Annotated in this window: 107 protein-coding genes (1 of these 107 cut by a window edge); 55 read left to right on the top strand and 52 right to left on the bottom strand. The window is 73.3% G+C overall.

All coding sequences use genetic code 11. From position 1 onward, the window contains the following. On the top strand, window positions 1-545 hold the 3' portion of the coding sequence (locus ACIQVI_RS07165; RefSeq protein WP_403592115.1) for a multicopper oxidase domain-containing protein. 445 nt of this gene lie to the left of the window's left edge; only the last 545 of its 990 coding nucleotides appear in the window; its start codon lies off the left edge, out of view; its stop codon occupies window positions 543-545. Between the two features lie 41 nt (window positions 546-586). On the opposite strand, the gene ACIQVI_RS07160 is transcribed toward ACIQVI_RS07165, so the two are convergent. Both ACIQVI_RS07160 and ACIQVI_RS07155 read right to left on the bottom strand, forming a co-directional pair. Next, window positions 587-1300, bottom strand: a complete 714-nt coding sequence (locus ACIQVI_RS07160) for a type 1 glutamine amidotransferase domain-containing protein (protein ID WP_403592112.1) — start codon at window positions 1298-1300, stop codon at window positions 587-589. Between the two features lie 182 nt (window positions 1301-1482). Beyond that, complete coding sequence (locus tag ACIQVI_RS07155) at window positions 1483-2457, bottom strand: alpha/beta hydrolase (protein WP_403592109.1); 975 nt, start codon at window positions 2455-2457, stop codon at window positions 1483-1485. Between the two features lie 579 nt (window positions 2458-3036). On the opposite strand from ACIQVI_RS07155, the gene ACIQVI_RS07150 reads away from it, so the two are divergent. The 5 genes from ACIQVI_RS07150 to ACIQVI_RS07130 all read left to right on the top strand — a co-directional run bounded on the left by ACIQVI_RS07150 (window position 3037) and on the right by ACIQVI_RS07130 (window position 9480). Beyond that, window positions 3037-3957 (top strand): acetoacetate decarboxylase family protein, encoded by a 921-nt coding sequence (locus ACIQVI_RS07150; RefSeq protein WP_403592106.1) that lies wholly within the window; start codon window positions 3037-3039, stop codon window positions 3955-3957. Between the two features lie 52 nt (window positions 3958-4009). Next, on the top strand, window positions 4010-4459 hold the full coding sequence (locus ACIQVI_RS07145; RefSeq protein ID WP_403592103.1) for an SRPBCC family protein: 450 nt from the start codon (window positions 4010-4012) through the stop codon (window positions 4457-4459). A gap of 27 nt (window positions 4460-4486) precedes the next feature. After that, window positions 4487-6067, top strand: coding sequence for a succinic semialdehyde dehydrogenase (locus ACIQVI_RS07140; protein ID WP_403592099.1), 1581 nt, complete (start codon window positions 4487-4489; stop codon window positions 6065-6067). A gap of 75 nt (window positions 6068-6142) precedes the next feature. Further along, the gene (locus ACIQVI_RS07135) at window positions 6143-7060 is read left to right on the top strand and encodes an NAD-dependent epimerase/dehydratase family protein (protein WP_403592095.1); all 918 of its coding nucleotides are present in this window, start codon (window positions 6143-6145) and stop codon (window positions 7058-7060) included. A 134-nt stretch (window positions 7061-7194) separates the two neighbouring features. After that, a complete protein-coding gene (locus ACIQVI_RS07130) occupies window positions 7195-9480 on the top strand; it encodes an ATP-binding protein (protein ID WP_403592093.1) in 2286 nt (761 codons plus the stop codon). A 13-nt stretch (window positions 9481-9493) separates the two neighbouring features. On the opposite strand, the gene ACIQVI_RS07125 is transcribed toward ACIQVI_RS07130, so the two are convergent. The 7 genes from ACIQVI_RS07125 to ACIQVI_RS07095 all read right to left on the bottom strand — a co-directional run bounded on the left by ACIQVI_RS07125 (window position 9494) and on the right by ACIQVI_RS07095 (window position 16291). Next, window positions 9494-10297, bottom strand: a complete 804-nt coding sequence (locus ACIQVI_RS07125) for a phosphatidate cytidylyltransferase (protein WP_403592090.1) — start codon at window positions 10295-10297, stop codon at window positions 9494-9496. Continuing rightward, entirely contained in the window at window positions 10294-12033 is a 1740-nt protein-coding gene (locus ACIQVI_RS07120) for an aminotransferase class I/II-fold pyridoxal phosphate-dependent enzyme (protein WP_403592087.1), read from the bottom strand. The genes ACIQVI_RS07125 and ACIQVI_RS07120 overlap by 4 nt, the downstream gene beginning before the upstream one ends. 108 nt (window positions 12034-12141) lie before the next feature. Beyond that, complete coding sequence (locus ACIQVI_RS07115; protein ID WP_351971204.1) at window positions 12142-12516, bottom strand: FKBP-type peptidyl-prolyl cis-trans isomerase; 375 nt, start codon at window positions 12514-12516, stop codon at window positions 12142-12144. Window positions 12517-12719: 203 nt separating this feature from the next. Continuing rightward, a complete protein-coding gene (locus ACIQVI_RS07110; RefSeq protein ID WP_351971205.1) occupies window positions 12720-13463 on the bottom strand; it encodes an amino acid ABC transporter ATP-binding protein in 744 nt (247 codons plus the stop codon). Continuing rightward, window positions 13460-14359, bottom strand: coding sequence for an amino acid ABC transporter permease (locus ACIQVI_RS07105; RefSeq protein WP_403592079.1), 900 nt, complete (start codon window positions 14357-14359; stop codon window positions 13460-13462). Before ACIQVI_RS07105 ends, ACIQVI_RS07110 begins: the two co-directional genes overlap by 4 nt. A 10-nt stretch (window positions 14360-14369) precedes the next feature. Continuing rightward, window positions 14370-15239 carry an ABC transporter substrate-binding protein gene (locus tag ACIQVI_RS07100; protein WP_403592076.1) on the bottom strand — a complete coding sequence of 290 codons (870 nt, stop codon included), beginning with the start codon at window positions 15237-15239 and terminating at the stop codon, window positions 14370-14372. Window positions 15240-15454: 215 nt separating this feature from the next. Continuing rightward, window positions 15455-16291, bottom strand: a complete 837-nt coding sequence (locus tag ACIQVI_RS07095) for an SAM hydroxide adenosyltransferase (protein WP_403592073.1) — start codon at window positions 16289-16291, stop codon at window positions 15455-15457. Between the two features lie 801 nt (window positions 16292-17092). Here ACIQVI_RS07095 and ACIQVI_RS07090 point away from each other — a divergent pair. Further along, entirely contained in the window at window positions 17093-17767 is a 675-nt protein-coding gene (locus ACIQVI_RS07090; RefSeq protein ID WP_403592070.1) for a YoaK family protein, read from the top strand. 38 nt (window positions 17768-17805) lie between these two features. On the opposite strand, the gene ACIQVI_RS07085 is transcribed toward ACIQVI_RS07090, so the two are convergent. The 3 genes from ACIQVI_RS07085 to ACIQVI_RS07075 all read right to left on the bottom strand — a co-directional run bounded on the left by ACIQVI_RS07085 (window position 17806) and on the right by ACIQVI_RS07075 (window position 21953). Beyond that, complete coding sequence (locus tag ACIQVI_RS07085; protein WP_403592067.1) at window positions 17806-18366, bottom strand: DUF305 domain-containing protein; 561 nt, start codon at window positions 18364-18366, stop codon at window positions 17806-17808. Further along, window positions 18342-19724 (bottom strand): DUF1996 domain-containing protein, encoded by a 1383-nt coding sequence (locus ACIQVI_RS07080; RefSeq protein ID WP_403592064.1) that lies wholly within the window; start codon window positions 19722-19724, stop codon window positions 18342-18344. The genes ACIQVI_RS07085 and ACIQVI_RS07080 overlap by 25 nt, the downstream gene beginning before the upstream one ends. Window positions 19725-19835: 111 nt before the next feature. Further along, window positions 19836-21953: a discoidin domain-containing protein gene (locus ACIQVI_RS07075; RefSeq protein ID WP_403592061.1), complete on the bottom strand. Its 2118-nt coding sequence runs from the start codon at window positions 21951-21953 to the stop codon at window positions 19836-19838. Window positions 21954-22296: 343 nt separating this feature from the next. On the opposite strand from ACIQVI_RS07075, the gene ACIQVI_RS07070 reads away from it, so the two are divergent. Then, window positions 22297-23289: a LacI family DNA-binding transcriptional regulator gene (locus tag ACIQVI_RS07070; RefSeq protein ID WP_351971212.1), complete on the top strand. Its 993-nt coding sequence runs from the start codon at window positions 22297-22299 to the stop codon at window positions 23287-23289. Between the two features lie 138 nt (window positions 23290-23427). Here ACIQVI_RS07070 and ACIQVI_RS07065 read toward each other — a convergent pair whose 3' ends face one another. From ACIQVI_RS07065 to ACIQVI_RS07050, 4 genes are all read right to left on the bottom strand, one after another. After that, window positions 23428-25218: a bifunctional metallophosphatase/5'-nucleotidase gene (locus tag ACIQVI_RS07065; protein WP_403592058.1), complete on the bottom strand. Its 1791-nt coding sequence runs from the start codon at window positions 25216-25218 to the stop codon at window positions 23428-23430. A gap of 369 nt (window positions 25219-25587) precedes the next feature. Continuing rightward, complete coding sequence (locus ACIQVI_RS07060; RefSeq protein ID WP_403592055.1) at window positions 25588-26592, bottom strand: ABC transporter permease subunit; 1005 nt, start codon at window positions 26590-26592, stop codon at window positions 25588-25590. Next, window positions 26589-27485 carry an ABC transporter ATP-binding protein gene (locus ACIQVI_RS07055; protein ID WP_403592052.1) on the bottom strand — a complete coding sequence of 299 codons (897 nt, stop codon included), beginning with the start codon at window positions 27483-27485 and terminating at the stop codon, window positions 26589-26591. Before ACIQVI_RS07055 ends, ACIQVI_RS07060 begins: the two co-directional genes overlap by 4 nt. Next, on the bottom strand, window positions 27482-27886 hold the full coding sequence (locus ACIQVI_RS07050) for a GntR family transcriptional regulator (RefSeq protein ID WP_351968884.1): 405 nt from the start codon (window positions 27884-27886) through the stop codon (window positions 27482-27484). The genes ACIQVI_RS07055 and ACIQVI_RS07050 overlap by 4 nt, the downstream gene beginning before the upstream one ends. Window positions 27887-28046: 160 nt before the next feature. Here ACIQVI_RS07050 and ACIQVI_RS07045 point away from each other — a divergent pair, with 160 nt between their 5' ends. Next, entirely contained in the window at window positions 28047-28703 is a 657-nt protein-coding gene (locus ACIQVI_RS07045; RefSeq protein WP_403592049.1) for a DUF6518 family protein, read from the top strand. Between the two features lie 130 nt (window positions 28704-28833). Here the strand turns inward: ACIQVI_RS07045 and ACIQVI_RS07040 are convergent, their stop codons facing one another. Further along, complete coding sequence (locus tag ACIQVI_RS07040) at window positions 28834-29199, bottom strand: hypothetical protein (RefSeq protein ID WP_403592046.1); 366 nt, start codon at window positions 29197-29199, stop codon at window positions 28834-28836. A 44-nt stretch (window positions 29200-29243) separates the two neighbouring features. On the opposite strand from ACIQVI_RS07040, the gene ACIQVI_RS07035 reads away from it, so the two are divergent. The 3 genes from ACIQVI_RS07035 to ACIQVI_RS07025 all read left to right on the top strand — a co-directional run bounded on the left by ACIQVI_RS07035 (window position 29244) and on the right by ACIQVI_RS07025 (window position 31912). Further along, window positions 29244-30449 carry a cupin domain-containing protein gene (locus ACIQVI_RS07035; protein WP_403592043.1) on the top strand — a complete coding sequence of 402 codons (1206 nt, stop codon included), beginning with the start codon at window positions 29244-29246 and terminating at the stop codon, window positions 30447-30449. 10 nt (window positions 30450-30459) lie between these two features. Next, window positions 30460-31356 carry a sucrase ferredoxin gene (locus ACIQVI_RS07030; protein WP_403592040.1) on the top strand — a complete coding sequence of 299 codons (897 nt, stop codon included), beginning with the start codon at window positions 30460-30462 and terminating at the stop codon, window positions 31354-31356. A 124-nt stretch (window positions 31357-31480) separates the two neighbouring features. Continuing rightward, on the top strand, window positions 31481-31912 hold the full coding sequence (locus ACIQVI_RS07025; RefSeq protein ID WP_403592037.1) for a DUF6003 family protein: 432 nt from the start codon (window positions 31481-31483) through the stop codon (window positions 31910-31912). Window positions 31913-31939: 27 nt separating this feature from the next. On the opposite strand, the gene xdhC is transcribed toward ACIQVI_RS07025, so the two are convergent. From xdhC to ACIQVI_RS07010, 3 genes are read right to left on the bottom strand one after another with little or no spacing between them, the layout of a single operon-like run. Further along, on the bottom strand, window positions 31940-32749 hold the full coding sequence (gene xdhC, locus ACIQVI_RS07020; RefSeq protein ID WP_351968877.1) for a xanthine dehydrogenase accessory protein XdhC: 810 nt from the start codon (window positions 32747-32749) through the stop codon (window positions 31940-31942). Between the two features lies 1 nt (window position 32750). Further along, window positions 32751-35126, bottom strand: coding sequence for a xanthine dehydrogenase molybdopterin binding subunit (xdhB, locus tag ACIQVI_RS07015; RefSeq protein WP_403592033.1), 2376 nt, complete (start codon window positions 35124-35126; stop codon window positions 32751-32753). Beyond that, entirely contained in the window at window positions 35123-36586 is a 1464-nt protein-coding gene (locus ACIQVI_RS07010) for a xanthine dehydrogenase small subunit (RefSeq protein WP_403592031.1), read from the bottom strand. Before ACIQVI_RS07010 ends, xdhB begins: the two co-directional genes overlap by 4 nt. Window positions 36587-37149: 563 nt before the next feature. Between ACIQVI_RS07010 and ACIQVI_RS07005 the strand changes: the two genes are divergently transcribed. Continuing rightward, complete coding sequence (locus tag ACIQVI_RS07005; RefSeq protein WP_403592028.1) at window positions 37150-37884, top strand: dienelactone hydrolase family protein; 735 nt, start codon at window positions 37150-37152, stop codon at window positions 37882-37884. A 77-nt stretch (window positions 37885-37961) separates the two neighbouring features. On the opposite strand, the gene ACIQVI_RS07000 is transcribed toward ACIQVI_RS07005, so the two are convergent. The 5 genes from ACIQVI_RS07000 to ACIQVI_RS06980 form a co-directional block, all read right to left on the bottom strand. Further along, on the bottom strand, window positions 37962-38324 hold the full coding sequence (locus ACIQVI_RS07000; protein ID WP_403592025.1) for a hypothetical protein: 363 nt from the start codon (window positions 38322-38324) through the stop codon (window positions 37962-37964). After that, a complete protein-coding gene (locus tag ACIQVI_RS06995; protein ID WP_403592022.1) occupies window positions 38321-38914 on the bottom strand; it encodes an RNA polymerase sigma factor in 594 nt (197 codons plus the stop codon). The genes ACIQVI_RS07000 and ACIQVI_RS06995 overlap by 4 nt, the downstream gene beginning before the upstream one ends. Window positions 38915-39128: 214 nt before the next feature. Then, a complete protein-coding gene (locus ACIQVI_RS06990) occupies window positions 39129-39701 on the bottom strand; it encodes an antibiotic biosynthesis monooxygenase (RefSeq protein WP_403592019.1) in 573 nt (190 codons plus the stop codon). A 153-nt stretch (window positions 39702-39854) separates the two neighbouring features. Next, entirely contained in the window at window positions 39855-40757 is a 903-nt protein-coding gene (locus tag ACIQVI_RS06985; protein ID WP_403592016.1) for a serine hydrolase, read from the bottom strand. After that, window positions 40739-41695 (bottom strand): LysR family transcriptional regulator, encoded by a 957-nt coding sequence (locus tag ACIQVI_RS06980; protein WP_403592013.1) that lies wholly within the window; start codon window positions 41693-41695, stop codon window positions 40739-40741. The genes ACIQVI_RS06985 and ACIQVI_RS06980 overlap by 19 nt, the downstream gene beginning before the upstream one ends. Window positions 41696-41877: 182 nt before the next feature. Between ACIQVI_RS06980 and bla the strand changes: the two genes are divergently transcribed. Continuing rightward, the gene (gene bla / locus ACIQVI_RS06975) at window positions 41878-42819 is read left to right on the top strand and encodes a class A beta-lactamase (protein WP_403592010.1); all 942 of its coding nucleotides are present in this window, start codon (window positions 41878-41880) and stop codon (window positions 42817-42819) included. A 76-nt stretch (window positions 42820-42895) separates the two neighbouring features. Here the strand turns inward: bla and ACIQVI_RS06970 are convergent, their stop codons facing one another. Then, window positions 42896-43294 carry a VOC family protein gene (locus ACIQVI_RS06970; RefSeq protein WP_403592007.1) on the bottom strand — a complete coding sequence of 133 codons (399 nt, stop codon included), beginning with the start codon at window positions 43292-43294 and terminating at the stop codon, window positions 42896-42898. A gap of 98 nt (window positions 43295-43392) precedes the next feature. Here ACIQVI_RS06970 and ACIQVI_RS06965 point away from each other — a divergent pair, with 98 nt between their 5' ends. The 3 genes from ACIQVI_RS06965 to ACIQVI_RS06955 are packed head-to-tail and all read left to right on the top strand — an operon-like array spanning window position 43393 to window position 46759. Beyond that, entirely contained in the window at window positions 43393-43788 is a 396-nt protein-coding gene (locus ACIQVI_RS06965) for a winged helix-turn-helix transcriptional regulator (RefSeq protein ID WP_403592004.1), read from the top strand. Window positions 43789-43816: 28 nt separating this feature from the next. Continuing rightward, window positions 43817-44692 (top strand): YihY/virulence factor BrkB family protein, encoded by an 876-nt coding sequence (locus ACIQVI_RS06960; RefSeq protein ID WP_403592001.1) that lies wholly within the window; start codon window positions 43817-43819, stop codon window positions 44690-44692. Between the two features lie 60 nt (window positions 44693-44752). Beyond that, window positions 44753-46759, top strand: a complete 2007-nt coding sequence (locus ACIQVI_RS06955) for an ATP-binding protein (RefSeq protein ID WP_403591998.1) — start codon at window positions 44753-44755, stop codon at window positions 46757-46759. 29 nt (window positions 46760-46788) lie between these two features. Here ACIQVI_RS06955 and ACIQVI_RS06950 read toward each other — a convergent pair whose 3' ends face one another. Together ACIQVI_RS06950 and ACIQVI_RS06945 are read right to left on the bottom strand one after the other, a co-directional pair. Further along, window positions 46789-47706 (bottom strand): NADP-dependent oxidoreductase, encoded by a 918-nt coding sequence (locus ACIQVI_RS06950; RefSeq protein ID WP_403592315.1) that lies wholly within the window; start codon window positions 47704-47706, stop codon window positions 46789-46791. A 152-nt stretch (window positions 47707-47858) separates the two neighbouring features. Beyond that, window positions 47859-48149, bottom strand: a complete 291-nt coding sequence (locus ACIQVI_RS06945) for a hypothetical protein (RefSeq protein ID WP_403591995.1) — start codon at window positions 48147-48149, stop codon at window positions 47859-47861. Window positions 48150-48528: 379 nt separating this feature from the next. Between ACIQVI_RS06945 and ACIQVI_RS06940 the strand changes: the two genes are divergently transcribed. From ACIQVI_RS06940 to ACIQVI_RS06925, 4 genes are all read left to right on the top strand, one after another. Then, window positions 48529-49110, top strand: a complete 582-nt coding sequence (locus ACIQVI_RS06940) for a snapalysin family zinc-dependent metalloprotease (RefSeq protein ID WP_403591992.1) — start codon at window positions 48529-48531, stop codon at window positions 49108-49110. Window positions 49111-49281: 171 nt separating this feature from the next. Further along, window positions 49282-50976, top strand: a complete 1695-nt coding sequence (locus tag ACIQVI_RS06935; protein ID WP_403591989.1) for an alkaline phosphatase D family protein — start codon at window positions 49282-49284, stop codon at window positions 50974-50976. A 265-nt stretch (window positions 50977-51241) separates the two neighbouring features. Then, the gene (locus ACIQVI_RS06930) at window positions 51242-52138 is read left to right on the top strand and encodes a PP2C family protein-serine/threonine phosphatase (protein WP_351972049.1); all 897 of its coding nucleotides are present in this window, start codon (window positions 51242-51244) and stop codon (window positions 52136-52138) included. Window positions 52139-52276: 138 nt separating this feature from the next. Next, window positions 52277-53314: an MASE1 domain-containing protein gene (locus tag ACIQVI_RS06925; RefSeq protein ID WP_403591986.1), complete on the top strand. Its 1038-nt coding sequence runs from the start codon at window positions 52277-52279 to the stop codon at window positions 53312-53314. Here the strand turns inward: ACIQVI_RS06925 and ACIQVI_RS06920 are convergent. Next, window positions 53304-53828 (bottom strand): AAA family ATPase, encoded by a 525-nt coding sequence (locus ACIQVI_RS06920; protein ID WP_403591983.1) that lies wholly within the window; start codon window positions 53826-53828, stop codon window positions 53304-53306. The two genes, ACIQVI_RS06925 and ACIQVI_RS06920, sit on opposite strands and share 11 nt — an antisense overlap. Before the next feature lie 387 nt (window positions 53829-54215). Here ACIQVI_RS06920 and ACIQVI_RS06915 point away from each other — a divergent pair, with 387 nt between their 5' ends. Together ACIQVI_RS06915 and ACIQVI_RS06910 are read left to right on the top strand one after the other, a co-directional pair. Further along, complete coding sequence (locus ACIQVI_RS06915; protein ID WP_351972052.1) at window positions 54216-54821, top strand: hypothetical protein; 606 nt, start codon at window positions 54216-54218, stop codon at window positions 54819-54821. Window positions 54822-55077: 256 nt separating this feature from the next. Next, window positions 55078-55773, top strand: a complete 696-nt coding sequence (locus ACIQVI_RS06910) for a GPP34 family phosphoprotein (RefSeq protein WP_403591980.1) — start codon at window positions 55078-55080, stop codon at window positions 55771-55773. Window positions 55774-55913: 140 nt separating this feature from the next. On the opposite strand, the gene ACIQVI_RS06905 is transcribed toward ACIQVI_RS06910, so the two are convergent. Beyond that, complete coding sequence (locus ACIQVI_RS06905; RefSeq protein WP_403591977.1) at window positions 55914-56285, bottom strand: hypothetical protein; 372 nt, start codon at window positions 56283-56285, stop codon at window positions 55914-55916. A gap of 175 nt (window positions 56286-56460) precedes the next feature. Beyond that, on the bottom strand, window positions 56461-57066 hold the full coding sequence (locus tag ACIQVI_RS06900) for a TetR/AcrR family transcriptional regulator (RefSeq protein ID WP_403591974.1): 606 nt from the start codon (window positions 57064-57066) through the stop codon (window positions 56461-56463). A gap of 94 nt (window positions 57067-57160) precedes the next feature. Here ACIQVI_RS06900 and ACIQVI_RS06895 point away from each other — a divergent pair, with 94 nt between their 5' ends. Then, window positions 57161-57628 carry a VOC family protein gene (locus ACIQVI_RS06895; RefSeq protein ID WP_403591971.1) on the top strand — a complete coding sequence of 156 codons (468 nt, stop codon included), beginning with the start codon at window positions 57161-57163 and terminating at the stop codon, window positions 57626-57628. Window positions 57629-57660: 32 nt separating this feature from the next. On the opposite strand, the gene ACIQVI_RS06890 is transcribed toward ACIQVI_RS06895, so the two are convergent. From ACIQVI_RS06890 to ACIQVI_RS06870, 5 genes are all read right to left on the bottom strand, one after another. Continuing rightward, the gene (locus tag ACIQVI_RS06890; protein WP_403591968.1) at window positions 57661-60162 is read right to left on the bottom strand and encodes a polysaccharide lyase 8 family protein; all 2502 of its coding nucleotides are present in this window, start codon (window positions 60160-60162) and stop codon (window positions 57661-57663) included. A 164-nt stretch (window positions 60163-60326) separates the two neighbouring features. Further along, on the bottom strand, window positions 60327-60719 hold the full coding sequence (locus ACIQVI_RS06885) for a fic family toxin-antitoxin system, toxin component (RefSeq protein ID WP_403592312.1): 393 nt from the start codon (window positions 60717-60719) through the stop codon (window positions 60327-60329). A 2-nt stretch (window positions 60720-60721) separates the two neighbouring features. Next, window positions 60722-61021, bottom strand: coding sequence for a hypothetical protein (locus ACIQVI_RS06880; RefSeq protein ID WP_351972057.1), 300 nt, complete (start codon window positions 61019-61021; stop codon window positions 60722-60724). Between the two features lie 406 nt (window positions 61022-61427). Continuing rightward, window positions 61428-62093 carry a hypothetical protein gene (locus ACIQVI_RS06875; protein WP_403591965.1) on the bottom strand — a complete coding sequence of 222 codons (666 nt, stop codon included), beginning with the start codon at window positions 62091-62093 and terminating at the stop codon, window positions 61428-61430. After that, complete coding sequence (locus ACIQVI_RS06870) at window positions 62090-63097, bottom strand: hypothetical protein (RefSeq protein WP_403591962.1); 1008 nt, start codon at window positions 63095-63097, stop codon at window positions 62090-62092. Before ACIQVI_RS06870 ends, ACIQVI_RS06875 begins: the two co-directional genes overlap by 4 nt. Before the next feature lie 298 nt (window positions 63098-63395). Here ACIQVI_RS06870 and ACIQVI_RS06865 point away from each other — a divergent pair, with 298 nt between their 5' ends. Further along, on the top strand, window positions 63396-63923 hold the full coding sequence (locus tag ACIQVI_RS06865; protein WP_403591959.1) for an NUDIX domain-containing protein: 528 nt from the start codon (window positions 63396-63398) through the stop codon (window positions 63921-63923). Window positions 63924-64006: 83 nt separating this feature from the next. Here ACIQVI_RS06865 and ACIQVI_RS06860 read toward each other — a convergent pair whose 3' ends face one another. After that, window positions 64007-64594, bottom strand: a complete 588-nt coding sequence (locus ACIQVI_RS06860) for a GNAT family N-acetyltransferase (protein WP_403591957.1) — start codon at window positions 64592-64594, stop codon at window positions 64007-64009. Between the two features lie 253 nt (window positions 64595-64847). Between ACIQVI_RS06860 and ACIQVI_RS06855 the strand changes: the two genes are divergently transcribed. The 5 genes from ACIQVI_RS06855 (at window position 64848) to ACIQVI_RS06835 (ending at window position 73508) form a co-directional block, all read left to right on the top strand. Further along, on the top strand, window positions 64848-66281 hold the full coding sequence (locus ACIQVI_RS06855) for a Gfo/Idh/MocA family protein (protein ID WP_403591954.1): 1434 nt from the start codon (window positions 64848-64850) through the stop codon (window positions 66279-66281). Between the two features lie 196 nt (window positions 66282-66477). Beyond that, window positions 66478-67350 (top strand): NEW3 domain-containing protein, encoded by an 873-nt coding sequence (locus tag ACIQVI_RS06850; protein WP_403592309.1) that lies wholly within the window; start codon window positions 66478-66480, stop codon window positions 67348-67350. A 112-nt stretch (window positions 67351-67462) separates the two neighbouring features. Further along, window positions 67463-68575, top strand: a complete 1113-nt coding sequence (locus ACIQVI_RS06845) for an AI-2E family transporter (protein WP_403591951.1) — start codon at window positions 67463-67465, stop codon at window positions 68573-68575. A 138-nt stretch (window positions 68576-68713) separates the two neighbouring features. After that, a complete protein-coding gene (locus ACIQVI_RS06840; RefSeq protein WP_403591948.1) occupies window positions 68714-69742 on the top strand; it encodes a DUF5954 family protein in 1029 nt (342 codons plus the stop codon). Between the two features lie 406 nt (window positions 69743-70148). Further along, window positions 70149-73508, top strand: a complete 3360-nt coding sequence (locus tag ACIQVI_RS06835) for a S8 family peptidase (RefSeq protein ID WP_403591945.1) — start codon at window positions 70149-70151, stop codon at window positions 73506-73508. 43 nt (window positions 73509-73551) lie between these two features. Here the strand turns inward: ACIQVI_RS06835 and ACIQVI_RS06830 are convergent, their stop codons facing one another. Further along, window positions 73552-73935, bottom strand: a complete 384-nt coding sequence (locus ACIQVI_RS06830; RefSeq protein ID WP_403591942.1) for a hypothetical protein — start codon at window positions 73933-73935, stop codon at window positions 73552-73554. A gap of 69 nt (window positions 73936-74004) precedes the next feature. Further along, window positions 74005-74715, bottom strand: a complete 711-nt coding sequence (locus ACIQVI_RS06825) for a hypothetical protein (protein ID WP_403591939.1) — start codon at window positions 74713-74715, stop codon at window positions 74005-74007. Window positions 74716-74868: 153 nt separating this feature from the next. Between ACIQVI_RS06825 and ACIQVI_RS06820 the strand changes: the two genes are divergently transcribed. The 4 genes from ACIQVI_RS06820 (at window position 74869) to ACIQVI_RS06805 (ending at window position 80842) form a co-directional block, all read left to right on the top strand. Continuing rightward, the gene (locus tag ACIQVI_RS06820; RefSeq protein ID WP_403591936.1) at window positions 74869-75522 is read left to right on the top strand and encodes a hypothetical protein; all 654 of its coding nucleotides are present in this window, start codon (window positions 74869-74871) and stop codon (window positions 75520-75522) included. 97 nt (window positions 75523-75619) lie between these two features. Beyond that, on the top strand, window positions 75620-76885 hold the full coding sequence (locus ACIQVI_RS06815; RefSeq protein ID WP_403591933.1) for a DUF6357 family protein: 1266 nt from the start codon (window positions 75620-75622) through the stop codon (window positions 76883-76885). Between the two features lie 459 nt (window positions 76886-77344). Next, window positions 77345-80440, top strand: a complete 3096-nt coding sequence (locus tag ACIQVI_RS06810) for a glycoside hydrolase family 3 protein (RefSeq protein ID WP_403591930.1) — start codon at window positions 77345-77347, stop codon at window positions 80438-80440. A 108-nt stretch (window positions 80441-80548) separates the two neighbouring features. Further along, window positions 80549-80842 carry a YkvA family protein gene (locus ACIQVI_RS06805; RefSeq protein WP_403591927.1) on the top strand — a complete coding sequence of 98 codons (294 nt, stop codon included), beginning with the start codon at window positions 80549-80551 and terminating at the stop codon, window positions 80840-80842. Between the two features lie 69 nt (window positions 80843-80911). Here ACIQVI_RS06805 and ACIQVI_RS06800 read toward each other — a convergent pair whose 3' ends face one another. The 10 genes from ACIQVI_RS06800 to ACIQVI_RS06755 all read right to left on the bottom strand — a co-directional run bounded on the left by ACIQVI_RS06800 (window position 80912) and on the right by ACIQVI_RS06755 (window position 90281). After that, window positions 80912-81301 carry a PRC-barrel domain-containing protein gene (locus ACIQVI_RS06800; RefSeq protein ID WP_351970355.1) on the bottom strand — a complete coding sequence of 130 codons (390 nt, stop codon included), beginning with the start codon at window positions 81299-81301 and terminating at the stop codon, window positions 80912-80914. A gap of 122 nt (window positions 81302-81423) precedes the next feature. Further along, window positions 81424-81981, bottom strand: a complete 558-nt coding sequence (gene tpg / locus ACIQVI_RS06795; protein ID WP_403591923.1) for a telomere-protecting terminal protein Tpg — start codon at window positions 81979-81981, stop codon at window positions 81424-81426. 6 nt (window positions 81982-81987) lie between these two features. Continuing rightward, window positions 81988-84189, bottom strand: a complete 2202-nt coding sequence (tap, locus tag ACIQVI_RS06790) for a telomere-associated protein Tap (RefSeq protein WP_403591920.1) — start codon at window positions 84187-84189, stop codon at window positions 81988-81990. A 94-nt stretch (window positions 84190-84283) separates the two neighbouring features. Beyond that, complete coding sequence (locus ACIQVI_RS06785; protein ID WP_403591917.1) at window positions 84284-84712, bottom strand: glutaredoxin domain-containing protein; 429 nt, start codon at window positions 84710-84712, stop codon at window positions 84284-84286. Between the two features lie 11 nt (window positions 84713-84723). Further along, complete coding sequence (locus ACIQVI_RS06780; RefSeq protein WP_403591914.1) at window positions 84724-85251, bottom strand: DUF3291 domain-containing protein; 528 nt, start codon at window positions 85249-85251, stop codon at window positions 84724-84726. Window positions 85252-85283: 32 nt separating this feature from the next. Then, on the bottom strand, window positions 85284-85988 hold the full coding sequence (locus ACIQVI_RS06775) for a helix-turn-helix transcriptional regulator (protein WP_403591911.1): 705 nt from the start codon (window positions 85986-85988) through the stop codon (window positions 85284-85286). A gap of 70 nt (window positions 85989-86058) precedes the next feature. Beyond that, a complete protein-coding gene (locus tag ACIQVI_RS06770) occupies window positions 86059-86742 on the bottom strand; it encodes a response regulator (protein ID WP_403591908.1) in 684 nt (227 codons plus the stop codon). Window positions 86743-86776: 34 nt separating this feature from the next. Continuing rightward, window positions 86777-88006 (bottom strand): sensor histidine kinase, encoded by a 1230-nt coding sequence (locus ACIQVI_RS06765; RefSeq protein ID WP_403591905.1) that lies wholly within the window; start codon window positions 88004-88006, stop codon window positions 86777-86779. Between the two features lie 180 nt (window positions 88007-88186). After that, window positions 88187-88804: a TOPRIM nucleotidyl transferase/hydrolase domain-containing protein gene (locus ACIQVI_RS06760; protein WP_403591903.1), complete on the bottom strand. Its 618-nt coding sequence runs from the start codon at window positions 88802-88804 to the stop codon at window positions 88187-88189. Window positions 88805-88907: 103 nt separating this feature from the next. Then, the gene (locus ACIQVI_RS06755; protein WP_403591900.1) at window positions 88908-90281 is read right to left on the bottom strand and encodes a cytochrome P450; all 1374 of its coding nucleotides are present in this window, start codon (window positions 90279-90281) and stop codon (window positions 88908-88910) included. A 141-nt stretch (window positions 90282-90422) separates the two neighbouring features. Here ACIQVI_RS06755 and ACIQVI_RS06750 point away from each other — a divergent pair, with 141 nt between their 5' ends. The 4 genes from ACIQVI_RS06750 to ACIQVI_RS06735 all read left to right on the top strand — a co-directional run bounded on the left by ACIQVI_RS06750 (window position 90423) and on the right by ACIQVI_RS06735 (window position 93108). Then, complete coding sequence (locus ACIQVI_RS06750; protein WP_351970347.1) at window positions 90423-90926, top strand: VOC family protein; 504 nt, start codon at window positions 90423-90425, stop codon at window positions 90924-90926. A 169-nt stretch (window positions 90927-91095) separates the two neighbouring features. Then, window positions 91096-91989: an NAD-dependent protein deacetylase gene (locus ACIQVI_RS06745; protein WP_403591897.1), complete on the top strand. Its 894-nt coding sequence runs from the start codon at window positions 91096-91098 to the stop codon at window positions 91987-91989. Window positions 91990-92020: 31 nt separating this feature from the next. After that, on the top strand, window positions 92021-92440 hold the full coding sequence (locus tag ACIQVI_RS06740; RefSeq protein ID WP_403591894.1) for a hypothetical protein: 420 nt from the start codon (window positions 92021-92023) through the stop codon (window positions 92438-92440). 125 nt (window positions 92441-92565) lie between these two features. Then, complete coding sequence (locus tag ACIQVI_RS06735; RefSeq protein WP_403591892.1) at window positions 92566-93108, top strand: hypothetical protein; 543 nt, start codon at window positions 92566-92568, stop codon at window positions 93106-93108. Between the two features lie 28 nt (window positions 93109-93136). Here ACIQVI_RS06735 and ACIQVI_RS06730 read toward each other — a convergent pair whose 3' ends face one another. From ACIQVI_RS06730 to ACIQVI_RS06720, 3 genes are all read right to left on the bottom strand, one after another. Beyond that, a complete protein-coding gene (locus tag ACIQVI_RS06730) occupies window positions 93137-94060 on the bottom strand; it encodes a class I SAM-dependent methyltransferase (protein ID WP_403591889.1) in 924 nt (307 codons plus the stop codon). Between the two features lie 109 nt (window positions 94061-94169). Beyond that, window positions 94170-94766, bottom strand: coding sequence for an XRE family transcriptional regulator (locus ACIQVI_RS06725; protein WP_351970342.1), 597 nt, complete (start codon window positions 94764-94766; stop codon window positions 94170-94172). A gap of 68 nt (window positions 94767-94834) precedes the next feature. Further along, window positions 94835-95488, bottom strand: a complete 654-nt coding sequence (locus tag ACIQVI_RS06720; RefSeq protein WP_403591886.1) for a type III effector protein — start codon at window positions 95486-95488, stop codon at window positions 94835-94837. 133 nt (window positions 95489-95621) lie between these two features. On the opposite strand from ACIQVI_RS06720, the gene ACIQVI_RS06715 reads away from it, so the two are divergent. The 17 genes from ACIQVI_RS06715 to ACIQVI_RS06635 all read left to right on the top strand — a co-directional run bounded on the left by ACIQVI_RS06715 (window position 95622) and on the right by ACIQVI_RS06635 (window position 110494). Next, a complete protein-coding gene (locus ACIQVI_RS06715) occupies window positions 95622-96056 on the top strand; it encodes an Hsp20/alpha crystallin family protein (RefSeq protein ID WP_351970340.1) in 435 nt (144 codons plus the stop codon). A gap of 94 nt (window positions 96057-96150) precedes the next feature. Next, complete coding sequence (locus ACIQVI_RS06710) at window positions 96151-96549, top strand: DUF2267 domain-containing protein (protein WP_351970366.1); 399 nt, start codon at window positions 96151-96153, stop codon at window positions 96547-96549. Between the two features lie 180 nt (window positions 96550-96729). Beyond that, the gene (locus ACIQVI_RS06705; RefSeq protein ID WP_403592306.1) at window positions 96730-97215 is read left to right on the top strand and encodes a DUF2267 domain-containing protein; all 486 of its coding nucleotides are present in this window, start codon (window positions 96730-96732) and stop codon (window positions 97213-97215) included. A 95-nt stretch (window positions 97216-97310) separates the two neighbouring features. Beyond that, on the top strand, window positions 97311-97838 hold the full coding sequence (locus tag ACIQVI_RS06700; protein ID WP_403592303.1) for an NUDIX hydrolase family protein: 528 nt from the start codon (window positions 97311-97313) through the stop codon (window positions 97836-97838). A 114-nt stretch (window positions 97839-97952) separates the two neighbouring features. Next, the gene (locus ACIQVI_RS06695) at window positions 97953-98366 is read left to right on the top strand and encodes a hypothetical protein (protein WP_403591883.1); all 414 of its coding nucleotides are present in this window, start codon (window positions 97953-97955) and stop codon (window positions 98364-98366) included. A gap of 76 nt (window positions 98367-98442) precedes the next feature. Further along, window positions 98443-99069, top strand: coding sequence for a maleylpyruvate isomerase family mycothiol-dependent enzyme (locus ACIQVI_RS06690; RefSeq protein WP_403591880.1), 627 nt, complete (start codon window positions 98443-98445; stop codon window positions 99067-99069). A gap of 169 nt (window positions 99070-99238) precedes the next feature. Beyond that, window positions 99239-99487: a hypothetical protein gene (locus ACIQVI_RS06685; protein ID WP_403591877.1), complete on the top strand. Its 249-nt coding sequence runs from the start codon at window positions 99239-99241 to the stop codon at window positions 99485-99487. 56 nt (window positions 99488-99543) lie between these two features. Further along, window positions 99544-100668 carry a YihY/virulence factor BrkB family protein gene (locus ACIQVI_RS06680; protein ID WP_403591874.1) on the top strand — a complete coding sequence of 375 codons (1125 nt, stop codon included), beginning with the start codon at window positions 99544-99546 and terminating at the stop codon, window positions 100666-100668. A 71-nt stretch (window positions 100669-100739) separates the two neighbouring features. After that, window positions 100740-101747 carry an SDR family NAD(P)-dependent oxidoreductase gene (locus ACIQVI_RS06675; protein WP_403591871.1) on the top strand — a complete coding sequence of 336 codons (1008 nt, stop codon included), beginning with the start codon at window positions 100740-100742 and terminating at the stop codon, window positions 101745-101747. A 13-nt stretch (window positions 101748-101760) separates the two neighbouring features. Next, the gene (locus ACIQVI_RS06670; RefSeq protein ID WP_403591868.1) at window positions 101761-102261 is read left to right on the top strand and encodes an SRPBCC family protein; all 501 of its coding nucleotides are present in this window, start codon (window positions 101761-101763) and stop codon (window positions 102259-102261) included. Beyond that, window positions 102258-103838, top strand: a complete 1581-nt coding sequence (locus ACIQVI_RS06665; RefSeq protein WP_403591865.1) for a phytoene desaturase family protein — start codon at window positions 102258-102260, stop codon at window positions 103836-103838. Before ACIQVI_RS06670 ends, ACIQVI_RS06665 begins: the two co-directional genes overlap by 4 nt. Before the next feature lie 141 nt (window positions 103839-103979). Next, the gene (locus ACIQVI_RS06660; RefSeq protein ID WP_403591862.1) at window positions 103980-104396 is read left to right on the top strand and encodes a YciI family protein; all 417 of its coding nucleotides are present in this window, start codon (window positions 103980-103982) and stop codon (window positions 104394-104396) included. Further along, entirely contained in the window at window positions 104396-105541 is a 1146-nt protein-coding gene (locus ACIQVI_RS06655; protein ID WP_403592300.1) for an RNA polymerase sigma factor, read from the top strand. Before ACIQVI_RS06660 ends, ACIQVI_RS06655 begins: the two co-directional genes overlap by 1 nt. A 338-nt stretch (window positions 105542-105879) precedes the next feature. Next, on the top strand, window positions 105880-107598 hold the full coding sequence (locus ACIQVI_RS06650) for a PP2C family protein-serine/threonine phosphatase (RefSeq protein ID WP_403591859.1): 1719 nt from the start codon (window positions 105880-105882) through the stop codon (window positions 107596-107598). A 280-nt stretch (window positions 107599-107878) separates the two neighbouring features. Further along, window positions 107879-108940, top strand: coding sequence for an NUDIX domain-containing protein (locus ACIQVI_RS06645; RefSeq protein ID WP_403591856.1), 1062 nt, complete (start codon window positions 107879-107881; stop codon window positions 108938-108940). A 109-nt stretch (window positions 108941-109049) separates the two neighbouring features. Then, window positions 109050-110081: a saccharopine dehydrogenase NADP-binding domain-containing protein gene (locus tag ACIQVI_RS06640; RefSeq protein WP_403591853.1), complete on the top strand. Its 1032-nt coding sequence runs from the start codon at window positions 109050-109052 to the stop codon at window positions 110079-110081. 125 nt (window positions 110082-110206) lie between these two features. Then, complete coding sequence (locus ACIQVI_RS06635) at window positions 110207-110494, top strand: WhiB family transcriptional regulator (protein ID WP_351973401.1); 288 nt, start codon at window positions 110207-110209, stop codon at window positions 110492-110494. The last annotated feature ends 130 nt before the right edge of the window (window positions 110495-110624 follow it).

The raw sequence follows: 110624 nt of genomic DNA, 5'->3' as shown, positions 1-110624 counted from the left end.
GCGCGGGCTACTGGCACTACCACGACCACGTCGTCGGTACGGACCACGGCACCGGAGGCATCCGCAAGGGCCTCTACGGGCCGGTCGTCGTCCGCCGCGAGGGGGACGTGCTGCCGGACAGGACGTTCACGATCGTCTTCAACGACATGACGATCAACAACCTGCCCGCCGGACCCGACTTCAGGGCGACGCTCGGCGAGCGCGTCGAGTTCGTCTCGATCACGCACGGCGAGTACTACCACACCTTCCACATCCACGGTCACCGCTGGGCCGACAACCGCACCGGCCTCCTGACCGGCCCCGACGATCCCAGCCGCGTCGTCGACAACCTCATCGTCGGCCCCGCCGACTCCTTCGGCTTCCAGGTCGTCGCGGGTGAGGGGGTGGGCCCCGGCGCGTGGATGTACCACTGCCACGTCCAGAGCCACTCCGACATGGGCATGGCCGGCCTGTTCCTCGTCGCCAAGGCGGACGGCACCGTCCCGGGCTACGAGCCGCACCATCCGGGAGGGGGTGAGGGCGAGAGCGGGGGCCACGAGCACTGACCTGCCTCGCGCCGGAGGTGCTCTCGCGGGGGCTGGGGCGGTTAGTGTCCCGTCGTCGCGGTGACGTCGGCGACGAGGCGTTCGGCGAGGGATTGAGAGGACGGCGGGTTCTGCCCGGTGTAGAGGTTGCGGTCGACGACCACGTACGGCCGCAGGGGCAGGCGGGCCTTGGAGTACTCCGCGCCGCTCTCCCGCAACCGGTCCTCCAACAGCCACATGGCCTTGCGGCCGAAGCTGTTGAACTTCTCCTCCAGATTCGAAAGACCCGTCATCCGGTAACCGGTGAACGGCCAGGACCCGTCCCCGTTCCTCGCCGCGAACGCCGCCGCCGGCGCGTGACACAACAGCGCCAGCGGCCTGCCCGACGCCAGGAACCGGGTCAACAGCGCACCGGAGACCGGATCCACCGCCAGATCCTCCATCGGACCGTGCCCACCCGGATAGAACACCACGTCGAAATCGTCCGGATCCATCTCCGCCAGCACCCCGGGACTGTCCAGCCGGTCCCGGATCGACTCCAGATACACGGCCACCTCACGCAGCCTCCACGGCCACCCGGCCGTCCTCGACATGCTCAACCGGTCCAGCGTCGGAACCTTCCCACCCGGCGTCGCCAGAGTGATCTCCCACCCCGCCGCCGAGAAAATCTTGTGGGGCACCGCCAGCTCCTCACCCCAGAAACCCGACGGATGCACCTCCCCGTCCCGCAACGTCCACCGGTCAGCCGCCGATACGACGAACAACACCCTGGTCATGACGACTTCTCCTCTGGTCGAAACGGTCCACCGGCGAAGTGGTAGTCACCTCTGCCGCCCGGTGCGCGCCTCCGCCCGCAGTCGGGCGGCGGGGTGGCAGGCGCGGTCCGGGCCCGCCCGGGCCGTGATGGCTCCGGCGGGCCCGGTTTCACGCGCCCACGCGTACAGGAGTCTGCGTGGGGTCAGTCGTTGTGGAGTGCGGTGGTGAGGAAGTCGATGGCGAGTTTGCGGGCGATGTTGGCGGCGCGGGTGTCGCGGAGGCTGTCGAGGAGGAGGAAGTCGTGGACCATGCCGGCGACGCGGACGGAGGTGACGTCGACGCCGGCTTCGCGGAGTTTGTTGGCGTACTTCTCGCCCTCGTCGCGCAGGACGTCGGCCTCGTCGGTGATGACCAGGGTGGTGGGCAGGCCCCTGAGCTGGTCCAAGGTGGCCCGGAGGGGGGAGGCGTGGTGTTCGGTGCGCTGGACGGGGTCGGTGGTGTAGGCGTCCCAGAACCATTTCATGCCGTCGCGGGTGAGGTAGTAGCCCTCGGCGAACTGGTGGTAGGAGGGGGTGTCGAAGTCGGCGTCGGTGACCGGGTAGAGCAGGCACTGGGCCTTGAGGTCGATGCCGCCGCGTTCCTTGTTCATCAGCGCGAAGACCGCCGACATGCAGCCGCCGACGGATTCGCCGGTGACCGCGATGCGGGTGGTGTCCAGGCCGTGTTCGGCGCCGTGTTCCAGGACCCACCGGCCCACCGCGTAGTTCTGTTCGACCTGGGTGGGGTAGGTGGCCTCCGGTGCCCGGTCGTAGACCGGGAAGACCCCCGCCGCACCCGCACCGACCGCCAGTTCACGAAAGAGCCGGTCATGGGTCTTGTCGTCGCCGAAGACCCAGCCGGCGCCGTGGATGTAGAAGACCACCGGCAGCGCTCCGCCCACCCCCTTGGGACGGATGACGCGGGTGCGGACCGTGCCCCACTCCCCCGCGTCCACCTCCACCCACTCCTCGTCGACCTCCGGACGCGGCACACTCGCATCGCTCTGCAGGCCCAGCAGGATGTCACGGCCCTTCTCCGGAGGGACCTCGTAGATCCGCGGATGCGGATCCGTCGCCTCGCACAACTCCTTCGCGGCCGGTTCGAGATAAGGGGTGATCGGAGGAGGAAGGTCGGTCATGATCGACTCCGTAGTCACGAGTGGTATGTGCGCGTAGTACGTGCGCGTTCTGGTTTCTTCGGTCGAAATCCGAATGCCGTCCTGGTTCTCCCGGGCGAGAGATCCCTTATTCCTCATCTTTCCGCGCGCCAACGGTTATGCGCAACTTGACACGTCGAGTTGCACCGAAGGGCAATTTCCTTGCCGCTGAAGCGTTCCCGATCAATGCGTGTACGTATGCTCCCGGCGACGCGTCTCGGCGTGGCGATTACGTATACGTAGATGGACCGAGAAACGGAAGTTGGCAGGTAGAGAGGCGTTCGTCAACGGCTGTGGATCCGGCTTCGGAGGCCGTCGAAATGCGCGAAAATTAACCGCAGGGGGCCATTCGATCGGCACCCCGAATTTAGGTATACGTATTTCCTCGACATGGATTCGATGACGCCCCGGGATGCCGACGGTGGAAAATCGTTCCGGTCCGGTCCAATGGGCCCGAATCCGGCGTGCTCGTGGTGCAGGCACCGACCACTGCGGCAATGATGGGTCTACGGCGGAATGGAAAAGGCCCGATCCGGGCGGCAAAGGATGGGAGCGGCAGTCATGGACGACACGCAGTCCGCAAAGCCCCAGGACACGGTCGAGGTCACCCTCGGCGAACGCACGGTGCACGTCCCGGCGGGTGGTCTGTTCGACCGCTACCGGATGCGGACCGACCTGGACGAGGTGGCGAAGGACCCTCGTGTGGCCGGGGTGGAGTTCTTCAGGAGCCAGCCGAAGGTGGAGGTGCAGTCGAGGATCGGGCCGACTTTCACGCCGAACTTCTACTACGCGATGTCGAACGCCCGGCTGACGATGGTCGCCCCCGTGCGGGCCGTCCGGCGGCGGCTCCCGCGCGAGCTCGAACCGCTGCAGATCGCCCCCGGGTACGGTCTGGTGTCGGTCATGCTCTTCCGTTACGACGTGGCCGACATCGACTTCTACACCGAGGCCGCCGTCGGCGTCGCCGTCAAGCCCGCCCGGCACGGCCCGCTCGGCGCCGTCGACCTCCTGGCGTCGCTGAAGAACGACCACCTCGACTCGTACGTCCTCTCGCTGCCGGTGAACACCGACATCGCCCAGGTGCGCGGCCACGACGGGTACGGCTTCCCGAAGTGGGTGACCGAGATCGACGTGGCGATCGACGACCGCACGACCTTCGGCCGGATCGCCAACGACGCCGGCGGAACCGACCTCGAACTGAGGACGCCGACGCCCCCGCAGACGAAGCGCCACACCGGGACCGCCGTGTCGTCCCTGAACTCCTACACCCACTTCGGCGGCGGCTGGCACACGACGTTCAGCCAGACGAACGCCCTGTCGTCCGGTACGCGGATGTTCCCCCGCGACATCGAGCTCACGCTCGGCGAGGGGCGTCTGTCGGACGACGTCCGCTCCCTGAGCCCGGTGCGCAACCTGCGCCTGGACGTCATGGTCCACGGGCAGCTCGCCCTGCACATGCCCACGGTCATCTCGATCGGCTGACCGCCCGCGCCGTCGCCCGGCGCACCGCCCCACCGGCGGGCGAGGGGAGCACATGACACGCCAGAGCACGATCACCATCGCCACCACGGCGTCGCCGGAGCAGGTCTACGCCTGCCTGCGCGACCCGCGGAGGTACGGCGACTGGCTGCCCCGGTCCGTGAGCTACCGGGGGACGACGCCGGGGCGGACGTCCTCGGCGGCGATCGGCGACACGTACGTCGACCACACCCCGTTGGGGAAGGTCCGCGGGGTCGTCACCGACGCGTCCCCGAACCGTCTCGTCGCCTTCCGCCAGGCGACCGACGACGACGCGCTGACCATCGACATCGTCTACCGCCTCGAACCGACGGCCGGAGGCTGCGCGGTCACCCGCACGGGCCGCATCGCCGTCGCCGGACGGCTGCGCCCGGTCGGGCCGCTCGTGACGGCGCTGGTCCGGCGGGAGAACCGGCGCACGATGGCGCGACTGAAGGAGCACCTCGACGGGCCGGCCCCCCGGTGACTCCTCGACCCGCGAAAGGACACTCACATGCCTACGACGCCCACCACCGACCGCATCACGCCGCGCATCGACTCCAGCCGTCTGGAGGCCCTGGCCCGCCGCGTACGGGTCGCGGATCCCTCGTCCACCCAGGACGTCACCAACGCCATGACCGGGGAGGTGCTCGGGACCGTCCCCCACGGCACCGCCGAGGACGTCGCGGCGGCGGCCGTGCGCGCCCGCGCCGTGCAGAAGGCGTGGGCGGCCCGCCCGGTGCGGGAACGCGCCGCCGTGCTGCGCCGCTTCCACGACCTCGTCCTCGCCCGCCAGGACGAGGTCCTGGACCTGATCCAGCTGGAGAACGGGAAGGCGCGCCGGCACGCGTTCGAGGAGATCATGGACGTCACCCTCAACGCGCGGTACTACGCGAACACCGCGCACGAGTACCTGCGCCCGAAGAAGCGGCAGGGTGTCCAGCCGGGGCTGACCAGGGCCTGGGAGCTGCACCACCCCAAGGGTGTCGTCGGGGTCGTCTCGCCGTGGAACTACCCCCTGACCCTGGGCATCAGCGACGCGCTGCCGGCGATCGTCGCGGGCAACGCGGTCCTGGCCAAGCCCGACGCGCAGACCCCGTTCTCCGCGCTGTGGGCCGTCGAGCTGCTGGAGGAGGCCGGGATGCAACCCGGGCTGGTCCAGGTCGTCACGGGGTCCGGCGCCGAGCTCGGCCTGCCCATCATCGAGAACTCCGACTTCCTCATGTTCACCGGGTCCACCGCGGTCGGGCGCAAGGTGGCCTCGCAGGCCGGGGAGAACCTGATCGACTGCTCGATGGAGCTCGGCGGCAAGAACGCCCTGATCGTCCTCGACGACGCGGACGTCGACCGGGCGGTCTCCGGGACGGTGCGCGCCTGCTTCTCCAACACCGGGCAGCTGTGCATCTCCATGGAGCGCGTCTACGTCCCGGACACGCTCTGGGACGAGTTCGTCCGCAAGTTCGTCGCGGCGACCGGGGCGATGAAGCTGTCGGCGGCCATCGACTACTCGGGCGACATGGGGTCGCTGGTCTCCCAGAAGCAGCTGGACACCGTGGTCCGTCACGTCGAGGACGCGAAGGCCAAGGGCGCCACGGTCCTGGCCGGGGGCAGGCGGCGGCCGGAGCTCGGCCCCTTCTTCTTCGAGCCGACGATCCTCACCGGCGTCGACGACACGATGGAGGTGTACGCGCACGAGACCTTCGGCCCCCTCGTCTCCGTATACCGAGTGGCGGACGAGGAGGAGGCCGTCGCCAGGGCCAACGACAGCGAGTACGGCCTGAACTTCAGCGTGTGGACCGGCGACGAGCGCCGCGGGCGACGGGTCGCGGCGCGCCTTCAGGCCGGAACCGTCAACGTCAACGACGCCTACGCCGCCGCGTGGGGCTCGGTCGACGCCCCCATGGGCGGCATGAAGGCCTCCGGCCTGGGCCGCCGCCACGGCGAGCACGGGATCCTGAAGTACACCGAGTCCCAGACCGTCGCCGTCGAGCGCGTGCTCCCGGTCGGAGCGCCCGACGGGATCGACCCCGCCCGCTACGCCCGGCTCGTCTCCACGGGCCTGAAGCTCCTCAAGCGCCTTCCGGGCGTCAAGTAGGGGCGAGGCCTTCCGGGCGACAAGCAGACGCGACAGACACGGCAGACACGGCAGACACGAAGGAGTGACGCATCCATGCACACGGTTCTGGGCGCCAACGGGCCGATCGGCGAAGAACTCACCCGGGAGCTGTACCGCGGCTTCACCCGCGACATCCGGCTGGTCAGCCGCCATCCCGAGAAGGTCCACGACACCGATCAGCTGGTCGAGGCCGACCTGACGGACCCCGAGGCGACGGACCGGGCCGTCGCGGGCAGCGAGGTCGCCTACCTCACCGTGGGCCTGCCCATGGACTCGGAGCTGTGGGAACGGCAGTTCCCCGTCATGATGCGCAACGTCATCGACGCCTGCGCGAAGCACGGCACCAAGCTCGTCTTCTTCGACAACACCTACATGTACCCGGGCACGACCGCTCCGCAGACCGAGTCGACCCGCTTCGAGCCGAACGGCCGCAAGGGCCGGGTGCGCGCGCGGATCGCGACGACCCTGCTGGACGCGATGAGGGCGGGGACGGTCGACGCCGTCATCTGCCGGGCACCGGAGTTCTACGGCCCGGGAAAGACCAAGAGCCTGACCAACTCGCTCGTCTTCGACCGGATCGAGGCCGGCAAGCGGCCGTTCGTGCCCGTCAGCGCGAAGACCGTCCGGTCCCTCATCTGGACGCCCGACGCCAGCCGCGCCATGGCCCTGATCGGCAACACGCCCGACGCCTACGGCCAGACCTGGCACCTGCCCGTCGACCCGCACCGCCTCACCTACGCCCAGCTGGTCCAGGTGGCCGAAGAGGTGACCGGCCGCCGGATCCGCTACACCGTCCTCCCCCTGGCCGTCTTCACCGTCGGCGGCCGCTTCGTCGGACCGCTCGGGGAGGTTCGGGAGCTCCTGCCGCGCTACCGCGGCGACAACGTCTTCGACGCCTCGAAATTCACCAGGCGCTTCCCCGACTTCGCCGTCACCTCCTACCGGAAGGGCATCACCGAACTCCTCGGCTGAGTCCTCCGCCGCGTCCCGTCGGCACGGGCGCCGCCACGGGGTACGGCGGTGGTGTCCGGGCGGCGCCTCGCCCCTTCGTGTCCTACGGTGAGTCGTCAGGGCACGCGACGAGCCGCACGACGGGGTAGCTGGGCATGGGTTTCGCATTCGGTCAGCAGCGTGGCGGGAGGCTGCCCGCGGAGCGGACCGGTTTCGTCGGCAGGGCGGAAGAGGTCGCCGCCGTGTCCGACGCGTTCGACCGGGCGCCCCTGGTGACGCTGGTGGGGCCGGGCGGCGTGGGCAAGAGCCGTGTCGCCCTGCGCGCGGCGGACTCGCTCAGGCCACGGTTCCCCGACGGGGTCTGGCTCGCGGAACTGTCGGCGCTGCGTGACGCGGAGCTCCTTCCCGCCACGCTCGTCGCCGTCCTCGGCCTGCCCGAGCAGCCCGGTTCGACGCCGCTGGACGCTCTCGTGGGGCATCTGCGGGACCGCGAACTGCTGGTCGTGCTGGACACCTGCGAGCATCTGATCGAGGCCTGCGCCACGCTCTGCGACGTGCTGCTGCGGGAGGCGGCGGGCGTGTGCGTACTGGCCACCAGCCGCCGGCCCCTCCACGCCCCCGGAGAGCGCTGCGTCACGGTCGGCCCGCTTCCCCCCGCCGACGCCATGGCGCTCTTCGAGCAGCGGGCCCTCACCTCCGCGCCGGACTTCGCGGTGACCGACGACAACCGGGAGCGGGTCTCGGCCCTGGTCAAGACCCTGGAGGGGCTCCCGCTGGCCCTGGAACTGGCCGCGGTGAGGCTCAGGGCCGTACCCCTGGAGTACCTCACGGCCCGCCTCGAGGAGCGGTTCGGCGTCCTGACGGGCGAGCGGCACGCCGAACCCGAACGGCACCACACCCTGCGCGGGGCGATCGACTGGTCGTACGAGCTGTGCACCGACGAGGAGCGGCTGCTGTGGGCGAGGCTTTCGGTCTTCACCGGATCCTTCGAACTGGCTTCCGTCGAGCGCGCGTGCGCGGATTCCGCCCTGCCCGCCGAGGACGTGCTCGGCGTTCTGAGCGGCCTCGTCGACAAGTCGGTCGTCCACCGGGAGGGCATGGACACCGCCCGGTACCGCATGTTGGACACCCTGCGCGCCTACGGAGCCGAACGGCTGGCCGAGGACGGGGGCGGCGGAGAGTCCCACGAGCGCCACTTCCTCCTCTACCGGCAGCTGGGAGAGCGCTTGTGGGACCGGCTGCTCACCGATGAGCAGGTCGAGCTGCACCGGTCGTTCCGCAGGGAGATCGCCGACATCCGCACCGCCCTGCGGTACGCCGTCGACACCCCCGGGCGGGCCCCGCAGGGACTGTGGCTCGCGGCACAGCTCGCCCCCTACTGGCGGGCGACCGGAGCGCAGTCCGAAGGGCGCTACTGGATCGAGCAGGGCCTGAAGGCCACCCCGGAGGACTGCGGGCCGCGTGCCTGGGGGCTGCTCATGGCCGGAGTGCTCGACGTGTGGAGCGGCGACCTGACCCGTGCGCCCCGGTACTTCGCCCAGGCGTGGGAAGTCGCCGTGCGCTGCGGTGAGCAGCGGGTCCAGCGGCTCGTCGCACCGAACCTGGGAGCCATGCGGGTCCTGCGCGGCGAGGTCGAGGAAGGCCTCGCGGAATGGGAGCGGGGGTACCGGCGTCTCGTCGAGGCCGACGACCTCCTGGGCCTGTCCGTGACCCGGTCCGAAGGCGCGCTCCTGAAAGCCGCCCTCGGTGACTCCGCCGGAGCCCTGGAGTGGTGCCAGGACAACCTCGACCGCCTCGCGGGCACCGGCGAACGCCAGCTCTACGCGAGCACGCTGGCCGTCCAGGGCATCATCCTGTGGCTCGAAGGGCGCACCGACGAGAGCGCCCCCGTCCTCCGTGAGGCCCTGGAGGCGATCAGCGACATCGGCGACGTGCTCGTCGCCGCCCTGTGTTGTCTCGGCCTGGCCTGGCACGCCGGCGCGCGGAAGCGCTACCTCCAGGCGGCGTGGCTGCTCGGCTACGCCCAGAGCGCGCGCAGGCTGGGCAGCGACCCCATCGGGACGCTGCCCTCGCTGCTGGACCACCAGGACGCGGTGGCCGCGACCGTCCGCGCCGAACTCGGCGCCGCGGCCTACGAGCGCTGGTATCGCCACGGCGCGCGCATGTCGGGCGACGAGGTCCTCCGGGCCGTTCGCGCCGACGCCGACGAGCCGCCCCGGTCGCCTGCCGCGCACGGCGCTCGAGGAGACGACGCGGGAAGGACCCGTCTCACGCCTCGTGAACGCGAGGTGGCCTCCCTGGTCTCGCAGGGCCTCTCCAACCGTGAGATCGCCGGTCGGCTGGTCATCTCGAAGCGGACCGTCGACACCCATGTCGAGCACATCCTCGCCAAACTGCGGGTCGCCGCGAGGACCGGCATCGCCCAGGCCCTGGAGGACTGAAGCGGTCCGCCCCTCACGGCAGCACCAGCAGCACCGCCAGGGCGACGAGGAGGGAGTCGATGCGGTCGAGGAGGCCGCCGGAGCCGGGCAGCCACCGGCCGGCGTCCTTGGCACGGGCGCCCCGCTTGACCATCGACTCCAGCAGGTCCCCCAGCGGGCCGCCGACCGCCACGGCCACCGCCGTCTGCCACGTCAGACAGGACAGTACGGCCAGCGTGAGAACACCGGCCGCGGCCCCGGCCAGCGTGCCGCTCCACCGTTTGGCGGGCGACAGCGGGGAGAGCCGCGGGCCGCCGAGACGGCGGCCCGCCGCGTACGCGGTGATGTCGGCGACCGACACGGCCACGAACAGCACCAGGCCGAGGGCGCCGGACGGGACGAGACCGGCCAGGACGCCCAGCCACACGAGTCCCAGCAGGCCCGCTCCCAGGCGGCGCAGTCCGTGCTCCGCGTCGCCGGAGAGCAGCGGCACCCCGGCGATCGCGAGCGCTCCGGCCGCCGCTACCCGCGGCACCTCGCCCGGGGCCAGCCAGGCGGTCAGTACGAGGGCGACGACCGCCGCGCCCAGGACCAGCCGGTCCGCCGGGCCCAGCCGGAGCAGCCCGCCGAACTCCGCCACCGCGACCGCGCCGACCACGGCCGCGAGCACCGCGATCCCCGCCGGACCGAGCCAGAAGGCGGCGGTCACCAGGGGCACGCCGAGCGCCCACGCGCACCAGCGGACCATCAGCTCACGGCGCCGGGTCGCCGCCACCGCGACGCCCCCGGCCGCCAGTGCCCCGCCGAGATACGGCACGAGGGCGGCGACCGTCGTCACCGGAGGGCCCGCCCCGGGGCGCCCAGCGCGTCCAGGGCCTTTCCGCACGCCGCCACGATCCGCGCGTTCTCCGCCGTGTCGCGGACCGCGATCCGTACGGTCCGTCCCTCGTACGCCGGGGACAACGGCGACAGGTCGCGCAGGAAGACGTCGTGCCGCCGGCACTCCCCCACCAGCCGCGCCGCGCTCGGCCCGTCCGGCGGCAGCGTCACCGTGAGGAAGTTCGCCACCCCTTCGTCGACCGAGGAGAACCGGCCCAGCTCCTCCAGGTCGTGGGCCAGTTCCTTGCGCAGGACGTGGGTGCGGGCCCAGCGCTCCGCGTAGTACGCGGGGTCGCGCAGCGCGGTCACGGCGGCCAGCTGGGCCGGCAGGCTCACGGGCCACGGCGGCGTCCAGCGGCGCAGCTCCCCGGCCGTCTCCGGGCAGGCCACCAGATACGCGGCCCGCATCCCCGACAGCGCGTACATCTTCGACAGCGAGGCGCAGACCACGACCCGGGCGTCGGCCGAGGCGAGCCCGGCGAGCGAGTCCGCCGGATCGACGTAGCCCAGGTACGCCTCGTCGATCCACCACCGGGTCCGCGCGGGCGAGGCCTCGATCACCGCGCGCAGGGCGTCCGCCGGGGCGTGGCGGCCGGTCGGGTTGTTCGGGTTGACCACCACCACGAGGTCGTACCGTCCGTCGCCGGTCGCCTCGGCGAGCCGGGCCGGGTCGAGCAGCCAGCCGTCCTCCCGGCGCAGCCGGAGCCGGTCGACCCGGCAGCCGATCACCCGCTCGGTGACATGGGCGTACTCCCCGTAGCCCGGATCGAGCAGGAGCACCCGGCTCTCCGGCGTCAGCCACCGGCCGAACGCCCGGAAGATCAGATCGGACGAGCCCGCCCCGACGGCCAGCGACTCCACCGGCAGCCCGCGCGCCCCGGCGATCTCCGCGAGCAGTCCCTCCGCTCCCGTCGGCGGCGAGGTCCGGGCGGCCCATCCCGGATCCTCCGAAAGGACCGCGCGGACCTCGGGCGACGGCGGGAACCAGGCGTCCAGCACGTCCGCCGCGACCACCTCGTGCCGGCGGGACAGCGTCCGGAAGCCGGTGCCGATCGCCGAGAAGAACGCCCCGCCGTGCTCGCAGCCGTCCGCCCCCGGCGCGAAGGGCACGTCGAGCCGCCAGTCCAGGCCCGCCCGCAGCCGCTCCAGGGTCCGGCCGTGGCGCTCCGCGACCGTCCTCGTCAGCTCGGCCACGGTGCCGCCGAGGACCTCGAACGAGACCGCGCCCGAGCGGATCGTGCGGCCCAGCGGCCGCAGCCCGGCGGCGAGGTACATGTCGAGGAGTTCCGTGCGTCCCATCGCCACCACCCGGCGGCCGCCCCGCGACGCTACCCAGCGGAGCGCCGCGTACATGAGGAGCGGCGCCGCCGCGGTGGACCGCCAGCGTTCCTCGACGGTCAGGACGCGGATCTCGAACGGCGCCTCCTCGGTCAGGACCGGCAGTTCCTCGCGCGTCAGGTACTTGTCGAGGGAGTAGCGGCCGACCCACGGCGGGGTGAGGCTGACGAAACCGATCCGGGTCCCCCCGCGCGCGGCCACGAGGTAGACGTTGTCGCCGTCGAGTCCGTCGCTCAGCCTTCCCGAGGGGTCCACCGGGTGCTGGCCGAGCTCCTCCGCGTACACGCGGTGGCGCAGTTCGTGGATCCAGTCGCGGTCCTGGGGAGTGGCGGTGCGCAGGTGCAGGGCATGGTCCATACGTGTGTCCCCTCGAGGCGGTCAGGCGTTCGCGCCCCAGCATGGAGGAGCCCGGCGGACGGCACCTGAGTACGCGTACTCAGCCCGTGGAACGGCTCCCGGTCCGTCTCAGGCCGAGAGCAGGTCCACCACGAAGACGAGGGTCGAGCCCGCCGGGATCAGCGGCGAGGGGGACTGCTTGCCGTAGCCGAGGCGCGGGGGGACGACGATCTCGCGCCGGCCGCCGGCCTTCATCCCCCTGATCCCCCGGTCCAGGCCCTTGATGGCCCTGCCGCCGCCCACGGCGAACTTGAACGGGCGGCCGTGGTCCCAGGAGGAGTCGAATTCCCTGCCCGTCTCGAAGGTGACCCCGACGTAGTGGATCTGGACGACCCTGCCGGGCTTCGCCTCGGCCCCGTCCCCGACGACGAGGTCCCGGGTCGTCAGCTCGGTGGGGGCGTCGCCTTCCGGGAGGTCGATCCCGGGCTTCGTCGGTTCGCTCATCGCGGCCTCTCCGCTCTCTGCCGGGAGCCCCCGTCCGGAGCAGCCGGGCGCACGGTCGTTCGTGCGCGACGGGTTCACCCTATGCGCCGGTTCCGGGGCCGGCCGGGCGAGGCCGGCCCCGGAGGTGGTCCGACGGGGTTCGGGAGCGGGTTTCAGGAGCGGTTTTCAGAGGCGGGTTCATAGGCGGTTTTCAGGAGCGGGTTTCAGGAGCGGTCGAGGGCTCGGGCGAGGAAGCGGCGGGTGGACTGTTCCCTCGGGGCGGTCAGTACTTGTTCCGCGGTGCCCTGCTCCACGATGACGCCGTCCTCCAGGAAGCAGACCCGGTCCGCGACGCGTCGGGCGAAGTCCATTTCGTGCGTGGCCATCAGGATAGTCAGGCCGCGTCGCTTGAGGTCCGCGACGACGTCCAGGACCTCGCCCACGAGTTCGGGATCGAGGGCCGAGGTGATCTCGTCGAAGAGGAGCAGTTCCGGCTCGGTGGCCAGCGCGCGGGCGATCGCGGCGCGTTGCTGCTGGCCGCCGGACAGCCGGTCGGGGTGTTCGCGGGCCTTGTCCTCCAGTCCGAGCCGGGCCAGCAGTTCGAGGGCCGACGCCTCGGCCCGTTTGCGGGGGACGCCGTGGACGCGGCGTGGTGCGAGGGTGATGTTGTCCAGCACGCTCAGGTGCGGGAAGAGGTTGTAGGCCTGGAAGACGATGCCGATGCGTCTGCGGGCGACGTCGGGGTCCAGGCGGGGGTCGGTCAGTTCGGTGTCGCCCAGGTGGACGGTGCCGTCGTCGACGACCTCCAGGAGGTCCACGCACCGGAGCAGGGTCGACTTGCCCGAGCCCGAGCCGCCGATGAGGCAGACGACCTGGTGCTCGGCGACGTCCAGGTCGATCGAGCGCAGGACCGGCCGTGCTCCGTACCGCTTGCGGACGCCCCGGATGCGCAGCAGGGGCCGGCTCATCGGTCCGCCCCCGCCCAGGTGCGCCGTGCCGCTCGCCGCTGGAGCCGGTCGGCGAAGCGGGTCAGCGGGATGGTCACCGCGAGGAACAAGAGGGCCGCTCCCAGGTAGGGGGTGTAGTTGAAGTCGTAGTCCGCCTTGATCTGCGCCGCCCGCAGCACCTCCAGCGGGCCGAGTACGGCGACCAGGGCGGTGTCCTTCTGCAGGGCGATGAAGTCGTTGAGCAGGGGCGGGAGGACGTTGCGCACGGCTTGGGGCAGCACCACGTGCCGCAGGGTCTGCCGTTCGTTGAGTCCCAGTGCCCGCGCGGCGTTGCGCTGTGCGGGGTGCACCGAGTTCAGCCCCGCCCGGAGGACCTCTCCCACGTAGGCGGCGTAGGAGAGGACCAGGGCGATGACCCCGAGGACCCAGGGCTCGGACGGCGTGCCCTGCAGTTGCAGGGCCGGGAGGCCGAAGCCGATGAGGAAGACCAGGAGCAGGGTCGGTACGCCGCGGAAGACGTCGACGTAGACGGCCGCGGCGAGCCTCAGCGGTTGCAGGCCCGGGGCGCGGGACACGCGGACCAGGGCGATCAGCAGCCCCAGGACGAGGATCAGCACCTCGGCGATGAGGAACATCTGGATGTTGAGCCAGAAGCCCCGCAGGAGTTCGGGGAAGGCGGCGCGGAGTTCGGCGCCGTCGAGGAACAGGCTGTCGACGCGTTCCCAGCCGGGCGAGGCGACCGCCGCCGTGGCCAGGGCCACCAGGCCGAGGACGGTGCACAGGGAGGAGATCCAGGCGTGGCGGCGTTTGCGGGAGCGGCGGAAGCGTTGCCGTTCGAGTTCGTGGTCGCTGGGTTGGTGGGCGTCGTCCGGTGCTGCGGCCGGTGGACGGGGCGCGGCCGTTTTCTCCAGGTTCACGGTCGGTCCGTCACCGCTTCAGCTCGGGGACGTTCGCGGAGGCGGACAGCCACTGCGAGGTGAGTTCGGCGAGCGTTCCGTCGGCCTTGAGGGCGTTCAGGGCCTGGTTGACGCAGGAGGTGTAGCCGCTGTTCTTCGGCAGGAGCAGGCCGAACTCCTCGGGGGTGCCGCCCGCGTAGCCGAACTGGCCGATGATCTTCGCGTTGTCGACCTCCGCTCCGGTGAGGTAGAAGACGGTGGGCAGGTCGGTGACGATCGCGTCGATCTGGCCGTTCTTCAGCGCGTTGACCTCGTCCTTGGTCGTGTTGAAGACGCTGGGCCGGCGCGTGGGCCGGAGCTGGTCGAGCACGGCCTGGTAGCTGGTCGTGGCCACCTGTACGCCGATCTTGGCGTTCTTGAGCGCGCTCAGGGACGTGGCGTTCGCGAATTTCGAGTCTTTGACGGTCAGGACGGCCTGGTTGGCCGTGTAGTAACTGGTGGAGAAGTCGACGGCTTTCGCGCGCTGCGGAGTGATGGAGATCTGGTTGATGTCGAAGTCGAAGGCCTTCGGACCGGGGGCGTAGGAATGGGCGAAGGGTTCGACGACCCATTTCACCTGTTCCCGGGCGAAGCCCAGCTTTCCGGCCACCGCATAGGCCACGGCGCTTTCGAATCCCTTTCCGTTGGAGGGGGTGTTGCTGTCGAACCAGGGCTCGTAGGCGGGGGAATCGGTGGCGACGGTCAGTTGGCCGCTCCGGTGGAGGCTGGGGCTGTTCACCGTGCAGTCGGGGGCCTTGGATCCGGAGGCTCCCGGGGTGCTCTGCGGCTGGGGCGCGCAGGCGGTCGCCACCAGCGCGGTGACGGCGGCGGAAGCGGCGAGGGTGGTGCGGATACGGGGCATCAGGGGTCCTTGGAAAGGAAGTCCGGGAAAAGGGGTACGGAAAAGAAGGGCCGGTGCGGTGCGTTCAGCGACACAGATCGGCGGCGCAGCGCACGTTGTCGACGTGGCGGCGGCGTACCAGCGGAAGAGTTCCGGACATGCGTTTCAGCATTCCGGCTCGCGGAGACCGGCGTCAATCTCGCCCGTGGGCAACGGGGTAACGCGTTGATAACATGTCAGCTGGTGAGACGGAACACCTGGTCGCCTTGGCGCAGGCCGAATGCCTCGGCCGCGGAGCCGCCGCGGACGACCAGTTCGGCGAAGCCGATCCCGGAACTTCCGACGGTGATTCCGGGTTCGCCGAGCGGGACGTCGGGGAGCCGGTCGTAACAGCGGACCCGGACGTCGCGGCCTTCGTGCCGGTTGTGCACGAGCAGGTCCTTCCCGGTGGCGTGGCCGGGGAGTTCGGCGGCCGGACGGTCCAGTTTGCAGTTGCCGAAGTTGTCCACGACGGCGATCCGCACCTCGGGTGCGGCGGACCGGCCCACGTCCGTGGGCTTTCCGGGGACCGGGTGGCCGTCGGCCAGCCAGCGGGCCAGCAGGGGTGCGTACCAGAGGCTCCGGAACTGGGTGCGGGCCATTTCCTCGATCTCGTCGGGCGTCAGCCGGGCCCATTCGGCGGCGGCGGTCTCCAGGACCTCGCGGACGTCGGTGACCTGAACCTCCGTCAGCCCCAGGTAGGTCGCCAGCGGGGCGAGGACCCGGGGGTTCGCCGTGGTGACGACGAGGTGGTCTCCGTGGCGGAAGTGGCAGAACGGGACGCCGTTGGGCCAGTGGCCGTCCCTGGGGGCGATGTTGACCAGGACCACCACCGGCTGCGTCGGCCCGCCGATCAGGTCCGTGGAGCGGAGCAGGTCGAGCAGCGTGAGGGCGGCGGCGCCCTCCGGGTCCGGTCCTTCCAGCGGCAGGACGGTCGGCGTGGCGCCGAAGAGGGCGGCGATCCGGGTGGACTGCCGGGCCAGGGCGTTGGGGTCGGCGCAGTCGGTGAGGGAGACGACCGGGGGGAGGGTCATGGCGGGGGCTTCGCCTTCTGTGAGTGGGGAGGGGGGTCCGTCGGCGTCCGGGACCGTCGGCGATCGGGTGGGGACGACAAAAAACGGACCCTCCGTATTCGGAGGGTCCGTCGCGTCCTGCGCGCACACGGCTTCGCTAGCGAAGCGCCTCCGGGGGCGGGGGCATCATTCGCATCATGGCGAGGGCGGCGGTGTGCTGCATGGGCGGGAGGGTAGCACCGGGGAGGAGCGCCGGGAGCCTCTGTCCACGGAGTGGAACATCCGGACCGTGATCGCCCCGAGCACGAGGGCGGAGGCGACGGCGGTCGGGCACCTCCCCGGTCGGTGTCCGGCGGCCGTCCCGCGCGTACGCCCCCGGAGGCGATCGTTCGGCCGGGCCCTCGTCCGCCGTGACGCGTCGCGTACGGCCTCCGGACGGCGGACACCCGGGTGGAGGCCCTGCCGTCGGGCTTCTCCTCGCGCGGGTCGCACACCGGAGCCGGTGGGAGGGGGTCGGCTCGGCGCTGCCCGGTCCTCTCGCTCCCCTCCCCCGGGCCGAACGGGGCGGGATCATCGGCACCGGGGCCGTCCGCCGTCCGGGCCGGGCACGGTGCCGGGCCGGAGCTCGATGAGGTCGTCTGTGTGTCCTCGGTGGCCGCGGCCGGGCGTCTCGGCCCAGCGGCGGACTGCCTGCCGCAGGTGCTCGGCCGGTACTTCACGGAGCGGCGCGAGTGACCGTCCGCCCCCGCGAGCCGGGAGGGGTGGGTCACGATCGGCTGCGGGGCGTTCGCGGGGCGTCGTGGGCTCTGTTCCACTGGGGGGATGAGGTGGGTGCGGGCCATGGGTGGCGGGGCGGGCGGGTGGCGGATGTTTCCCGAAGGGCATCCCCGGGCGCGGTTCGTTCCGCCGCTGCTGGTCCTGACGTTCCTCAGCGGGCTGGTGGACGCGGCGAGCTTCCTGGGGCTCGGCCGGGTCTTCGTGGCCAACATGACCGGCAACGTGGTGTTCCTCGGGTTCGCCCTGTCCGGCGTCGCCCAGTTGTCGGCCCTCGCCTCCGCCGTGGCGTTGACGGGGTTCCTGGCCGGGGCGGTCGCGGGCGGCGCGTGGCGGCGGAACGCCGAACCCGGGCGGCTTTTCGCGCCGCTGGTCGGGGTCCAGGGGCTCCTGGTCGCGCTCGCTCTCGCGGGCCAGTGGGCCGGGTGGGGTCGCTACGCGGTGCTGGTCCCCCTGGCCTGCGGCATGGGCCTGCAGAACGCCGTCGTGCACCGCCTGGGAGTGCCCGACCTGACCACGACCGTCATGACCCGGACCCTCACCGGGCTGGCCGCGGACCGGCCGGGGCCGGCGACCGTACGGCGCGGGGCGTCGGTGGTGACGCTCGCGGCGGGAGCCCTGGCCGGCGGACTGCTGCACGCCCACGCCGGAGTGGAGGCGGTCCTCGTCGCGGCCCTGGTCCTGTCGCTCGCCGTCGCCCTGGCCGCGCTCCGCGGACGCTGATCACCGGGGGCCGGTGGCCGCGTCCGCGGAGCCGCCGGTCACGGCCGGGGGTCCGTACCGAGCCGGTCGAGTTCTCGTCCGGCGTTCCTGGCGATGGCGGCGGCCAGGTCCTTCGCCTCCCGCGCTCCGCCGGAGGTCTGTTCGCCCGCGCAGAGCGTCCTGGACTGCGCGAGGTGGGCGCGGAGGCCGTCGGTGAGGATCCGTTCGAACTCCCTTCCCGTCGTCTTCTCCGCTCTTTTGAGGGTGCCGAGGCCGACCATGCCGGGCATGTCGTGTCCCTCGTGGGGGCGGGTGTCGGGGACGCCCGAGAGGGCCAGGAGTTCCCGCAGTCCCGCCAGTTCCTCCTCCAGTCGTGTTCCGGTGCGGGCCGCGAGGGCCACGAGGGCGGGGTCCTTCGTGCGCGAGGGCGCCAGGCCGGTCAGGAGGCGGGCCCGCTCGTTCATGGGGATCATCAGCTGGATCCACGCGGTGTCGGTGGCGTTGAAGGCCGCTGGTCGCGGCGGGCCGGTCACCGGCTGCGCGGTGCAGCCGGTGACCAGGAGCGCCGCGAGCAGGGCCCACGCCGTCCGCGCGGTCAGAAGGTGCCGGCGGAGTTGCACTTGGCGCTCTGCACGATGCAGTTCTTCACCCGCTGCCCCAGGGCCGCGTTGTCCCAGGCGTTGAAGAAGTCCCCGTGGATGGAGGACGCCATGCCGGAGGAGAGGGAGAAGCCCGCGGAGCTTCCGGAGGTCGGGTAGCCGATGACGAAGGAGACGGACGGGATGGCGACGGGGTGGTCGCCGCCGCACTTGCCGTTCCGGGCGAAGGCGACGTGCGACTTGTGGTCCGGGCTGTCGAGGTGCTTGCCGTCCCAGCAGTCGGGGAAGAGCAGCTGGTGGACGAGCTTGGCCTTGGGGGCGCAGACCGGCCAGTTGCCGTCGGCGCTGCGGCCGATCTCGCCTCCTTCCCCGGCGCAGAAGAACTGGTTGGCCGAGCCCGCCGGGGTGGGCACCTGGGACTTGGCGTTGCCCGCGATCATGCGGAACCCCTGGGGGAAGGGGACGGTCGCCGTGGGGTCGGGCAGCCGGGAGCCGTAGTAGACGATGACCCCGTCGGACTCGACGGCCCTGCCGCCCTCGTAGAGGGTGGGGATCCAGTACGCGGACAGGTCCTCGGCGGGGGTGCAGCTGGTGCCCGTGTGGGCCAGCAGGCTCTGCGTCGTGGTGAACGCGTCGGTGCTCCTGTTGCCGAAGAAGCTGTGCATGTGGGAGGCGCCGGGTAGGCCCGGGACGACGATCGGGTCGTCGGGCTTGGAGTGGCTGTAGGCGCAGGTGGCGTTGAACTCGGGCACGCGGACCGTGTCGGCGGGCACCGGGGCCGGGGTCATGGCCCGGAACTGCGCCAGCTGGGTGTTCCACGCCGTCTGGTCGACGGCGACCCAGCCGGGTGCGGTGCCGCCGCCGTTTCCGGTGCCGTCGTCGAAGGAGAACCAGTTGATGTTGACGAAGTCGCCGGGCGCGGTGCTGCGCATGACGGCGAACAGCGTCTGGGGGCCGGTGGGGTGGGTGGCGACGGTGGCGGTCCGGGTCGTCCAGGTCTGCCAGCCGCCGGTCGGGGAGATCGGGAAGGTCGCGAGCAGCGGTCCGGTCGGCGAGCCGGTGCGCAGTTCCACGGTGCCGGGGCCGCCGGTGGCGGAGGCGACGCGGGCCGAGGCCGTCAGGGGTCCGGCGGCCCCGAGGTCGACGCCGTCGAAGCGCATCCAGTCGCCGTCGGCGAGGTAGGCGACGTTCTGGCCGCCGTCGGTGTCCGCGGTCGTTTCGACGCCCACGCCGGACTGTGCCGCGTAGGACTCGGCCTGGACGACGACGGTGGCGGCCCAGGCGGTCCGGGCGGTGAGCGTGATGCCGAGCGCGGCGGCCAGGGCGACCGCCAGTACACCCGCCATCAGGGTGTGGAGGGGGAGGGATCGTCTGCGCATGTCTGTTCCTCTCTGTTTTCGAGGGGGGAAGAGGAGGCGGGGGGAGACGGGGGCGGGGCCGCCCTGGTTCGGCGGCGGCCCCGCCGGGATCCTCGGCCGGTGCCGGTCCGGCTACTGGTAGACGCGGACGTAGTCGACGAGCATCTTGGAGGGGAAGGGGGTGGTGGCGTCGGTGGGGCCGGGCCAGTCGCCGCCGACCGCGAGGTTGAGGATCATGTAGTGCGGGTGGTCGAAGATCCAGGGCCCGCGGGTCCGCTCGACCTGCTCCTTGTCGAGGGTGAGGACGGTCCGTCCGTCGAGGCTGTAGACGATGCCCTTGCTGGTCCAGTCGGCGGCCCAGGTGTGGAAGTCGTCGGAGAAGTCGGCGTCCTGGGGCAGCCGGTACGGCGCGCCGATGCCGCCGCCGCCGTTGTAGGCGGGCGCGTGGACCGTGGAGTACGAGGTCTTCACGTCCTTGCCGAGGACCTCCAGGATGTCGATCTCGCCGTTGTAGGGCCACGGCCGGCCGGTCAGGAAGTCGGCGCCCATCATCCAGAAGGCGGGCCAGAGGCCGTTGCCCTTGGGGACCTTGACGCGTGCTTCGACCCGCCCGTAGGTGAACTGGAAGGTGGCGCCGGTGTTCATGCGGGCCGAGGTGTACTGGCAGGTGGTGCTGCCGGTCAGCGGGTCGGGCGGGCATCCCCTGCCCGGGGTGGCCTGCTTGCGCGCTTCCAGGACGAGGTGTCCGGTGCCGTCCAGGGCGGCGTTGTCGTGGTCGGTGTAGTACTGCAGCTCGCCGTTCTGTCCGGTGCCCGGGTCGGCCCTCCACTTGGCCGGGTCGGGCTTGGCCCCGGCGGCGCCGTCGAACTCGTCGCTCCAGACCAGTCGGGGCGGGTTCGCCGGGTCGGGCGGGAGCGGCGGTGCCGGGTTCGGCGCGCCGCCGGTGCCGTACACCTGGAACTCCCAGAGGGAGTAGCCGTAGGCGGTGGCGCGCTCAGTGCCGTACAGCCGTACGTGACGGCCGGTGCCGGAGACCGTGAGGGTCTGATTGAAGCCGGTTCCGGTCGTGGTCGAGTAGATCGGCGTCCAGTCGGTGCCGTTCGGTGAGACCTGGATCTGGAAGGACTTGGCGTAGGCGGGGTCCCACTGGAGGACGATCCTGTTGATCCGCGCGGTGGCGCCGAGGTCGACGGAGATCCAGGCGGGGTCCGTCCAGCCGGTGGTGGAGCTGGTCGCCCACCGGGAGGCGGGGTCGCGGTCGAAGGCCCGGGCGGGGGTGCACTCCCAGCAGTTCTGGTCGCTCTGGGAGGAGGAGGCCGCGCCCGGCCGGCCGTAGGAGAGCAGGGTGTCCCCGGTGTTTCCGCCGTCGGTGCCGGTGGTGCGGACGGCGAAGGTCCAGAGGGAGTAGCCGTAGGCGGTGGCGCGTTCGGTCGCGGCCATACGCACGTAGCGGCCGGCGCCGGAGACGGTGAGGTTCTGGGTTCCGCCGGTGCCCGACGTCGTCTCGTACAAGGTCCGCCACGTGGAAGCGTCGTCGGAGACCTGGATGCGGAAGGACTTGGCGTAGGCCGCCTCCCAGGCGAGGGTCACGCCGCAGAGTTCGCGGGTGGCGCCGAGGTCGACCTGGATCCACTGGGCGGCGGCGAAGGCGCTGGACCAGCGGGTCGTGCCGTCGCCGTCCACCGCGTTGGCGGCGGCGAAGGCGCCCTCGGTGCTGGAGGCGGTGGCGTTCCCGCCCCGGGCGGCGTCCGCGCTTCCGCAGGTGGCGCCGGCGGAGCCGTACACCTGGAACTCCCAGAGGGAGTAGCCGTAGGCGGTGGCGCGTTCGGTCGCGGCCATGCGCACGTAGCGGCCGGTGCCCGAGACGGTGAGGTTCTGGGTGCCGCCAGTGCCCGACGTCGTCTCGTACAGGGTCCGCCACGTACTGCCGTCGTCGGAGACCTGGATACGGAAGGACTTGGCGTAGGCCGCCTCCCAGTGGAGGGCGACCCGGCCGACGGCGGTGCTCGTGCCGAGGTCGACCTGGATCCACTGGTTGTCCGTGAAGGCGCTGGACCAGCGGGTGCCGGTGTCGCCGTCGACCGCGGCGGCCGGGGCGAAGGCGCCCTCGGTGCTGGAGGCGGTGACGTTCTTGCCCTGGGACAGCGGGGCTTCCGCGGCGCGGGCGGGTGGGGCGGGGGCGGCGGTGAAGGTGAGCAGGGTGGTCACGACGGCGACGAACAGACCGACGCGGCGAAGCAGCGGACGCACGGCGTCTCCTCAAGGGGGGAAGGGTGAGGGAGCGCTCCCTGAGGGGTGAGAATGGGCCGGTCCGGATCGGCTGTCAAGGCTTCGGTTCACTTGCTGGAAACACCACGTACTCATCAACGCCCTTGCGGGGAACGGTTTCTCATGGTCCGTCAGGAGGCCTGTATACGTGCCGCACCAGGGGAAAGGCGGGGGCGGAGGGGCCGTGCGGCCGGGGTGCGGAACGGCCTCCGGGCGGAGCGGCGGTCGTCTTCACACGGCCGTTGACATGGGTGTCGGTGGGGCGTCATCCTCGCCGGAGAACGCTCCCCGAAGGGGTCGGGCGCCGTCGATCGAATGGACCGGGATGAAACGACCCACGCTGGAAGTGGTCGCCGCACGCGCGGGCGTGTCCAAGTCGAGCGTCTCCCGGGTCGTCAACGGCGAGACGACCGTCGCCCCGCAGATCCGCGAGGTCGTGATGCGGGCCGTCCGCGAGCTGGGTTACGTGCCCAACGCGGCCGCCCGCAACCTCGTCACCCGCCGGACGAACGCGGTGGCCGTCGTCGTCTCCGACCCGCCCCAGGGCGTGGTCTCCGACGACCCCCTGTTCTCCACCGTCGTGCGTGCCGTGAGCAGGGAGCTGGAGGCCGCCGGGAAGCAGGTCGTCCTGATGCTCGCGGAGTCCGACCGGAGCCGGGCCCGGGTGGAGGCGTACGTGGCCGGGGGGCACGTGGACGGCGTCATGCTGGTCGCGCTGCACGGGACGGATCCGCTGCCGGCGGCGCTGGCCAGGACGGGTCTGCCGATGGCCTCGTTCAACCGCACGTCCGTGCCGCAGGTGCCGTACGCGGGCCTGGACAACGCCGGCGGCGCCGCGCTCGCCGTGCGGCACCTGCTGGAGCGGGGGCGGCGCAGGATCGCGGCCATCACCGGCCCCCTGGACCTGTTCGAGGCCCGCGAGCGGCTCGACGGCTACCGGGAGGCGCTCCGGGGAACCGGCCGCCGGTCGATCGTCGCGCTGGGCGACTTCACCCGGGCGTCGGGAGCCGAGGCCATGCGGCAGCTCCTGGAGGACGATCCGGCGCTGGACGCCGTGTTCGCGTCCAACGACCTGATGGCGATCGGGGCCCTGCGGACGCTGCGGCAGGCGGGCCGCCGCGTGCCCGAGGACGTGGCGGTCGTCGGCTTCGACGACATCGAGGCCGCCGCGTACACCGCGCCGGCGCTCACCTCCGTACGCAGTCCCATGGCCGATCAGGCCATCGCCACGGTCCATCTCCTCCTCGGGCTCATCGAGGGCGGTCCCCGGGAGCCGGTCGTCATCCCGAACGAGCTCGTGGTCCGCGAGTCGACCTGAGCCCTCGTCGTGGTACGACACGGACGGCGGCCGCCCGGGGAGGAATCCGGGCGGCCGGTGGTGTCGGGAGCGCGATGGTACCGGGAGTGCGGTGGTACCGGGAGTGCGGTGGGCGTGCGCGGGGTCGGGAGCCTCGCGTCAGCTCTTGGCGCGGATGCGGACGCGGTCGAGGGGAGCCGGGGAGATCGTCTTGCGGGCCTTGAGGTACTCCACGAAGCTCTCGTGGTCGGGGCCGTTGCGGACGGGGGCGGTGTAGCCGGCGAAGGCGCCGTATCCGTCGGCCCCGATGACCGTGTAGGCGAGGGCGGCGACCCGGTAGGTGCGGGCGGGGTCGAGCGGGCGGCCGTTGATCACCACGTCGCGGGGAGAGACGCGGTCGCCGACCGGCCGGGCCGGGTCGTAGCTGTACGAGACGTTGCGGGACACGGCGAGCGGTGCGGACTTCACCGTGCCGTCGGCCTGCGTCTGCCACTGCTGTTCGAGGATCGCGTCGAGCTGACGTCCCGTCACGCCGACGGTGAGGACCGGGTTTCCGTAGCCGTAGGCGTTCCAGGACTCGCCGAACAGGATGCGTCCGTCCGCGTCGGCGGGGTGAGCGCCCTTGGCGAACGGCAGGTCGCCCCGGACGGCGTTGCTGCCCTTGGCGGGCCGTGCGGAGATCAGCGCCAGGTCGGCCCGCCCCGCGCGGGTGCGGTTGGCGTTCCAGTACTGCGCGTCGGCGTACAGGTCGGCCGCGGTGCTCTCCCCCGCGACGTTCGGCGTCCGGGTGAAGGAGCCCGTCTGCCGGGCGAGCGGCTCGGCGAACCGCCGGGCGCCGCGCTCGACCCAGTAGTCGACGATCCCCTGGACCTCGGGGTCCGGTGCCACGTCGCGTGTCACCGCGTGGTTGACGGACCGGGTGCGGTCCCTGAGGACCTCACCGGTCCTCGGGTCGAGGGAGAGGTTGATCTCGTTGATCACGGCGCCGTGGTTGCCCGCCTCCACGATCGGGCGCGGTACCCCGGCCGGGTCGGGCACCATGCAGTTGAAGCGCCAGTGCCAGTCTCCCGTGACGATCGCGTCGATCTCGGCGGGGACCTTCTTCGCCAGTTCGAAGACCGGGCCGGAGACGGCGTCGCAGGCGTCGTAGCCCGCGTTCGCGGTGTCCTTCGGCGAGCCGCCCTCGTGCACGTTGAGGACGATGGCCTCGACGCCGCGCCGCTTGAGCTCCCCGGTGTAGCGCGCGATGGTCTCCGCCTGGTCGAGGGCGCGCAGCTTCGGCTGGAAGGAGGTCGAGTTGGTGACGGCCCCCTCCACCGTGGTGCTGATGAAGCCGACGGGGATCCGCTTGCCGCCGGTGGAGGCGAACCACTCGACGCGGTACGGGTCGACCACCGGGCGGCCGGTCCGCGCGTCGACGACGTTGCCCGACTGGAAGTCGAAGTCGGCGCCGTGGAAGCGGCGTCCGGTGGAGTCCGTGAAGCAGCTGTCCACGTCGATCCGGCCGAAGCAGCGACCCTCTTGCATGTGCTGGACCAGGAACTCCGGGGAGACGTCGAGCTCGTGGTTGCCCATGGCGGAGAAGCGGACGCCGAGCTTGTTGAGGACCTCGATCGTCGGTTCGTCCTGGAAGGCGTCCACTTCGAAGGGCCAGCCGGCGAAGCTGTCGCCGGTGGCGAAGGTGACGGAGCGGGGGTGGCCGCTACGGAGCCGCTCGAGGTGGGTGGCGAGGTAGGCGGCGCCGCCGACGGTGACCGAGGTGCCGCGCCCGGTGGGGATGGAGCCGCCCTGCGCGGCGGTGGGCGGCTGCAGGTGGCCGTGGAAGTCGGTGATGCTGAGGAGTTGGACGTCTACGGTGTCGTCTGCGGCTGCCGGTGAGACGGACAGTGCGCCGCCGAGGAGGGCGGTGCCCGCGGCGATGACGCCGATCCGGCGAAGGAAGTTTCTCAAGGCGATGACTCCTTCGGAGTGGGACGAGCGCACTCATCCCACTCCGCGCGGGTGTCATGGCCATGAACGTCGTGCTGCGGTCCAAGGCATGGGGAATGACCGCTTCAGCGAAGTGCCGCCCGGCGGGCGGGCGATGGAAACGGGAGGGGGCCGGGGGCCCAACTGCCGTGGCCCCGGGGGCTAAGACGGTTCCTGCCGGACGGCCGATACGGCCTGTCGTGCTCGGTCGGCGTGCTCGGTCGGCGTGCTCGGTCGGCGTGCTCGGTCGGCGTGCTCGGTCGGCGTGCTCGGTCGGCGTGCTCGGTCGGCGCCTTCGGCCGACCTCTTCGGCCGACCTCTTCGCGTCCGGTCGCGTCCGGTCGCGACCGGTCAGTCCAGACGGCGGATCCACCAGACGCAGAGTCCGGTCAGGGCCAGGGCGAGGCCGAGGTAGAGGCCGGTCTCGGCCCATTGGAGGGCCCAGAAGTTGCCGGCGGGCTGGTACGTCACCTGCTGCCGGTAGCCCAGGGCGCCGAGGTCGACGAGGCAACCGTCGAACTGCCGCAGGGTGGGCGGGCCGGACTCGGTGCGCAGGCAGTCGGCGAAGGACGACGGCACGGCGGAGGGACGGCCCGCGGCGTCCAGCGTCTGCTGGGAGGTTTCCCAGGCACCGGGCACCTCGGGATGCGCGACGATCCGCTTCGCGTCCTCCTGGATGCTGATGGGGGCGCCGCCGGGCTCGATCGGCACGACGGTCCGGTCCGTGGCGGCCAGGTGCGCCCGGATCCACGTCGGCACGGCGATCTGGACGGCGGCGTAGAGGGCGAACGTGGCGGCCATCGCGGGCAGGGTGCGGCGGATGAGCAGGCCGAGGGCGACGCCCAGGACGAAGGCGAAGGCCGCGTGGGCCACGGGGACGACGCCCCGTGCGGCGAAGGCCATGGGGTCGAGACGCGGGAAGTACGTGTCCGTCGCTCCCCCGCCGTCGACGGCCCGGTCGATGGGGCTGCTCCACCAGCTCACCGCGAGCGCGGTCAGTCCGGCGGCGGCCATGGAGGCCGCCGTGCCGAGGCCCAGCTTGGCCGCCAGCCAGCGGGTGCGGGTGACGCCCTGGTTCCACGCGAGGTGGTGGGTGCCGGTCTCCAGCTCCCGGGAGACCAGCGGCGCGCCCCAGAACATCCCGATGACCGCCGGCACGGCGAGTACGGCCAGCAGTCCGGTGTAGTAGAGGGTCTGGTCCGAGGTGGAGACCCGGTCCGCCAGGCCGCTGCCGGCCGTCCGGTAGAGGTCGGCCAGTTGCGGTCCGGTGGTCGCGAGGATCGCGGCGAAGGCGGCCACGGCGGCGAACAGCACGGCGGCCTGGGTGCGGAACTGGCGCCAGGTCAGCCAGATCATCGGAGTACCTCCAGCGCGGGTCGGGTGTCGCGTACCGCATCGGCGGGCCGGGTCATGTAGGCCAGGACGATGTCTTCCAGGCCGAGCGGGCCGACGGTCCAGAACGGGTCGTGGACCGGGGTGTCGGTGCGCACCAGGAGGGTGGTCTGCCGATCGGTGTGGCTGGCGGTGATGACGTGCCGGCCCGCAGGGAGCCCGTCCGGGTCGCGGCGCGGCCCGGTGAGCCGGTGGTGGCGGGCGACCAGGTCGTCGATGTCGCCGGCCACCTGCACCCGGGAGTCGACCAGCACGATGACGTAGTCGCAGGTCCGCTCCACGTCCGAGACCAGGTGGGAGGAGAGCACGACGCTCAGCTCGTGCTCGGCGACGGCCTCCATCAGGTCCTGCATGAACTCCCGCCGGGCGAGCGGGTCCAGTGCCGCGACCGGCTCGTCCAGGATGAGCAGCTCCGGCCGCTTGGCGATGCCCAGGGTGAGGGCGAGCTGCGCGCGCTGGCCACCGGAGAGCCTGCCGGCCTTCTGCTCGGGGTCCAGGCCGAGGCGGCGGATCCGGTCACGCGCCACGACGTCGTCCCAGTTCGGGTTGAGGCGCCGGCCGAAGTCGAGGTGGTCGGCGACGCTCAGGGCGGTGTAGACCGGGGTGTCCTGGGCGACGAAGCCGACCTTGGCCAGCTGTTCCGCGCCCGCAGCGGGGCGCCCGCCGCACACTTCGATGGTTCCGGCCGTCGGGGTCAACATGCCGGAGGCCAGTTTCAGCAGGGTCGACTTTCCGGCGCCGTTGGGGCCGACCAGGCCCACCACCCGGCCGACGGGGACGTCCAGGTCGCAGTTGCGCAGCGCCCAGCGCTGCTTGTACTTCTTGCCCAGGCCCTGGGCTCGCAAGACGGTGTTCACGCTACGTCCTCTCCCGCGGCGTTGCGAAACGTGTTCACGAAGAGCGCCTCGATGTTCTCGTCGTCGAGGCCGGCCAGCCGCGCCTTGGTCAGCCAGCGCTGCAGGTCCTTGCGCAGGAGAGCGTGTGCGGCGAGCGAGGCGTCGGCCAGCGTGCGGGTCACGAACGTCCCCACACCCGGCCGGGCGGCCACGAGGCCCTCGTGCTCCAGCTCCCGGTAGGCCTTGAGCACGGTGTTCGGATTGACCGCCACCTGCCTGGCCACCTCCTTGACCGTGGGAAGCCTGTCCCCCTCCTCGAGCAGGCCCAGCCGCAGCGCGTGGCGCACCTGCTGGACCAGCTGCTGGTACGGGGACGCGCCGGACCGTTCGTTCAGGTGGAACTCAATCACCCGATCCTCCATTTATCTAGTTAGCTAGTACTTTAGCTTCCTCATGTGATGGCTCGTCAACAGCGAGGCGCCGGGCACATCGAGGGAACGCGCCGCCGGTTCCGAGCATCCTCACCACTGCACCGAGAGGCGTGACGCCTCTCCGACCTCGAAAGAGACAGTGAGTACCGCCATGAACGCGTCCCCCGTCAGCACTGTCACCGCCCCGGTGTCCACCGCGAGCGGAAGGAGCCGGGCCTTCGCGACGGCGTCGGCATGTGCCGGAGGGCTCCTCCTCGGCGTCCTGACCAACCTGGCCCAGGGCTGGCTCCCGGGGGCCTGGAACCAGATCGCCAACTCCGGCGCGGTCTGGTCCGTCGCCGCGTTCGTCGCGGGCGCGCTGCTTGCCCGGCGGGTCGGCCTGCCCGTGGCCGCCGTCGCGGGGCTGTGCGCCGAGTCCGGTCTCGTCATCGGGTACTACGGCTACGCGGAGGTCGCGCGCGACGGCATGGGCTCCCTGTTCGCGCCCCTCGTCTGGCTGGGCATGGCGTTCGTCGCCGGTCCGCTGTTCGGGGTGGCGGGCCACTGGTGGCGGAGCGACAACCCGCACCGGCGCGTCATCGGTCTCGCCGCCCTCGCGGGCGTCTTCGGCATGGAGGCCGTCCACTACGCCTGGGGCCTGCACTACGCGCCCCAGGCGTGGGCCTGCCTCGCCGCCCTGGTCCTCGTGACGCTGCTCATGGGCCGCACCCACAAGGAACGCGGACTGGCCCTGCTGACCTCCGTCGCCTTCTCGCTGGTGGCCCACCTCGTCTTCCACAAGCTGATCCTGGAGAGGCTCCTCGGCTGACGCGTCCTCGTCCCGTCCCGGCTCCCACTCCGACTCCCGCTCCGGTTGCCGCTCCGAGCCGCGTGAGTGAGCTTGTAGGGGGTACGGGGAGGTTCCGAGCGGGACCGACCGATCCCCGGTCGTCCGATCCTCAGGAGGAAACATGACTCACCCGGAGCAGGACCCGAACCAGCAGGAGGGCCCCGCTGACGGTGGCGCGGCGGGCACGCCCGGCGTGCACGACGGCGGTGCCGACGGCGGAGCCGAAGGCCCTGCGGACGGTGGCGCGGCGGGCACGCCGGGCGTCCACGACGGCGGTGCCGACGGCGGAGCCGAGGGTCCCGCTGACGGTGGCGCTGCCGGTACGCCCGGCGTGCACGACGGCGGTGCCGACGGGGGCGCCGAGGGTCCCGCTGACGGCGGCGCGGCGGGCACGCCCGGCGTCCATGACGGCGGTGCCGACGGCGGAGCCGAAGGCCCTGCGGACGGTGGCGCTGCCGGTACGCCCGGCGTGCACGACGGCGGTGCCGACGGCGCGGCCGACGAGACCGGTCGCGGCGTTTGAGCACGGCCCCCACGACGCTTCGGGACACCGCCGCCGACACCGGCCGCGGTGTCCTCGAGTCGCGTCTGACGCACCTCAGCCGCGAGGACTTCGCCCGTGACGTCTGGGGGCGCGCCCCGCTGCTCACGCGCGGGGCCGGTGACTTCTCCGACCTGTTCTCGGCGTCCGCCGTGGACGAGCTGGTCTCCCGGCGCGGGCTGCGCACGCCGTTCCTGCGCGTCGCCAAGGACGGCTCCACCCTTCCCGAGTCCTCGTTCACCTCCTCCGGAGGGGTCGGCGCGACGGTCGCGGACCAGCTCGACGACACCGCCCTGTGGCGGAGCTTCGCCGACGGCGCCACCCTGGTCCTGCAGGCGCTGCAGCGCACCTGGGAGCCGGTCGCGGACCTCGCGTCGCGGCTCGGCACGGAGCTGGGGCACCCGGTGCAGGCCAACGCGTACGTCACCCCGCCGCAGAACCGCGGGTTCGACGACCACCACGACGTCCACGACGTCTTCGTCCTCCAGATCGCCGGCACCAAGCGCTGGATCGTCCACGAGCCCGTGCACCCGGACCCGCTGCGCGACCAGCCCTGGACCGACCACCGCTCCGCCGTCGCCGACGCCGCCCGGGGCGAGGCGTACCTCGACACCGTGCTCGAACCGGGCGACGTCCTCTACCTGCCGCGCGGCTGGCTGCACGCCGCCGAGGCGCAGGGCGCGGTGTCGATCCACGTGACGCTCGGCGTCCACGTCTGGACGCGGCACGCGCTCGCCGAACAGCTCGCGCGGGCCGCCCTCGCGCTCCTGCGCGACGACCCGGAGATGCGCGGCTCCCTCCCGCTGGGCGTGGAGGGGCCGGACGGCGAACTCGACCTCGTGCGCCGGCGTCTCGTCGCCGCCCTCGCCGAGGCCGATCCCGCTCCCCTGTTCCACCGCGCCCGTCGCGGCCAGGCGCGGCCCGGGCCCCTGGGGCCGCTGGCGCAGCTCGCGGCCGTCGACGGGCTCTCGGCCGCGACGCCGGTGCGGCTGCGCGAGGCGCTGGAGGCACGGCTCGACGGCGGGCGGCTCTCCACCCGTGTGGGCTGGCTCGACTTCCCGGAGGCGGACCTGCCACGGGTGCGCCGGATCCTCGACGGGGAGGTCCACCACGCCGGTGACCTCGGTCTTCCCTTCGTCGAACGACTTCTGCGGGCGGGCGTCCTGGTGCCTGCCGGGCCGTGAAGCGGGCGGCATGACGGCTCCCGCGCGCTTCTTCTGCGCCGACGCGGCCCGGCTGCGCGGCGACGCGCTCGCGGGCACCGCGCCGTACGGCTCGGTCTGGATCCTCATCGAGCACCGGGCCGGCTGGCCGCCCAACGGCTTCGACGGCCTCGACCTCGAACCGGAGGTCAAGGCACGGGTGTACGCCGCCGCCCAGGCGCTGCGCGCCCGGATGCTGCTGATCAGGCGCCACGGGCGCCGCAGGCCGGACGATCCGCCGCGCTGGGCCGTCCTGCGGTACGACGGGGACGGCGCCCACCGCCAGAAGTGGGGCGTCTGGCGGAACGACAAGGACCTGGCGGAGATCGTCGACGCCCTGGACGCGCCCGGAGAGCGGGACCACCCGCCCGTCGTCCTCGTCTGCGCCCACGGCACGCACGACGCCTGCTGCGCCGTCCGGGGCCGTCCGGTGGGGCGCGCGCTGAGCGACCGCTGGCCCGAGCTGGTGTGGGAGTGCACGCACGTGGGGGGCGACCGGTTCGCCGCCAACGTCGTCGTCGCGCCCGACGGCGTCTACTACGGCAACCTCGACGCCGCCTCGGCGGTGACGGTGCTCGAAGGCCACCTGGCGGACCGCATCGGCGCGGACCACCTGCGCGGCTACACCGACCTCGTCCCGTCCCAGCAGGCCGCCCTGTCCGCCGTGCTCCGGCACGCGGGCCCGTCGGGTCGGCACGACTACGCGATCGAGGAGACGGTCCGCGAGGGCGACCGGTGGCGGATCCGCGTCACCGGCCGCCTCGCCGGCCTCTCGGCCTTCGACGTCGAGGTCCGCGCCCACCGCTCCCCTCCCCTCCGGCTCACCTGCCGCGGCCTGGGCGCCGCCTCGGCGGTGTCCTACGAGGTCGTCTCGCTCCACGTCGGCTGATCCGGCGCCCGGCGGCGGTGCGAGCGGGAAGATCCCGTCCGTCGTGCCGGTGGTCATGACGGAGCCGGAAGGGGGTAGGCAGAAGCGCAACGAACACCACGGCACACCCTGGGAAGTGACCGCCATGACTGACGACGCCTACCTCTTTCTCGTCGACACCGACCTCGGCCCGGGCTGGCGGGGCACGCCCGTCTCCCTCGTCGGGGAGCTGGAGTGTCTGGGGACCCCGGCCGTGCGGGCCTGGCTCGACGCCCACGGGACCGATGTGAACTCCCCGGCGCTGCGCGTCGTGCCGCCGGAGCAGACCGGGATGATTCCCGAGGAGGCCGAGCGGCTGCCGGTGCCGCTGGACGGGGAGGAGCTGGAGCGGGTGCGCCGGGCCGGTGCGACCGATCCGGTGGCGGCCGTCGAGGAGGAGCTGCTGGCCTACCGCGACAGCGAGGAGGGCCGCGAAGCCCTGCTGCACAAGGCGCTGGCGGCCGGCGTGCCGGCCCACCGCATCGTGGAGCTGTCCGGGGTGGATCCCGCCTCCCTGCCGTCCGCGCCCCGTTCCTGAACCGCGGCTCTCCGTCGGCGCCGGGCGTCAGTTCCCTTCGGTCTCGAAGGTGCGCAGCAGGTCGGCGGCGACGCTCACGGCGATGGTCGCGGGTTCCTTGCCGGTGATGTCGGCGAGTCCGATCGGGGTCTTGATCCGGTCGACGGCGGCCTCGTCGTGACCGCCCTCCGTGAGGAGGCGCTTGCGGAAGCGCCCCCATTTGGCCGACGAGCCGATCAGCCCGACGGACCCCAGGTGGGGCGTGCGCAGCGCCGCGTCGCACAGGGCGGCGTCCTCGGCGTGGTCGTGGGTCATGACCAGGACGTGGGTGCCGCGCGGCAGTTGTTCCAGGACCTCCTCGGGCAGCAGGGGCGTGTGGTGGACCCGTACCGCCGCCACCGCGTCCGCGAGGACGGCGAGCCGGTCCTCGGCCAGGACGGCGGAGCGGCTGTCGATCAGGTGGAGGTCGAGGTCCTGACGGGCCAGGATGCGGGCCAGTTCCATTCCGACGTGCCCGACGCCGAAGATCGCCACCGTCCGTACCACCGGCAGGGGTTCGAGCAGGACCGAGACCGTCCCGCCGCAGCACTGCACGCCGTGGCGGTTGGTCACCTTGTCGTTCAGGGCGAAGTCGATCAGCTCCGGTTCGGGCGCGGGCGCGGCGATCAGCTCCCGGGCCCGGTCGATCGCGACCGCCTCGACGTTGCCGCCGCCGATCGAGCCCCACGTCTCGGTCCGCCCCACGACGAGTTTCGCGCCGGCGTCGCGGGGGGCGTGGCCGCGCACGGCCGCGACGGTCACGAGCACGCCGGGCTCCCGGCGGGCCCGCAGCCGCGCGACCGCGGTGACCCAGGTCATGTCAGGCACCGCGCGACGCTTCCGCCCCGGGCCGGGCGGCGTCGCCGGCCCGGCGGGCCGCCTCGACCGCCCAGTACACCGCCTCCGGCGTGGCGGGCGAGGCGAGTTCCACGCCGGTTCCGGCGGGGCCGAACGCCGCGGCGGCCTGCCGCAGTGCCTCCCGTACCGAGAAGGCCAGCATCAGCGGGGGCTCGCCCACGGCCTTGGAGCCGTAGACCGCGCCCTCCTCGGTGGCGTTCTCCAGGAGGCGCACGTGGAACTCCTCGGGCATCTCGGAGAAGCTGGGCAGCTTGTACGTGCTCGCCGCCCTGGTCAGCAGTCGGCCGCGGTGCGGTCCGTCGCCGGTGTCCCAGCGCAGGTCTTCGAGGGTGAGCCACCCCGCGCCCTGGACGAAGCCGCCCTCGACCTGGCCGATGTCGATCATCGGGGAGAGGCTGTCGCCGACGTCGTGGACGATGTCCACCCGCCGGATGCGGTACGCGCCGGTGAAGCCGTCCACCTCGACCTCGGCCGCCGCGGCGCCGTAGGAGAAGTACTTGAACGGCGAGCCCCGGAACGTCTTCGCGTCCCAGTGGAGGCCCTCGGTGCGGTAGAAGCCGGCCGCCGACAGCTGGACCCGCTGGAAGTAGGCGGTGCGGACCAGGTCGTCCCAGGGCAGTTCCCCGTCGCCGCCGAGGACGCGGGCGACGCCCTCGACGATCCGTACGTCGGAGGCGTTCGCGCCCAGCCGGGTGGCGGCCACCCGCGTCAGGCGTTCGCGCAGCTGCTCGCAGGCGTTCTTCACCGCCCCGCCGTTGAGGTCGGCCCCGGCGCTGGCGGCGGTGGCGGAGGTGTTGGGCACCTTGTCGGTCCGGGTCGGGGCGAGGCGGACCTTGTGGAGCGGGATGCCCAGGGTGGTCGCGGCGACCTGCAGCATCTTGGTGTGCAGTCCCTGGCCCATCTCGGTGCCGCCGTGGTTGACCAGGACCGAGCCGTCCTTGTAGATCAGCACGAGCGCGCCGCCCTGGTTGAAGGCGGTGAGGTTGAACGAGATGCCGAACTTGATGCCGGTGACGGCGAGCCCCCGCTTGGTGTGCGGATGCGCGGCGTTGAACGCCGCGATCTCGCGCCGGCGGTGGGCGACGTCGCCGTCGTCCTGGACCTGCCGCCAGACGGTGGAGATCCGTTCGGCGTGGGCGACCGGCTGTCCGTACGGCGTCGTCTGACCCTGCCCCGGGCGGTAGAAGTTGCGTTCCCGCAGCTCCATGGGGTCGAGGCCGAGCAGCGGCGCGCACCGGCCCATGATGTCCTCGATCACCAACATGCCCTGGGGTCCGCCGAAGCCGCGGAAGGCGGTGTTGGAGACCTTGTTGGTCTTGGCGACGCGGCCGGCGACGCGGGCGTTCGGGATCCAGTAGGTGTTGTCGATGTGGCACAGCGCGCGGGCGACCACCGGCTCGGACAGGTCGAGGCTCCAGCCGCCGTCCGCGGTCAGGGTGGCGTCCAGGGCCTGGATGCGGCCGTCGGCGTCGAAGCCGATCCTCCACTCGGCGTGGAAGCCGTGGCGCTTGCCGGACATGGTCAGGTCCTGGGTCCTGTTGAGCCGGACCCGGACCGGCCGGCCGGTCAGCCTGGCGCCGAGCGCGGCGACGGCCGCGAACCCGTGCGGCTGCATCTCCTTGCCGCCGAAGCCGCCGCCCATCCGGAGGCACTGCACGGTCACCTCGTGACTGGGCAGTCCGAGCACGTGCGCGACGATCTCCTGCGTCTCCGAGGGGTGCTGGGTGCTGCTCTGGACGAACATCTGCCCGTTCTCGTCGACCAGGGCCAGCGCCGCGTGCGTCTCCAGGTAGAAGTGCTCCTGGTCGGAGAACTGGAACTCGCCCGAGAAGACGTGCGCGGAGTCGGCGAAGCCGGCGTCGACGTCGCCGGTGAGCATCACGGGCCGGGCGCCGTGGAAGCTCCCGGCGGCGATCGCGTCCCGCAGGGAGATCAGGGAGGGCCGTTCGTCGAGTTCCACCTCGACGGCCGCCGCGCCGAGGCGGGCCGCCTCCGCGGTCTCGCCGAGCACCCAGGCGACCGCGTGGCCGTGGAACATGACCTCGTCGGGGAAGAGCGGTTCGTCGTGCTTCATCCCGGCGTCGTTGACCCCGGGCACGTCGGCTCCGGTCAGTACGCGGACCACGCCGGGCACGGCGAGCGCGGGCCCGGTGCGCAGCGCGGTGATCCTGCCGCGGGCCTTCATGACCTGGACGGGGTGGGCGTGCAGCACGTCCTTGGTGCGGTGCACCAGGTCGTCGGTGTAGAGCGCGGCGCCCGTGACGTGCAGGTGGGCGCTCTCGTGCGGCATCGAGACGCCGACGACGGGCTTCGCGGGACGCTCGGACAGGTGGCTCATGACGACACCGTCCCGGTGGTTCGCACGTACAGCTTCCTCAGGCTCTGGCCGAGCATCTCGGCACGGTAGGCGGCACTGGCACGGTGGTCGTCCATGGGGGTGCCCTGGGTCCGCAGCACCCGGGCCGCGGCCTCGACGGTCTCCTCGGTCCACGGCTCGCCCTCCAGGGCGGCCTCGGTGGCGAGGGCGCGGATCGGGGTGGCGGCCACGCCGCCCAGGCCGATGCGCGCCTTGCGGACCGTGCCGTCCTCGATGTCGAGCGCGAAGGCGACCGCCACGCCGGAGATGTCGTCGAAGCGGCGCTTGGCGATCTTGTGGAAGGAGGTGACCGGCGACAGGGGCAGCGGGACGCGCACCGCGCGGATCAGCTCGCCGGGGCGGCGCACGCTCTGCCGGTAGCCGGTGAAGTAGTCCGCGAGCGGGACCTCGCGCTCGCCGTCGGCGTCGGCGAGGACCACCGACGCGTCGAGCGCGAGCAGGACCGGCAGGCTGTCTCCGATGGGGGATCCGGTTCCCAGGTTGCCGCCGAGGGTCGCGCCGTTGCGGATGAGCCGGGAGGCGAACTGCGGGAAGAGTTCGGCGAGGAGCGGCACGGAGCCGTCGAGGCGGCGTTCGATCTCGGTGAGCGTGAGCGCCGCTCCGATCTCGATGCGGTCGGACGCGACCCGCAGTTCGCGCAGTTCGGGCAGCCGGTCGACGGCGACGACGCAATCCGCCCGCCGGGAGAGGAGGTTGACCTCCACGCCCCAGTCGGTGGATCCGGCGATCACCACGGCGTCGGGCCGCTCCCGCAGCAGCCGCAGCGTTTCGTCCAGGGTGTTCCTCCGCAGGAACGTACGGTCGTCCCGGGTGTACTCGGTGGCCACCGGTTCCGGCGGGGACTGCTCGCGGCGCCGGGCCAGGGGGTCCCCTTCCGGGGGCGTGCCGACGGCGAAGGCGGCGTCGCGGATGGGTCGGTAGCCGGTGCAGCGGCACAAGTTGCCGCTCAGCGCGTGCAGGTCGAAGCCGTTCGGACCGTGCTCGGGGTCGGTGCGGGCAGCCGGGTCCGCGGGTGCCCGGCGGTCGGGCCGGTAGTACTCGGCGGCCATGCTGCAGACGAACCCCGGTGTGCAGTAGCCGCATTGGGAGCCGCCGCGGACCGCCATCTCCTCCTGCACCGGGTGCAGGGCGGCCGGCGTGCCGGCCTCGGCGGTGGTGGCGAGGCCCTCCGAGGTGACGACCTCCTGGCCGTCGAGGGCCGCGACCGGGAGCAGACAGGCGTTGACGGCCACCCAGTCGGTGGGCTCGTGCGTCCCGGGGCGGGCGACCAGGACCGCGCAGGCCCCGCACTCGCCCTCGGCACAGCCCTCCTTGGTGCCGGTGAGGCCGCGCTCGCGCAGGAAGTCGAGGACCGTGGTGTGGGGCGCGGCCGGTGAGATCGGCGCTTCGTCGCCGTTGACCGTGATGCGCGCCGCCGTCACGACAGGCCTGCGTTTCGGCGCGCGGACGAGCGGTTCATCGTGTTCGTCAATGTTTCAGACAGCTTTCTGTGCTCGGACGCGCCGCGCGGGAGGGAGGTGCGCAAGAGGGCGTGCGTCAGCGAGGTACTGGAAAAAGATGGGGGAAAGCGGCGGGGATTTACGAGACCCGCGATGCGCCGTGGACGGGCGCGGGAGATAAGGGGCGCGTTCAGCAGCCGTGCGCGATCTGGCCCGGGACCCAGGCGGTGCACTCGACGAGGCGACCGAGGTCGGAGTGGGTGGACATCCGCGGGTCGCCTCCTTCCGGGAGCTGTGGGACGACGCTGACCGGCAAGCTAGTGGCCGGCGCCGTGGAGGTCAAGGGAAGGGCGTGACGGAGCGGTGGTCGTCGTTCCTCCTGGCGGACCGTCGCGATCGCTGCTACGTTTCCGGAGGCCGTGCGAGAGAACGAGGAGGTGGTACCCGTGAACGCAGTATCGACATGGGTGCTCCCCTCAGGGGTTACGGTCGGGCGATAGGTCGTCCGGGAGCGCCGTTCCAGAGCACTCCCGAAAGGCACGACCGTGCACTTCCTCTCCGAACGACGCCTCGACGACGGCGTCCTCGAACGCGCATTCACCCTCGGCGGCATCCCCGGCATCCTGTGGACGCCCGCCTCCTCCCCCGCACCGGCGCCGCTGATCCTGCTCGGCCACCCGCCGCTCGGGCTCCGCAGGATGTATCCCCGGCTGGTGGACCGGGCCCGGCAGGCGGCGGCGGACGGCTTCGCCTCGGCCACCATCGAGCTTCCCGGAAGCGGCGACCGGCCCCCGCTGGCCGGAGCCGAACGGGCCCGTGCCGATCTGCGCCGGGCCCTGGAGGCCGGCGGGCCGGTCGACGGCGGGATCGTCGACGCCCTCGTCCTCCCCCTCGTGGAGGAGTCGGTGCCCGAGTGGCGGGCCGCCCTGGACGCCCTCCTGACACTGCCCGGGATCGGCGGCCCGGTCGGGTACTCGGGAGGAGTGATCTCCGTCGGCATCCGGCTCGCGGTGGTAGAGCCGCGCGTCTCGGCCGCCGTGCTGTTCGCCGGGAGCCTGGTGCCCGCCGCCATGTTCGAGGAGGCCCGCCGGGTCACCGTCCCGCTGCACGTCCTGTTGCAGTGGGACGACGAAGGGAACGACCGGCAGGCGGCCCTGGACCTGTTCGACGCCTTCGGCTCCGAGGAGAAGACGCTGCACGCCAACATGGGCGGGCACACCGGCGTCCCTCCGTACGCGGGGGACGCCGCGGCCCGGTTCTTCACCCGGCACCTGAAGTAGGGCCTGTCGGCGGACAGCGGGCCGGTGACCTTCCGCGCGTCGCGCAGGGAGGCACCGGTCCGCTCCCGGCGCGGTCGTCAGGTGCGTCGCAGCGTGCAACTCCCCTCGGCGCAGGAGCGGCGCAGCCGCCCGGCGGAGACCGTCTCCACGAGGCCGACGGCCCAGCACATCGGGCAGCCGCGCAGGGCGACCAGACCGATCGGGGCGAGCAGCAGACCCATGGGCCCGACGGCCCGGAACAGAACCAGTGAACCGACGAGCGCGCCGAAGCCGATCGCGCCGCGGGCCAGGTGGCGCGGGACGGTGGCGCTCGCGAAGCCGCCGCGCCGTGGCGCGCGGTCACCGGCGGGGACGCCGGACGAGGCGGGGTCGATCGTGGTGAGGTCGATCGTGGTGAGGTCGGTCTTGGTGAGGTCGGTCTTGGTGAGGTCGGGTGTCATCGGCCTCGTCCTTCCGTGGATGCCGGCTCCTCGCGCAGTGCTTCGCGTACCGCCGAACGGGCCCGGTGCAGACGGGACTTCATCGCGGCGGTGCTCAGCCCGAGCCGGCCCGCGACGGCACGGCCGGGAAGGCCCTGGACGTCCCGCATGATCAGTACCTGGCGCTGGTCGGCCGGCAGGGCGGCGATGACGGCTCCGACGCGTTCGGCCTCCAGGAGCAGCAGGGCCTCCTCCTCGGCGGACCGTACGGCGTCGCCGGATGCGTGGCCCTCGTCGGCCGCCCCGGGGTGGCCCGGGGCGGGCGGGCCGTGGGAGAGCAGGGCGCGGGTGCGGCGCAGGCACTCGTTGCGGACGATCCGGAACATCCACGACGCCAGCGCTCCGGAGGCCCGCAACATGCCGATCTTGCGGTAGAGGACGAGCAGCGCTTCCTGGGCGGCGTCCTCGGCGTCCTGAGGTGTGGCGCACAGGGTGCGCGCGAACCGGTGCACGTGGGGGTACGAGCCGTGGACCAGGGCGGTGAGCGCCTCCGCGTCACCGCGCTGCGCCGCGGCGACCAGGGTCGCGCCGGGCCAGGTGCGGTCAGCCACGCCGACGCCTCCGGCGGCGCAGCACCGTGACGGTGCACGCGCACAGCAGCAGCGCGGCGGCCGTGGCGATGACGACGGTGGTCATGGGTTCCTCCCGGTGGGTCGTGGAGCGGACGGGGTCGTCCGCACGTTCATGAGAGGCGGGGCGGGCACGAAAGGATTCGCCCTCGTGCCGGGGAATGTCCACGGCCCGCGCCGGCGCCGGGCGCGGTGCCTACGGGGTGAGCCAGCCGCGCAGGAGCCTGCTGACCGCCGGCATCGCCACGTACGTCATGAGCGCGTTGAAGACGCAGGCCGTGACGGCGCTGCTGAGGAGGAGGGGGAGCGCGGCCAGGTGGGGCAGGAGGAAGAGGCCGCCGAGGACGGAGATCGGATAGACGGCGAGGGTCGCGCCGATCGCCATCTTCCACCGGGGCGGCGCGGGCCGGACGGAGCCCGGCTCGGCGAACCAGGTCTCCATGCCGGTCAGTTTCCGCCGGGCGACCTCGGTGTGGTGGTGTCCCGCGCAGTCCGCGAACCAGGCCGCGCGCTCGGGCGACTCCTGCCAGGTCCGACATGCCGCGGCGTCGCGGAAACGGTGGACGAGGAACCAGGGGGCGTCGCCTCCGGAGGAGCGGAAGAACCCGTGGCCGAGGTGGCCGGGGAAAGTGGCCGCGGTGTCGAGGATGCCCTTCGCCCACCGTTCGAAGGCGGCTTCGTGGCCGGGGTCGACCCGGCGGGCTATCAGGAGGGTGACCTCGCCGGTGTCGGCGGGAACGGTGGCGTGCTCGGGGCTGACCGCGGTCAAGACGTACTCCTCGTGATCTCGCCGCGCCCCCGGGTACTGTACGCGCCGTGCGGGGCCGCGCCGTGCGGGGCCGCGTCGGCTCCGGTCCTTCCGGCTCCGTGGCGGTCCGGGAAGGCGGCACCGCCGGCCGGTGGCGGGCGTGGACCGGGCCGGTCAGACGTGGCGCAGGTGGTCGCGCAGTGTCCGGGCCGCCTGGCCCATCAGCGCGTCCGCGCCGGGCTGGACGGCGGCCGGCACCAGGGATTCGGTGAGCACCGCGACGGCGTAGGCGCCGCCGTCGGCGTGCTCCACCACGCCGATCTCGTGCCGGAGGTTGAGCAGGGTGCCGGTCTTGGACCACCAGGTGGTGGCGTCCGAGGCGAAGTCGGGGGTGAGGCGCTGGCGGAGCACGTTGTGCAGCATCAGTCCGCGCACGGCTTCCGCGACCCCCGGGTGGAGGGCCGTGGGTGTCCAGAGCTCCTGGAGCAGGTCGACCCATGCCCGGGCGCTGCCGGTGTTGGCACGTGTCGTGTCGAGCTGCGGCACCCGGTGGCCGCGTCCGCCGGTGCCGGCGTCGATGGCCAGCGCGTGCGCGAGGTGGGCCTGGGCGGTGTCGAAGCGTTCGACGGGGGTGTCGCTGAGTTCGTCGGCGGTGTGGCGCACGGAGATGCCGTGGATGCCGAACTCCCGCAGGAGGGCGGTCACATGGGCGGGCGGGGTGAGGGCGAAGAGGGTGTCGGCGGCCCGTTCGTCGCTCAGGCAGGTGCTCAGGTAGAGCAGATCGTCGACGGCGATCCGCGCGGGGTGGCGGAAGCGGGTCAGGCCGGTGGGCCCGGGAGCGGTGCTGCGTCCCGGGGCGACGTCGAGCGGGGTGGCGCCGTCGAGTTCGCCGCGCCGGATGCGTTCGAGGGTCGCCACCGCCAGGGGGACCTTGACCAGGGAGGCCGAGGGGAGGGCGGTGTCCGGGTCGACGCCGATCTCCTCGCCGGTGCGCAGGTCGCGTACCAGGAGGCAGCCCCGCAGTCCGCCGTCCGTCAGCCGTCGCTCGACCTCGCCGATCAGTGTGTCGGTGCGCACGCGCCCGCCTTCCGCTTCCCGTCCGTTCCGTCCCCGCCCGTACCCGTGTCCGCGTTCCCTGCCGGGGGCTCGTCCGCGCCCAGGCAGCGGGCGAGGGCGCGGCCCAGGCGGCTGACCGTTCCGGCCGGGTCGCCGCCGTCCGCCGCGTGGAGCGCGAACCCCCGGGCCGGGGCCGGTTCGCCCATCGGGCGCCAGCGCAGGCCGAGTTCGGCGGCCTGTCCGGGCGAGCAGAGCAGCAGGTCGTCCCCGTACAGCACGTCGGCCACCGCGTCCGTCAGGTCGGTCGCCGCGACGAACTGCGCGGGGCGCAGGCCGACCGCGTCCCGCAGCCGTACCAGTGGGTCGCGGACGTGCGGCACGTCGTCCTCGGGCTGGATCCACAGTCTCCGCGCCGGGCCCGGGTCGGTCCGGCCGACCCGCAGGGACTCCAGCCAGAAGCGGCGCGCGCCGGGGTCGGCGGCCGTGGCGACGCCCAGCGGCACCGACCAGACCGCCTCGTCGGGCGGCACGGCCAGTACGGCGGCCCGCACCTGCCGGGTGCGTACCAGGTCCCGGCGTTCGGCGGGCGGCGCGGCCCGCAGGTCGAGGGCGATCCCGAGGGCCCGGGCGTCGGCGACGAGGCGCGCGAGGGCCACCGTGCCGCAGACGCCGGGCACCGCGATCCGCCACGGTCGGCGCCGTGCCGTCTCGGCCTCGTGGAGCAGGACGTCGGCGGCGCGCACCAGGGCCCGTGCCGAGGGCAGCAGGTCCCGGCCGAACGGGGTGAGCACCGCGCGCCGCGCCGTGCGTTCGAAGAGCCGCTCGCCCACGTGCTCCTCCAGCGCGGCGACGCGACGGCTGGCCACCGGCTGGGACATGCCGGCCGCGGCCGCCCCGACGGTGAAACTGCCGTGTTCGCCGACGCTGACGAAGGCTCGACTCGCTGCCACCAGATCCACGCTCCGCAGCCTATGCGCCGTCGCGTCCCATGCCGATTCCGCATGGAACGGCACGTGTCGGCATTGGACCGCATGGCGGCGGCGGGCGAATGTGGTCCGGTACTCATGACACGCACCGGGCCGGTGCCGTGCGGGACCGGCCCCTACGCGCCCCTGCCCGGGGCGCACCGGAGGTCCGTACCATGCAGCCCACTCGCGTCAGGCGCGTCCTCGCGGGATTCGCCGCCGCGCTCGTCCTCGTCCCGCTGACCGCCTGCGCCGGGCAGGAGGCGCAGGCCTCCCCGCCCTCCCCCGCCGCGTCCTCCCCCGCCGCGTCCTCCGGCGCCGACGCGGCCGGCGCGTCCCACCGACGTGAATTCCGTGCCCTGGAGAGCGCGTTCGACGCCCGGCTCGGTGTCTACGCGATCGACACCGGCACCGGCCGCGAGATCGCCTACCGGGACCGCGAACGGTTCCCCTACGCGTCCACCTTCAAGGCCCTGGCCGCCGGTGCCGTGCTGCGCGAGGAGAGGCTGAGCGGCATGGAGCGCGTCGTGCGGTACACGAAGGAGGAGCTGGTCGAGCCGTCGCCGGTCACCGAGAAGCACGTCGACACGGGGATGACGCTGGACGCCCTCGCCGACGCCGCCGTCCGGCACAGCGACAACACGGCGGGCAACCTGCTCTTCGAGGAACTGGGCGGTCCGAAGGGGCTCCAGGCCGTGCTGCGGTCGCTCGGCGACGGCGTGACGCGGATGGACCGGATCGAGCCGGAGCTCGGGGACTGGAGGCCGGGCGAGGTCCGGGACACCAGTTCGCCCCGGGCGCTCGCCGGTGACCTGCGCGCCTTCGTCCTCGGTGACGTGCTGCGGGCCCCCGAGCGGGAGCGGCTCACCACGTGGCTGAAGACCAATCTGACGGGGGACGAGACCATCCGCGCCGGGGTGCCCGACACGTGGGTGGTCGGGGACAAGACGGGGACGGCGACCACGTACGGGGGACGCAACGACATGGCGGTGGTCTGGCCCCCGGACGGGGCGCCGATCGTGATGGCGATCCTGTCGACCCGCTCGGACCGGGAGGCGGAGCCCGACAACCGGCTGATCGCCCGGGCCGCCTCCGTGGTCGCCGGGGCGCTGCGCTGAGCACGCGCCTCGGGCGCCGCACCGCGGGCGGGCGGGGGCGGGTACGGCTCCGTGGGCGCCCGCGACGCCCCGGAGGTCATTCCGCCGGGGGTTCCGTCGCGGGGGCGCGCAGCCTGTCGAGCAGTTCCGCGTTCCATTCGACGTACTCGATGCCCGCTCCGTCCGCGTGGCGGGCGTAGAGGAACCGGCCGGTCGGACCGTCGGTCGCGGGGGTGGTGACGACGGCGCCGGCGCCCTCCAGGGTTTCCTGGAGGGCGTCGAGGTCGTGGACGACGACGGTGGCGGATGCGGAGGCGTACTTCGCGCGTTCCTCGGCCGGTCCCGCGATGACCAGGAAGTCGCCGACGGCTCCGAGGGAGACCGCGTGGAACGTCAGCCGCAGGTGGGGCCGCTCGCCCGTGAGCCGCTCCAGGAGCGGCAGAGCGCGGTCGAGGTCGTCGACCCACAGGCGCGCGTAGGTCTTCAGGATGGTCATGGTTCCGCTCCCTCCCGGATCTCTTCCGGTCACTCGGCAACGGTAGGTGAGTATGTTCTGACGTGGGAGAACGCACTTTCCAGTGAGAGAGGCACCTGATGGAAACCGAGCAGGCCGGGCCCGAGGACGCGGACGCGGCACGCGCCGATTCCCTGGCGCGCGAGATCTTCCCGGGGGTGGCCAACAAATGGGCCCTGCTGATCATCAACGTCCTGGGGGCCCGGACGCTGCGGTTCACCGAGCTGAAGGCCGAGGTGGAGGGCATCAGCCACAAGATGCTCACGCAGACCCTGCGCGGGCTGGAGCGGGACGGGGTGGTGCACAGGACCGTGCACGCGACGGTCCCGCCCCGCGTGGACTACCGGCTCACGACGGCGGGCGGGGAACTGCGCGACACGGTCAACGCCATGTGCGGCTGGACCCGCCGCCACCTGGCCGAGATCGAGGCCGCACGGCGGCGTTTCGCGCGGTCCGGGGCACGGAACCCCGGGTGAGAACGGCGACGCGGGGCAAGAGGACACCGTGGTAGCGAACACCCTTTCAACGCCCCGGAAGCCTCCGGGCAACCGTGCCGCCGAGTCGCTGAGGCTGATCCGATCGGCCCTGCGCGGCACCGCCGTGCGCCTCTGGCACGACAACGTCGCCGACTACGCGGCGGCCCTCACCTACTACGCGGTGCTGGCCCTGGTGCCCGCGCTGCTCGTCTCGGTCTCCCTGGTGGGGCTGGCCGGGGTCGGCACCCGCGAGAGCCTGATCCTCGACCTCACCTCCTACGCCCCTCCGCAGTCGGCCCAGGTCCTCCGCGAGGCGCTGGAGGGGCTCACCTCGACGCCGTCCTCCCTGTGGGCCCTGCTCATCAGCGGCGTCCTGAGCGCGCTGTGGTCGGCCTCCAGCTACCTGGCGGTCTTCCGCCGCGCCCTGCACGCGATGTACCGGCTGCCCGACACGCGGCCGCCCCTGCGCGCGGCGCACGTCCTCGTCCTCACCGCCACCGCGCTCCTGGCCCTGCTCGTGGCGGGCGCCGCCAGCCTCGTCGCGACCGGCCCGCTGGCCCGCCGGCTCGCGGCGGCCGTCGGCCACCCGGGCACGGACGTCGTGGCCGTCCTGCGCTGGCCGGTGCTCCTGGCGATCGTCACGGGCCTCGTCCTCATCCTCTACCGGACCGGGCCCGCCCGGGGCAGGGGAAGGCGCCGGGGGTTCTCGGGCGGCGTCCTGGCCGCGGTCCTGTGGCTCGGCGCCTCGGCCGTCTTCACCCTCTACACGCAGTTCGGGACCTACAGCCGTCTCTACGGTTCGCTGGCGGGGATCGTCGTCTTCCTCGTGTGGCTGTGGTTCACCAACCTGGCCCTGCTCGCCGGCGCGCAGTTCAACGCGGTGCGCGCGCGGACGGAGGGGTGAGGGGGAGGACTCCGCCGAACGGGTGCATCCGGACCCCCGCCCTGCCGGAGAATGCGGGGAATGGAGACTTGGATGCCGCCGGAGAGCGGTCCGTTCGTCGGACGGGCCAGGGAAGTCGAGGAACTGGCCTCCCGGTTGGGCGAGCGACGGCTCGTCACGCTGGTGGGCACGGGCGGGATCGGAAAGTCCCGGCTCGCCTCGCGCGTCGCCGGCGGCTGTGGGCCCGACGCCTTCACCGGCGTCCACTGGGTGCCGCTCTGGTCCCTGGCCAACGCCTCCCTGCTCACCTCCCTGGTGGCCGACGCCTGCGGGCTGTCGGACCACTCGTCCGGCGAGCCCGTCGACACACTGGCCGACTGGATCGGCACGCGCCGCGTCCTGCTGGTCCTGGACTCCTGCGAGCACCTCGTGGCGGCGTGCGCGGCCCTCGTGACGACCCTCCTGGCCCGCTGCCCGCGGCTCGTCGTGCTGGCGACCAGCCGTGAACCGCTGGGCACGGAGGGCGAGTTCCTGTTCCCCCTCGGTCCCCTGCCGGTCGACTCCGACGCGATGGAGCTGTTCGCCGACCGGGCGGGCGCCGCCGGCGTCCGCTGGACGCGGCCCGAGGACTTCGTCGCCGCCGCCGAGGTGTGCCGCTGGCTGGAGGGCGTGCCCCTGGCGCTCGTCCTCGCCGCCGCGCAGTTACGGGAGAGGCCGCTGTCCGCGATGGCGCGGCTGTTACGCGGCAGGCTCTCCCTCGCCGAGGGCCCCGGAAGCCCGGTGCGCCCGTCGCGTCACCACGCGCTGCGCACCACCATCGGGTGGAGCCACGAGCTGTGCGAACCGCGCGAACGGCTGCTGTGGGCCCGTCTGTCGGTGTTCCGCTCGGCCCCCACGGTGGACGACGTGGTACGGGTCTGCCGCGGCGGGCCGCTCACCGGAGCCGCCCTGGAGCAGGCCCTGGAGGGGCTCGTCCGCAAGAGCGTCGTGACCCTGTCCGGCGACCGCCTGCACCTCTTCGACTCGGTGCGCGAGTACGGGGCGCTGTGGCTCGCGGAGCTCGGCGAGACCCGTACGACGGCCGACCGGCACGCGCGGCGCTTCCACGAACTGGCGCTCGCCGCCGAGGACTCCTGGTGGGGCCCCGGCCAGGCGGGCGCCTGCGCGCGGCTGGCCGACTGCTACGGCGACCTGTGCGCGGCGCTGGAGCACCTGCTGGCCACGGATCCCCCGACGGCGGCGGAGCTGGCGGGGGCGCTCGGCTTCTTCTGGGCGTGCTCCGGCCGGCTGCACGAGGCGGCGCACTACGTGGAGGAGTGCGCGCGGCTGGTCTCCGGTCCCGAGGCCGTCGTGGGCAAGCTGGCGTGGGTGCTCGGGGTGGTCCGCTGTCTGCGGGGCGAGTACGGCGCCGCGGCGCGGCTGGCGGGCCGCGCCGACGAGTGCGCGGTGCGGGCGCGGGACGCGACGCTCCTCGCCGACGCCTCCTATCTGCGCGGCCTGGTGATGCTGCTGCGCGGCGATTCCCCGGACGCGCTGGCCGTCGCGGACCGTGCGCTGGCCGAACCGGGCGCGGCGGCGTCCTCGGTGGCGCGGTGCCGACTGGTGCGGGTCTTCGCGCTGACGGCGTCCGGTCTCCTCCGGGAGGCCCGTACCGAGGCGGAGGAGCTGCGGCTCGACTCGGCGTCGGCGGGCGAGCACTGGACGCGGTCCTACACCGAGTACCAGCTCGCGCTGATAGCGCTGCGGGAGGGGCGCCCGGCCGACGCCGCCGGTCACGCTCGGGCCATGCTGCGGGACAAGCGCCTGTTGGGCGACGTGTTCGGCCTGGGCCTGGGCCTGGATCTCCTCGCGGTCGCCCTGGCGGCGCTGACCAGGGGCGAGGAGGCGGCCTCGGCGTACGGGACGGGCCAGGTGTTCTGGCAGATGGTCGGGCATCCCCAGCGCGGCACCCCCGAGTTGCGGCCGCTGCGGCGGGGCGCGGAGCTTTCGGCCCGGCGGCAGATCGGCGACGGCGCGTACGACACCGCGTACCGTCTGGCGACGCTGACGGACCCGTTCGCCGCGCTGGAGACGATCCTGACGGAGTGAGGAGCCCGCACGGGCTCGGCGGAGGCGCTTCAGACCTCGACGACGATCTTTCCGGGGGTGTGGCCTTCCCGGCTGAGGTCGAAGGCCGCTCCGAGTTCGGAGAGCGGGAACGTCGCGGCGACGTCGACCGTGAGCCGGTCTCCGTCCGCGAGCCGCCCCAGGGCCGTGAGGTCCTCGCCGCTCGGCCGGACCCAGATCCACTGGCCGCCCGCGCCGAGCACGGCGTCGTCGGCGATGGAGGCGTGCCGTCCGCCCTCGGCCAGGACGGCCAGGGTGGTGTCGAGGACCCCGCCGACGAAGTCGGCGACGACGGTGACCCCGTCCGGGGCCAGGGCGCGGACGCGGTCGGCCAGCCCGTCGCCGTACTCGACGGGCTCGCAGCCGAATCCGCGCAACCGGTCGTGGTTGCGCGGGGAGGCGGTGCCGATGACCCTCGCGCCGAGCGCGCGGGCGAGCTGGACGCCGAAGGACCCGACGCCGCCGGCCGCGCCGTGCACGAGGACGGTGTCGTCGGCGCCCGTGCCCAGCCGCGTGAGGAGCTGGTACGCGGTCAGGCCCGCCAGCGGCAGCCCGGCGGCCTGCGCCCAGTTCAACGAGGCGGGCTTGGCCGCGAGGGCGCGGACGGGCACGCTGACGTACTCCGCGAAGGTGCCGCCGTGCACGTAGTCCTTGCGGGCGTAGGCCATCACCTCGTCGCCGGCCGCGAACTCGGGCACGTCGATGCCGACCCGTTCGACGGTGCCGCTGACGTCCCATCCCGGGACCACCGGGTGGACGACGTCCATCAGGCCGTCGAGCCCGCCGGCCATGATCTTCCAGTCGACCGGGTTGACCGAGGCGCACCGGACCCTGACGAGGACCTCGCCGGGGGCGACCTTCGGCAGCGGCAGCCGGGTCTCGCGGAGCACCTCCGTCCCACCGTAGGTTTCGTACGCCATCGCCCTCATGGTGGCCTCGGACATCCCTGCGCACCTTCCCGTGCTGTCGGCTGCGTCCGCCCATCTGAGCACGGTCCGGCCGGGAGGCGCCGGGAGGCGCGCCCGGCGCCCCGCGCGGAGCGGGGCACCGGGCGCGGTGCGGGCCTTCCTCACCGCTGCGCTCAGAGGAACTCGATGGACACGCTCTCCACGTTGCCCCAGCCGCAGTACGCGTTGACCCGGGTCGCGCCGGTCACGACGCTGCTCTTCCCGGAACCGGCGAGCGTGCAGTCGACGAGGACGCGCCACTTGTAGGTCCCGGGGGTGGTGCACTTCCCCCACCCGTTGGTGAGGTTCTTGCCCTTGGTGCACGAGGCCGCCGGGGCGAAGGGGGCCCCGTCGCGGGTGGTGGCCTGCGCGGGTGCCGCCACGCCGCCCAGTGCCAGTGCCGCGCCGATTCCCAGTCCTGCCACGGCCGTACGGAAACGCATGGGTGCTCCTTCGGTTCGTCGGGGTTCGGACGAGACGCAAGCCTGGACGGGGGGAGGTCGGCGGACAATGCCCGTGGCCGTCCGGGACACGGGCTCCGGTGTCCGGCCTGGTCGGGGCTCCGTCCGGGACGGGTCCGCCGCCGCAGACCGGCCCGCGAGGGACGCCCGACCACCCTGGGAATGAAGGGCGTTGACGTGAACGATCATGACAGGTACATGGCCATTCACGGTCTCCGGGACGTACCATCGCAAGGCTCGGAGGGGTGCTCGACGGTTGCGCCCGGCCCCACCGGACGCCCGTGCCCCCTTCACGCTCCCGCCTCCACCGAGGCGGGATCCCCCCACGGATGAAGGAGCAGCAATGCCCCTCGGCACATGGCTCAAGGCGGGTACCTCCGCCGCCGCGCTCGTCCTCGCCATGGCGGGCGCGGCGACCGCCGCACCCGCCCCCGCCTTCGAATCCTCCGCCGCGGAGGCGGCGGTGGTGACCCTCCGCTACGACGACAGCCGCGCCGGAGGCTGGGAGGCGGCGATCGCGGCCGGGGTCGCCTCCTGGAACGCGAACGTGAGCAACGTCAAGCTGGTGGAGGCGGCGCCCGGCACCCGGGCCGAGATCGTGATCGTCGCCACCACGGGCTGGCCGCAGGCCACGCTCGGCCCCGTCCGTCCGGGCCGTCAGGTCCGCGTCGAACTCGGCAGCCAGGCCGTGAGCCAGGGCTACGACAAGACCCGGATCGCCGCTCACGAGCTGGGCCACAGCCTCGGCCTGCCGGACACCAAGCCCGGCCCGTGCTCGCAGCTGATGTCGGGGTCGAGCGCCGGTACGGCCTGCACCAACGCCGTCCCGAACGCGACCGAGCGGTCCCGCGTCCAGTCCGCCTACGCCTCCGGGGTCGCCGCGCTCGTGCCCGCCGACGGCCGGATCCTCGTCGACGCCCCCTGAGTACGGCTCCGTGGAGCGGCCCGGGCCCCCCGGGCCGCTCCACGGAGGTCGCGGGACGCCGAACAGGACCGGGCCGGGCGCCCGCTCGTGAACGGCGCGGTTTCCGGCGTCGTTCCGTACTGTACGGAACGGCCGCTCCGTACAGTACGGAGCGCCGGGAGGGACTTTGCGATGGCCGGTCTGAGGTTGGGACCGCTCCTGCGGCACGTGGACTGGGAGTCGGGCACGAGTGCGACGGTGTGGGTCGAGACCGACCGGCCGTGCACGGTGGAGGTCCGGTGTCCGGACGGCGCCGGAGGCTCGGTCCCGACGTTCCGCGTCGCCGGGCACCACTACGCGCTGGTGGTCGTGACCGGCCTCGCGCCCGGTTCCACCACCCCGTACGAGGTGCTGCTCGACGGCGAGCGGGTGTGGCCCCTCCCGGACTCGCCGCTGCCGCCCAGCACCATCCGCACGCCGCCGGTCCCGGCGACCGGCGCGGTGGTGGCCTTCGGCTCGTGCCGGTGGGCGGCGCCCGCCGTGGACGAGCACGATCCGGTGGGCCCCGACGTCCTCGACACCCTCGCGGCCCGGCTCGCCGCCGATCCGGAGGCCGAGCGCCCGGACGTCCTCCTTCTCCTGGGCGACCAGGTGTACGCGGACGAGACGTCCGCCGGTACGCGCGACTGGATCGCCCGGCACCGGCGGGCCGCCGGTACGGGCTCGGCCGCCCCGCCGGACCAGGTCGCCGACTACGAGGAGTACACCCACCTCTACGACGAATCCTGGGGCGACCCCGAGCTGCGCTGGCTGCTCTCGACCCTGCCGACCTGCATGATCTTCGACGACCACGACATCGTCGACGATTGGAACACCAGTGCCGCCTGGGTGGCCGACATGCGGGCGACGCCCTGGTGGCACGAGCGGATCACCGGCGGCCTGATGTCGTACTGGGTCTACCAGCACCTCGGGAACCTCTCCCCCGCCGAGCTCGCCGAGGACGAGCTGTACGCGGCGGTGCGGGCGGCCGACGACGGCACGGAGGTGCTGCGCGCGTTCGCCGAACGCGCCGACGCCGACCCGGCGACGGTGCGCTGGAGCTACCGCAGGGACTTCGGCCGCACCCGGTTGCTGATGGTCGACACCCGGGCCGCGCGGGTCCTGGAGGAGCGGCACCGGGCGATGCTGGACGCGGGCGAGGCGGCCTGGCTGCGGACGCAGGTGTTCGAGGAGCCCGGCGGTGTCGACCACCTGCTGATCGGGACCTCGCTCCCGTGGCTGCTGCCCCCGATGGTCCACTTCGCGGAGGCCTGGCACGCGGCGCTCTGCCGGGGCGAGCGCGGGCCGCGCTGGGCGCGGTTCGGCGAGTGGCTGCGCCGCCGGGCCGACCTGGAGCACTGGGCGGCGTTCACCTCGTCGTTCGAGAGGCTGACGGAGACGGTCGCCGAGGCGGGAAGGGCCGAAGCCGCCCCGGCGACCGTGTGCGTGCTCTCCGGGGACGTGCACCACGCGTACGTGGCGGAGCCCGTCTGGACGGCCGGGCGACAGCCGGACTCCCGCGTCTTCCAGTTCACCTGCTCGCCGCTGCACAATTCGGTGCCCACGGCCATACGGCTCGGGTTCCGCTTCGGCTGGAGCCGGTTCGCCAAGGGGATCGGGCACCTCCTCGCCCGCCACGGGCGGACCGCGAGGCCGGCGGTCCGGTGGGAGCGCACCGGCGGACCCTGGTTCGGCAACCAGCTGATGACGCTGACCCTGCGCGGCCGTACGGCCCGGCTGCGGCTGGAGAAGGCCTCGTCGGACGCGAGGCGGGGGCGCCGGGGAACCGACCGCGCGGGCGCGCGGCTCACGGGGGTCCTCGACCGGGTCCTGACCGGGGGGAGCTGACGCCCCGGCGGCCGAGGCCGCCGGACGTCCCGGACGGCGGTCGCGGGCGGCACCCGGCGCTCCCCCGCCGGCCGGTGCACACCACGGGGGTCGCCGCCACCCGGTGCCGGCCGGGGCGGGGGCCGGGGGCCGATGAGATGCGGGGGCCGTCTCCTCCGGGCAGAGTAGGGAAGGCCCTGTCCCCACCGAGGTGGTCTTCCATGGTCTTACGCACGGGAAACGGGACGAACTGACGCGAGGGACCCTCGCGACGCCGGAGTGAGCGATGTTCCAGAGATGGCCGGCCGACAGCAGCGAGGAGCTGCTGGTGAGACTCGGGTCGCTGACCGCCCGGGCGCGCGAGCTGGCCGAGACGCAGCGCTCCCGCGTCGAGCTCGCCGTGGCCCTGCAGCGCGGGATGCTGCCCCCGGACCTGCCCAGCCCTCCGGGCGTCCGGCTGGCCGTCGGCTACATGCCCGCCAACCACGGGCTCAACGTCGGTGGCGACTGGTACGACGCCTTCACCCTGCCCGACGGCCACATCGGCATGTCCATCGGCGACGTGCAGGGGCACAACATCGAGGCCGCCGCCTTCATGGGGCAGGTCAGGGTGGGCCTGCGCGCGCTGGCCTCCGTCACCGGGGACCCCGGGGAGCTGCTCGCCCGCACCAACGACCTGCTGGTCTCGCTGGGCGCCGACCTCTTCGCCACCTGCACGTTCCTGCGGCTCGACCCCGCCGCGGGCACCCTGGAGTGCGCGCGGGCCGGTCACATCCCCCACATCTGGGCCACCGCCGACGGCCGCTCCGGCATCGACGACGGCGAGGGCGGGCCCCCGCTCGGCGTGCTCCGCGGGGTCGAGTACCCCGTCACGCGCCACCGGCTCACCACCGGCGGCGTCTTCGTCCTGCTGACCGACGGGGTGGTGGAGGGGCCCTCGCTCCCCCTCGACGACGGCCTGGACCAGGTGATGCGGCTCGCCGGGATCACCGCCGTCGCCGGTCTCGACGTCGATGCGCTCGCCACCGCCGTCATGAAGCTGGCGAGCACGGTGGGGCACGAGGACGACGCCGCCGTCCTGGTCGTCGGGCACGACGGCGGTACGGCGTGGCCGGGCAGGAGGCGGGGGAAGCGGCTGAACGGAGGGCCCGCTCCCCCGGTCGGCCCACCCCCGAACGGGTGACGCCCCGTGCCGGGGGCCGGGAGCGGGCCGGACGGGAGCGGATCGGAACGGGCCCGCGCCGGGCCGGGCCCGTTCCGCCCGGCGGCGCCCGACACGCAGGGGGTCCTTGCCCGGCCGGGGCGGCCCGGCCGGTGTCTGATGGCTGACGTGTTGGTTACTCGGCAGTTCCGGCCCCCCACGGAAGCGGTCCTGGCCTCGCTGGCCGTGGCCGCCTGCTACTACGCGGCCGGACGGCTCGGCCTGCTGGGCCGCCTCGTCGTCGAGGGCGTGGTCGTCACGCCCATCTGGCCGCCCACCGGCGTCGCCGTCGCCGCCCTGCTGCTGCTCGGCGTGCGGGTCTGGCCCGGCATCGCCCTCGGCTGCTTCCTCGTCATCGCCTCCCTCACCACCCCGGGGCTCACCACGGTCGTCACCGTCGTGAGCAACACCGCCGCGCCGCTGTGCGCCTTCCTGCTGCTGCGGCGGGTCGACTTCCGGCTCGACATGGCACGGCTGCGGGACGGGATCTGTCTGGTCTTCCTCGGCGGGTTCGGCGCCATGCTGATCAGCTCGACGGCGGGGGTCGGGCTGCACGTGGCGACCGGTTCCCTGGAGAAGAGCGAGTTCTGGCCCGTCTGGCTGGCCTGGTGGGCGGGCGACACGATGGGCGTCCTGCTCGTCACTCCGCTCCTGCTCGCGTTCGCGGGCGCGGTCGGGCGGTTCCGGATGCGGCGCTGGGTGGAGGCGGTCTGCCTGGGTCTCGCGGCCCTGGTCCTCGTGCCGCTGGCCGTGGTCAGCCCGATGAGCCTGCTCTTCCTCGTCTTCCCGCTGCTGATCTGGACGGCGCTCCGCTTCCAGCTCGCCGGGAGCGTGCTGTGCGCGCTCTTCGCGTCCGTGCTCACCACCTTCGAGGCGACCTCCGGGCGGGGCGCGTTCCTCCACCTGTCGGACGTCGAGATCATGCTGAAGCTCCAGGCGTTCAACGGCTGCGCCGCCCTGACCGCCCTGCTGCTCTCCTCCGTCATCACCGAGCAGCGCGCGACCCGCCGGTCGGTGCGCCGCGCCTGCGAGGAACTGGCGGAGGTCCTGGAGCACCTCGCGGCGGGCGAGCCCTCGCCGAATCCGTCCGCCGCCGCCGGGCACCCGCCCGACCCGACCGGGAGCCGGGCGGCCCCGTCGAAGCCGCTCAGCCCTTGACGGCCTCCGCGATCCGCAGGGCGACCCGGTCGGGCGTGAGGTGGGTGGTGTCGACGACCTCGGCCTCGGCGTGCAGCCACGTGCGGGCCTCCTCGGCGTAGGGCTCCAGGTGCCGGAGGCGGAACGGGGAGTCGGGGCCGAGGACGGTGTCGTTCGCGATGCGCCCGCGGAGGGTGTCCGGGTCGGCGTGGAGGACGAAGTGCCGCACCGGAACGGCGTGCCGGGCGAGGCCGGAGCGGATCTCGCGCCAGTACTCCTCGACCAGGACGGTCATGGGGATCACCAGGGTGCCGCCGGTGTAGTCGAGGACGCGCCGGGCGGTCTCGACCACGAGCGGCCGCCACGGCGGCCAGTGCTGGAAGTTGTCCGTCTCGGGCAGCCCCGGTGTGATGTCCATGAGCGTCTCGCCGACCTTCTCGGCGTCGAACACGCGTGAATCCGGGATCAGCCGCCGCACGAGCGCGGCGGTCGTCGTCTTGCCCGCACCGTGGGTGCCGTTGAGCCATACGATCATGCGATCGACGCTAGCGCCTGTCCGGCGGATCAGGGGTGAGGGAGCGTCAGAGGTGGCTGGTCCCGTCGGAGAGACGCCGGTGCCACCAGCCTTCCCCGTGATGCGGCCTCCGGTGGGCGAAGGGACCGGGAAGGGTTCCGCGCCGGAGTTCGTCGTCCCGTCGTATCGGGGGCGCGTCCAGTTCCCGTCGCGGGCGCGGAGGGGGCCTGTGCGCCACCACGTCGGGGAAGGCCCCCCGCGCGAGCACCCGCACGGGCAGGCGGTGGGGCGTTTCGTACGTTTGCCCGGGAGGAGCGGTGGAAGAGTTGACTCCGACGACCGGTCGGCCGGGTCGCGGTCGGGGCGGCCGGACCTCCTCGACGCCATGACTCGAACGGGAGCCCTCCGTTGCGCTTCTACGCCCAGACACCAGCACGCCGGAACCGCCAGGTGCTCGTGGACCTGATCGCCCTGGCCCTGATCGCCGTCGCGGTGTGGGCGGCCCTCGCCGTCCGCGACACGATCATGATGCTGGCCGAACCGGGGCGCAAGGTGGAGAGTTCCGGCGACGGCCTCGCCAAGGAGCTCGGGCAGGCGGGAGAGGCCGCGTCGGGCGTGCCGTTCATCGGTGACGTGCTGGAGAAGCCGCTCCGGTCCGCGGCCGACGCGAGCTCCGGCTTCGCCGACGCGGGCGTGTCGTTCCAGGAGGCCGTCGGCCAGGTCGCCGACGTGGTCACGGCGGCCCTCATCGTCCTCCCGGTGCTCTTCGTCCTGCTGCTGTGGCTCCCGCCGCGCCTGCTCTGGATCCGGCGCAGCAACACCCTGCGGCGCCTCGCGGAGGCGCCCGGGGGCGACGACCTGCTCGCCCTGCGCGCCCTCACCGGTCCCCCGGGCGCGCTCACCGGGCTGCCGGTTCCGCCCGGCGGCTGGGCCGACGCCTGGCGCCAGGGGGATCCGCAGGCCATCGCCGACCTCAGCGCGGTCGCGCTCAAGCACGTCGGGCTCCGGCCTTGAGGAGCCGGAGGGAGACCTCAGGGGGAGAGGGTTCCCGTACGGAGAGCGACGCGGCCCCTCCGTAGCGCGACGCGTTCCTCCCGGAGGACGGCCCGAAGGGCGACGCCGACCTTCTGGCGGGAACTTCGTCCGGTAACAGGGCTTCGGCCGGCCGTGCGGAAGCGATACTGATCGTGGTGGGCGCCCCGTCGCCGGGCAGGTCACGAGCCCGGTGCGCGGGGACGCGCCTTGTCGTCGTCTCCGAGGGGAGCCGTTCATGACCACGGCGAAAGACCTGTTCATCATCGCCATGGAGCCGGGGCCGGAGCGTGCCGTGGGGCAGGGCGACCTGTCGCTCGCGCTCGCGGGGGCCGAGCTGATCGACCTCATCGGTGCGGGGGCCGTTACCGTGGACGGCGACCGCATCGTGCCGGGCGGGCCGCAGGCGCCCGACGACCGGCTCCTGGACGAGGCCGCGGCGCGGCTCACCCGGCAGCCGCCCTACGAGCGGATCGAGGACTGGCTGTGGCGCCGGGGCCGGGACCTGTCGGCCGCGTACCAGAGCGCGCTGGAGGAGGACGGGGAGCTGACGCGGAAGCGGAGCGGCCGCTTGTCCTTCGGTCCGGAACGCGTGGAACCGGTCGAGACGCCCGCCCGCCGCCGGGCGGCCGACCGCCGGGAGGAGGGAGAGCCCGTCCTGGCCGCCCTCGCCTCGGCCGTGGGCCTCGACGGCGAACGCTTCGACGAGGAGCCGGGTCCCGACGAGGAGCTCGGGCTCGACCGGGAGCACGGTCCCGACGAAGAGACCGCTGCCGGGCGGGAGTTCGCGTCAGGCGAGGACCCCGGTCTCGGCGACGAGGCCGTGACGACCGTGGTGGCCGCCGTCCACGACGCGGTGATGGAGCTGGAGGCCGTACGCCAGAGGCGGACCATCGAGAGCTCGGCCTTCGCCAACCTCTGGCGCGGGGTGTAGGCCGGGTCCGCCGCCAAGGCCGGGGGCGGGGACGGGGCCGGCGGGCCACCGCGCCCCGGCCCGCCGGTCAGTCCGCGTATGCGAGGAGCAGGCTCGTGCGCACCGGCCGGGCGGTCCCGGGTCCCCGGGGGGGGTCCTGTTCAGTCCGCGTACGCGAGGAGCAGGCACAGGGCCGTGAAGGGGACGACGCACCCGCCGAGCAGGGTCAGTGCCGCCGGAACCGCCGCCGTCAGCCGTTCCCGTCCCTTGCGCCGGCCCGAGCGGAACACCGCGCGGGCCGGGGCGAGCGGCAGCACCACGAGGCCGAGGAGGACCACCGGCACCACGACCCGGCTGAACGCGGTGGTCCCGGCGTCGGTGACCGTGTGCCAGGCGGTCGTGCCGAAGACCGCCGCCAGGGCGGCCAGCAGGCCGAACGAGAGGGCCGACGCCACGGCCACGATCAGCCCTTCGGTCAGCCGCTCGGCCCGCGTACGCTCCCCGTGCGCTTCCCCTGCCCCGCCGTGCCCCATGTCCGTCTCCCCCCCGGTGTCGCGGCTCGGTGGCGCAAGTGCTCCGTGCCCGCAGGGGCGATGGTGTCACGGGCCGTCGACCCGTCGTCGTCCGGGGACGTCGAAGGTCGTGGGCATCAGGGGCACGGGCGTCGAGGTCGTGGGCGTCGAGGTCGTGGGTGTCCGTCCATCGAGGTCACGGGCGTCCGTCCGGGGAAGGCCGGTCCGGGACCCGCAGCCCGGCCAGGAGCCGGTCGAGCGCCTGTCGCGCGGCCACGGGGTCCCCGCCCCGCGCGATCCAGAGCGCGGTCTCGTTCATCGCCCCCGAGAGCAGCCGGGCCAGGGGCTCCACCGGCTGGTCGGCGATGGTCCCGGCCGCGACGAGCGCTTCCAGGGCCTCGGTGAGGTGCCGGGCCGAGGACTCCTCGTCCAGGGTGCGCCACTCGTCCCAGCCCAGTACGGTCGGCGCGTCGACCAGCAGGATCCGCCGTACCGCCGAATCGGTGCCCGCGTCCAGGAAGGCGCCGCAGCCGGCCCGGAGTTGTTCCCAGAGGTCCGTGTGCCGTCCGGCCTCGGCCGCGACCCGCTCGCCCAGTTCGCGCTGGACCTCGGAGACGACGGCCCGGAAGAGTCCGGCCTTGCTGTCGAAGTGGTGGTAGGCGGCCCCCTTGGTGACCCCGGCGGCCCGGGCCACCTCGGCCAGCACCACGTGGTGGTAGCCGTCGGCGGCGAACCGCCGCCTCCCCTCGGCCAGCAGCGCCCGCCGCGTGGCCGCCCGCTGCTCCGCCCGGTTGACCGCCATCTCCCTCACCCTTCCGTTTTCGCGTACCCCGAGTATGCTAACGCCACGATTCGCATACCCCAGGTATGCGAAAGGGAAACGGAGGACCCTTGACATGACGACCCCTGCCATGACGAACGGACTCGGCACCACCACGCCCGCGACCGCGCTCAGCGGCTTCTACCCGGTGCTCGCCACCGGGGACGTGGCGGCCTCCCGCGACTTCTACACCCGGCACTTCGGGTTCGAGGTGACCTTCGAGGCGGACTGGTACGTCAGCCTGCGCCGCCCCGACGCCCCGCAGTACGAGCTCACCCTCCTCGACCACGCCCACCCGACCGTCCCCGAGGGCCACCGGGCCGCGCTCCGGGGCGGCCTGCTGCTGAACTTCGAGGTGGGCGACGTGGACGCCGAGCACCGGCGGCTCGTGGCCGGGGCCGGGCTGCCCGAAGTCCTGTCCCTGCGCACCGAGGAGTTCGGGCAGCGGCACTTCGTCGTCGCCGCCCCCGACGGGGTGCTGATCGACGTCATCACCGTCGTCCCGCCCGGCGAGGAGTACGCCGCCCTGTACACCGGCGCCTGAGGTCCGGCGCGGGGCCGCCGGTCGCGCGTTCCTCAGCTCAGTCGTACGACCGCCTTGTGGACGGCCGCGAGGGTGCCCGGGGTGACGCGGAGCCGGAGCGCGGCGCCCGTGCCCAGGACCTGGACCGCCGGGTCCCGGGAGAGGACGGCGGAGACGGGGCGGTTCCACGTCAGGTCGATCGTCGCGCCGTCCCGGAGCGGGCCGGAGACGCAGAGCGTGGCCGTGGTGCCCGACTCGCGGATCAGGACCGAGGCGGGGGCACCGGCCGTGACCGCGCCGACCGTGCCGGCCACCCAGAGGTTGACGCCGGTGAGGCCGAGCGAGGGGACGCGTACGCCCTGGTGGTCGTTGGTGTTGGCGAGGACGGTGACCCAGCCCTGGTCGGCCGCGCGGGCCGCTGTCCGCTCCCGGCTCGCCCCGGGCATGAGGACGTACGCGTACGTCGCCCAGGTCGGATCGGTGCCGTGGTCGAACCAGAGCGTCAGGTACCGGCGCGTGACCGGGTCGGTCACGGCGCCCTGGTTGATCTCCGACCACCTGCCCGTGCGCGCCTGGCGCAGGGCCTTCAGGGAGGCGGGCGCGCCGCCGGGGAAGACGTAGCCGGCGTGTCCCGCGAGGTGTGCCCAGCGGGCCCCGGTGAGCGTGGCGCTCCAGCCGGGCGCCGTGGGCTGGGCCGCGCCGTCGACGGTGAGGGCGTGGACGCCGTGCTCGCCGAGGTTGCGGTTGTCCACGGTCGACTCGACGCCGGTGCCGTCGCGGCCGTGGATCCCGGCGCCCAGGCAGACGATCGCGTCGTCGAGGAAGAACCAGGACTTCTTGGCCAGGAGCGTGGAGGACAGCCCCTTCAGGTACTGCCCGACCGCCGCGTACGTGCCGTCCGTCGCCCCGCCGACCCAGCGGACGTCGGGCCGCGCGGCGCCCCAGGCACCGCCCGCGCCGTCGGCGAGCGGCTTGCGCGAGGCGGTGGTGCCGGGCAGCCGGTAGGGGTCGACGGTGGGCCAGAAGTCGTCGCTGTACTGCCCGTTGGCGAAGGTGTCGCCCCACCAGTAGAGCATTCCCGAGCCGCTGTGCCAGGCGCGCAGGTTCTCGCCGTTGCCGTTCTCGTAGTACGTGATGCGCTTCGAGGCCATGGAGAGCGAGGCCGCCCAGCCGGGCCGCCGGTGCACGGCCCGGTCCATGCCGGGGAAGAGCCGGTGCCCGGTCGGCTCGGCGCTCGGCGCGGCCGGGCCGTCGTCGATCCCCTTGAGGCGGGCGAGCGCGGCGACGCCGAGGGCGGGGCTCGTCAGGAGCGGGCTGTAGTGATCGCGGGCGATCCAGCCCTTGACCATGCCCTCCCAGCGGGTCCTCTCGGCGGTCGAGGCGCTCCGGGCGAGCAGGGCGACGCAGGCGATGATCCCGTGGCCGCGCAGGTGGTCGTCCTGCCGGACGGCCCGGGTGTCGGTCTTCTGCACGCCCCGGCTGACCGCCCGGCCGGAGACCGCGTCCATGGCGAGGCCGTTGAAGAGGAAGGGCGCGTACGCCTTTTCGACCGAGTCGAGCACCACTTGCCGGCCGCTGTCGGTGACCTCCCAGGCCGAGCCCTTGAGCAGGGCGAAGAGGTGGGAGAGGCCACCGAGCATGACGGCTCCGTACGAACCGGCGTAGGGGACGTAGGTGTGCTGGACGAAACTGCCGTCGGCGTAGAGGCCGTCGCCGGAGGTGACGTACGGGAAGACGGGCGAGAGCGCGTCGCGGGCCAGGGCGAGCTTCGCCGGGGACTTCCCGAGGACGCCGCGCAGCGCGATGACCCGGCAGAGGTCGACGCGGTTGGCGCCGGTGGAGGTGCCGGTGTAGCTCGCGACCGCGCCGTCGGGGACGAAGTGGTCGACGGCGGCGCAGTGCGCGGCGATCCGGGCGGCGCCGAGGTGGTCGTACAGCAGGACGTCGATGTCGAGCAGCGCCTGCGGGGCGCCGATCTGCCAGCTGTACCAGTTGCCGTACCGGGCCCGGCCCGCGCGGTACGCCTGGTCGTGGAGGTGGTCGAGCCCGGCGAGGATCGCGTCGCGCAGCCCCGGGTCGCCGGTGAGGCCGGTGCCGGGCTGGGCGTACGCCTCGGCGAGGGTGCGCAGCCGCGTGTAGCTGTTCTGGAGGTTGCCGGAGTACGTGTACGACTCGGGGTCCGTGTCCGGGTCGGGGTCCGCGTAGGGGAGGTCCGGCCAGAGCGAGCCGTTCGCCGGGACCATGGCGGCGCGCAGGTCGCGGGCGGTGGCGCCGAGCGCGGCCAGCTTGGCGGCGAAGGGCTCGGCACCCGCGTCGAAACCGGTGCCGAGGATCAGGTCGCGCCAGGTCAGCCGGAGGGCGTCGTAGGCGTCGGCGGCGTGCGCGGGGGACGGCACGGCAAACGGGAGGGCGAGGGCGGCGGTGCCGAGGGCGGCGCGCAGCAGACCTCGACGGGAGAACGGGGAGGCGGTCCCGGCGGCCGGGGAGGAGGACGGGGGCCACGGAGACGGCGAGGACGAGGAGGGCGACGAAGACGGCGGAGGCGATGAGGGCATGGCGAGGCAGACCTCTCGGGTGGGCGTGGGGAAGGACGCCCGGCGGCGGCTTGGTGGCCGACAGCATGACCGAGATAGAAAGCGATTACTACCCCTGCGGGAGAGGGGAGTTCCGTTCCGGAGGGGGCAGGGTGGGGGCCGGGGCTTTCTCGCCTGACGCCCCGTCACTCCTCCTGCGCACGGTCGCCGGTGCTCCAGGTGCGGAGGAGTTCGGCGATGCGGGCGGTGGTGGTGCGGGGGTCGTAGAGCTCGTGCGCGAGCGCGGTGAGCTGTGCGCGGGTGGGGTCCGCCGGGATGCCGCCGGCGTTGAGGTACATGACGGCGACGGCGCAGGCGACGGTGAGGTTGGAGCGCTCCAGCCAGCGGCAGCGGCCGAGGGTGTGGACGAGCGCGGCGGCGCGGGCGTAGGGACCGTCGTAGACAGGCTGGTCGAAGAGCTCGGCCCGGTGGCGGGCGACGGCGGCGAGGGGGACGCCGAGGTCGTCGGGGGCGGGGTCGGCACGGCCGGCGCGTTCGGTGACTTCGAGGATCCAGGACAGGTCGATGTGCAGGGCCATGCTCACGCAGCGGCGCCCCGGTCACGCCGGGCGGGGGTGCGCGGGGAGGCGGGGCCGGCTGCGAGGGCGGCCTCCAGATCGGCTTCCAGGCCTGCTTCCAGGTCGTCGAGGAAGCCGCCGTGGGCGTCGATCAGCTTCTGGGCGGCGGCCATTCCGGCCGCCCGGGCGCCGCTGGTGTCCTCGGCGATGAGACGCTCGATGTACCGGTTGAAGTCCAGGCCGCGGGCGGCGGCCGCGTCTTTGCCTGCGGCAAGCATGTCGGGGGTCAGGCGGAGCTGGGTCTGCTTCCTGGTGCTGCTCATGCACAGCAAGGTAGCAGGGTGGTAGCAGGTGTGCGAGGGGGCGGTACATCTGTACAGCCCTGCGCCACGCGACCGCCGGCGAGCGGGTCCGACTCCCGGGTGTCGGCGTTTCGGCCATGGCCCTCTCGGGTCACCGGCCGGACTCCGCACGGATCGGTGCACGTGACCGAGGGTCGTAGTCGGCGGGTGACGCTCTCTTCGGTGGAGGCCACCGGCAGGTGGAGGGAGCCGGTCGGCGGATCTTGAGAGCGACGGCCGACGGGCCGGGATCCGGCTTGGGCACGGTGCGTGGCCGATGGTGGCGACCATCTGTCTGGCGTGTTCCTCGAGGGCCGCGCAGAGACAGGAGACGCCCGCGGCCACCCGAACGTTCAGCGGCGGGACCAAGGGGCTCGGCCTTCGGGAGTCAGTTGCCGGCCAGGCCCCATGCGTCGAGCCCGCCGTAGATATGGGCCCTCAGGCAGCGGGGAGCGCTGAAGCCCGAGGCTTCGCCGCGGTAGACGGCGATGAGCGAGTCCTTTCCCCGCCACCAGGTGTCGGCGATTCCCTGGACTTCGGGTACCGGCTCGAATCCGTCGAGGTTCAGGTCCTCGACGGCGCTGCCTTTGATCTTCGTGATGGTCTTGGCCCAGTAGCCCGCGTGGTGGGCCAGTGCCAGCGCTTCCACCCATCCCTCCGTGCCGGCGTGCAGCGGCGTCCAGTGGTCGGCGTCGATCCCGAACTCACCTCCTGGCCCGATCATGAACCCGTGGGCCATGGAGACACGACAGTCGCCGACCGGGAACCGCCATCCGCTTATGGCCGAGCCCTCGGGGGCATCGGCTTCCAGAACACGCGGGCCGCCCTCGTATGCGGGGGCCGGGGGCAGGGCGAGACCGCCCCAGCGCTCCTGGAAGGCGACGGCCCGGTCGATCTCGGCATCCGGAATCCCTTGCTTGAGCCACGCCTCCCGGAAAAGCTCGAGGTCGCGGTGTGGAACGCGCAGCCCGTGTCCCTCGACGAAGTGACGAGCTCGCCGGCTCAAGCCTTCGGGCGCCCGAGGAATCAGCGGCACTCGGGAGTCCGCCGTCACGATCGCCGCCTCTCGGACGGAGAGGCCGGTACGGCCGGGTGCGGCGGTGCCGACGGCTGCGGAGCGCCGGACCAGCGGACGGGGGCGCCATCGGGGCCGCCGGTGAGCCAGGAACCGTCTCCCAGGGGCACCAGCTCGTAGGGGTTGTCCACCTCGACGGTGAACTCGCCGCTGAGGGTGCCCGTGCGTACGTCGACCAGGTGGTGGCGGAACCACTCCTCCTCGTCCTGAGTCTCACCGCCCAGGGTGACGACGGCCGTGTCCTCGGTCAGGTAGCCGCCGCTCCATTCCACGAAGGACTCCTCCGGGTCGTATCCGAAGGCTTCGACGGGGAGGGTGAAGAGCACGTCCCCGTCGGGGTGGCGGTGAAAGGCGACGTCCGCCTGCTCGTGGTCCACGGTCATGAACTGGTGCCCGGACGGAGCCAGGTCGATCAGGCAGCGGTCCTGCCACGGGTACGTCACGAACTCCGGCTCGCTGTCCGCTCCGCCCGTACCCCGGAGGATGACGGAGCCGTCCTGACCCTCACCGATGTCGAGGTAGATGCTGCCGTCCGTGGGATGGACGTGGTGGAAGGCGCCGTGCCCGACCGTCTCCAGTTCCCGGCGGGCGACCACCGCACCCGTGTCGGCGTCGTGCACGACCCACTGGTCCCCGTCCCCGCGTCCCGCCATCGCGTCCGGCCGGTAGACCCACACCGTCCGGCCATCCAGAGACAGTGCACAGCCGGGCCGGTGGCCATGACGTACGTCGGAGTGCGGTTCGAAGTCCGAGGCCCACACGAGGTCGCCGGCCCGCGTGAGGCAGACGACTCCGTTCAGCGTCGTGTACACGACCCGCTCCAGATCCCGCCGGACCACCGACGCCACGACCTCCTCGCCGTCCCTCGGCTGGAAAACCACTGCGGGCTCCAGCGTCCCGTAGACGTCGGGGCCCACGACGTAGGCGTGGATCCGCCCGTCGCGGAGACGCGTGATGACCTTCGGTGGCGGCTCAGGAATCATCCGCCGAGGGTAACGCCCAGCTCAAGAGCCATCGAGAGCAATACGTCTCGACGACCCAGGGTTACGGAAGCAAGATCCGCCAAGGAGGAATCTCGGTCGCAGCGCACCCGGCACGAACAGGCTTTCGCCCTCTCGCGGGTTCCGCATCACGTCCGAAAGACATGTGTTCGAGAAGTCGGGCGTCCTCGTTGAGCCTGACGACACCCCGACTTCCCCCGGAGGCCTACGACATGCTCACGCGACTCGACGCGGCGGCGCCTCTCCATGCCCGTTGAGCGGCGGGCGGCACACCGTGCCGGTGGACGTGCACCTGATCGCCGTACGCGACGGGGAGAAGGGGCTCGAGGTACTGCTGTCCAGGCGGGCCGGGGCCGTCTACGCCACGGGGCACTGGCACTTCCCCTCCGGACACGTCGACGGGGGCGGCGAGGACGTCGTCACCGCGCTCGTCCGCGAGACGCGGGAGGAGACGGGCCTGGTCGTGGAGCCGGAGGACGTGCGCGTCGCGGTCACCGTGCACCACCGTTCGCCGTCCGGCGACGCGCGGGTCGGGTTCTTCTTCGAGGTCCGCCGTTGGTCCGGGACGCCCGGCGTGATGGAGCCCGAGGTGTGCGACGGCATGGGGTGGTTCTCGCTGGACGCCCCGCCGGAGCCGATGGTCGCCTACTGCCGCGCCGGACTGGACGCGTACCGGACCGGTGCCGGGGTCGCGCTGCACTTCCAGGAGCCGGGCGACCCGATCGGCCACGAACCGGCCGCGGACCGGCTCCGCGTCGTCCCCGCGCGGGCGACCGCCGGGACCGGCGGAACCCGCAGACCCTCCTGACAGGCCGGTCCTCCCGACGAGCCGGTGCGGGCATCCGCCGGAGCCGTCGCCCGCTCCCGGCAGCGGCGTGACGCCGTACAGGATCAGATGTCGCCCCGGACGAGGGCGTGCAGGTGCTGGTCGTGCCAGCCGTCCTCGTGCAGCAGCGCGCCGCGCATGGTGCCTTCGAGGGAGTATCCGGCCCTGTCCGCCACGCGGCAGGACGCCGGGTTGGCCACCGAGTGGCAGAGGCGCAGGCGGTGCAGGCCGAGATCGTCCAGGGCCCACGCGCCGAGGCGCTTCACGGCCTCGACCGCCACACCGGCGCCGCGCGCGGCGGGGAGGAGCCAGTAGACGATTTCGGCGCTGCCGCCGGCGAGGTCGACGTCACCCCATCCGGCCAGTCCCACCGCCTCCCGACCCGGTCGTGCGACGGCCCAGATCGTGCTCAGTTCGGCCCGTCGGCGCTCGTGCATCCGCGCGATCCTCCGGCGCGCGTCCTCGGGCGTCTCCACCGACAGGCGGTTCCACCGGCGGATGTCGGGGTCCCGGGCGGCGGTCATCAGGGCGTCGGCGTCGGAGAGCCGCCAGGGGCGCAGCTCCAGGCCGTTCGGGAGGTCGAGCACCGGTTGCTCCGCCTCGGCCATCCGGCCCGCGGGAACGACTGCCGGTATGGGTGAACCGAAGATCATCGCGGCATCCTGCCACAGCCCTCGGCCACAGCCGTCGGCGGCAGGCCGGGCCCGGCCTCCGAGACCACCGACAGCACGGGGACCTGAAGGACCGTCAATGCGCTCGCCGTGTGTCCATATGCGCGAAACTCCCCGATCTCTGCTCGATCCTGCTTACAACCCGCCCTCATTGAACACCTATTGACACGCACCTGATCGCCCCGTCAGAGTCGTCACGCGTCCGCTGCCGTATGTCTTGAGGAGCGATGAACCCATGCCAAAACTCCCCGCAGTCTCACGCCGCCTGCTCCTGGGAGGCGCTCTGGCCACCACCGGGGCGCTGGCGACCGGGGTGGGATCCGCCCCCGACGCGGCCGCGGCGGTGACGGCGGCGTCCGCGCCGCGCCGGAAGCCGGGCCAGAAGTCGATGATCGAGGTGCCCTACGAGGTCCACCGGACGGTGCGCGTCGGTGTGATCGGACTGGGCAACCGGGGTTCCGGCATGACCACGGGCTGGTCCGTGGTCCCCGGCTGTACGGTCACCGCCGTCTGCGACGTGCGCGCCGACCGCGCCAAGCGGGTCGCGGACGGCCTCGCCGCCGCCGGCAAACCCCGCCCCGCCGAGTACGGCGGCTCGGCCGACGCGTACGCGCAGATGCTGCGGCGTGAGGACATCGACCTCGTCTACATCGCCACGCCCTGGGAGTTCCACTACGCGCAGGGCAAGGCCGCGCTCCTCGCCGGGAAGCACGTCGTGGTCGAGCTGCCCATCGCCACGGAGCTCGACGAGCTGTGGGACCTCGTCGACACCTCCGAGCGCACCCGCAGGCACCTGATGCTCTCGGAGAACTGCAGCTACGGCCGCAACGAGCTGGCCATGCTCAAGATGGCGCACGAAGGCCTCTTCGGCGATGTCACCAACGGGCACGGCGGCTACCTGCACGACCTGCGCGAACTGCTTTTCTCCGACACGTACTACACCGACGCGTGGCGTCGGCTGTGGCACACCCGGAGCACCGCCTCCTTCTACGCCATGCACGGTCTCGCGCCGATCGCCGCCGCCATGGACATCAACCGGGGCGACCGGATGACCACACTGCGCGCCACGGCGACCGAGCCGAAGGGGCTGGCCGACTACCGGGCGCGGTTCGTGCCCAGGAACCACCCCTCGTGGAACGAGACGTACGTCAACGGCGATCTGGTCACCTGTCTGATCGAGACGGCCAAGGGCCGGATCATCCGCGCCGAGCACGACGTGAGTTCCCCCCGGCCCTACAGCCGGATCAACTCCCTCGCCGGCAGCCGGGGCATCTTCGAGGACTACGCGGGCGTGCTGTCGGCCGGGGGCGGCCGCGTCTACGTCGAGCCGGACCACAGCGGACACTCCTGGCGGTCCTTCGACTCCTACCGCAAGGAGTTCGACCACTGGCTGTGGAAGAAGATCGGTGACGACGCGGAGAACAACGGCGGTCACGGCGGCATGGACTACGTCTTGCAGTGGCGGACGGTCCAGCTCATGCGGGCGGGCCTCGTGCCCGACATCGACGTCTACGACTCGGCGGCCTGGTGCGCCCCCGTCCCCCTGAGTGTCATGTCCCTGGCGGCGAAGGGGCGTCCCGTGCAGATCCCCGACTTCACCCGGGGCGCCTGGGTCAACCTCCGCACGGGCCTCGACTCGCGCGCCACCGAGATGCCCCCTGTCGTCTGACACCGCCTCCGTCCCCGCCCCTGCCCCCGTCGTGAAGGAGCAGTACGTGAGACCAGCAGGACTGATCGGATCGCTCGGGACCGTCCTCGTGGCGGGCGCCCTCGCGCTCCTCCCGATATCGACCGCGACCGCGGCCCCGACGGCGCCGGCGGCTGCGACCGCGAACCCAGCCGCGACCGCGGCAGCCGCCACAGCGGTGACGATCTCCCCCGTCGACCTGGACGGCCCGGCCGTCTCGACGGTGAGGGTGACCGTCACCAACGCGGGACCGGAGCGGATGCGCTCGCTGAAGGTGTCCTTCGGGGGGCCGGTCGGCTGGGCCGTCCAGCCCTCGGTCCTCCAGGTGGGCGGTTCCCTCGCCAAGGGCGTCTCCGCCGAGGCCACCTTCCGGATCCAGGTGCCGGAGCGGCGTCCCGGCTTCACCGTCCGCACGTTCACCGCGACCGCGACCTACCGGGGCGGCGACGGAGCCGGGTCCGCCACCGGGACCAGGACGCAGCACAGCGGCACTCCCCTGGCGAACCTGGCCGCCGCGTACAACAACGTGGGGGTGACCGACGAGAGCGACACGAAGCCCGGCGACTACGACGGCGGGGGCAACAGCTTCTCCGCGCAGAAGCTCGCCGACGCCGGGCTGCGTCCCGGCGGGACCGTCAACGCCCTGGGCGCGGAGCTGCGCTGGCCGAACGTGCCGAGCGGCACCAGGAACAACGTCTCCGCCGCGGGGCAGGCCATCGCCCTGAGCGGCAAGGGCGGCAGGCTCGTCTTCCTCGGCTCCGGCGTCACGAGCGGGGCGTCGGGCACCGCGACCGTCTACTACACGGACGGGACGAGCGGCACCGGCTCGTTCGGGTTCCCGAACTGGTCGTTCGACCCGGCGAACGCCCACGGCGCGACCCTGGTGGCGTCGAGCGACGGACGCAACCGGCCCGACGGGTACGGGAACGCCGGTATCGCGTACCGCGTGTTCGCCCACTCGATCCCCCTCGACCCCACCAAGCAGGTGGAGTTCGTGGTGCTGCCGGGGAACGGCAACATCCACCTCTTCGACCTGGCCATCGCCCCCTGATCCCCATCCCGCTCCCGTCCCGGACGTGCCCGGCGTCCGGGGCGGGAGCGGCGGGGGTGACGAGCGAGAGGAGAGATGAGGAGCGGGACGGCCGTTCACTAGGGTGAGGGCCATGCCTGCCACGTTGAGTTCAACGAAGACCGCCGCCGCACTGCGCACGGCGGCACGCGTTTCCGCCGAGTCGTTGCTGGTCCTGCTGATGGCGGCGGTGACGCTGTGGATCCTGGGCCGCATGTGGTCGGTCGTCTGGCCGCTCATAGTGGCCCTCTTCCTCACCACCATGACCTGGCCCCTCGCCCGTTTCCTGCGGAGGCTCGGCTGGCCCCCCGCCCTGGCCGCGGGCGTGGTCACCGTCCTCTTCCTCGTGGTCGTCGCGGGCATCGTCGCGCTGATCGCGGTGCCGGTCGCGTCCCAGTCCGGGGAGTTGGCCGACGGCGTGGTGGAGGGCATCCAGAAACTGCGCGAGTGGGCCGCCGGGCCGCCGCTGAACATCGGGGACGACCAGATCTCCAGCGCCTTCGACACCGCGGTCGCGCGGATCCAGGACAGCGTCGGCAGCATGGTCACCACCGTCGTCACGGGGGTGAGCACCGTGTTCAACGGGCTCGTCACCGCCGTCCTCGCGCTCTTCCTGATGTTCTTCTTCCTCAAGGACGGCCCGCGCTTCCTGCCGTGGCTCACCCGCCAGCTCCCCGGCCGCCTGGCCACCGACGTGCCCGTCGTGGCCGCGCGCGGCTGGGAGACCCTGGGCGCGTTCGTGCGCTCGCAGGCGTTCGTCGGCCTGCTCGACGCGGTGTTCATCGGCCTGGGCCTGTGGTTCCTCGACGTGCCCCTGGTGCTTCCGCTGGCCGTGCTGACCTTCGTCTCCGCGTTCGTACCGATCGTGGGAGCCCTGTTCGCGGGCCTGGTCGCGGTCCTCATCGCGCTGGTGTCGAACGGCCTGACGGACGCCCTGCTCGTCCTCGCGATCATCGTCGTGGTGCAGCAGCTGGAGGGCAACGTGTTCCAGCCGATGATCCAGAGCCGCGGCCTCGGTCTGCACGCGGCGGTCGTCCTGCTCGCGGTGACGCTGGGCGGCAGCCTGGCCGGCATCGTGGGCAGCCTCCTCGCGGTGCCCGCGGCCGCGCTGATCGCGGTGGCCTGGAACTACCTCCGCGAGCAGCTCGCCGCTCCCCCTCGGGAACCGGACCCCGACGAGCCGCACACCGCCGCCGTACCGTCGTGAAACCCGCCGCCCCCTCCCGGACGTCCGCGTCACGGGAGGGGGCGGCGGTGTCTCGAAACGCTTCCCCTTGTCACCCGTAAGTTGAGGTGATGGGCCGATCACCGGACCGGCCGCCGGATCGGGCACCACAATGCGCGCATGGACGAACACTGGAAGCGACGACTCGACAGAATGCGTGCGGGCCTCGTGCGGGAGGGCGACCCCGTCGCCTGGGTGACCGAGGTCGACGCCGCGCAGGCCGTCACGCGGTATCCACGGCTCGCCGTTCGCGGTTCGCTGTTCGGAGTGGCGGCGCGGGAGGAGGGGGCGGACGCCCCGTGGCGGGTGGTGATGCCGGTGCAGACCGGAATGCCGCAGGAGGCCCGGGACAGCCTGCAGTCGAAGTTCTTCTTCTGGGCCAAGGACGACACCGACGACCCGAAGGTGCGGCGCGAACTCCTCGCGGCCGTGCGCGTGCTCGAACGGGAGCCGGTCGACGAGGTCGTCGTCATGGGGACCACGTACCGGATCGTGCGCGGCGACGAGGTCGCGCGGACGGGCGCCGACGGCCTGGAGCCGCCGCGCCCCACCGATCCGGAGCCGGTCTTCCGGGTCTGGGAGCGGCAGCGCGGTGCCCGCCGCTGCCTGGACACCGACGCCGTGCTCGATCCGGAGAGGGCGAGCGGGCTCATGGCCGAGGCCCTGCGGATCGGGCTGCGGGAGTTCCACTACGCCGGGAAGCGCTACCCCGCCGCCGTCCGGGCCGACTCCCGGAAGGCGGTCACCACCCATCCGGACATCGCCATGCTGCCCGTCGGCTTCGGCGCCGTGGAGCGCGCCGGTGACGTCTGGCAGCCGCTCGGCGGCCTGTCGCCGACCCCGCACGAGGCGCGGCGGGACCTGTACGGGGACCTCACCGACCTGTGGGCGCGGCTGTACAAGTGGGACGACGGGAAGCGGGAGCGGTACCGGCGGGCCGGTGAGCTGTTCCGGGCGGCCGAGCGTGCCGACCGGGTGCAGGTGGACGGCCGGGAGTTCCGGATCTGCCGGGTCGAGCGGCTGGTCCGGTTCGGTCCCGACGGCCCCGAGGGGCCGCGCCCCTCGGACGTCGACGAGTACGGGCCGACGAAGATGCACCCGCGCATGGACGAGGACGGCACCCTGCACTACGAGGAGAAGGACGCGTAGGCGGACGCGGCCCGTCGTCTTCGCGCACCCGGACGGAGAGCCGTTCCGTCCGGGTGCGGATACGGCCGATCGGAGGGGCGTCCTCCGTCCGCGAGGACGTCCCTCCCCGAAAAGCCCGTGCGACCTGGCCCGGAGCCCGATCCGGAGGGACCGGTGCGGGCCGGTGTCGCACAAGCATCGCCCCGCCGTCATGGATCCGTCACACCGCTGTCGTCGTCCCCTCGCATTTCCCGACTTCGCGATGGCCGAAAACCGTAGGGTTCGACTCCCCTCCCCCGTACCGGCGTTGATCGCCCCTGCCCCACCTCACATACTGCGCTGACCGGCGGCGAACGATCTTGTGCGCCTGGCTGGAAACGACTCATCCACCCCATCCCGAACTCCTGGGGGAGACTTGCGCGCACTTGTGAAGAGAGCAGGCGCCTTCACCGTCGCGGCGGCCACGTCGGTGGCCCTGGCGGCAGGCACGACCGGCCCCGCGACGGCGACCGCCGCGCACGCGACGGCCGCACCGGACATCACCCGCGTCGGCGGCGACCGGCGGATCCCGCTCGTCACGGGCGACCACGTCGTCGTGGACGCCACCGGCCGGATGGTGGGCTTCGAGTCCGCCGAGGGCCGCGAGCGCATACCCGTGCAGATACGGCGCACCGGGGACCGCACCCTGGTGGTGCCCGCCGACGCGCAGCCCCTGATCGCCACGGGCAGGCTGGACCAGCGGCTCTTCGACCTCGACGTGCTCACCGACCCCCGGCTGCGCAAGAGCCACGGCGACGGGCTCAAGCTGATCGTGCAGTACGCGGGGGGCTCCGGCGCCGCGCGGGCCGGAGTGCGCGCGGCCGGCGACACGCGGCTGCGGCGCGCCTTGCCGACCATCGGCGCCGACGCCGTCCGGGCCTCCCCGGACGACCTGGCCGAGGTGTGGGAGGCGCTGACCGACCGGCGGCGGAACGGCGCGCGCGCCGCCGCGTCCGGCATCGGCAGGGTGTGGCTGGACGGGGTGCGCGGCGCGAGCCTGGACCGGGGCGTCCGGCAGATCGGCGCCGACCGGGCGTGGGAGTCCGGGTACGACGGTACGGGCGTGAGGATCGCCGTCCTGGACACCGGCGTCGACAAGACCCACGACGACCTGAGGACCCGGGTCGTGGCCGAGAGGAACTTCTCCGCCTCCCCCGACGCCGTGGACCGCGTCGGGCACGGCACGCACGTCGCGTCGATCGCCGCCGGCACCGGCGCCAGGTCCGGCGGCCGGTACAAGGGCGTCGCCCCGGGTGCCGAGGTGATCAGCGGGAAGGTCTTGGACGACGAGGGCTACGGGGACGACTCCGCCGTCATCGCCGGTATGGAGTGGGCCGCCGCCGAGGGCGCGGACGTGATCAACCTCAGCCTCGGCGGCCCCGACAGCCCCGGCGTCGACCCGCTGGAGGAGACGGTCGACCGGCTGTCCGCCGAGAAGGGCGTCCTGTTCGCCGTCGCGGCGGGCAACGAGGGCGAGAGCGGCGGTTCGACGGTGGGTTCGCCGGGCAGCGCGGACGCCGCCCTGACCGTCGGCGCGGTCGACGGGGACGACCGCCTCGCCCCCTTCTCCAGCACCGGGCCGCGCGTCGGCGACGGCGCGATCAAGCCGGACGTGACCGCGCCCGGCGTCGCCGTCACCGCGGCCGCCGCCCCCGGCAGCGTCCTCGACACCCGGCCCGGCACCCCGCACCCCGCCCCCGGGTACCTGCAGCTCGACGGCACCTCGATGGCGACCCCGTACGTCGCGGGCGCGGCCGCGATCCTGAAGCAGCGGCACCCCGGCTGGACGTCCGCCGAACTCAAGGGCGCGCTGACCGCGTCCGCCGAGGGCGGCGCCCACAGCGCCTTCCAGCAGGGCTCGGGCCGCATCCGGGTCGACAGGGCGCTGGACCAGAACGTGATCGCCGAACCGGTCTCCCTGAACTTCGGCACGGCACGGTGGCCCCACGCGGACGACCTGCCCGTCACCAGGAAGGTCGTCTACCGCAACCTGGGGGCCGAGGACGTCACCCTCGACCTGTCGGTGTCCGGCCTGGACCCGGCGGGCGGGCCGGCCCCGGCCGGGTTCTTCGCGCTCGGCTCCCCGAAGGTGACCGTGCCCGCCGGCGGCACGGCCGGGGTCGACCTCGTCGCCGACACCAGGATCGGTGACGCCGACGGCGCCTACTCGGCCTACGTCACCGCCACCGGCGCGGGCCGGTCCGTCCGCACGGCCGCGGTGGCCGTACGGGAGGCGGAGTCCTACGACCTGACGTTCAGGGCCGTGGGCCGCGACGGAGCCGACGCCCGGAACTTCTCCAGCACCCTGCTCGGCGTCGCCGGACCCGCCGCGGGCTTCCAGGCCTTCGTCAACGACGAGCCGGGCGCCCACACGATCCGGGTGCCCAAGGGGTCGTACACGTTCAACACGGCCGTGTACCAGGACCCCTCGGACTTCACCAAGGGAACCGACTGGATCGCCCGGCCGAAGCTGGAGGTCACCGGCGACACCACGGTCGTCGCCGACGCGCGCACCACGAAGCCGGTGGAGCTCACCGTGCCGGGCATCGACGAGGCGGACTACGCGGGGACGTACTACGAGCGGGCCACCGGCATCGGCCGCGTCGGCAACGGCTGGGTCCTCAGGGGCTTCACCGGCTTCCGCACCGCCCACGCGGGCCCGGCCGTCACCGACGGCTCCCTCCTGCAGACCTGGGACGCGCACTTCGTCGAGGACGCCACCAGCCAGTACGCGGTGGCCTTCGGCGGCGGGACGAGCAGGATCGCGACCGGCTACACCAAGCACGTGAAGGCGAACGAGCTGGCCACGCTCACGGTCGGCCTCGGCGCCTCCGCCCCCGGGAAGTCCGCGCTCGCCTCCCCGTACGCCCACCTTCCCGGCGCGCCGGAGGGCAACGGGTTCTCCGCGCCGCAGGCGGCGCCGGGCACGCGCACCTTCCGCGTCTCCACCGCCGACGGGGCCACCTGGCTCACCCGGTTCAACCAGCTGGGCGAGCCCGACGAGTGGGGGTACCCGGCCTTCGAGGGCGCCTACGAGACGGTCCGGCCGAAGCGGTACGAGGCCGGCAGGTCGTACCGGGAGACGTTCAACACGGGCGTCGTCGGTCCGCTCCTGGGCGAGGGCACGGGCGTCTTCCGCACCGCGCCCGACCCGGTCACGGGCGAGCAGCGGATCGTCGGCGCGGTGCCGCTGCTCGCCGACGGCGCGGGGCACACGGGGAGCACGAGGTACGCCTCGGCCACGTCGGCGCTGTACCGCGACGGCGTCGAGATCGGCAGGAACGACGACCCGCTGAGCGGCTCGGAGCCCTTCGCGGTCGGCGTCGCCGACGCCGAGTACCGGCTGACGGCCTCGGTGGAGCGCCCGGCGGACGTCGCCGCGGCCTCGACCCGGATCGACGTCGGCTTCACGTTCCGCTCGCGGCAGGTCGCGGCCACCACCGCCCTGCCGGTCTCCACGGTCCGCTTCGCGCCCCCGGTCGACCTCGCCTCGCGCGCTCCGGCGGGCGCTCCGGTCACGGTCCCGGTGACCGTGCAGGGCTCGGCGGCCGGAAAGAACCTCAAGTCGCTCGCCGTGTCCGTGAGTTACGACGGCGGGAAGACCTGGAAGTCCGTGGAGGTCCGGAACGGCCGGATCTCCGTGAAGAGTCCGGCGAAGGGCGGCGGCGTCTCCCTCGCCGCCGAGGTCACGGACAAGCAGGGCAACGCCTCGACCCTGACGATCCGCAACGCGTGGTACGGCAAGTGACGCCGGCCGCCTGACCGTTCACCCCCCGCCCGGTGTTCCCGCCTCAGGCGGTGGCACCGGGCGGGGGCGCGTCCGGGTCCGCCTCCCCCGCCACCACGACCTGGTACTCGTCCTCGTAGAGGATCCTGCCGGGGTCCGGGGACTCCAGGCGGCGGCACTCGACGCCGTGGGCGGCGAGGAGTTCCAGATAGCCGTCGACGCGCTCGACGAGGTCCCGGGCGGACGTCTTGAACCAGGCGACGGCGCCCGGATGCACCCGGGGGTCGTACACGGCGGGATCCACGTGGGACGGGTTGGTGTAGTGGGCGTCGTACCAGTCGTTGCCCGCCCTCCAGAACCGGTACTGGTCCTCGGTCAGCCTGCCTTGGGCCGCCAGCTCGTTGGCGAGCACGAAGACACCGGGGAAGTGTCCTCGCGGGTGCCTCACCACTCCCTGGAACCGGACGTACGAAGCCCGCTCCACGAGGTCCTCCTCCACGTCGTCCACGGCGGGCCGTCAGAGGGGCGTGACGCAGGAGCCCGGCCTGCCGGGTGCGCCGATCGTGTACTCGGCGCGCAGCAGGTAGTCGCGGGGGCCGCAGGAGGCCTCGTCCAGCACCCGGTACTCCGCCAGCGGGGAGCCGCAGTCCACCTTCCGCAACTGCTGCTCGGGCCAGTCGACTTCGTTGCGCACGCAGTCGCCCGCCGACAGTGCGACGGACCCTTCGCCGCCGCCCGAGAGCAGGCCGACGACCAGCAGGGTCGGGATCGCCAGGGCGACGAGGGCGATCGGGGTGAGGATCAGCATCGCGGGGGCCCGGCGCAGGACCCGCCTGCCGGGGTGGAGCCTCGGTCGCACGGCGCCGTACGGCTCGGGCAGGCGGTGCAGGGCGGCCCGGGCGCCGAAGGCGTTCCCCAGGACCACGAAGGGCGTGACGAAGAAGGAGAAGAGGCCCCACCAGCCGGTCAGCAGGGTGTCGGAGGTCATCTGCCGGTAGACGGCGAGTCCGCACGTGCGGCAGAAGACTCCGCGCCGGGTGACCGTGCGCATGATGATGATCATGCCCTGGTGGGCGCGGACGGTCACGGCGGTCGCGGGCTGAGCCCCGCAGACCTCGCAGCCGGGCGCGTACCCGTACTGCTGCGGGGGCGGAGGGGCGGACGGGTGCGGGTACTGCTGCGGATGCGGTGGCGGGTGCGGTTGCGCGTGCGGATGCGGAAACGTCATGGTGCCGGTTCCCCCTTCGTGATCGAAACAGCACCCTAAGGCCTGTCCGGCCGATCACCACGGCCCGGTCTCCGGGCGGCCCCGGATCCGACGGCGGTGATCGACCGGGCATCCCCTAGGCTGTCGGGGCCACCACGTGAACGAAGGACGATCATGGCCCGCCCCTACGCCCCCGGACCCAAGCGGTTCGTCTTCGCCGTCGGGGACGGCAACGACCGGACGGTCTCCGTGGGCGACGCCCAAGAGGCCTACGTGGCGTTCTCCGCGTTCTTCCGGGAGCGGGACTCCGACGTCTACACCATCGGTGACGCGCCCGCGGGGCAGAGTCTGGTCCTCATGCCCGGCCGGGGTGTGATCGCCCGGGTCGAGGGCGCGGACCGGCCCCGATCGGAATACCTCCGGGTCGACCGGCCCAACCGCTACCTTCCGGGCGCGATGCTGTTCTTCGAGAACGGACATGCCGGCCTCGACCACTTCGGCCAGTGGTTCTCCGACCCCGCCGACCTCGACGCGCCGCCGGAGACCCGGGGCGCCGTCCGCGCCGCCTCGTTCACGACGGAAGCGGCCGCGATCCGGGAAGTCGCCCGGATCTGGGCGGATGCGGGCTTCGTGGACCCGAGCGACCAGTACTACGTCTTCTTCGACTCGCACGACGTCGACGACGACCGGGCCGAGCGGGCCGAACTGCTCGCGCTGATCGAGTTCCTGGGGCTCGAACGGGTCGACGCCCCGGCCGGGTCCGCCTCCGGCGAGGTCTGGGTGCGTACCGACGCGCGCCTCGCCGCCGAGTGCGCGCGGTGGTCGTGAACGGGTACGGAGCGGGGGCGCGGCATCGCCATGGTGCTCGTCCCGCGCCCGGCGTGACCGCGTCCGGTCGCCGTGGTTCCGAAGAGGCGTGGGGCTCATGAGGGACGTCGTGTTCACCCGGGGCAGCGGATGGATCCCGACCGTGATCAGTGAGGACGGCGAGCTGCGGCTGATGCTCGGCGCCGGGGCCGACGCCAACCACGAGCCCCGCACGTTCACGTTCCCCATCGGGGAGGCCCACCTCGCGGTGATCCGGGAGGACCTGCCCAGACACCTGCTGCTGTGGAGCGCGGTCCTCCCGCTGTGCGAGGCGGCCGGAACCGCGGGCCGGCTCGACGAGGACGCCGCCGTCGCGCTCCTGGACCCGATCCTCCTCTCTCCGCCCGAGGACGTCGACGCGCTCTTCCGCCGCATCCGGTGGGACGAGCACCGGCTCGTCGCCCACGGGGCCGACGTCGGCCTGCTCCGGCGCGGACGGGTCTGCGCGGCCATGCGCTCGGCGACCACGACGCCGAACGAGAAACGTGCCCAGGAGCATCGCGCGGACCGCCGTCGCGCCGCACGCGGAACGGTCCTCGGCCCGCTCGACGCCGCGATCCTGCGGTACACGGGCCAGTACGCGCACGGCGCGACGGTTCCCCGGCGGCTGCCCGGTGCCGTCGACCCCGCGCTGCTTCCGCAGGTGATGCGGGTGATCGCCACCGCGGAGCGGGCCTGCGCCGGGATGCGGATCGGCCTCGATCCGCGACGGGGGAACCGCGCCACGGACAAGCGCGCCTGGGAACGGGTGGCGGCGGCCGTCGACTCGGCCGTCCGCCGCGCCCACCCCGGGCTCGCCGACGACGCGGTGCGCACGGTGGGCTTCCTGATGTGCTCGGAGACCGTGGACCGCTCCAGGAACACACCCGTGGAGGACGACGCGGAGGCCGCCGACGACCGCACCGGCCCCGGCGGGGGCGCGCGCAAAACGGCCCTGACGTTCACCGACGACAAGGGCGTCGAGAAGAAGTGGCGGAAGGACGGCCGTCGCGGCGCCTCCGCGGAGTTCTGGGAGTTCGTCGGCGCTCGCTCCGCCGCGGACAACGAGGTGTTCACCGTCGAGGACGAGGAGAGGGGCGAGGGGATCCAGCTCCACTTCTACGCGGACTCCGCCGCCCGCGTCACGACCGTGCGGAAGGGGAAGGGCGGGTCGGATCCGGAGTACCGGGTCGAGTACGCCCTGGTCGACGGGCTCGACGCGTACCGGGCCCTGGTGAGCGCCTTCGTCCGCGGCGGCTGCGCGGCACTCGACCCGTACGGTCCCTGGATGCCGGACGTCGCCGAGTTCGAGCGCGCGCGCCGGGAGCGGCGCGACGCCCGCTAGGGCCTGTCCGACCCCGATCCGCCGGGCAGACCCCCGTCACTGCGGCCCCTCGCGCGCACGACAGTCGGAGGGAACGACGCGTCAAGACCCCTTATGCGTTCAGGCTCTGAACACATGAAGAACCCTGTGGGGGTCACGGCTCGGAGCGACGCGGATTTCAGTCGTTGTCGGTGTTAACTCTTGACGACGTGACGGGCTGACGGTTGACTCGCCGCACCGCTTTGAGAGCGCTTCCAAAGCGGTTCTGACAGCGATGTCGTCCCTCGACGCGGAGGCTCCGATGTGCGCCACGATCACCGACTCCGCACGTGAGGAGGGACGGCGACACCGCCGTTCTCCGGGCCCCGGACGCCGGGGCCGGGACGGGCTCCGCCGTCGCGGACCGTGTTCGTGAAGTGATCGAAGGATCCCGCCCGGCCCGCCGCCCGCACCCCCGCATTCCGTACTGAAGGAGCCGCAATGCCACGCAGCAGACACCAGAGCCGCTTCGGGAACCGTGTCCGGGGCAGAACCGCGACGGCGGTGGTCGCCGCCGGCGCCGTGCTCGGCGGGCTGCTCGCCGGGGCGCTGCCGAGCGCGGCCGCCGACGAGCCCACTCCGGTGGCCGTCGACCGGTTCGAGGGGGAGGTGCCCTTCGGCAACCCGCCGGCGGAGGGCATCTTCACCTGGGGCAGCGACGCCGACGACCATCCGGCGCTGCGGCTCTCCGAGCGCGCCGACGCGCCCGAGGGCTCCAAGGTCCTGGAGGGCACGTTCGACATCAGCGGCTGGGGCGGCTTCACCCACGACTTCGCCTTCGACCGGCCGGCCCACGACTGGACCGCGTTCAAGGGCATCCGCTTCTGGTGGTACGGCCAGAACACCGCCCCCCTGCCGCCCGGTTCGGGCAAGCGGATCAACTTCGAGCTCAAGGACGGCGGCGCCAACGGCGAGGCGTCCGAGCTGTGGACCACGTCCTTCACCGACGACTGGGAGGGCTGGCACCTCGTCGAGATCCCGTTCTCCGAGTTCCAGTACCGGGCCGACTACCAGCCCGTCGGCGGCATCGACCAGGTCCTCGGGCTCAACGAGATGTGGGGCTACGCCCTGACCCTGCCGCCCGGCTCCCCGGGCAAGTTCGCCCTGGACGGCGTGGAGCTGTACGGCAAGGCGGAGCCCGCGCTGAACACCAAGGTCGTCACCGACGCCGCCGTGTACCCGGTGGCCGAGGGCGGCAGCGCGCGGGTGAAGGTGACGGTGGCCACCACCGGTTCGGGCCCCATCGGCGAGCCCGTCACCGTGGCGTACACGACCGGGAAGGGGACCGCCGAGGCCGGCAAGGACTACGCGCCGGTCAGCGGCACCGTGACCTTCCCGGCCGGGACCCCGTCCGGCACCTCCCACACCGTCACCGTGGCGACGAAGAAGGACGGTTCGGCCGAGGAGGCCGAGACGATCCCGCTCGCGCTGGAGGTCAACGGCGCCAAGGCGCCCGCCGAGGTGCCGCAGGTCGTCGTGAACGCGCACGGGCTTCCGTACCTCGACAAGCGGCTGCCGGTGAAGAAGCGGGTCGCGGACCTGATCGGGCGGATGACGCTGGAGGAGAAGGTCGGCCAGATGACGCAGGCCGAGCGCAACGCGCTGCGGTCGCAGGGCGACATCGCCTCCTACCGGCTCGGCTCGCTGCTCTCCGGCGGCGGCTCGGTACCGACGCCGAACACGCCCGAGGCGTGGGCGAAGATGATCGACGCCTACCAGCTCCGGGCGCAGGCCACCCGCTTCCAGATCCCGCTGATCTACGGCGTGGACGCGGTGCACGGGCACAACAACGTCATCGGCGCGACGATCATGCCGCACAACATCGGCATCGGCGCCGGGCGCGACCCGAAGGTCGCCGAGCGGACCGGGGCGGTCACCGCCAAGGAGGTCCGGGCCACCGGCATCCCGTGGGACTTCGCCCCCTGCGTGTGCGTCACCCGGGACGAGCGGTGGGGCCGTTCGTACGAGGCGTTCGGCGAGGACCCGGCCCTGGTGAAGGCCATGGAGACGGTCATCAACGGAATGCAGGGCGCGAGCAGCGGCGCGGACCTGCACCGCAACGACAAGGTGCTCACCAGCGCCAAGCACTTCGTCGGCGACGGCGGCACGGAGTTCGGCTCGTCGACGACGGGTTCGTACACGATCGACCAGGGCGTCACCAAGGTGACCCGGCAGGAGCTGGAGGCGGTGCACCTGGCGCCGTTCGCCGAGGCGGTGAAGCGCGGGGCGGGCACGGTCATGCCCTCGTACTCCTCGCTCGACGTCATAGGCGACGACCAGGGGCCGGTGAAGATGCACGCCCACGCCGGGATGATCAACGGCGTCCTCAAGGACCGCATGGGCTTCGAGGGCTTCGTGATCAGTGACTGGCAGGCGATCGACCAGATCCCCGGGGACTACGCGAGCGACGTGCGGACCTCGATCAACGCCGGGCTCGACATGATCATGGTGCCGACCAACTACCAGGACTTCACGCGGATCCTGGCGGAGGAGGTGACGGCCGGGCGGGTCGGCCGGGCACGCGTGGACGACGCGGTCGCGCGGATCCTGACCCAGAAGTTCCGGCTCGGCCTGTTCGAGAAGCCGTACGCCGACACCACCCACCTCGACGCGGTCGGCTCGGCCGCGCACCGCGCCGTGGCGCGGGAGGCGGTCGCCAAGTCCCAGGTGCTGCTGAAGAACGACGGCGGCGTGCTGCCGCTGAAGAAGACGCAGAAGGTGTACGTCGCCGGTTCCAACGCCGACGACCTGGGCAACCAGGCCGGTGGCTGGACCATCAGCTGGCAGGGTTCGTCCGGCCGGAACACGACCGGCACCACGATCCTCGAGGGGATGCGCAAGGCGGCCCCGGGCACGACGGTCGACTACTCGAAGGACGCCTCGGCCGCGACCGAGGGGTACGACGTCGGGGTCGTGGTGGTCGGCGAGACGCCGTACGCCGAGGGCATCGGCGACGTGGGCAACGGCCACGACCTGGAGCTGACGGCGGCGGACAAGGCGGCGGTGGACAAGGTCTGCGCGGCGATGCCGTGCGCGGTCCTGGTCGTCTCCGGGCGGCCGCAGCTGATCGGGGACCGGCTCGGGGCGATCGACGCCCTGGTCGCGTCCTGGCTGCCCGGCACCGAGGGCGACGGCGTGGCGGACGTGCTGTACGGGACGCGGCCGTTCACCGGCCAGCTCCCGGTCACCTGGCCGAAGTCGGAGGCGCAGCTGCCGATCAACGTCGGTGACGCCTCGTACGACCCGCAGTTCCCGTTCGGCTGGGGTCTGACGACCCGGCCGGTGCCGCAGGTCGGAGGCGAGCTGACGCTCAAGGCGATCGGGGTCGCGGCCAAGGTGCTCCAGGCGGCCGGCCGGGGGACGTCGCCGGAGGGCCGGGAACTGCTGTCCCGGGCGCGGGACGTCGTCCAGAAGAAGATCGGCCAAGACATCACTCCCGCGACGGCCAAGCCGTTCGCGGAGGCGGACCGGCTGCTGATCTCGGGCGACCTGACGGGCGCGGTCGCGCGGCTGACGACGGCGTACCGGGCGGCCTGACCCGGTGTGCGCAAGGGGTCCTTCCCGGACACGGGGAGGACCCCTCGGTCGTGAGGGGGCGCCGACGCCGACGGGGGCGGTTCCGGGAAACCGGGGTAGAAGAGCGGCATGGACAGCTCTTTCTGGATCGTGGTGGCCGGGGTCCTCGCCCTCGTGGTGGCGGGATACGCGGCCGTTCTGCTCGTGCGCGTCTTCCGGGCCCGCAGGCTGCTGCTCGACGCCGGCGTCCCGTTGCAGTCCAAGGCCCTCTTCTGGGCGGCCGTGGTGTACACGGTGTCGCCGGTCGACCTGATCCCCGACCCGGTCTACCTGGACGACGTCGGCGTCCTGCTGCTGGCCCTGCGGGCACTGCACTCGGCGGCCGCCCGGAGCGGGGCGGACCGCGGGGAGCTGAAGGGCTGACGCGGAACACGGAACGGGGCGGTCCCCCGCAGCAGGCTGCGGGGGACCGCCCCGTCGCGTCCGGCCGGATCAGACCGGTGCCGGTCCGCCTCCGAGCGGCCCGCCGCCGAACGGTCCGCCCGTCCGGTAGTGCACGGCGATCTCCTCCCGGTACTGCCGGTCCGCGAGGTGCTTGTCGGAGTGGAACTCCGGCGCGTTCTTGATCTGCTCCTTGGTCAGGTCGAGATGCACCTCCTGCCCCTCCAGGTCGATCCGGGTGACCGCGCTCGCCGGGATCAGCACCTCCTTGCCGAAGATCCACACCCCGGTGTCGACGACCAGATAGGAGTCGTCGACCTCGTCGGAGTGCTTGTCGACCTTGCCGATGTGCCCGTCGGTCGCCTCGACCCGCCAGCCGGTCAGGTCGGTGCCCACCAGATGACCGAAGGCCTGCCCGTAGCTCCACACGTTCTCCGCCATACCGCTCACTCCTCCGTCCTCGGACATCTCCTGAGGAGGACCGCCTGCCCCGAGGACCGGACCCCACACGTGCGGACCGGGCTCCACACGTGCGGACCGGGGGCTACGCGTGCGGACCGGGGCTACAAGTCGAATTCGAGGTGCTCGACGTCCGTGAAGCGGACCTCCTCCAGGCTGCCGGCGCGGCGGCCTCCGTCCTGGAAGTACACCTCCCTGAGCCCGTCGGCCGCGATCCGCCGGAGTTCGTCCTCGCCGGCGCCGGTCTCCTGGGCGTCGAAGAGACGGGCCGCGTACTGCGGCGGCAGTGCGACGGTCAGGTGCCGGACGCGGTCCTGGTCGGTGGAGCCGATCGGGGCGGTGTAGCCGAGCCGGGCGCGGGTGTCGATGACGATGCCGTCGGTCGTGGCGGCCCGCTTCCTCGCCTTCGCCCGGATCTGCGGCTGCCACCGGGCCCGGACCTCGCGCTCCAGACGGGCGGCGAGGTCGGGGCGCGGGTGCCTGGCCCGGCCGGAGACGTAGCGCTCGACCTGGCGCTGGGAGACCGCGAGCAGTTCGGCGACCGCCCTGGTGCCGCCCAGCCGCTTGACCAGGTACCGCATCCGGGCTCCGGCCGACTTGGGGGCCGGGCGGGTGAACGTCTTCTGCACCGCCTTGTCGAGGCTGTCGCCGAACATGCTCATCGCGCCCTACTCTCCGTTGTCGGCGTCGGTGACGGTGCCGTCCTTGATGTACCGGGCGAGGTTGAGCTCGGGGGCCCCGAAGCGCTCCCTGACCCCCTCGCCCCACAGGACGGACTGGGTGCCCTCGTGCTTGACCAGGCCCGGGTTGACTCCGAGCCGGAAGCCGCCGGGCAGCGGCTTGCCGTCGCGGTACGGGAGGAAGTCCAGCGGCGACGCGCCGTCGGCCGCGTACACGACGCAGTCGGAGAGGACCGCGACCGGGTAGTCGCCGGTGAAGGCGGCGTGCCTGACGATCTTGCGGTGGAGGTTGACCCGGGTGCGGGAGATGACCGCCGCGCGGATGTCCGGGCGCCACGTCGGACGCTCCAGCGCCCGCCACCGCCGGCCCGGGCGCCAGCCCTCCCCGCGCGGGCGCTCGCGCAGTTTGCCCAGGCCGCCCTTCACCGTGGCCTTGATCGCCGAGACGACGATCGCGAGCTGCGGGTCGCGGCCCGCCCAGCCGTCCATCGCGGCCAGGAAGTCGGCCGGCGGGAGGTCCGCGCCGACGCCGAGGTCGGCCATCGTGGCGAGGTAGGCGTCCCGCAGCCGGTTGTACCAGGCGTCCAGGTAGCGGCCGTTGTCGTACCGCAGCCACGCCTCGACCGGCCGGACGTCGTACCCGAGTTCCACCGCGTACGCCACGGTCGGGGTCGCGTACCAGGCCGGTCCCCCGGGGCGGTCGCCCTTCGGGGTGAACGGGCTCGGCAGCAGGTCGGCGTCCAGCTCCGCCCACCGGTCCTTGGCGACCTTGACCCGGGAGAGGTCGACGTGGGAGAGGTCGACGAGCCACGAGCCGGGCAGCTTGGGGTCGAACACCGGGTCCTCGACGTGCGTGGGCGCGCCGAGGCCGACGGTCAGGCCGTTGGCGCCGGCGGCGAAGGCCATGTTGACGTCGATGCCCACCAGGTTGCGGCGCAGGCATTCGTCGTCGGTGAGGGGGCGCGCCCAGTCGTACGCCTCCTCGAACAGCTTCTCGCCCGGGCCTCGGACGTGGAAGCGCGGCAGGTCGGCGAGGACGGGGTGGCCGTCGGGGGCCTCGCACGGCGCCGGGTCCACCGGCTCCTCGCCCAGCGAGCCGGGGTTCTTGCCTTCGGCCTTCCGGAAGCCGCCGGTCGTCTCGTCGCGCACGGCGCGGGTCGGCGGGTGCAGGGCGGTCATCAGCTCCAGGCCGGTGACGGCGGTGGAGCCGCGCGGCGTCATGACGCGGGCGGCGTACGTGCCCAGGACGCGGGCGAGTTCGGCCGGGGGGAGTTGGGCGGCGGCGCCCCAGTGCCGGGGGTCGAGCGCGCCCCAGGAGGGGAGGCAGAGCTGCACGCAGTTGCGCTCCGCACCGGTGGCGGGGCGGTAGATCCGCGCCCACGGTCCGAAGCCCCTTCGGGTGAGCTTCCAGTCGGCGCGGATCAGCTGCTTGACGGTCTTGTGGTTCTCGGGGATCCGTCCGGCGAGCCGCTCTTCCTCGGTGAGGGCGACGGGCAGGCCGTAACGCTCCAGGGCGGCTTCGGTGAGGACGATCAGCGGGTCGGACGGCTTGCCGGGGCCCGACAGCTTGGGCTGCCCGAGTCCGGCCTCCTTGAGGGTCCACTCGACGAGGGCCGGGAGGCTTTGGGCGGGGACGTCCAGGATCAGTCCGTCCGCGCAGTACGCGGACGCCCGCCCGTCGCCGGTGACGTCGACGACGGCGAGCGGCCCGTTCTCGAAGCGGGGTTCGACGCTCGTCGGGTCGGCGGCCGCCGGGGCGGGGCCTGCTGACCCGGTGTCCGTCCGGGCGGTTTCCGCCTGGGCGGTGTCGGTCCGGGCGGTTTCCGTCGGCTCGGTGTCCGTCGGGTCCGCGCTCGTCGCGGGGAGGTTCGCCGGGGCGGGCTCGGTCTCGGTCTCGGCGGGCGCCTCGGGCGCGGTCGCGTTCTCGCCGCCGGGGTCCGCCGGGGCGGGGTAGAGCTTCGCGAGTCCGCCGAGGAGACGCGCGTACGCGTCGCGCTCCGGCGGCCGGGGCTCGGTCCTGCCGGACTCCCAGCTGGTGACCGTGGCCCGGCGCACCTTCAGCGCGTCGGCCACCTCCTCGACCGTCAGGCCGTGGGCCCGCCGCAGTCGTTTGCGTTCCTCGGGCGACGGCAGCGTGGCGCGGGACGCGAGCAGCGCGTCCACCGCGTCGAACAGCTCGGATTCGGACACGAGTGGTACCTCCTGGCGCCACCCTACCTTCGCCAACCGCATGAATCGCGTACGTTCGGCGCACATATCGCGTACGGAGTACGTCCGGTGGGTTCTAGGCGGAGAGCTGCGCGCGTACCCATGCGGGATCGGGGTTGACGTACGGCCGGCCCGCGACGAAGACGGTCGGCACGGTCTCGTCGCCGTCGTTGACGGCCCTCACCTCGGCCGCGCCGGCGGGGTCCCGCCAGATGTCGACCCAGTGCAACCGGCGGGCGTCGCGGCCCAGTCGGGCGCGCAGGCGCAGGCAGTAGCGGCAGCCCGGCCGCCAGAAGACGATCGGCCGTCCGTCGACCGCGCCGAGGCGCCGCGCCTCCTCCACGGAGACCGACCGGGGGAAGACCAGGGGCGAGTGCGCCACCGCGAGGAGCACGAACACCAGCAGGATCACCGCGGCCCGGCCGGGGCTCTCCCCGAGGGCCGTGCCGGCGACGGCGGAGCCGCAGAGCAGGAACAGCAGCGGGAAGGTCCAGGCGCGCGTCATGGTGACGCAGGCTATCGGGCGGCGTGCGACGGCTCGGCGGCGGTGTCCGCCGGTGGTGCGTCCCGGAGGTGCCGGGCGGCTTCGGCCGCGGTGTAGGAGGAGGCGAAGGTGAAGGCGCGGGGGGACGGGCCGTGCGTGCGCAGGTCCGCCAGGCGCTCCAGGGCCTCGTGCGCGGTCGGGAGGTGGCCGGCGGGGATCCACCAGAGCACCAGGTGCGCCTCGACGTGCCGTGCGAACCATTCGCGGCGCCGCCGCATCACCTCCAGGTGTCCGCTGCGGTAGGCGAAGTCCCACAGGGCCTCCTGGGTCTCCCACACCGACAGGTTGACGATGACGTTCTCGCCCGCCGGGCGCAGGCCGGTGGCGTCGGCCGCCCCCTCCTCCACGAGCCGCCAGACGAAGCCGGGCGCGCCGTCGGCGGCGGCGTTGACCGGGTCGAGCAGGTCGACGAAGGGCTTCACGCGCGGGTCGTCGAAGGGGTGGAGGAGCGTGGCGACGTTGAGCTGGGCCAGGTGGACAGCGTGCGGGGAGGAGGTCATGGCCTCATCTCAGCACGGCCCGCTTTTCTATGTCAACGTTCATTGTTTTTAGAATTCTCGACCACCACGCAGCACTCCCCCGGCCGGGCGTCCATGCGGGCGCGCACCGGGCCGTCCGCGCCGAGCAGCCCTTCGAGGAGGGCGAGGTTCATGCCGCAGACGAGCGGCGGGAAGCGTTCGGCGACGGCGTGGAACGGGCAGTTGCGCATACGGACAACGCGCCCGTCCGCGCCCGCCTCTCCCCCAGGGCTTTCGGCCTCTTCCTCTTTTCCTCCTTCCACGTGCGGCTCGTAACCCCGGGCGGCCAGCACCTCCATGGCCTCTTCGAGGTCTCCGCAGGGCGACGCCGGGCCGCGCAGGGCCTCGCCCCGGCGGCGGGCGGCCGTGCGGAGTCCGGCGTCGAGGCCGGCCTCCTCGGCGGCCTCGGCGAGGAGTTCGGCGGCGGTGCGGTAGTCGCGCGCGGGCAGCGACACCGACCGCTCGGCCCGCGTCCGCGTGTAGACCTTGGCGGGGCGCCCGGCCCCGGGCCCCGAGCGTCCCGTCAGACGGCGGCTGCCACTGTCGAGCAGCCCGGCCTCGGTCAGCCTGTCCAGATGGTGCGCGGCGAGCGTGCGCGCCACCCCGACCGCCTCGGCGGCCTCGTTGCGGCCGACCTCGCGGCCCTGGGCCGCCACGTACTCGTACAGGCGGCGGCGTACCGGATCCTGCAACGCCGCGATCGCTTCGATGTCCTCCACGCGTCCATTCTAGAAACAACGCGGATAGGAGATAGAAGAGCGGGTCCCGTGCCCGGCCCTGCCCTCCGGTTCAGAGGCCGGGTACGACGAGGCCGCTCTCGTAGGCGACGACGACCGCCTGCGCCCGGCTGGCCAGGCCGAGCTTCCCCATGGCGCGGTTGAGGTGGGTCTTGACGGTGGCCTCGCTGATGTGGAGGTCCCCGGCGATCTGCCGGTTCGACAGGCCCTTGCCGGTCAGCCGGAGGACTTCTCGCTCCCGGCCGGTCAGCGCGTCCAGTCCGGCCGCCCCAGCCCGGACGGCCTCCTCGGCGGGGGCCGCGCGGCTGGCGAACGCCTCGACGAGGCGCCTGGTGACGCTCGGGGCGAAGAGGTGGTCGCCCCCGGCCACGGCGGCCACCGCCGCCAGGAGCCGTTCGGGTCCGGAGTCCTTGAGCAGGAAGCCGGAGGCGCCGACGCGCAGCGCCCCGTACACGTACTCGTCCAGGTCGAAGGTGGTGAGGATCAGGACGCGGGGCGCCGGGTCGGGCGCCTCGGCGAGGATGCGGGCGGTGGCGTCGATTCCGTTGCCGCCGGGCATCCGGACGTCCATGAGGATGACGTCGGGGCGGAGGCTCGCCGCGAGCGCCACGGCCTCCTCGCCGTCCACGGCCTCTCCGACCACTTCCGTCCCCGGGGCGGCCTTGAGGAGTCCGACCAGGCCCGCCCGTATGAGGTACTGGTCGTCGACGACGAGGACCCTGATCACCTGGCTCATGCGAGAGGTGGTTCTCCTGTCACGGCGGCGGGGCTCAGCCCTCCCGGACCGCCGGCGGGAGCCGGTCGTCCGGGGCGGGGCCGTCGCGACGGCCGGTGGCGGGCGGTGCGCCGGCCCGTGCCGTGAGCGGCAGGGTCAGTCGCACGGCGAACCCGTCGCCGCCGTCGCGCGGGCCGATGTCGATCCGCCCGCCGTACAGCTTGGCCCGCTCCCTCATGCCGATCAAGCCGTGCCCGGCCCCTGTGGGCATTTGCGCCGGAATCGTCCGCCCGCCCTCGTTGGTGACGTCCACCTCCAGGTGCTGCGGCCCGTAGCGGACGACGACCTCGGTCGCGGCGCCGGGCGCGTGCTTGAGGACGTTGGTGAGCGATTCCTGGACGACGCGGTAGGCGCAGAGGTCGGCGCCGGAGCCGATCGGGCGGGGGACCCCCTCGACGGTCAGCGCGACGGGCGTCCCCCCGGCCCCGACCCGCGCCACGAGTTCGTCGAGGCGGGCCAGGCCGGGCATCGGGCGGTCCGGCGCGCGCGGGTCGGTGCCCTCGCGCAACAGCGTGAGCATACGGCGGAGTTCGTCGAGCGCCTCGGTGCCCGTGTCGGCGATGGTGTCCAGGGCGGCGCGGGCGGTGGCCGGATCGCTGTCGAAGACGAAGCGCGCGAGGCCCGACTGCACGGAGATGACCGCCATGTGGTGGGCGACCACGTCGTGGAGCTCCCGGGCGATCCTGCCCCGCTCGTACGCGACCTCCCGCCGGGCCCGTTCCTCCTGCTCGGCGGCGAGCGCGCGGGTGAGTTCGGTGGCCCTGCGCGAGAGCGCGCCGAACCACCAGAGCACCGTGGGGAAGAGCAGCGCCTGTCCCGCGGCGGCGGCCAGCGAGCCGTGGTCGCCGCCGTTCACCTCGTCGAGCAGTCCCGCGCCGAGCCAGGTCAGGCCGGTGATCGCCGCGCCGGGCGCCGAGATCCGGGACGGGCGCTCCGAGGCGAGGGTGTAGGTCGCCAGGAGCGTGGCCAGGGAGTTGACCACGGGCCAGTACCCCAGGGACACGTAGACCGCGAAGCCGCCCTGCGCGAGGACGAACACGGCGACGGGGAAGCGCGTCCGGACCACCGCGGGCAGGTTGACCACGAGGATGAGCGCGTAGGCCACCGGATCGAGGGCCGGCCAGCGCTGGGCGGCGGCGTCCTGTCCGAGCAGCAGGGCCAGTCCCGTCATCGCGATGCCCATGAGCGCGTTGACGAGGGGGCCGCGGGGAGGACGGAGCTTCATCGCCGCAGCCTAGCCATCCGTGATCGTTCGGGCGTCAACCCAGCGGCATACCGCGGTGGTTGTACGAGGAGCGGGTCCCGCGAGCCGTGGGGTGCGCGCGCCACGGGCCGTACGCACCCCGGGGCGTACGGGCCGTGGGCCGCACGGCTCGTGGCTGTACGGCTCGTGGCCGTACGGAAGTCACAGGCTCGTCAGGAGGTCGTCGAGGGGGCCCGGCACCCGCCCGGTGTCGAGGGCCTCCGCCAGGAGGTGGCCGTAGCGGATCTTGCGGCCCTTCTTCGTGCCGAGGAAGCGCCGCAGTTGCCGCTGCCGGGACCGGCCGTCCTGTGCGGGCTGGTTCAGGAAGGTCTGCCAGGGCCGCAGGTCGCCCTCCGTCCGGATGATCTCCTCGACCCGCTCCGGGCCCAGCGCGCGGATCAGCTCGTCCTCCAGGTCCGCCACGCAGACGAAGAAGTCCCCGGGCGGCGCCCCGGCCCGCTTCAGGCCCCGGTCGTAGAAGCCCCGCTCGCCCTCGTCGCACAGTCCCGTCAGGCGCAGGCCCAGGCCGGGCGGTCCGAGGAGGGCGGCGTAGCGGGCGATGTTCATCGCCCCGCCCATCGGGACCACGCACACGCCTTCGGCCGCGAGGTCCCGACCGTGCCGTGCGGCCAGGGTCTCCACGGCCGCGAAGTCGCTCGGCCCTTCCAGGAGCACCGCCGTCCGCAGCCCCAGGGCCACGGCCAGTTCCCTCGCCGCGTCGCCGGAGCCGCCGGCCGCCCAGCGGCCGATCCCGTCCCGGAACGCGTTCATGTCCACCATGGGGCGAGTCTGCACGTCCGCGGGCCGGGTGCGGTACGGAATATCCCGGGGCCGGCGGCCTGGCCGGGCGGCCGGCCCCGGGGTGGCGGCCACGGGGTGGTGGCTACGGCTCCCTGGGGGTCAGGCGGCAGCGGGCCGGGCCCGCCGCCTGGAGGGTGATCGCGGAGGTGAGGGGCACCTCGGTGTCGATGGCCTCGAAGTCGTACCGCTGGAGGATCATCGCCAGGGCGATCACCGACTCCAGCATCGAGAAGTGCTGGCCGATGCAGGCGCGCGGGCCGCCGCCGAAGGGGAACCAGGCGTACCGGGGGCGGGCGGCCTCCGCCTCGGGCGTGAAGCGGTCGGGGTCGAAGCGCTCCGGGTCCTCCCAGTAGTCCGGGTGGCGGTGGGTGACCCAGGGGGCCACGACGACGTCCGCGCCCGCCGGGACGGCGACGCCTCCGATCTCGGTGGCGGCGACGGCGCGGCGGCCGACGACCGGGGCGGCCGGGAAGAGGCGCATGGCCTCCTTGAGGACCCGGGTGACGTAGGGCAGCGCGTCGAGGTCGGCGGCGCCGGGGGTGCGTCCGGCGAGGACCTGATCGACCTCTTCCCGGGCCCGCTTCCGCGCCTCCGGGTGGAGGCCGAGCAGGTGGAGGGCGAAGCCTAGGGAGGTGGCGGTGGTCTCGTGTCCCGCGAGCAGGAAGACGAGGACCTGTTCGCGCAGTTCGGTGGCGTCGAAGCTGCCGTCCTCGGCGCTCTCGGCGCCGACGAGGAGGGTGAGGAGGTCGTCGCCCTCGTCCGACGTCCGGCCGGAGCTCCGGCGCTCGGCGATGATGCGGTCGCAGACCTCGTACAGCGCCCGGTGGACGGCCGCGGCCCTGCGGTTGCCGGGGGTGGGCCAGTTGCGGGGGACGTTGAGGGGGGAGAAGCCCCGGCGCAGCACGTAGGCGCCGAGTTCGGGGAAGCTGCGCTCGACGATCTGGACGGCCGCGTCGACGTCGGTGCCGAAGAGGATGCGGGCGACGGCGCGCAGGGCGAGCCGGGCCATCTCCTGGAGGACGTCGACGGACTCGGCGCCGTCGTCGCGCCACTCGCCGGTGAGGGTGGCGACCTCGGCGGCAATGGCCGCCGCGTAGCTGTCGACCCGGCGGCGGGTGAAGAGGGGCTGGACGAGTCGGCGCTGGCGGAGGTAGTCCTCGTCCTGACTGGTGAGGAGGCCGTTGCCGAAGGACTCGCGGACCTCCTGGTAGAAGGCGTTGTCCTTGCGGAAGTTGGCCGATTCCCCGGCGAGGACCTGCTGCGCGCCCTCGGCGGAGAAGACGCCGTAGAGGGTGGCGCGGACGCCGGGCGGTCCCGCGGTGATCCGTACGACGTCCCCGTGCTCGCGCCGGGCGCGCAGGAAGGTCTCCAGGGAGTCGTTCTTGAGGTCGAACATGGAGCCGAGCAGCGGGATTCCCGCGAGTTCGGGCGCTTCGGCACCGGTGGTGACGGTCATGGACGGTTCCCCCTCGTTCGTCGCCTGCGGTGATTCTCTCCCAGGAAGTGACTCACGGGTAGGGAGGGAGGAACAGCGTTTTGGATCTGGCCTGTTGGCGTGAAACGGTCGGCTGTCAGTGGGGTCTGGGAAGCTCGTGGCATGGACCGAACCCCACCGTCGGAGCACCCCGGGCATCCCGGGCGCCCCGAGATGACCCTGCAGCTGACCATCGACTGCGCGGACCCCCAGCGTCTCGTGCCCTTCTGGCTGGAGGCCCTGCGGTACGTCCCCGATCCGCCGCCCGCCGGCCACGCCACCTGGCGGGCGTACTGGGAGGCCATCGGCGTTCCCGAGGAGGAGCTGGGCGGGGACGCCGGGGAGCTCCCGGAGTCCATCGTGGACCCCCGGGGCACGGGTCCCCGGGTCTGGTTCCAGCGCGTCCCGGAGCCGAAGACCGTCAAGAACCGCGTCCACCTCGACCTCAAGGTCGGCGGCGGCCGCGAGGTCCCGCTCGCGCTGCGCCGCGAGCGGGTGGACGGCGAGGTGGCCCGGCTGACGGCGATCGGCGCCACCATCCTGTACGCGATGGACGAGCCGAACGGCATGGACTACTACGCGGTGGTGCTCCAGGATCCGGAGGGCAACGAGTTCTGCCTCGTCTGACTGGTCTCCCGTTTTCGCTGTCACCCGTCTCTCCCGTTCACTGTCACCCGTCGCCGTCCGTGGGCCCCCTTGCCCCCGAGGCGTCCCGGGCGGTCGCGGCGGAGGCCGTGGGTGTCCCGCGCCCTCGCGGCGGAGGCGGGCGGCGGTGTCCGTTCCGTACCCTGGCGACATGCGTATGCGCCCCACTCTGAGCTGGACACCCGCCGAGGACCTGCCGCCGGGCAGCACGGATCCGGAGCCGGTCGTCGACGCGCTGGGCGCCGGTGGCGTGCTGGTGCTCAGCGGGGCGGGCCTCTCCACCGAATCGGGCATTCCCGACTACCGGGGCGAGGGCGGGAGCCTGAGCCGGCACACCCCGATGACCTACCAGGACTTCACCGCGAGCGCCCAGGCCCGGCGCCGCTACTGGGCCCGCAGCCACCTGGGCTGGCGCACCTTCGGCCGGGCCCGCCCCAACGCCGGGCACCGGTCCGTGGCCGCCTTCGGGCGGCACGGCCTGCTCTCGGGCGTGATCACGCAGAACGTCGACGGTCTGCACCAGGCCGGTGGCAGCGAGGGCGTCGTGGAGCTGCACGGCAGCCTGGACCGGGTCGTCTGCCTCTCCTGCGGCGCCTTCAGCGCGCGCCGCGACCTCGCCCGGCGGCTGGAGGAGGCGAACCCGGGCTTCGATCCGGTGGCGGGCGGGATCAATCCGGACGGCGACGCCGACCTCACCGACGCGCAGGTCGGGGACTTCCGTGTGGTGCCCTGCGCGGTCTGCGGCGGCGTCCTCAAGCCGGACGTGGTGTTCTTCGGCGAGGCCGTCCCGCCGCGGCGGGTCGAGCACTGCCGCGAGCTGGTCCGCGAGGCGACCTCGCTGCTGGTCCTGGGCTCCTCGCTCACGGTGATGTCCGGGCTTCGGTTCGTCCGGCAGGCGGCCCAGGCCGGGAAACCGGTGCTGATCGTCAACCGGGATCCCACCCGGGGCGACCGGTACGCCGTCACCCGCGTCGCGCTCCCCCTGGGCGCGGCCCTCACCACAGTGGCCGGCCGTCTGGGCGTTCCCGTCGACAGCGGCGCGTGACAGTGTGACGTCATGATGATCAGAAAGGGCGATGCCGCGTAGGCGCCCCAAGGCCGTCCGCGCCGAGCGGTGGCGGCCCCGTGGACATGTGGTGGTCCGGCGGATCCACGGTGTTTCCGCGAGGACGCGTGCGGCCGTCCGCCGCGTCGAGGAGGAGCGGGTGCGGCCCGGTGCGGTCGCCGATGCGCTCGCCCGTTTCGCGTGGACGTTCCGGCAGCCCGGTCGCTATCTGAACGCTTCCGAGGTCCGGCAGCCCGGCCTGGAGGTGGAGGACGCCCGGGACGACCTGGAGGAGGTCATGCTCCACCTCCCCCTCGGCGCCCGGCGCGATCTCGGCCGGCTGGTCGCCCGGATCGACGAGGAGTTCGAGCGCCGCACCCTGCCGAACCCCCGGCCGGTGCGCGTACGGGCGTCGGACGGCTGGTGGTGGGCGAGGACCCGCGAACGGTGACGGCGGTACGGGCCGGGTCCCGCGTGCGAATGATCACATGGAGTTCAGCTCCAATCCCCCTTCTCGTGAACGGTGTTGCTCGATACTCGCGAGTAGTCCGATCGCCGTCCGGGGGAGGAAGCACCATGAAGATCCGTCCGTTCCACACCGTTCCGCTCGTCGTCTCCGCCGTCCTCCTCACCGGCTGCTCCGGATCCGCCCAGGAGCTCGGATACGGGGAGAAGGCCACCGGTGAGGACATCGACGTGACGGTGCTGCGCGTGGAGGCGGGGAGCTCCTCGGACCTGGCCGTACTGGAGGACGCCTCCCGGTACACCGGGCGGACGCCGTACTACCTCCACTACCGGGTCACCAAGAACAAGGAGGGGTCGGTCAAGGGTCCCGACTTCGACGTCGAGGGCGGCAAGGGGCGGCTCACCCTCCTGAACATCATGCCGGGCTTCCCCTCCCCCACCGTCGGTCCGGACGGTCAGCTCAGCTACTCCGAGGCGCCGAAGTTCGACAAGTGCACCGACACCCATACGTCGGCGGAGTTCGCCAAGGCCTCCAAGGGCGAGAGTTACGAGGCCTGCTCCATCTACCTCACCGACGAGGGCGACGGTGCGGCGCCGTCCGGCGTGAAGTGGGTCGAGGGCGATCGGCGCGAGGAAGTCGCCGTCTGGAAGTGACCGCGGCGCGGGCCGTCGGCGGTGCGGATCAGCCCGCGCGGCGGGCGGCCCAGACGGTGCGCTCGGTCCGTACGCCGAGGTCTTCGCGGCGCAGGAGGCTGTGGGGTCCGTCGGTGTCGAGGAGCCGGTCGAGCGCGGCGAGGTCTTCGGGCGGGAGCACGTCGGCGACGCTTCGGCGGATGCGGCGCAGCCCGCCGAGGGCGTACGCGCCGATCGTGTCGTCGCCGGAGGCCTCGATGTTCACGGTGATCGTGCGTTCGCCGTCGAGGGCGAACCCGGCGGCGGTGAGCATCGGTCCCCAGTCGGCGCCGCGGTGGGGCACGTGCTCGGCGTGGAAGCGTTCGCCCGCGGTGTGGCAGCGCTCCTCCAGGCCGGGCCGGTCCTCCGGGGCGTCCTCGGGCAGGAAGCGGGGGAAGCCGGCCAGCTCGACCACCGTGAGCAGTCCGCCGGGGGCGAGGAGGTCGTGGACCCTGCGCAAGGCGCGGTCGGGGTGGAGCATGTGGTGCAGCGAGGCCGAGGCCCAGACCAGGTCCGGGGTGCCGAGGTCGGGCCAGTCGGCCCGATCGAGGTCGGCCTGCACCGTGCGCACGCGCCCCTCCGCGCCCCGGGCGCACGCCTTCTCCCTCAGCCGCTGGAGGTGCTCGGCCGAGGAGTCGACGGCGGTGACGTGGGCTTCGGGGAAGCGGTCGAGGAGGGCGAAGGTGCCCGCTCCCGTGCCGCAGCCGAGGTCCACGATCTCGCGCGGGGGCGTCCGGACGGGCAGCCAGGAAATGAGGTCGGCGGTGTGCTCGGCGAGGACTTCGGCATCCAGGTCGAGGATCTCCGCCTGGCTGTCCGCGTCGTGGGAGTGAGAGGGAGTGTGGGAGTGGGAGTGAGAGGGCGTGCGGGCGTGGGCGTGGGAGTGGGTGTGCGCGGGGGAGCCGGAGTGCGAGGGGAGGTGTGCTCGGGTCATGCCTTCACGCTAGGGCGTCCATGCGCCTGAGGCACGACTTCATCCTGTTTGGGCAAGACATTCGCCCCGTCCGCTGCTCCGGGCGCAAGAAACGGCCGCCCGTACCGTCTCATCGGCCCGGCGACTCGCGGGAGTCGCGGTCGCCGTCGTCCCGCTGGTGGCCGCGGCGGGCGTCGCGGTCGAAGATGCCCAGGACCTCGCACGGCCCCCCTTCCGCGCCGATCGCGTGCGGCATCATCGTGGGGAACTCCGCGGCCTGGTTGGTCTCGATGCGGAAGCGGCGGTGCCCCAGCAGGAGGGTCGCGGTGCCGGACAGGACGACGAGCCATTCCCGTCCCGGGTGCGCCCGCATACGGGAGGGGTTGTCCGGCGGCGGGTCGGTGATCCGCTGACGGATGACGGTCATGCCCGGCTCGCCCTTGATCGGCCAGCGCATCTGCCCGCGCGTGCCGTCGATCATCGGGCTGATGACGACGTCGTCGGCGGCGGTCTCCACGAGCTGGTCGAGCGTGGTGTCCAGGGCGCGGGCGAGGACGACCAGCTGGTCGAGGGCCAGCCGGCGCCGGCCGTTCTCGATGCGGCTGAGGGAGGACTGGCTGAGCCGGGCGCGGGTGGCCAGCTCCTCCAGGGACCAGCCCTGAGCCACCCGCAGGGCGCGGATCCGCTTGCGTACCAGGCCGTCGAGATCCTCGTCTTCTTGCTGCATGGGCAGCATCGTATGCGTCTGCCGCAAAGCCCGCCCGACGTCGGCAGCCGACCCGCGCCGGACGGACGTCACGGTTGCGGGGTGCCGGAGCGGCGCCGGTCGCTCTCCTCCCGGAGGGCCTCGGTGCGGTGGGTGAGGGTGCTGACGCGCTCGGCCAGGTCCGGATGGAGAGGGCCGAGGTGGCGGTGAGTACGGGCGAGGGGCTCCAGGAGGAGGGCCGGGTCGCTGTCCGCGAGGGCTTCGCCGAGGTCGTGCCGGAGGGCGGCGGGGAGGGCGTCGAGGGCGGTGATCTGACCGGCGAGGCGGCGCAGGTCGGCCGCGTTGCCCCGGGCCCAGGTGGTGACGGTGCGGTCGGCGGCGCGGCGGTCGCGGGTGGCCTGGACCCGCTGCTCGCCGGTGGCGCCGGGGCTGCCGGGGCGCACTCGCAGATAGCGGCGCTCGGCCGCCTGCCGGCTGGTGACCCCGAGGGGATGGGCGAGCTCGGCCCAGCTGGCGCCCGCGTCCCGCGCGGCCTCGATGAGGCCGGGCTCCCAGTCGGCGAGCCGCTCGCGCAGTTCGCGCAGGAGGAGGAGCGCGGCGAGCGCGTCCTCGGAAGAGGTGGCCGCGGGGGTTCCAGGGGTGTCCGGGGCTCTCGTCACCCCTGCCTCCCGCGCGGTCTCGCCCATCGCGGCGAGGGCCGCGAGGGCCGCGTGAAGGCTGACGGGAAGGTCGCCTCCTGTCATGGGACCACATCCTCTCCGCTTGTCGTCCGTTCGTTGACGTTAGACTTGTCGTCCATCCGTTGACATGTTACAACGGTGTCAGGTGAAGCGCATTGGCAGTCTCACTGCCCGATCCGACTGGAGGTGTTTCGCGATGTTGATGCGCACCGACCCGTTCCGCGAGCTCGACCGCCTCACGCAGCAGATGCTGGGCACGACCGGCACGTGGTCCCGTCCTTCCGCCGTCCCCATGGACGCCTATCGCGAGGGCGACTCGTACGTGATCGTCATGGATCTGCCCGGGGTGTCGACGGACGCGATCGACATCGACGTCGAGCGGAACATGCTGACGGTCAAGGCCGAGCGGCGGCCCGTCGTCAAGGCCGACGACGTCCAGATGGAGCTGTCCGAACGGCCCCTCGGCGTCTTCTCCCGGCAGCTCGTACTGGCCGACACGCTCGACACCGAGAAGATCACGGCCGACTACGAGGCGGGCGTCCTGACCCTGCGGATCCCGATCGCCGAGCGCGCGAAGCCCCGCAAGATCGCCATCGGCCGCGGCGACGGCCGCAAGCAGATCAGCGGCTAGCCGCCCCCGGGGCGGGGGCGGGGCCGGAAGCCCGTCTCCCCTCCCCCGCCCGCCGCTCCCCCGTCACTTCGCCTCCCCGAAGGAAGGGGCCGTGATGAGACCGCGATGGCATACGTTCCTCGACCGCGTCCGGGAACGCGGCGACTACGACACGCCTCAGGAGGCCGAACGGGCCGCCCGCGTCGTCCTGGGGCTGCTCGGCGCCCATCTGGTGGGCGACGTGCGGGCCGCGCTCGCCGCGCGCCTCCCGGAGACCTTCGCCGTCGTCCTGCTCAATCCCCTCCAGGCCGCCGAACCCCTCTCGCCGGAACGTTTCGTGCGCGCGACGGCCGCCTGGATCGAGGGAGCCACGGAGAGGACCGCGGCCTGGGACGTCGGCGCCGTCCTCAGCGTCGCCGCCGACGCCGCCGGAGAGGAGCTGACCGGCCAGATGCTCCTCCAACTGCCGCCCGGCTACGACCTCCTCTTCGGCCGGCCGCACCTCTCCCGGTGAGTCCGGCCCGTCCCCGACCCACCCGGGCCCTGCCCGCCCTTGATCTCCCCTTCCCCTCCCGCTCCGTCGAACCCCGTCCACTCCGCCCGGTCCGACCGGCCGGGCCCGAAGAGAACGGCGATACGCACCCTCATGACCCTCCGGACCGAGACGACGACCTCCACCACCCCCATGGCCCCCATGACCTCCACGGTCTCCGCGCCGGCACGCGGCGGGACGTCCTACTCCGCCCTGCTCGAACGGGTCCGCTACGAAGGCGCCTACCCCACCCGCGAGCGGGCCGAGGAGGCCGTGCGGTCCGTACTGGCGGCCCTCGGGCGGCAGCTCGTCGGTGACGAGCGGGTCGACCTCGCGGCCCGCCTTCCCGTCGAGGCGGCCCTGGTCTTCACCGCCCAGGTGCCCGCCACCACCCCCCTCACCGGCTGGGAGTTCGTCAAGGACCTCGCCCACCGCACCGGCGGCAGCCCCGCCACCACGCGCTGGGACGTCGGCGCCGTCCTGGCCCCCGTCGCCAAGCTGGCCGGCCCCGAACTGGTCGACCGCGTCATCGACCGGCTCCCCTCCGGCTACGCCCTCCTCTTCGGCAGGGCCGAGCTCCAGCCGCACCGGCACACAGCCCGCACAGCCCGTGCGGCTCATCCCTTCGCGGACCGGGGAGCCGCATAGGAGTTCCCCGGAAACGTCACCCGAACGAGGGGTGTGGGCTTTCCGCCCCGTTCCGCTGGAGCCGACCGGGTAAGTATGATCAAGCGATGTCTGATATGACCGAGACCACGCCCGGCTGGCTGTCCACGGACGAACTGGAGATGGCCAGGGGCCACATGCCCATCCTGTACGTCGAGGCCGTCCCCGTGCGCGTGGACGACAGCGGCGAAGTCACCAGCGTCGGACTGCTCCTGCGCATAGGCGCGGACGGAACGATCAGCCGCACCCTGGTGTCCGGCCGTGTCATGCACCACGAGCGGGTCCGTGACGCGCTGCTGCGCCACCTGGAGAAGGACCTCGGCCCCGTGGCCCTGCCCCGGGTGCCCGCCTCCCTCCAGCCCTTCACCGTCGCCGAGTACTTCCCCACGGCGGGCATCACCCCGTACCACGACCCCCGTCAGCACGCGGTGTCCCTTGCCTACATCGTGCCGGTGACCGGTGACTGCCGTCCGCGTCAGGACGCCCTCGACTTCGTCTGGTTCAGCCCGCAGGAAGCGGCCTCCCCCGCCGTGCAGGGCGAGATGCCGGGCGGTCGGGGAGTACTCCTGAAGCAGGCGCTCGCGCACGTCGGACACACCTACTGAGGCCGTTCCCGCGCGGGAGCCGGTGACCGCGCGGGCCCGGCGTCCGGGCCAACCGGGGCGGGCGCACTGCGTGGCGCCGTCCCGGTGGCGACCCCGCGCGCTTACGGTGCCCGCATGACGACAGCACCGGAAGGGAACCCGGCCGAATCGGCCGACGTCCGTGCGGCGCGCGCGGCCATCGAGGCCCATCTGAGCCGTACGGACCCGGAGCGGGAGCCGGACGCCGCCGGGGCCACCGGCTCCCCGGCTTCCCCGGAGGGGCGGGACGAGGGCGGGCGGGACGGCGGTCGTCGCGTCGACGACGCCACGGCGGAGCGCATCGCCCGCGAGGCCTGGGACGCGGTGGCGGCCGCCACCCCGCCCCCGCCCGACCCCGGTACCGACCCGGCTCCCGCGCTGGGCGCCCGAGAGCCCGAGGAAGTCACCGAACTCCGCAGGCGGGCGATCGCCGTCGCCCGCGGTCTGCACCAGCTCGGCTACCACCTCGACGAGACGCTCCTGCCCGGCCCCGACATGGCCGCGGGCTAGCGGGGGCGCCGGGCGATGAGTTCCCGTCGCCCCGGCGGTCTCTCCTGTCGGACACCCGACCGACAGAGGAGGACTCATGGTGGACGGCGTCTGGCCGATGGTGCACGCGGAGCGCGCCGCGCTCGTCGAGGACCTCGCGCGTCTCGACGAGGAGCGGTGGGACGAGCCGTCGCTCTGCGCCGGGTGGACCGTGCACGACGTGGCCGCCCATCTGGTCGACACGGCCCGTACGACACGTCTGGGGTTCGTGATCGGGCTCGCCAGGGCGAGGTTCGACTTCGACCGGCAGAACGCCCTGGGGGTGGCCCGCGAGCGCGGCGCCACGCCCGGGGAGACGCTGGAGCGGTTGCGTCGGGTGGTGTCGCGGAGGTCGACGCCCCCGGCGCCCCTCGACAGCCGGCTCGTCGAGGAGGTCGTCCACGGCGAGGACATCCGCCGCCCCCTGGGCCTCACCCGCGCCTATCCGCCCCCGGCCGTCGTACGGGCGCTCCGCCTGCAGGCGCGGACCCCGGCGTCGTTCGGCGGGGCCAGGGAACTGCTGACCCGCGTCCGGCTCTCCGCGACCGACGCCGAGGTGCGGATCGGCGCGGGGCCCGAGGTCACCGGGCCCGTGCTCTCCCTGCTCCTGGCCGTCTGCGGGCGGGAAGCGGCGCTCGGCGACCTGGACGGGCAGGGCGTCGCCGTACTGTCGGCGGGCTCCTAGCGGGAGCGCTCTCGGTCCTGGCCTTAGCCTCGGTCCCCATCCCGGTCCCATCGGTCGCAGAACCTTCACACGAGCCGTCGCGCGTCGGACGCGGATCCGGGCACCCGCACGGGGAGCGAGGAAACGCGGTTCGGCGAGGCCGACGCGTTCGACGAGGAGGAAATGTGCCGTGGTTGCGATCGCCGTTCTCCTGCTGCCCCTGCTGGGACTGCTCCTGTTCCTCATGGACCGGGTCGAGGACCGGGTGACGAGTCCGCCGAGGGCTTCGCGCCACGCCGGTCGGCGGCACCTCCGGCTGGTGCGGAACCCCGACCGGCCGGTCGGGGAGCGCCGTCCGGCGCGGCACCGGTCGGTCCGGGGCCGGTCCGCGTCCGGGGACGGGACCGGCACGGGCGCCGAACGGGCCGACGCGGCCTGAAGACGCCGCCTGACGACGTGGGCTTACGCACGCGGGGCGGGGGCACCCGCAGGGGCATGGCCACATCTCACCATGCAGGAGACGAACAGCGCGGCGACGAGGCCGCGGCGCGGGAGACGCCGACGCCCGAGGAGGTCGGCCCCGGGCCCGAAGTGGAGCGGCGCGCGCCGGACGCCCCCACCGAGCTGAAGGGCCGGTCCTGGCTGGGGGTCCTCAAGGGGTCGGTGCGGGAGTTCAAGGACGACGAGCTGACGGACCGCGCGGCGGCCCTCACGTACTACGGCATCCTGGCCCTCTTCCCCGCGATCCTGGTGCTCCTGTCGCTCCTCGGCATCAGCGGGAAGTCGACCACCGACCGGGTGATGGAGAACCTGCGGCAGCTCACCCCCGGCCCGGCCCGCGACGTGCTGAACAACGCCGTGGAGCAGCTCCAGGGCCAGGCCGGCACGGGCTCGGTCATGGCGGTCGTCGGCGTGGTGCTCGCCCTCTGGTCCGCGTCCGGCTACGTGGGGGCGTTCATCAGGGCGGCCAACCAGGTCTACGACATGCCGGAGGGTCGCCCGGTCTGGAAGCTCCTTCCCGTACGGGTCGGGATGACGGCCGTCCTGATGGTCCTGGCGGTGATCAGCGCCCTGATCGTGGTGTTCACCGGCACCCTGGCGCACCAGGCGGGGACCGCCCTCGGCATCGGCGACACCGCGCTGACGGTGTGGTCGATCGCCAAGTGGCCGGTGCTCGTCCTGCTGGTGTCCGCCATGATCGCGCTGCTGTACGGGGCCAGCCCCAACGCCAAGGTCAAGGGGTGGAAGTGGGTCACCCCCGGCAGTGTCCTCGCCCTGCTGATCTGGATGCTCGCCTCCGCCGGGTTCGCCCTGTACGTCAGCCAGTTCGCCTCGTACAACAAGACGTACGGCACGATGGCCGGCGTCATCGTCTTCCTGGTGTGGCTGTGGATCAGCAACCTCGCCCTGCTCCTGGGCCTCGAGTTCGACGCCGAGGCGGTGCGGCAGCGGGCCGTGCTCGGCGGGATGCCGCCGGAGCGGGAGCCGTACACGGAGCCCCGGGACACGCGCGCCTGGGACGAGGAGGACGTGCGCCGGTTCGAGGAGCTCGACCAGGACGGGAGCGTCGGGGAGCAGGGGTCGCCCGATGACGCCCCCGCGTCCGGGAAGCGCGCGTAGGGGCCGATCCCGTCCCGTCGCGGCGAAGCACTCGGGCGCATGAACCCCTCGAAACGGGTCATATGCGACGCATGAGGACAGGACAGCGGACGCCCGCGCCCGGCACCGTCGTCGTGGTCACGGGCGCGTCGAGCGGGATCGGGCGCGCGGTGGCGCGGGCCTTCGCCGGGTGCGGCGCGCGGCTGGTCGTCACCGCCCGCAGTGCGGACGTCCTGGACGAGGTGGCGCGGGAGTGCGCGGCCGCCCATCCCCGCGCCGAGGCGGTGGCCGTCCCCGCCGACGTCACGGACGCGGCCGCGACGGACCGGGTCGCGCGGACGGCGCTCGACCGGTTCGGCCGGGTCGACGTCTGGGTGAACGCGGCGGGGGTCGGCGTCCTGGGCCGCTTGGACCGGGTGCCGCCGGACGACGTGCGCAGGCTGTGGGAGGTCAACGTCCTGGGCGTCCTCCACGGGGTGCGGGCGGCGCTCCCCGCGATGCGCCGCCGGGGCCGGGGCGTCATCGTCGACCTCTCGTCCCTGCTCGGGGGCGCCGTCGAGGCGCCGTACCAGGGGCCCTACGCGGCCTCGAAGGCCGCCCTGATCACCCTCGACGAGGTGCTGCGCCAGGAGCCGGCGCTCTCCGGGGACCACGGGATCGCCGTGTGCACCGTCCTGCCGACCGGTGTCGACACCCCGTTCTTCCGGCACGCGGCCAACCACACGGGCCGCCGGATGCGGGCCCTGCCGGCCGTCGCCACCCCCGAGCGGGTGGCGGCGGCCGTCGTGCGCGCGGCGGTCCGCCCCCGGCGGCGGGTGACGGTCGGGCCGGGAGCGCGGCTCCTGCCGGCCGCCCACGCCGTGGCGCCCGACCCGGTGCGGCGCCTGATCCGGCGGCGTACCGAGAACCACTACTTCGACTCCCCCGGCACGGCCCCGGTCACCACCGGCATCCTGCACGACCCGTCCGGGGACACCGCGGCGGTGTCCGGCGGCCGGCACGCGCGGATCCGTACGGCGGGCCGCCGGGCCGCCGCCCTGGCCGCGGGAGCCGGCGCGGTCGCCGGTGCCCTCCGCGTCCGCTCCCGACGTCCCTCCTGAGGAGATCCCCGCCATGGCACAGTGGAACCGTCTCGTCGAAGCCACTCCCGAGGAGGTCTGGTCGGTCCTGAGCGACGGCCGGCTGTACTCCCGGTTCGTGGTCGGCACCCACGACACGTGGGAGGAGGACGGGGAGTGGCCCGCCCCGGGGTCGCGGCTGGGCTACGTGCTGAAGCTGGGGCCGAAGGCGTACCGGGGCCGCACCACCTCCCGGATCTGCGAGCCGGGCCGCCGCCTCGAACTGGAGGCGAAGACCGACCTGGGCACCGCCCGCATCGCCTTCCGGCTGGTGCCGTGGGGCGCCGACACCCTCGTCATCGTGGACGAGCACCCCCTCCGGGGCCCCGCGGCGCGCTGGCACAACACGGCCGTCGACACCCTGACGCGCTGGCGCCACCGGGGGATGCTGGCGCGTCTGGAGGACGTCGCCACCTCCCGGAGGAAGAAGACCGGGCGGCGGCAGGACGCCGACGAGAGGCGGGAAGCCGGCCGGGGGCGGGGGGTCCGGCCGTGACGGCGCCCGACGCGGTGGTCGTCGGCGCCGGGCCCAACGGTCTGGTGGCGGCCAACGTCCTCGCCGACGCCGGATGGCACGTCGTCGTCCTGGAGGCCACGGACGAGCCCGGCGGGGCCGTGCGCAGCGACCGGGGCGTCCACCCCGACTACGTCCACGACACGTTCAGCGCCTTCTATCCGCTCGCCGCCGCGTCTCCGGTGATCCGGGACCTCGCGCTCGACCGGTACGGGCTGCGCTGGAGCCACGCCCCCGCCGTCGTGGCCCATCCGCTCGCCGACGGGAGCTGCGCGGTCCTGGACCGCGACGTCGGGGGGACCGCCGCCTCGGTGGCCGGTTTCGCCGCCGGTGACGGGGCGGCCTGGGAGCGGCTGCACCGGCTCTGGCGCGGTGTCGCCGACGACCTGATCGGGTGCCTGTTCACCCCGTTCCCGCCGGTACGGGCGGGGGCGCGGCTCCTCGCCCGGACCGGTCCGAACGACGCGCTGCGGCTGCTGCGCACGATGCTCCTGCCCGCCCGGCGCTTCGGCGAGGAGCACTTCGCGGGCGAGGGCGGGAAGCTGCTGATCGCCGGGAACGCGCTCCACGCCGACCTGGGCCCCGAGTCGGCCCTCGGCGGCGGCTTCGGCTGGCTCATGAGCATGTTGGGACAGGACCACGGCTTCCCCGTGCCCGTGGGCGGCGCGGGCCGGCTCACCGACGCGCTCGTGGCGCGGCTGCTCGACCGGGGAGGCGAGCTGCGCTGCGGCCATCCCGTGGCCCGGGTGGTGGTCCGGGGCGGCCGGGCGGTCGCCGTCCGCACCGACGACGGCACCGAGGTACCCGCCCGGCGGGCGGTCCTCGCCGACGTCCCGGCCCCCCTGCTGTACGGGCGCCTCGTCGGCGAGGAGCACCTGCCGCCCCGGCTCCGCGCCGATCTGCGCCGCTTCCAGTGGGACTTCGCCACGGTCAAGGTGGACTGGGCCCTCGACCGCCCGATCCCCTGGACCTCCGAGGGGGCGCGCCGCGCCGGGACCGTGCACGTGGCCGAGGGCATGGACGCGCTGACCCGCTTCGCCGGGCAGATCGCCATGCGGCAGGTGCCGGAGGTGCCGTTCACCGTGCTCGGGCAGATGACCACGGCGGACCCGAGCCGCTCCCCCGCCGGTACGGAATCGGCGTGGGGCTACACGCACGTTCCGCAGCGCGTCCGGTCCGACGCGGGGCCGGACGGCATCCGGGGGCGCTGGGACGAGCGCGAGAAGGAGGCGATCGCCGACCGCGTGGAGGCGGGCGTCGAGCGCCTGGCGCCCGGGTTCCGCGCCGCCGTGCGCGCCCGGCGGGTCCTGGCGCCGCCCGATCTGGAACGGCTGAACCCGGCCCTGGTGGGCGGGGCCGTCAACCAGGGCACCACCAACATGCACCAGCAGCTGGTCTTCCGTCCCGTGCCGGGCACCGGGCGACCGCGCACCCCGATCCGGGGCCTCTACCTGGCCTCCGCCACGGCGCACCCGGGCGGCGGCGTCCACGGGGCGCCCGGCGCCAACGCGGCCCGCGCCGCCCTCAGGGGCCCGCACCTCCCCCGGCGGCGCCGCTGAGGGACCGGAGCGGCCCCCTCTCGCGCGTCCCGCGAAAAAGGCGGGAGAAACGCGGCCGGTGATGTCGAGAAGCCGTGCCCCGCTCCGTCCCAGGGGTGAACGCGACCACAATGGGCCGCACCCCCTCCGAGGAGAGACACCATGGCCAAGTACCTGCTGCTGAAGCACTACCGGGGCGCTCCGGCCGCCGTCAACGACGTGCCCATGGACCGGTGGACGCCGGAGGAGATCTCGGCGCACGTGCGGTACATGAACGACTTCGCGGACCGGCTGCGGGAGAGCGGCGAGTTCGTCGACGGCCAGGCGCTCGCCCCCGAGGGGGCGTGGGTCCGCTACGACGGCGAGGGCCGCCCGCCGGTCACCGACGGCCCGTTCGCCGAGACCAAGGACCTCATCGCCGGCTGGATGGTGATCGACGTCGACGACCACGAGCGCGCCGTCGAGCTGGCGGGCGAGCTGTCGGCCGCCCCCGGGGCGGGCGGGAAGCCGATTCACGAATGGCTGGAGGTGCGCCCCTTCCTGACCGCGCCGCCCACCGTCACGGAGTGGTGTCACTGATGGACGAGGCCCTGCTCAGGGGCCTCGTGCCGGGCATCCTCGGGATCCTCGTCCGCCGCGGGGCCGACTTCGCGGCGGCCGAGGACGCCGTGCAGGACGCGCTGGTCGAGGCGGTCCGGGTGTGGCCGGCCGATCCGCCGCGGGATCCGAAGGGCTGGCTGGTCACCGTGGCGTGGCGCCGGTTCCTCGACGCGACCCGGGCGGACACCGCCCGGCGCCGGCGCGAGGGCCTCGTCGACGAGGAGCCGGCTCCCGGGCCCGTGTCCGGAATGGACGACACGCTCCGGCTCTACTTCCTGTGCGCCCATCCGTCGCTGACGCCGTCGTCGGCGGTCGCGCTCACGCTGCGGGCCGTGGGCGGCCTGACCACGCGGCAGATCGCCGGGGCCTGTCTGGTGCCCGAGGCGACCATGGCGCAGCGCATCAGCCGGGCCAAGCGGACGGTCTCGGGCGTGCGCCTCGACCGGCCCGGTGACGTGGCCACCGTGCTGCGCGTCCTCTACCTCGTCTTCAACGAGGGGTACTCGGGCGACGTCGACCTCTCCGCCGAGGCCATCCGGCTCACCCGGCAGCTCGCGGCCGTGATCGACCACCCCGAGGTGGCGGGGCTGCTCGCCCTCATGCTGCTGCACCACGCCCGGCGCGCGGCCAGGACCGCGCCCGACGGCGCCCTGGTGCCGCTCGCCGAGCAGGACCGGAGCCGGTGGGACACGGGGGCGATCGCCGAGGGCGTCGGGATCCTCCAGGCGGCCCTGGCGCGCGACCGGCTGGGCGAGTTCCAGGCCCAGGCCGCCGTCGCGGCGCTGCACGCCGACGCGCCCACGGCGGAGGAGACGGACTGGGTGCAGATCGTCGAGTGGTACGACGAGCTCGTGCGCCTGACCGACAGTCCGGTCGTCCGGCTCAACCGCGCGGTGGCCGTCGGCGAGGCCGACGGGCCCCGGGCCGGCCTGGCGGCGCTCTCGGTACTGGACGGCTCGCTGCCCCGGTACACGGCGGTGGCGGCGTACCTCCACGAGCGCGCCGGTGACCCGGCGACGGCGGCGCGGCTGTACGCCGAGGCGGCCCGCGCGGCGCCCAACCTGGCCGAGCGGGACCATCTGACGCGGCGGGCCGCCCGGCTCAACGCCGACCTGGATCGCTGAGGCCCCGGCGAAAAGCAGTCGAGGAACCGCCGGAAGCCGCTGGAAACCACCGAAGCCACCGGAAGCCACTGAGGCCGCCGAGGAACCGATGAGGCCACTGAAGGCCGCCGAGGCCGCCGACCAGGGCGTACTCCGGGTCCGGGGGCCGTCGCGGTCCGGCCCCCGGGCGCGGTCGCCCCCGTGCATGAATCGGCCGGTGATGGGCAGCCGCCCCCGTGGCGGCCGGGGCCCTGGCGGCCGTGCAGGTCGCCGTCAGGCGAGTGGTCGGCGGAGCCGAACGAGGCGGCGCCGGGTGCTCGGAGGCGAGCGGCACGTCGTGTGGTTCGCGGAGGCGGACGATGAGCTTTCCCCTGCCCGACAGCGTCGATGCCCTCAAGGACATGATCGGCCGCGAGGTCACCTCGCTGCGCGCGGCGGTGCGCCGGAGCGCGGAGCGGCCGCCGGGGGTGCCGTCCGGCACCGAGCGGGCGTCGCCGGTGCAGTCCCTGGCGGTGCTGCCGCCGTCCGCCGAGACGGGCGAGGCGTCGCCGTGTCTGTGCGGCAGCCACGAGCCGGGTACGCGCGGGGCCTGTTCGATACTCGCCGCGATCCCCGCCTCGGCCGTACTGCTCGAACCGCTGTGGAACGAGTCGGGGGGCATCCCGGACTTCCGGATCGTGGCCGGCAACCGCATCCGGTCGGTGGAGTGGCTGGAGGAACCGGACCACCAGGTCGGACAGCGGTTCCTGGAGGCGCGGCCGGGCGCGGCGGACTCGGGGCTGCTCGCCGCCCTGACGGACGTGGTCGGCACCGGCAAGCCGCTGAACGGGCAGGTGGTGGACTACACGGAACAGCGGCTCGGCCGGATCCACCGCACTCCCCTGCTGTACACCGCCGCCCGGTGCGGCGAGCAGCTCCTCGTGACGTGGCGACCGCTGCAGAGCACGGCGGAGCTGATGACGATCGACGCCCAGTTCATCGCCTCGATGGGCTGGGGGAACTGGGACCTGCTCTCCGGGAAGGTGACCTGGTCGGAGGGGCTCAGCCGGATCCTCCACGCCGACGTGCGGATGCCCTGGTCGCTGGACCAGCTGTGCGACGCGCTGCTGCCGGACGACCTGACGGCGTTCGCCGAGTTCCTGACGTCGGTCCTCGCGGGCGAGGAGCCCGCCTGGACCCGGATCCGTTTCGTGGTGCTCGGCGAGGTCCGCACGCTCGACCTCCTCGGGCGGCCGGCCACCGGGACGGACGGCAGGGCGTGGGCCCTCAACCTGGTGGCCCGCGACCTCACGCCGCAGATCCGCAGCCGACGGCGGCTGGCCGAGACGGAGCGGGAGACCGACCACCTGCGGCGGCAGGCGGAGGCGGAGCGGAGGATCGCGGACACGCTGCGCGAGGCGATCCTGCCGACGCACTCGGAGGCGCTCGCGGCGGTCGGGCTCACGGTGGCGGCCTCCTACCGTCCGGCCGAGCCCGACGCGGCGGTGGGCGGTGACTGGTACAAGTGCCGGCTGCTGCCGGACGGCCGGGTGCTCGTGGCGATCGGCGACGCGTCGGGGCACGGCCTGGAGGCCGTGGCGCGGATGGCGCAGCAGCGGCACGCCCTGGCGGGCCTGGCGCAGACGGGCGCGTCCGCCGGAGAGATCACGACCTGGCTGAACGAGCTGGTGTGCAGCGATCCGGCGGGGAAGACGGCCACGGTGGTGGTCGGTCACCTCGACGAGGAGAAGGTCCTGCACTGGGCCGACGCCGGTCATCCCGCGCCGCTGCTGCTGCGCGACGGGCGGGCCGAGCCGCTGGAGGCCAAGCAGCGCGGCCCGCTCCTGGGCGCGCTGCCGGGGTACGCGTACGAGACCTCGTCGACGCCGCTGCGCGCGGGCGATCTGCTGGTCCTCTACACCGACGGGATGGTCGAGCACCGGGGCGAGGACGTGACGGTGGGGATCGCGCGGCTGGCGGACGCGGTGACGGCCTCCTCGTCCCTGGAACCGCGCCGGCTGATCGACGCGCTGCTGGCCGATCCCGAGCTCGCGGGCCACGAGGACGACGCGTGCGTCCTGGGGATCGGGGTGGACTGAGCGCCCGGCAGGTCGTGCGGCCGCCCCCGTACGGCGCGTCCCGCGGCGGCGGGCCGGTGCGGGCCCGGGGCGTGACGCTCCGCTCCCCTCGTCCGTTGAGCGGACCGGGGAGGGTGTGTGGTCGGCGGACCGCCGGGGAACGAGACGGTGTTCACGCCGCCGGGCGCCGGTCCGCCGTCCGGAGCACGGCCCCCGCACTTCACCGCCCCCGCCGGGGCGCCGCACCGATCGGAGAGAGATGACGACGCCTTCCGCACCCGACGGGTCTCCCGGTACGTCGATGACCGACGAGGAGTACGGGCTGCTGCGCGCCTCCGCCGCCCTGTGGGCCGGGACGTCCGTACTGATCACCAACGCGTACGGGCAGGTCCTGGTCCAGCGCGTCGACTACCGGCCCTGGCGCCTCCTGCCGGGCGGGGCCGTCGACAAGGGCGAGTCCCCCGCCCGCGCCGCCGCCCGGGAGCTGGAGGAGGAACTCGGCGTCACGGCGGCCGTCGACCGGGGCCTCGCCGTCGACTGGGTGTCCGTCGACGGCTTCGGCGCGCCCGGGGTCATGCGGTTCCCCGGCGAGATCGTGCACGTCTACGAGGGAGGCGTCTGGGACGAGGACCGGATCGCCTCGATCCGGCTGCCCGGGCACGAGGTCGAGGCCGTGGAGTTCGTCGAGCCCGCCGACCTGCCCGGTCTGATGATCCCCGGCGACGCCCGCCGCGCCCTGTCCGCGCTGCGCGCCCGCGTCGACGGGGCCGGCCCGGCGCTCCTGGAGGACGGCGTCCCGGTCGCTCCGGGCGTCCTCGACCGGGTCGGCGCGCTGCGCACCGCGCGGGACCGCGACCACCGGCCCTTCCGTCCCGTCCCCGTCCCGGACGGCCTTCCGGTCCGCGGGTCCTCGGGCTGGCTGTTCGCCCCGGACGGGCGGGTGCTCGTCCTGCTCGATCCCGACACGGGCGCGGCCCGGCTGCCCGGGGGTGTCGCCGAAGCGGCGGACCACGGCGACCCCGGGGCCACCCTGGCCCGCGAAGCCGACGGGGCGGCCGCGGCCGTGTTCGCCCGTCCCCTGTACCTCGGGCACCTCCTCGCCCCGGACGGTCCGGACGGTCCGTACGCGCTCGTCCGGCACGCCGCCGCCCTCACCCGTCTCGGTCCTCCGTCCGTCGATCCGGTCACCGGCCGCGCGCCCGTCCGGGCCCTGGCCACTCCGGAACAGGTGCGGGAGCTCTTCGACTGGGGCCCGCACGGGGCCGAGCAGCTCGCGGCCGTGCACCGGGCCCGGGCCCTCCTCGGCATCCCCCGGGCCGCCCGGCAGACCGTCACCGAACTCGCCGCGCCCGTCGCCTATTAGGGCCTGTCCGAAAGTGTGCGGGCGACGGCACTTCCGGTTCTGGTGCCGTCCGTCCGCCCCCACCAAGATGGTTCACAGTTGAACAATCAAGAGCGGTGGGAGAGTCGTGATGGGTGCGGGGCAGGTCGTGACGGTGTACGGCGCGTACGGGCACACGGGGCGGTTCGTGGTGGCGGAGCTGCTGGACCGGGGGTTCGTACCGGTCCTGGCCGGGCGCGACGAGGGCAAGCTGCGGGCGTTCGCGGAGTCCCGCCCGGGGCTGGACGTACGGCCGGCCACGGTCGACGATCCGGCCTCGCTCGACCGCGCGCTGGCCGGCGCGGACGCCGTGGTCAACTGCGCCGGCCCGTTCGCCTCGACGGCGGGGCCGGTGATCGGGGCGGCCCTGCGCGCCGGGATCCCGTACGTGGACGTGGCGGCGGAGATCGAGGCCAACCTCGACACGTTCGCGCACTTCGCGGAGCGCGCCGCCGCCGCGGGCGTCCCGGTGATCCCCGCGATGGCGTTCTTCGGCGGTCTCGGCGACCTGCTGGTCACGGCGGCGATGGGCGACTGGACGGAGGCCGACGAGGCGCACGTCGCGTACGGGCTGAGCGGCTGGCACCCCACCGCCGGGACCCGTACGGCGGGCGCGGTCTCCCGGGAGCGCAGGGACGGCCGGCGCGTGGTGTTCGCCGGCGGGAGGCTGGAGTACCGCGACGACGCGCCGCCGGCCCTGGAGTGGACCTTCCCCGAACCACTGGGAGTCCGGTCCGTGATCGGGGAGTTCACCATGGCCGACGTCGTCACCGTCCCCAGCCACCTGGCCGTTCCCGAGGTGCGCACCTACATGACGGCCGAGGCGGCGCGGGACCTGGCCGCCCCCGACACTCCGGCGCCGGCCGCGGCCGACGAGCACGGGCGGTCCGACCAGACGTTCCTCGTCGACGTCGTCGTGCGCTCCGGGGGTGAGGAGCGGCGGGCCGTGGCGAGCGGCCGGGACATCTACGCCGTCAGCGCGCCGCTCGCCGTGGAGGCGCTCGACCGCGTCCTCACGGGCCGGACCGGGGCGGTCGGCGTCGCCTCCGCCGGGGCGGCCTTCGACGCGGCCGCCTTCCTGCGCGCCCTGTCCCCGCACCTCTCGGTCGAGCTGCCGGAGTAGTCCTCCGGGCCTCCGGCGCGGGAACGCGGCGGCGTGTTTCCCGAACCCGGGTGTTTCGAGGTGGTCTTTGCGGCCAGACGCGACATTGGAGGCATTCACGAACCGATGCGAGGAGGACGACCGGGATGGCCAAGGTGTCGCATCTGCCCGGGCGGGCGGAGCACCAGTGGAACTGGCAGATGTCGGCAGCGTGCCGCGGCGTGGGGACCGAGGTGTTCTTCCACCCCGAGGGCGAGCGGGGGCAGGACCGTGCGGCGCGCGAGGAGGCCGCCAAGGCGGTCTGTGCGGCGTGCCCCGTACGCGTCCGCTGTCTGGAGCACGCGCTCAGCGTGGCGGAACCCTACGGGGTCTGGGGCGGGTTGACGGAGCAGGAGCGCGAGCAGGTCCTGCGGAGCGGAGCCGCCGCGGCCTAGCGGTCGCCGCCCGGCGGAGCGGGGGCCGGGCGGGTGGGGGGGGGGGGGGGCCCCCGGGGGGGGGGGGGCGCCCCCCCCCCCCCCCCCCCCACACCCGAGCCGGACCACCCACCCCCCCCCCCCACACCCC

This window comes from Streptomyces sp. NPDC098101 (assembly GCF_044760185.1).
GTDB lineage: Bacteria > Actinomycetota > Actinomycetes > Streptomycetales > Streptomycetaceae > Streptomyces.
This window is presented reverse-complemented; position numbering and strand designations above follow the sequence as displayed.

What these genes read in the sequence shown, in the direction of transcription:
- ACIQVI_RS07160 (WP_403592112.1), bottom strand. Translation starts at nt 1,300, where the DNA reads ATGACCAGGGTGTTGTTCGTCGTATCGGCGGCTGACCGGTGGACGTTG.
- ACIQVI_RS07155 (WP_403592109.1), bottom strand. Translation starts at nt 2,457, where the DNA reads ATGACCGACCTTCCTCCTCCGATCACCCCTTATCTCGAACCGGCCGCG.
- ACIQVI_RS07150 (WP_403592106.1), top strand. Translation starts at nt 3,037, where the DNA reads ATGGACGACACGCAGTCCGCAAAGCCCCAGGACACGGTCGAGGTCACC.
- ACIQVI_RS07145 (WP_403592103.1), top strand. Translation starts at nt 4,010, where the DNA reads ATGACACGCCAGAGCACGATCACCATCGCCACCACGGCGTCGCCGGAG.
- ACIQVI_RS07140 (WP_403592099.1), top strand. Translation starts at nt 4,487, where the DNA reads ATGCCTACGACGCCCACCACCGACCGCATCACGCCGCGCATCGACTCC.
- ACIQVI_RS07135 (WP_403592095.1), top strand. Translation starts at nt 6,143, where the DNA reads ATGCACACGGTTCTGGGCGCCAACGGGCCGATCGGCGAAGAACTCACC.
- ACIQVI_RS07130 (WP_403592093.1), top strand. Translation starts at nt 7,195, where the DNA reads ATGGGTTTCGCATTCGGTCAGCAGCGTGGCGGGAGGCTGCCCGCGGAG.
- ACIQVI_RS07120 (WP_403592087.1), bottom strand. Translation starts at nt 12,033, where the DNA reads ATGGACCATGCCCTGCACCTGCGCACCGCCACTCCCCAGGACCGCGAC.
- ACIQVI_RS07115 (WP_351971204.1), bottom strand. Translation starts at nt 12,516, where the DNA reads ATGAGCGAACCGACGAAGCCCGGGATCGACCTCCCGGAAGGCGACGCC.
- ACIQVI_RS07110 (WP_351971205.1), bottom strand. Translation starts at nt 13,463, where the DNA reads ATGAGCCGGCCCCTGCTGCGCATCCGGGGCGTCCGCAAGCGGTACGGA.
- ACIQVI_RS07100 (WP_403592076.1), bottom strand. Translation starts at nt 15,239, where the DNA reads ATGCCCCGTATCCGCACCACCCTCGCCGCTTCCGCCGCCGTCACCGCG.
- ACIQVI_RS07095 (WP_403592073.1), bottom strand. Translation starts at nt 16,291, where the DNA reads ATGACCCTCCCCCCGGTCGTCTCCCTCACCGACTGCGCCGACCCCAAC.
- ACIQVI_RS07090 (WP_403592070.1), top strand. Translation starts at nt 17,093, where the DNA reads ATGAGGTGGGTGCGGGCCATGGGTGGCGGGGCGGGCGGGTGGCGGATG.
- ACIQVI_RS07080 (WP_403592064.1), bottom strand. Translation starts at nt 19,724, where the DNA reads ATGCGCAGACGATCCCTCCCCCTCCACACCCTGATGGCGGGTGTACTG.
- ACIQVI_RS07070 (WP_351971212.1), top strand. Translation starts at nt 22,297, where the DNA reads ATGAAACGACCCACGCTGGAAGTGGTCGCCGCACGCGCGGGCGTGTCC.
- ACIQVI_RS07060 (WP_403592055.1), bottom strand. Translation starts at nt 26,592, where the DNA reads ATGATCTGGCTGACCTGGCGCCAGTTCCGCACCCAGGCCGCCGTGCTG.
- ACIQVI_RS07050 (WP_351968884.1), bottom strand. Translation starts at nt 27,886, where the DNA reads ATGGAGGATCGGGTGATTGAGTTCCACCTGAACGAACGGTCCGGCGCG.
- ACIQVI_RS07045 (WP_403592049.1), top strand. Translation starts at nt 28,047, where the DNA reads ATGAACGCGTCCCCCGTCAGCACTGTCACCGCCCCGGTGTCCACCGCG.
- ACIQVI_RS07030 (WP_403592040.1), top strand. Translation starts at nt 30,460, where the DNA reads ATGACGGCTCCCGCGCGCTTCTTCTGCGCCGACGCGGCCCGGCTGCGC.
- ACIQVI_RS07025 (WP_403592037.1), top strand. Translation starts at nt 31,481, where the DNA reads ATGACTGACGACGCCTACCTCTTTCTCGTCGACACCGACCTCGGCCCG.
- xdhC (WP_351968877.1), bottom strand. Translation starts at nt 32,749, where the DNA reads ATGACCTGGGTCACCGCGGTCGCGCGGCTGCGGGCCCGCCGGGAGCCC.
- xdhB (WP_403592033.1), bottom strand. Translation starts at nt 35,126, where the DNA reads ATGAGCCACCTGTCCGAGCGTCCCGCGAAGCCCGTCGTCGGCGTCTCG.
- ACIQVI_RS07000 (WP_403592025.1), bottom strand. Translation starts at nt 38,324, where the DNA reads ATGACACCCGACCTCACCAAGACCGACCTCACCAAGACCGACCTCACC.
- bla (WP_403592010.1), top strand. Translation starts at nt 41,878, where the DNA reads ATGCAGCCCACTCGCGTCAGGCGCGTCCTCGCGGGATTCGCCGCCGCG.
- ACIQVI_RS06970 (WP_403592007.1), bottom strand. Translation starts at nt 43,294, where the DNA reads ATGACCATCCTGAAGACCTACGCGCGCCTGTGGGTCGACGACCTCGAC.
- ACIQVI_RS06965 (WP_403592004.1), top strand. Translation starts at nt 43,393, where the DNA reads ATGGAAACCGAGCAGGCCGGGCCCGAGGACGCGGACGCGGCACGCGCC.
- ACIQVI_RS06955 (WP_403591998.1), top strand. Translation starts at nt 44,753, where the DNA reads ATGGAGACTTGGATGCCGCCGGAGAGCGGTCCGTTCGTCGGACGGGCC.
- ACIQVI_RS06950 (WP_403592315.1), bottom strand. Translation starts at nt 47,706, where the DNA reads ATGAGGGCGATGGCGTACGAAACCTACGGTGGGACGGAGGTGCTCCGC.
- ACIQVI_RS06940 (WP_403591992.1), top strand. Translation starts at nt 48,529, where the DNA reads ATGCCCCTCGGCACATGGCTCAAGGCGGGTACCTCCGCCGCCGCGCTC.
- ACIQVI_RS06935 (WP_403591989.1), top strand. Translation starts at nt 49,282, where the DNA reads ATGGCCGGTCTGAGGTTGGGACCGCTCCTGCGGCACGTGGACTGGGAG.
- ACIQVI_RS06930 (WP_351972049.1), top strand. Translation starts at nt 51,242, where the DNA reads ATGTTCCAGAGATGGCCGGCCGACAGCAGCGAGGAGCTGCTGGTGAGA.
- ACIQVI_RS06925 (WP_403591986.1), top strand. Translation starts at nt 52,277, where the DNA reads ATGGCTGACGTGTTGGTTACTCGGCAGTTCCGGCCCCCCACGGAAGCG.
- ACIQVI_RS06920 (WP_403591983.1), bottom strand. Translation starts at nt 53,828, where the DNA reads ATGATCGTATGGCTCAACGGCACCCACGGTGCGGGCAAGACGACGACC.
- ACIQVI_RS06910 (WP_403591980.1), top strand. Translation starts at nt 55,078, where the DNA reads ATGACCACGGCGAAAGACCTGTTCATCATCGCCATGGAGCCGGGGCCG.
- ACIQVI_RS06905 (WP_403591977.1), bottom strand. Translation starts at nt 56,285, where the DNA reads ATGGGGCACGGCGGGGCAGGGGAAGCGCACGGGGAGCGTACGCGGGCC.
- ACIQVI_RS06900 (WP_403591974.1), bottom strand. Translation starts at nt 57,066, where the DNA reads ATGGCGGTCAACCGGGCGGAGCAGCGGGCGGCCACGCGGCGGGCGCTG.
- ACIQVI_RS06895 (WP_403591971.1), top strand. Translation starts at nt 57,161, where the DNA reads ATGACGACCCCTGCCATGACGAACGGACTCGGCACCACCACGCCCGCG.
- ACIQVI_RS06890 (WP_403591968.1), bottom strand. Translation starts at nt 60,162, where the DNA reads ATGCCCTCATCGCCTCCGCCGTCTTCGTCGCCCTCCTCGTCCTCGCCG.
- ACIQVI_RS06885 (WP_403592312.1), bottom strand. Translation starts at nt 60,719, where the DNA reads ATGGCCCTGCACATCGACCTGTCCTGGATCCTCGAAGTCACCGAACGC.
- ACIQVI_RS06880 (WP_351972057.1), bottom strand. Translation starts at nt 61,021, where the DNA reads ATGAGCAGCACCAGGAAGCAGACCCAGCTCCGCCTGACCCCCGACATG.
- ACIQVI_RS06870 (WP_403591962.1), bottom strand. Translation starts at nt 63,097, where the DNA reads ATGATTCCTGAGCCGCCACCGAAGGTCATCACGCGTCTCCGCGACGGG.
- ACIQVI_RS06860 (WP_403591957.1), bottom strand. Translation starts at nt 64,594, where the DNA reads ATGATCTTCGGTTCACCCATACCGGCAGTCGTTCCCGCGGGCCGGATG.
- ACIQVI_RS06855 (WP_403591954.1), top strand. Translation starts at nt 64,848, where the DNA reads ATGCCAAAACTCCCCGCAGTCTCACGCCGCCTGCTCCTGGGAGGCGCT.
- ACIQVI_RS06845 (WP_403591951.1), top strand. Translation starts at nt 67,463, where the DNA reads ATGCCTGCCACGTTGAGTTCAACGAAGACCGCCGCCGCACTGCGCACG.
- ACIQVI_RS06840 (WP_403591948.1), top strand. Translation starts at nt 68,714, where the DNA reads ATGGACGAACACTGGAAGCGACGACTCGACAGAATGCGTGCGGGCCTC.
- ACIQVI_RS06825 (WP_403591939.1), bottom strand. Translation starts at nt 74,715, where the DNA reads ATGACGTTTCCGCATCCGCACGCGCAACCGCACCCGCCACCGCATCCG.
- ACIQVI_RS06820 (WP_403591936.1), top strand. Translation starts at nt 74,869, where the DNA reads ATGGCCCGCCCCTACGCCCCCGGACCCAAGCGGTTCGTCTTCGCCGTC.
- ACIQVI_RS06815 (WP_403591933.1), top strand. Translation starts at nt 75,620, where the DNA reads ATGAGGGACGTCGTGTTCACCCGGGGCAGCGGATGGATCCCGACCGTG.
- ACIQVI_RS06810 (WP_403591930.1), top strand. Translation starts at nt 77,345, where the DNA reads ATGCCACGCAGCAGACACCAGAGCCGCTTCGGGAACCGTGTCCGGGGC.
- ACIQVI_RS06805 (WP_403591927.1), top strand. Translation starts at nt 80,549, where the DNA reads ATGGACAGCTCTTTCTGGATCGTGGTGGCCGGGGTCCTCGCCCTCGTG.
- ACIQVI_RS06800 (WP_351970355.1), bottom strand. Translation starts at nt 81,301, where the DNA reads ATGGCGGAGAACGTGTGGAGCTACGGGCAGGCCTTCGGTCATCTGGTG.
- tpg (WP_403591923.1), bottom strand. Translation starts at nt 81,981, where the DNA reads ATGAGCATGTTCGGCGACAGCCTCGACAAGGCGGTGCAGAAGACGTTC.
- ACIQVI_RS06785 (WP_403591917.1), bottom strand. Translation starts at nt 84,712, where the DNA reads ATGACGCGCGCCTGGACCTTCCCGCTGCTGTTCCTGCTCTGCGGCTCC.
- ACIQVI_RS06780 (WP_403591914.1), bottom strand. Translation starts at nt 85,251, where the DNA reads ATGACCTCCTCCCCGCACGCTGTCCACCTGGCCCAGCTCAACGTCGCC.
- ACIQVI_RS06770 (WP_403591908.1), bottom strand. Translation starts at nt 86,742, where the DNA reads ATGAGCCAGGTGATCAGGGTCCTCGTCGTCGACGACCAGTACCTCATA.
- ACIQVI_RS06765 (WP_403591905.1), bottom strand. Translation starts at nt 88,006, where the DNA reads ATGAAGCTCCGTCCTCCCCGCGGCCCCCTCGTCAACGCGCTCATGGGC.
- ACIQVI_RS06760 (WP_403591903.1), bottom strand. Translation starts at nt 88,804, where the DNA reads ATGGTGGACATGAACGCGTTCCGGGACGGGATCGGCCGCTGGGCGGCC.
- ACIQVI_RS06755 (WP_403591900.1), bottom strand. Translation starts at nt 90,281, where the DNA reads ATGACCGTCACCACCGGTGCCGAAGCGCCCGAACTCGCGGGAATCCCG.
- ACIQVI_RS06750 (WP_351970347.1), top strand. Translation starts at nt 90,423, where the DNA reads ATGGACCGAACCCCACCGTCGGAGCACCCCGGGCATCCCGGGCGCCCC.
- ACIQVI_RS06745 (WP_403591897.1), top strand. Translation starts at nt 91,096, where the DNA reads ATGCGTATGCGCCCCACTCTGAGCTGGACACCCGCCGAGGACCTGCCG.
- ACIQVI_RS06740 (WP_403591894.1), top strand. Translation starts at nt 92,021, where the DNA reads ATGCCGCGTAGGCGCCCCAAGGCCGTCCGCGCCGAGCGGTGGCGGCCC.
- ACIQVI_RS06735 (WP_403591892.1), top strand. Translation starts at nt 92,566, where the DNA reads ATGAAGATCCGTCCGTTCCACACCGTTCCGCTCGTCGTCTCCGCCGTC.
- ACIQVI_RS06730 (WP_403591889.1), bottom strand. Translation starts at nt 94,060, where the DNA reads ATGACCCGAGCACACCTCCCCTCGCACTCCGGCTCCCCCGCGCACACC.
- ACIQVI_RS06725 (WP_351970342.1), bottom strand. Translation starts at nt 94,766, where the DNA reads ATGCAGCAAGAAGACGAGGATCTCGACGGCCTGGTACGCAAGCGGATC.
- ACIQVI_RS06720 (WP_403591886.1), bottom strand. Translation starts at nt 95,488, where the DNA reads ATGACAGGAGGCGACCTTCCCGTCAGCCTTCACGCGGCCCTCGCGGCC.
- ACIQVI_RS06715 (WP_351970340.1), top strand. Translation starts at nt 95,622, where the DNA reads ATGTTGATGCGCACCGACCCGTTCCGCGAGCTCGACCGCCTCACGCAG.
- ACIQVI_RS06710 (WP_351970366.1), top strand. Translation starts at nt 96,151, where the DNA reads ATGAGACCGCGATGGCATACGTTCCTCGACCGCGTCCGGGAACGCGGC.
- ACIQVI_RS06705 (WP_403592306.1), top strand. Translation starts at nt 96,730, where the DNA reads ATGACCTCCACGGTCTCCGCGCCGGCACGCGGCGGGACGTCCTACTCC.
- ACIQVI_RS06700 (WP_403592303.1), top strand. Translation starts at nt 97,311, where the DNA reads ATGACCGAGACCACGCCCGGCTGGCTGTCCACGGACGAACTGGAGATG.
- ACIQVI_RS06695 (WP_403591883.1), top strand. Translation starts at nt 97,953, where the DNA reads ATGACGACAGCACCGGAAGGGAACCCGGCCGAATCGGCCGACGTCCGT.
- ACIQVI_RS06690 (WP_403591880.1), top strand. Translation starts at nt 98,443, where the DNA reads ATGGTGGACGGCGTCTGGCCGATGGTGCACGCGGAGCGCGCCGCGCTC.
- ACIQVI_RS06680 (WP_403591874.1), top strand. Translation starts at nt 99,544, where the DNA reads ATGGCCACATCTCACCATGCAGGAGACGAACAGCGCGGCGACGAGGCC.
- ACIQVI_RS06675 (WP_403591871.1), top strand. Translation starts at nt 100,740, where the DNA reads ATGAGGACAGGACAGCGGACGCCCGCGCCCGGCACCGTCGTCGTGGTC.
- ACIQVI_RS06670 (WP_403591868.1), top strand. Translation starts at nt 101,761, where the DNA reads ATGGCACAGTGGAACCGTCTCGTCGAAGCCACTCCCGAGGAGGTCTGG.
- ACIQVI_RS06660 (WP_403591862.1), top strand. Translation starts at nt 103,980, where the DNA reads ATGGCCAAGTACCTGCTGCTGAAGCACTACCGGGGCGCTCCGGCCGCC.
- ACIQVI_RS06655 (WP_403592300.1), top strand. Translation starts at nt 104,396, where the DNA reads ATGGACGAGGCCCTGCTCAGGGGCCTCGTGCCGGGCATCCTCGGGATC.
- ACIQVI_RS06650 (WP_403591859.1), top strand. Translation starts at nt 105,880, where the DNA reads ATGAGCTTTCCCCTGCCCGACAGCGTCGATGCCCTCAAGGACATGATC.
- ACIQVI_RS06645 (WP_403591856.1), top strand. Translation starts at nt 107,879, where the DNA reads ATGACCGACGAGGAGTACGGGCTGCTGCGCGCCTCCGCCGCCCTGTGG.
- ACIQVI_RS06640 (WP_403591853.1), top strand. Translation starts at nt 109,050, where the DNA reads ATGGGTGCGGGGCAGGTCGTGACGGTGTACGGCGCGTACGGGCACACG.
- ACIQVI_RS06635 (WP_351973401.1), top strand. Translation starts at nt 110,207, where the DNA reads ATGGCCAAGGTGTCGCATCTGCCCGGGCGGGCGGAGCACCAGTGGAAC.